105 protein-coding genes, 1 tRNA gene and 1 pseudogene (1 of these 107 running past the window's edge) are annotated in these 111,902 nt (G+C 72.1%); 49 read left to right on the forward strand and 58 right to left on the reverse strand.

Annotated elements, in window-relative coordinates; genetic code table 11:
- Positions 1–648: 648 nt before the first annotated feature.
- Complete coding sequence (locus tag AB0C17_RS21825) at positions 649–1,650, forward strand: NAD-dependent epimerase/dehydratase family protein (protein ID WP_357471573.1); 1,002 nt, start codon at positions 649–651, stop codon at positions 1,648–1,650.
- Between the two features lie 18 nt (positions 1,651–1,668).
- On the opposite strand, the gene AB0C17_RS21830 is transcribed toward AB0C17_RS21825, so the two are convergent.
- Entirely contained in the window at positions 1,669–2,643 is a 975-nt protein-coding gene (locus AB0C17_RS21830; protein WP_357385602.1) for a nitroreductase, read from the reverse strand.
- Between the two features lie 187 nt (positions 2,644–2,830).
- Here AB0C17_RS21830 and AB0C17_RS21835 point away from each other — a divergent pair, with 187 nt between their 5' ends.
- The gene (locus tag AB0C17_RS21835) at positions 2,831–3,469 is read left to right on the forward strand and encodes a response regulator transcription factor (protein WP_357385604.1); all 639 of its coding nucleotides are present in this window, start codon (positions 2,831–2,833) and stop codon (positions 3,467–3,469) included.
- A 7-nt stretch (positions 3,470–3,476) separates the two neighbouring features.
- Here the strand turns inward: AB0C17_RS21835 and AB0C17_RS21840 are convergent, their stop codons facing one another.
- Both AB0C17_RS21840 and AB0C17_RS21845 read right to left on the reverse strand, forming a co-directional pair.
- Positions 3,477–5,099, reverse strand: coding sequence for a GAF domain-containing sensor histidine kinase (locus AB0C17_RS21840; protein ID WP_357385862.1), 1,623 nt, complete (start codon positions 5,097–5,099; stop codon positions 3,477–3,479).
- A 138-nt stretch (positions 5,100–5,237) separates the two neighbouring features.
- Positions 5,238–6,248, reverse strand: coding sequence for a nitroreductase (locus AB0C17_RS21845; RefSeq protein ID WP_357385606.1), 1,011 nt, complete (start codon positions 6,246–6,248; stop codon positions 5,238–5,240).
- Positions 6,249–6,414: 166 nt separating this feature from the next.
- Between AB0C17_RS21845 and AB0C17_RS21850 the strand changes: the two genes are divergently transcribed.
- On the forward strand, positions 6,415–8,763 hold the full coding sequence (locus AB0C17_RS21850; protein WP_357480177.1) for a heavy metal translocating P-type ATPase: 2,349 nt from the start codon (positions 6,415–6,417) through the stop codon (positions 8,761–8,763).
- A 1-nt stretch (position 8,764) separates the two neighbouring features.
- On the opposite strand, the gene AB0C17_RS21855 is transcribed toward AB0C17_RS21850, so the two are convergent.
- The 6 genes from AB0C17_RS21855 to AB0C17_RS21880 all read right to left on the reverse strand — a co-directional run bounded on the left by AB0C17_RS21855 (position 8,765) and on the right by AB0C17_RS21880 (position 14,960).
- On the reverse strand, positions 8,765–9,631 hold the full coding sequence (locus tag AB0C17_RS21855; protein WP_357385610.1) for a universal stress protein: 867 nt from the start codon (positions 9,629–9,631) through the stop codon (positions 8,765–8,767).
- Entirely contained in the window at positions 9,628–12,006 is a 2,379-nt protein-coding gene (locus AB0C17_RS21860) for a phosphoketolase family protein (RefSeq protein ID WP_357471577.1), read from the reverse strand. The genes AB0C17_RS21855 and AB0C17_RS21860 overlap by 4 nt, the downstream gene beginning before the upstream one ends.
- A gap of 35 nt (positions 12,007–12,041) precedes the next feature.
- Positions 12,042–12,872, reverse strand: a complete 831-nt coding sequence (locus AB0C17_RS21865; RefSeq protein WP_357480180.1) for a universal stress protein — start codon at positions 12,870–12,872, stop codon at positions 12,042–12,044.
- Positions 12,873–12,955: 83 nt separating this feature from the next.
- Positions 12,956–13,756: a PP2C family serine/threonine-protein phosphatase gene (locus AB0C17_RS21870; protein WP_357480184.1), complete on the reverse strand. Its 801-nt coding sequence runs from the start codon at positions 13,754–13,756 to the stop codon at positions 12,956–12,958.
- 99 nt (positions 13,757–13,855) lie between these two features.
- Entirely contained in the window at positions 13,856–14,419 is a 564-nt protein-coding gene (locus AB0C17_RS21875) for an NADPH-dependent FMN reductase (RefSeq protein ID WP_357385618.1), read from the reverse strand.
- 52 nt (positions 14,420–14,471) lie between these two features.
- Positions 14,472–14,960 (reverse strand): SRPBCC domain-containing protein, encoded by a 489-nt coding sequence (locus tag AB0C17_RS21880; RefSeq protein ID WP_357480186.1) that lies wholly within the window; start codon positions 14,958–14,960, stop codon positions 14,472–14,474.
- Between the two features lie 141 nt (positions 14,961–15,101).
- On the opposite strand from AB0C17_RS21880, the gene AB0C17_RS21885 reads away from it, so the two are divergent.
- The 7 genes from AB0C17_RS21885 to AB0C17_RS21915 all read left to right on the forward strand — a co-directional run bounded on the left by AB0C17_RS21885 (position 15,102) and on the right by AB0C17_RS21915 (position 20,879).
- Positions 15,102–15,527, forward strand: coding sequence for a helix-turn-helix domain-containing protein (locus AB0C17_RS21885; protein WP_357471580.1), 426 nt, complete (start codon positions 15,102–15,104; stop codon positions 15,525–15,527).
- Positions 15,528–15,604: 77 nt separating this feature from the next.
- Positions 15,605–15,841 carry an HTH domain-containing protein gene (locus tag AB0C17_RS21890; protein ID WP_030275209.1) on the forward strand — a complete coding sequence of 79 codons (237 nt, stop codon included), beginning with the start codon at positions 15,605–15,607 and terminating at the stop codon, positions 15,839–15,841.
- Entirely contained in the window at positions 15,841–16,416 is a 576-nt protein-coding gene (locus AB0C17_RS21895) for a Clp protease N-terminal domain-containing protein (protein ID WP_357471742.1), read from the forward strand. The genes AB0C17_RS21890 and AB0C17_RS21895 overlap by 1 nt, the downstream gene beginning before the upstream one ends.
- A 91-nt stretch (positions 16,417–16,507) precedes the next feature.
- The gene (locus AB0C17_RS21900) at positions 16,508–17,515 is read left to right on the forward strand and encodes a diacylglycerol kinase family protein (protein ID WP_357385626.1); all 1,008 of its coding nucleotides are present in this window, start codon (positions 16,508–16,510) and stop codon (positions 17,513–17,515) included.
- Entirely contained in the window at positions 17,508–18,509 is a 1,002-nt protein-coding gene (locus AB0C17_RS21905) for a YihY/virulence factor BrkB family protein (protein WP_357385628.1), read from the forward strand. The genes AB0C17_RS21900 and AB0C17_RS21905 overlap by 8 nt, the downstream gene beginning before the upstream one ends.
- Before the next feature lie 77 nt (positions 18,510–18,586).
- A complete protein-coding gene (locus AB0C17_RS21910) occupies positions 18,587–20,077 on the forward strand; it encodes a phosphatase PAP2 family protein (protein WP_357385630.1) in 1,491 nt (496 codons plus the stop codon).
- Positions 20,078–20,081: 4 nt separating this feature from the next.
- Positions 20,082–20,879, forward strand: a complete 798-nt coding sequence (locus AB0C17_RS21915; RefSeq protein ID WP_357480190.1) for an endonuclease/exonuclease/phosphatase family protein — start codon at positions 20,082–20,084, stop codon at positions 20,877–20,879.
- On the opposite strand, the gene AB0C17_RS21920 is transcribed toward AB0C17_RS21915, so the two are convergent.
- The 3 genes from AB0C17_RS21920 to AB0C17_RS21930 all read right to left on the reverse strand — a co-directional run bounded on the left by AB0C17_RS21920 (position 20,866) and on the right by AB0C17_RS21930 (position 23,480).
- Positions 20,866–21,519, reverse strand: coding sequence for a GAP family protein (locus AB0C17_RS21920; protein WP_357385634.1), 654 nt, complete (start codon positions 21,517–21,519; stop codon positions 20,866–20,868). The genes AB0C17_RS21915 and AB0C17_RS21920 overlap by 14 nt on opposite strands.
- 165 nt (positions 21,520–21,684) lie before the next feature.
- On the reverse strand, positions 21,685–22,521 hold the full coding sequence (locus AB0C17_RS21925) for an alpha/beta hydrolase (protein ID WP_357480192.1): 837 nt from the start codon (positions 22,519–22,521) through the stop codon (positions 21,685–21,687).
- The gene (locus tag AB0C17_RS21930; protein WP_357385638.1) at positions 22,518–23,480 is read right to left on the reverse strand and encodes a TIGR03557 family F420-dependent LLM class oxidoreductase; all 963 of its coding nucleotides are present in this window, start codon (positions 23,478–23,480) and stop codon (positions 22,518–22,520) included. Before AB0C17_RS21930 ends, AB0C17_RS21925 begins: the two co-directional genes overlap by 4 nt.
- Positions 23,481–23,783: 303 nt before the next feature.
- On the opposite strand from AB0C17_RS21930, the gene AB0C17_RS21935 reads away from it, so the two are divergent.
- Complete coding sequence (locus tag AB0C17_RS21935) at positions 23,784–25,184, forward strand: cellulase family glycosylhydrolase (protein WP_357480195.1); 1,401 nt, start codon at positions 23,784–23,786, stop codon at positions 25,182–25,184.
- Between the two features lie 437 nt (positions 25,185–25,621).
- The gene (locus AB0C17_RS21940; protein WP_357480198.1) at positions 25,622–25,906 is read left to right on the forward strand and encodes a hypothetical protein; all 285 of its coding nucleotides are present in this window, start codon (positions 25,622–25,624) and stop codon (positions 25,904–25,906) included.
- Positions 25,907–25,972: 66 nt separating this feature from the next.
- Here AB0C17_RS21940 and AB0C17_RS21945 read toward each other — a convergent pair whose 3' ends face one another.
- From AB0C17_RS21945 to AB0C17_RS21960, 4 genes are read right to left on the reverse strand one after another with little or no spacing between them, the layout of a single operon-like run.
- Complete coding sequence (locus AB0C17_RS21945; protein WP_357480200.1) at positions 25,973–28,183, reverse strand: alpha-galactosidase; 2,211 nt, start codon at positions 28,181–28,183, stop codon at positions 25,973–25,975.
- On the reverse strand, positions 28,180–29,061 hold the full coding sequence (locus tag AB0C17_RS21950) for a carbohydrate ABC transporter permease (RefSeq protein WP_357471587.1): 882 nt from the start codon (positions 29,059–29,061) through the stop codon (positions 28,180–28,182). The genes AB0C17_RS21945 and AB0C17_RS21950 overlap by 4 nt, the downstream gene beginning before the upstream one ends.
- Complete coding sequence (locus tag AB0C17_RS21955; protein WP_357385650.1) at positions 29,058–30,014, reverse strand: sugar ABC transporter permease; 957 nt, start codon at positions 30,012–30,014, stop codon at positions 29,058–29,060. Before AB0C17_RS21955 ends, AB0C17_RS21950 begins: the two co-directional genes overlap by 4 nt.
- Before the next feature lie 22 nt (positions 30,015–30,036).
- Positions 30,037–31,368 carry an ABC transporter substrate-binding protein gene (locus tag AB0C17_RS21960; RefSeq protein ID WP_357480203.1) on the reverse strand — a complete coding sequence of 444 codons (1,332 nt, stop codon included), beginning with the start codon at positions 31,366–31,368 and terminating at the stop codon, positions 30,037–30,039.
- A gap of 279 nt (positions 31,369–31,647) precedes the next feature.
- Here AB0C17_RS21960 and AB0C17_RS21965 point away from each other — a divergent pair, with 279 nt between their 5' ends.
- The 3 genes from AB0C17_RS21965 (at position 31,648) to AB0C17_RS21975 (ending at position 35,560) form a co-directional block, all read left to right on the forward strand.
- Entirely contained in the window at positions 31,648–33,657 is a 2,010-nt protein-coding gene (locus AB0C17_RS21965) for a beta-galactosidase (protein ID WP_357480206.1), read from the forward strand.
- A 34-nt stretch (positions 33,658–33,691) separates the two neighbouring features.
- Positions 33,692–34,468 carry a DeoR/GlpR family DNA-binding transcription regulator gene (locus AB0C17_RS21970; RefSeq protein WP_357385656.1) on the forward strand — a complete coding sequence of 259 codons (777 nt, stop codon included), beginning with the start codon at positions 33,692–33,694 and terminating at the stop codon, positions 34,466–34,468.
- Between the two features lie 102 nt (positions 34,469–34,570).
- A complete protein-coding gene (locus tag AB0C17_RS21975) occupies positions 34,571–35,560 on the forward strand; it encodes a sporulation protein (protein ID WP_357385658.1) in 990 nt (329 codons plus the stop codon).
- Positions 35,561–35,621: 61 nt separating this feature from the next.
- Here AB0C17_RS21975 and AB0C17_RS21980 read toward each other — a convergent pair whose 3' ends face one another.
- Complete coding sequence (locus tag AB0C17_RS21980) at positions 35,622–35,954, reverse strand: hypothetical protein (protein WP_357385660.1); 333 nt, start codon at positions 35,952–35,954, stop codon at positions 35,622–35,624.
- Positions 35,955–36,260: 306 nt separating this feature from the next.
- On the opposite strand from AB0C17_RS21980, the gene AB0C17_RS21985 reads away from it, so the two are divergent.
- Complete coding sequence (locus AB0C17_RS21985) at positions 36,261–36,683, forward strand: hypothetical protein (protein ID WP_357471596.1); 423 nt, start codon at positions 36,261–36,263, stop codon at positions 36,681–36,683.
- Between the two features lie 200 nt (positions 36,684–36,883).
- Here AB0C17_RS21985 and AB0C17_RS21990 read toward each other — a convergent pair whose 3' ends face one another.
- Positions 36,884–39,103, reverse strand: a complete 2,220-nt coding sequence (locus AB0C17_RS21990; RefSeq protein WP_357471745.1) for an AAA family ATPase — start codon at positions 39,101–39,103, stop codon at positions 36,884–36,886.
- A 241-nt stretch (positions 39,104–39,344) separates the two neighbouring features.
- Complete coding sequence (locus AB0C17_RS21995; RefSeq protein WP_357471599.1) at positions 39,345–40,442, reverse strand: sigma-E factor regulatory protein RseB domain-containing protein; 1,098 nt, start codon at positions 40,440–40,442, stop codon at positions 39,345–39,347.
- Positions 40,443–40,537: 95 nt separating this feature from the next.
- Between AB0C17_RS21995 and AB0C17_RS22000 the strand changes: the two genes are divergently transcribed.
- Together AB0C17_RS22000 and AB0C17_RS22005 are read left to right on the forward strand one after the other, a co-directional pair.
- Complete coding sequence (locus AB0C17_RS22000; RefSeq protein WP_357385664.1) at positions 40,538–41,194, forward strand: response regulator transcription factor; 657 nt, start codon at positions 40,538–40,540, stop codon at positions 41,192–41,194.
- The gene (locus AB0C17_RS22005) at positions 41,191–42,594 is read left to right on the forward strand and encodes a HAMP domain-containing sensor histidine kinase (protein WP_357471602.1); all 1,404 of its coding nucleotides are present in this window, start codon (positions 41,191–41,193) and stop codon (positions 42,592–42,594) included. Before AB0C17_RS22000 ends, AB0C17_RS22005 begins: the two co-directional genes overlap by 4 nt.
- 4 nt (positions 42,595–42,598) lie before the next feature.
- On the opposite strand, the gene AB0C17_RS22010 is transcribed toward AB0C17_RS22005, so the two are convergent.
- A complete protein-coding gene (locus tag AB0C17_RS22010) occupies positions 42,599–44,176 on the reverse strand; it encodes a tetratricopeptide repeat protein (protein WP_357471605.1) in 1,578 nt (525 codons plus the stop codon).
- Between the two features lie 48 nt (positions 44,177–44,224).
- Positions 44,225–44,695, reverse strand: coding sequence for a MarR family transcriptional regulator (locus tag AB0C17_RS22015; RefSeq protein WP_357471748.1), 471 nt, complete (start codon positions 44,693–44,695; stop codon positions 44,225–44,227).
- A gap of 50 nt (positions 44,696–44,745) precedes the next feature.
- Here AB0C17_RS22015 and AB0C17_RS22020 point away from each other — a divergent pair, with 50 nt between their 5' ends.
- Positions 44,746–45,267, forward strand: a complete 522-nt coding sequence (locus AB0C17_RS22020; RefSeq protein ID WP_357480209.1) for a VOC family protein — start codon at positions 44,746–44,748, stop codon at positions 45,265–45,267.
- 48 nt (positions 45,268–45,315) lie between these two features.
- The gene (locus tag AB0C17_RS22025; RefSeq protein ID WP_357385672.1) at positions 45,316–46,218 is read left to right on the forward strand and encodes a hypothetical protein; all 903 of its coding nucleotides are present in this window, start codon (positions 45,316–45,318) and stop codon (positions 46,216–46,218) included.
- On the opposite strand, the gene AB0C17_RS22030 is transcribed toward AB0C17_RS22025, so the two are convergent.
- Both AB0C17_RS22030 and AB0C17_RS22035 read right to left on the reverse strand, forming a co-directional pair.
- Positions 46,184–46,702, reverse strand: coding sequence for a potassium channel family protein (locus AB0C17_RS22030; protein WP_357385674.1), 519 nt, complete (start codon positions 46,700–46,702; stop codon positions 46,184–46,186). The two genes, AB0C17_RS22025 and AB0C17_RS22030, sit on opposite strands and share 35 nt — an antisense overlap.
- Before the next feature lie 110 nt (positions 46,703–46,812).
- Complete coding sequence (locus AB0C17_RS22035) at positions 46,813–46,992, reverse strand: DUF4236 domain-containing protein (RefSeq protein WP_013284922.1); 180 nt, start codon at positions 46,990–46,992, stop codon at positions 46,813–46,815.
- A 393-nt stretch (positions 46,993–47,385) separates the two neighbouring features.
- Between AB0C17_RS22035 and AB0C17_RS22040 the strand changes: the two genes are divergently transcribed.
- Both AB0C17_RS22040 and AB0C17_RS22045 read left to right on the forward strand, forming a co-directional pair.
- A complete protein-coding gene (locus AB0C17_RS22040) occupies positions 47,386–47,949 on the forward strand; it encodes a flavin reductase family protein (RefSeq protein WP_357385676.1) in 564 nt (187 codons plus the stop codon).
- On the forward strand, positions 47,946–48,557 hold the full coding sequence (locus AB0C17_RS22045; RefSeq protein ID WP_357471614.1) for a malonic semialdehyde reductase: 612 nt from the start codon (positions 47,946–47,948) through the stop codon (positions 48,555–48,557). Before AB0C17_RS22040 ends, AB0C17_RS22045 begins: the two co-directional genes overlap by 4 nt.
- A gap of 1 nt (position 48,558) precedes the next feature.
- On the opposite strand, the gene AB0C17_RS22050 is transcribed toward AB0C17_RS22045, so the two are convergent.
- Positions 48,559–49,014 carry an Rrf2 family transcriptional regulator gene (locus tag AB0C17_RS22050; protein WP_013284925.1) on the reverse strand — a complete coding sequence of 152 codons (456 nt, stop codon included), beginning with the start codon at positions 49,012–49,014 and terminating at the stop codon, positions 48,559–48,561.
- 7 nt (positions 49,015–49,021) lie between these two features.
- Positions 49,022–49,939 (reverse strand): AraC family transcriptional regulator, encoded by a 918-nt coding sequence (locus AB0C17_RS22055; protein ID WP_357385681.1) that lies wholly within the window; start codon positions 49,937–49,939, stop codon positions 49,022–49,024.
- 178 nt (positions 49,940–50,117) lie between these two features.
- Between AB0C17_RS22055 and AB0C17_RS22060 the strand changes: the two genes are divergently transcribed.
- On the forward strand, positions 50,118–50,894 hold the full coding sequence (locus AB0C17_RS22060; RefSeq protein ID WP_091427952.1) for a glucose 1-dehydrogenase: 777 nt from the start codon (positions 50,118–50,120) through the stop codon (positions 50,892–50,894).
- Positions 50,895–50,968: 74 nt separating this feature from the next.
- On the opposite strand, the gene AB0C17_RS22065 is transcribed toward AB0C17_RS22060, so the two are convergent.
- Positions 50,969–51,400, reverse strand: a complete 432-nt coding sequence (locus AB0C17_RS22065; RefSeq protein WP_007457244.1) for an SsgA family sporulation/cell division regulator — start codon at positions 51,398–51,400, stop codon at positions 50,969–50,971.
- A 273-nt stretch (positions 51,401–51,673) separates the two neighbouring features.
- Between AB0C17_RS22065 and AB0C17_RS22070 the strand changes: the two genes are divergently transcribed.
- Together AB0C17_RS22070 and AB0C17_RS22075 are read left to right on the forward strand one after the other, a co-directional pair.
- A complete protein-coding gene (locus AB0C17_RS22070) occupies positions 51,674–52,213 on the forward strand; it encodes a TIGR02611 family protein (protein WP_357480212.1) in 540 nt (179 codons plus the stop codon).
- A 50-nt stretch (positions 52,214–52,263) separates the two neighbouring features.
- Positions 52,264–52,338 (forward strand) — tRNA-Val (locus AB0C17_RS22075).
- A 298-nt stretch (positions 52,339–52,636) separates the two neighbouring features.
- Here AB0C17_RS22075 and AB0C17_RS22080 read toward each other — a convergent pair.
- Positions 52,637–57,388, reverse strand: coding sequence for a hypothetical protein (locus tag AB0C17_RS22080; protein ID WP_357480215.1), 4,752 nt, complete (start codon positions 57,386–57,388; stop codon positions 52,637–52,639).
- 617 nt (positions 57,389–58,005) lie between these two features.
- On the opposite strand from AB0C17_RS22080, the gene AB0C17_RS22085 reads away from it, so the two are divergent.
- Entirely contained in the window at positions 58,006–58,479 is a 474-nt protein-coding gene (locus tag AB0C17_RS22085; RefSeq protein WP_357480218.1) for a DUF2690 domain-containing protein, read from the forward strand.
- A 136-nt stretch (positions 58,480–58,615) separates the two neighbouring features.
- Here AB0C17_RS22085 and AB0C17_RS22090 read toward each other — a convergent pair whose 3' ends face one another.
- Positions 58,616–59,455: a winged helix-turn-helix domain-containing protein gene (locus tag AB0C17_RS22090; protein ID WP_357480221.1), complete on the reverse strand. Its 840-nt coding sequence runs from the start codon at positions 59,453–59,455 to the stop codon at positions 58,616–58,618.
- Positions 59,456–59,832: 377 nt separating this feature from the next.
- The gene (locus AB0C17_RS22095; RefSeq protein WP_357385691.1) at positions 59,833–60,795 is read right to left on the reverse strand and encodes an N-acetylmuramoyl-L-alanine amidase; all 963 of its coding nucleotides are present in this window, start codon (positions 60,793–60,795) and stop codon (positions 59,833–59,835) included.
- 682 nt (positions 60,796–61,477) lie between these two features.
- Between AB0C17_RS22095 and AB0C17_RS22100 the strand changes: the two genes are divergently transcribed.
- A complete protein-coding gene (locus AB0C17_RS22100; protein ID WP_357480224.1) occupies positions 61,478–61,717 on the forward strand; it encodes a hypothetical protein in 240 nt (79 codons plus the stop codon).
- 390 nt (positions 61,718–62,107) lie between these two features.
- On the opposite strand, the gene AB0C17_RS22105 is transcribed toward AB0C17_RS22100, so the two are convergent.
- Together AB0C17_RS22105 and AB0C17_RS22110 are read right to left on the reverse strand one after the other, a co-directional pair.
- Positions 62,108–63,847: a PQQ-dependent sugar dehydrogenase gene (locus tag AB0C17_RS22105; RefSeq protein ID WP_357480228.1), complete on the reverse strand. Its 1,740-nt coding sequence runs from the start codon at positions 63,845–63,847 to the stop codon at positions 62,108–62,110.
- Between the two features lie 27 nt (positions 63,848–63,874).
- Positions 63,875–64,942, reverse strand: coding sequence for an SMP-30/gluconolactonase/LRE family protein (locus tag AB0C17_RS22110; RefSeq protein WP_357480231.1), 1,068 nt, complete (start codon positions 64,940–64,942; stop codon positions 63,875–63,877).
- A gap of 490 nt (positions 64,943–65,432) precedes the next feature.
- Between AB0C17_RS22110 and AB0C17_RS22115 the strand changes: the two genes are divergently transcribed.
- A complete protein-coding gene (locus AB0C17_RS22115; RefSeq protein WP_357480234.1) occupies positions 65,433–65,966 on the forward strand; it encodes a hypothetical protein in 534 nt (177 codons plus the stop codon).
- 50 nt (positions 65,967–66,016) lie between these two features.
- On the opposite strand, the gene AB0C17_RS22120 is transcribed toward AB0C17_RS22115, so the two are convergent.
- The 3 genes from AB0C17_RS22120 to AB0C17_RS22130 form a co-directional block, all read right to left on the reverse strand.
- The gene (locus AB0C17_RS22120) at positions 66,017–67,120 is read right to left on the reverse strand and encodes an FUSC family protein (protein WP_357480237.1); all 1,104 of its coding nucleotides are present in this window, start codon (positions 67,118–67,120) and stop codon (positions 66,017–66,019) included.
- Between the two features lie 211 nt (positions 67,121–67,331).
- On the reverse strand, positions 67,332–67,970 hold the full coding sequence (locus AB0C17_RS22125) for a response regulator transcription factor (protein ID WP_357480240.1): 639 nt from the start codon (positions 67,968–67,970) through the stop codon (positions 67,332–67,334).
- Entirely contained in the window at positions 67,967–69,187 is a 1,221-nt protein-coding gene (locus tag AB0C17_RS22130; RefSeq protein WP_357480243.1) for a sensor histidine kinase, read from the reverse strand. The genes AB0C17_RS22125 and AB0C17_RS22130 overlap by 4 nt, the downstream gene beginning before the upstream one ends.
- Positions 69,188–69,408: 221 nt before the next feature.
- Between AB0C17_RS22130 and AB0C17_RS22135 the strand changes: the two genes are divergently transcribed.
- Positions 69,409–70,449 carry an ABC transporter permease gene (locus tag AB0C17_RS22135; RefSeq protein ID WP_357480245.1) on the forward strand — a complete coding sequence of 347 codons (1,041 nt, stop codon included), beginning with the start codon at positions 69,409–69,411 and terminating at the stop codon, positions 70,447–70,449.
- A complete protein-coding gene (locus AB0C17_RS22140; protein WP_357480247.1) occupies positions 70,446–71,129 on the forward strand; it encodes an ABC transporter ATP-binding protein in 684 nt (227 codons plus the stop codon). The genes AB0C17_RS22135 and AB0C17_RS22140 overlap by 4 nt, the downstream gene beginning before the upstream one ends.
- 352 nt (positions 71,130–71,481) lie before the next feature.
- On the opposite strand, the gene AB0C17_RS22145 is transcribed toward AB0C17_RS22140, so the two are convergent.
- Positions 71,482–71,739, reverse strand: coding sequence for a hypothetical protein (locus AB0C17_RS22145; protein ID WP_357480250.1), 258 nt, complete (start codon positions 71,737–71,739; stop codon positions 71,482–71,484).
- A 666-nt stretch (positions 71,740–72,405) separates the two neighbouring features.
- Positions 72,406–72,585 (reverse strand): hypothetical protein, encoded by a 180-nt coding sequence (locus tag AB0C17_RS22150; RefSeq protein WP_357480325.1) that lies wholly within the window; start codon positions 72,583–72,585, stop codon positions 72,406–72,408.
- Between the two features lie 282 nt (positions 72,586–72,867).
- Here AB0C17_RS22150 and AB0C17_RS22155 point away from each other — a divergent pair, with 282 nt between their 5' ends.
- The 3 genes from AB0C17_RS22155 to AB0C17_RS22165 all read left to right on the forward strand — a co-directional run bounded on the left by AB0C17_RS22155 (position 72,868) and on the right by AB0C17_RS22165 (position 76,415).
- Positions 72,868–73,617 (forward strand): ABC transporter ATP-binding protein, encoded by a 750-nt coding sequence (locus AB0C17_RS22155; RefSeq protein WP_357480253.1) that lies wholly within the window; start codon positions 72,868–72,870, stop codon positions 73,615–73,617.
- Complete coding sequence (locus AB0C17_RS22160) at positions 73,614–76,085, forward strand: FtsX-like permease family protein (RefSeq protein WP_357480256.1); 2,472 nt, start codon at positions 73,614–73,616, stop codon at positions 76,083–76,085. The genes AB0C17_RS22155 and AB0C17_RS22160 overlap by 4 nt, the downstream gene beginning before the upstream one ends.
- A 183-nt stretch (positions 76,086–76,268) precedes the next feature.
- Entirely contained in the window at positions 76,269–76,415 is a 147-nt protein-coding gene (locus AB0C17_RS22165) for a hypothetical protein (RefSeq protein ID WP_357480259.1), read from the forward strand.
- 292 nt (positions 76,416–76,707) lie between these two features.
- Here AB0C17_RS22165 and AB0C17_RS22170 read toward each other — a convergent pair whose 3' ends face one another.
- Entirely contained in the window at positions 76,708–77,499 is a 792-nt protein-coding gene (locus tag AB0C17_RS22170; RefSeq protein WP_357480262.1) for a hypothetical protein, read from the reverse strand.
- Positions 77,500–77,651: 152 nt separating this feature from the next.
- Between AB0C17_RS22170 and AB0C17_RS22175 the strand changes: the two genes are divergently transcribed.
- Positions 77,652–78,629: an aminoglycoside phosphotransferase gene (locus AB0C17_RS22175; protein WP_357480265.1), complete on the forward strand. Its 978-nt coding sequence runs from the start codon at positions 77,652–77,654 to the stop codon at positions 78,627–78,629.
- A gap of 8 nt (positions 78,630–78,637) precedes the next feature.
- On the opposite strand, the gene AB0C17_RS22180 is transcribed toward AB0C17_RS22175, so the two are convergent.
- Positions 78,638–79,051, reverse strand: coding sequence for a nuclear transport factor 2 family protein (locus AB0C17_RS22180; protein ID WP_357385731.1), 414 nt, complete (start codon positions 79,049–79,051; stop codon positions 78,638–78,640).
- An 87-nt stretch (positions 79,052–79,138) separates the two neighbouring features.
- Here AB0C17_RS22180 and AB0C17_RS22185 point away from each other — a divergent pair, with 87 nt between their 5' ends.
- Both AB0C17_RS22185 and AB0C17_RS22190 read left to right on the forward strand, forming a co-directional pair.
- Positions 79,139–80,002, forward strand: a complete 864-nt coding sequence (locus AB0C17_RS22185) for an aldo/keto reductase (RefSeq protein ID WP_357480268.1) — start codon at positions 79,139–79,141, stop codon at positions 80,000–80,002.
- A gap of 47 nt (positions 80,003–80,049) precedes the next feature.
- A complete protein-coding gene (locus AB0C17_RS22190; RefSeq protein ID WP_357471673.1) occupies positions 80,050–81,318 on the forward strand; it encodes an MFS transporter in 1,269 nt (422 codons plus the stop codon).
- On the opposite strand, the gene AB0C17_RS22195 is transcribed toward AB0C17_RS22190, so the two are convergent.
- A complete protein-coding gene (locus AB0C17_RS22195) occupies positions 81,315–82,121 on the reverse strand; it encodes an aminoglycoside adenylyltransferase domain-containing protein (RefSeq protein ID WP_357471676.1) in 807 nt (268 codons plus the stop codon). The genes AB0C17_RS22190 and AB0C17_RS22195 overlap by 4 nt on opposite strands.
- Before the next feature lie 89 nt (positions 82,122–82,210).
- Positions 82,211–82,420, reverse strand: a complete 210-nt coding sequence (locus AB0C17_RS22200; RefSeq protein WP_357385739.1) for a hypothetical protein — start codon at positions 82,418–82,420, stop codon at positions 82,211–82,213.
- A 210-nt stretch (positions 82,421–82,630) separates the two neighbouring features.
- Here AB0C17_RS22200 and mraY point away from each other — a divergent pair, with 210 nt between their 5' ends.
- Positions 82,631–83,734: a phospho-N-acetylmuramoyl-pentapeptide-transferase gene (gene mraY / locus AB0C17_RS22205; protein WP_357385741.1), complete on the forward strand. Its 1,104-nt coding sequence runs from the start codon at positions 82,631–82,633 to the stop codon at positions 83,732–83,734.
- Between the two features lie 25 nt (positions 83,735–83,759).
- On the opposite strand, the gene AB0C17_RS22210 is transcribed toward mraY, so the two are convergent.
- Both AB0C17_RS22210 and AB0C17_RS22215 read right to left on the reverse strand, forming a co-directional pair.
- Positions 83,760–84,248: a MarR family transcriptional regulator gene (locus AB0C17_RS22210; protein ID WP_357385743.1), complete on the reverse strand. Its 489-nt coding sequence runs from the start codon at positions 84,246–84,248 to the stop codon at positions 83,760–83,762.
- 8 nt (positions 84,249–84,256) lie between these two features.
- Positions 84,257–85,504, reverse strand: a complete 1,248-nt coding sequence (locus tag AB0C17_RS22215) for an NAD(P)/FAD-dependent oxidoreductase (RefSeq protein ID WP_357385745.1) — start codon at positions 85,502–85,504, stop codon at positions 84,257–84,259.
- 107 nt (positions 85,505–85,611) lie between these two features.
- On the opposite strand from AB0C17_RS22215, the gene AB0C17_RS22220 reads away from it, so the two are divergent.
- The 5 genes from AB0C17_RS22220 (at position 85,612) to AB0C17_RS22240 (ending at position 89,726) form a co-directional block, all read left to right on the forward strand.
- Complete coding sequence (locus AB0C17_RS22220) at positions 85,612–85,995, forward strand: PadR family transcriptional regulator (RefSeq protein ID WP_357385747.1); 384 nt, start codon at positions 85,612–85,614, stop codon at positions 85,993–85,995.
- Complete coding sequence (locus AB0C17_RS22225; RefSeq protein ID WP_357480271.1) at positions 85,992–86,888, forward strand: hypothetical protein; 897 nt, start codon at positions 85,992–85,994, stop codon at positions 86,886–86,888. Before AB0C17_RS22220 ends, AB0C17_RS22225 begins: the two co-directional genes overlap by 4 nt.
- A gap of 643 nt (positions 86,889–87,531) precedes the next feature.
- Positions 87,532–88,728, forward strand: coding sequence for a helix-turn-helix transcriptional regulator (locus tag AB0C17_RS22230; RefSeq protein WP_357480273.1), 1,197 nt, complete (start codon positions 87,532–87,534; stop codon positions 88,726–88,728).
- A gap of 489 nt (positions 88,729–89,217) precedes the next feature.
- Positions 89,218–89,397, forward strand: a complete 180-nt coding sequence (locus AB0C17_RS22235) for a hypothetical protein (protein ID WP_357480276.1) — start codon at positions 89,218–89,220, stop codon at positions 89,395–89,397.
- The gene (locus AB0C17_RS22240) at positions 89,394–89,726 is read left to right on the forward strand and encodes a hypothetical protein (RefSeq protein ID WP_357480278.1); all 333 of its coding nucleotides are present in this window, start codon (positions 89,394–89,396) and stop codon (positions 89,724–89,726) included. The genes AB0C17_RS22235 and AB0C17_RS22240 overlap by 4 nt, the downstream gene beginning before the upstream one ends.
- Here AB0C17_RS22240 and AB0C17_RS22245 read toward each other — a convergent pair.
- Positions 89,710–90,798 carry an epoxide hydrolase family protein gene (locus tag AB0C17_RS22245; protein WP_262012050.1) on the reverse strand — a complete coding sequence of 363 codons (1,089 nt, stop codon included), beginning with the start codon at positions 90,796–90,798 and terminating at the stop codon, positions 89,710–89,712. The two genes, AB0C17_RS22240 and AB0C17_RS22245, sit on opposite strands and share 17 nt — an antisense overlap.
- 145 nt (positions 90,799–90,943) lie before the next feature.
- Here AB0C17_RS22245 and ygiD point away from each other — a divergent pair, with 145 nt between their 5' ends.
- Positions 90,944–91,789: a 4,5-DOPA dioxygenase extradiol gene (gene ygiD / locus AB0C17_RS22250; RefSeq protein ID WP_357480282.1), complete on the forward strand. Its 846-nt coding sequence runs from the start codon at positions 90,944–90,946 to the stop codon at positions 91,787–91,789.
- Between the two features lie 68 nt (positions 91,790–91,857).
- On the opposite strand, the gene AB0C17_RS22255 is transcribed toward ygiD, so the two are convergent.
- Positions 91,858–92,601, reverse strand: coding sequence for an alpha/beta fold hydrolase (locus AB0C17_RS22255; RefSeq protein WP_357480285.1), 744 nt, complete (start codon positions 92,599–92,601; stop codon positions 91,858–91,860).
- A gap of 58 nt (positions 92,602–92,659) precedes the next feature.
- On the opposite strand from AB0C17_RS22255, the gene AB0C17_RS22260 reads away from it, so the two are divergent.
- The gene (locus AB0C17_RS22260) at positions 92,660–93,616 is read left to right on the forward strand and encodes a YafY family protein (RefSeq protein WP_357480288.1); all 957 of its coding nucleotides are present in this window, start codon (positions 92,660–92,662) and stop codon (positions 93,614–93,616) included.
- 58 nt (positions 93,617–93,674) lie between these two features.
- On the opposite strand, the gene AB0C17_RS22265 is transcribed toward AB0C17_RS22260, so the two are convergent.
- The 4 genes from AB0C17_RS22265 to AB0C17_RS22280 form a co-directional block, all read right to left on the reverse strand.
- The gene (locus tag AB0C17_RS22265) at positions 93,675–94,184 is read right to left on the reverse strand and encodes a hypothetical protein (protein WP_357480290.1); all 510 of its coding nucleotides are present in this window, start codon (positions 94,182–94,184) and stop codon (positions 93,675–93,677) included.
- A 289-nt stretch (positions 94,185–94,473) separates the two neighbouring features.
- Positions 94,474–94,803 (reverse strand): cupin domain-containing protein, encoded by a 330-nt coding sequence (locus AB0C17_RS22270; RefSeq protein ID WP_357385765.1) that lies wholly within the window; start codon positions 94,801–94,803, stop codon positions 94,474–94,476.
- Positions 94,804–94,905: 102 nt separating this feature from the next.
- Entirely contained in the window at positions 94,906–96,159 is a 1,254-nt protein-coding gene (fmdA, locus tag AB0C17_RS22275; protein ID WP_357480293.1) for a formamidase, read from the reverse strand.
- 60 nt (positions 96,160–96,219) lie between these two features.
- The gene (locus tag AB0C17_RS22280; RefSeq protein ID WP_357385769.1) at positions 96,220–96,498 is read right to left on the reverse strand and encodes an FmdB family zinc ribbon protein; all 279 of its coding nucleotides are present in this window, start codon (positions 96,496–96,498) and stop codon (positions 96,220–96,222) included.
- A 186-nt stretch (positions 96,499–96,684) separates the two neighbouring features.
- On the opposite strand from AB0C17_RS22280, the gene AB0C17_RS22285 reads away from it, so the two are divergent.
- Together AB0C17_RS22285 and AB0C17_RS22290 are read left to right on the forward strand one after the other, a co-directional pair.
- Positions 96,685–97,866: a cellulose binding domain-containing protein gene (locus tag AB0C17_RS22285; RefSeq protein WP_357471692.1), complete on the forward strand. Its 1,182-nt coding sequence runs from the start codon at positions 96,685–96,687 to the stop codon at positions 97,864–97,866.
- A gap of 58 nt (positions 97,867–97,924) precedes the next feature.
- Positions 97,925–99,022, forward strand: a pseudogene (locus AB0C17_RS22290) (glycosyl hydrolase 53 family protein).
- Positions 99,023–99,046: 24 nt separating this feature from the next.
- Here the strand turns inward: AB0C17_RS22290 and AB0C17_RS22295 are convergent.
- Together AB0C17_RS22295 and AB0C17_RS22300 are read right to left on the reverse strand one after the other, a co-directional pair.
- Positions 99,047–99,457 carry a DoxX family protein gene (locus AB0C17_RS22295; RefSeq protein ID WP_357385775.1) on the reverse strand — a complete coding sequence of 137 codons (411 nt, stop codon included), beginning with the start codon at positions 99,455–99,457 and terminating at the stop codon, positions 99,047–99,049.
- 686 nt (positions 99,458–100,143) lie between these two features.
- On the reverse strand, positions 100,144–100,605 hold the full coding sequence (locus AB0C17_RS22300; protein WP_357385777.1) for an SRPBCC family protein: 462 nt from the start codon (positions 100,603–100,605) through the stop codon (positions 100,144–100,146).
- 154 nt (positions 100,606–100,759) lie between these two features.
- Between AB0C17_RS22300 and AB0C17_RS22305 the strand changes: the two genes are divergently transcribed.
- Complete coding sequence (locus AB0C17_RS22305) at positions 100,760–101,665, forward strand: DUF6745 domain-containing protein (RefSeq protein ID WP_357385779.1); 906 nt, start codon at positions 100,760–100,762, stop codon at positions 101,663–101,665.
- 187 nt (positions 101,666–101,852) lie between these two features.
- Complete coding sequence (locus tag AB0C17_RS22310) at positions 101,853–103,118, forward strand: cellulose-binding domain-containing protein (protein WP_357385781.1); 1,266 nt, start codon at positions 101,853–101,855, stop codon at positions 103,116–103,118.
- A 19-nt stretch (positions 103,119–103,137) separates the two neighbouring features.
- Here the strand turns inward: AB0C17_RS22310 and AB0C17_RS22315 are convergent, their stop codons facing one another.
- Positions 103,138–103,977 (reverse strand): helix-turn-helix transcriptional regulator, encoded by an 840-nt coding sequence (locus AB0C17_RS22315; RefSeq protein ID WP_357385783.1) that lies wholly within the window; start codon positions 103,975–103,977, stop codon positions 103,138–103,140.
- An 87-nt stretch (positions 103,978–104,064) separates the two neighbouring features.
- Between AB0C17_RS22315 and AB0C17_RS22320 the strand changes: the two genes are divergently transcribed.
- Positions 104,065–104,862 carry a glucose 1-dehydrogenase gene (locus AB0C17_RS22320; RefSeq protein WP_357385785.1) on the forward strand — a complete coding sequence of 266 codons (798 nt, stop codon included), beginning with the start codon at positions 104,065–104,067 and terminating at the stop codon, positions 104,860–104,862.
- A gap of 6 nt (positions 104,863–104,868) precedes the next feature.
- Here AB0C17_RS22320 and AB0C17_RS22325 read toward each other — a convergent pair whose 3' ends face one another.
- From AB0C17_RS22325 to AB0C17_RS22355, 7 genes are all read right to left on the reverse strand, one after another.
- The gene (locus AB0C17_RS22325) at positions 104,869–105,567 is read right to left on the reverse strand and encodes a DUF4386 domain-containing protein (protein WP_357385787.1); all 699 of its coding nucleotides are present in this window, start codon (positions 105,565–105,567) and stop codon (positions 104,869–104,871) included.
- A gap of 147 nt (positions 105,568–105,714) precedes the next feature.
- Positions 105,715–106,806 (reverse strand): hypothetical protein, encoded by a 1,092-nt coding sequence (locus AB0C17_RS22330; RefSeq protein WP_357385789.1) that lies wholly within the window; start codon positions 106,804–106,806, stop codon positions 105,715–105,717.
- Positions 106,803–107,939 carry an SPFH domain-containing protein gene (locus tag AB0C17_RS22335; protein WP_357385791.1) on the reverse strand — a complete coding sequence of 379 codons (1,137 nt, stop codon included), beginning with the start codon at positions 107,937–107,939 and terminating at the stop codon, positions 106,803–106,805. Before AB0C17_RS22335 ends, AB0C17_RS22330 begins: the two co-directional genes overlap by 4 nt.
- Before the next feature lie 112 nt (positions 107,940–108,051).
- The gene (locus AB0C17_RS22340) at positions 108,052–109,062 is read right to left on the reverse strand and encodes a glycosyltransferase family 2 protein (protein ID WP_357385793.1); all 1,011 of its coding nucleotides are present in this window, start codon (positions 109,060–109,062) and stop codon (positions 108,052–108,054) included.
- A gap of 30 nt (positions 109,063–109,092) precedes the next feature.
- Entirely contained in the window at positions 109,093–110,904 is a 1,812-nt protein-coding gene (locus AB0C17_RS22345; RefSeq protein WP_357385795.1) for a hypothetical protein, read from the reverse strand.
- 90 nt (positions 110,905–110,994) lie between these two features.
- On the reverse strand, positions 110,995–111,585 hold the full coding sequence (locus AB0C17_RS22350; RefSeq protein ID WP_357385797.1) for a DinB family protein: 591 nt from the start codon (positions 111,583–111,585) through the stop codon (positions 110,995–110,997).
- 47 nt (positions 111,586–111,632) lie between these two features.
- On the reverse strand, positions 111,633–111,902 hold the 3' portion of the coding sequence (locus AB0C17_RS22355) for a PPOX class F420-dependent oxidoreductase (protein ID WP_357385799.1). The gene runs 147 nt beyond the window's last position; the window shows 270 of its 417 coding nt (coding positions 148–417); the start codon falls outside the window, past its right edge; it ends in the stop codon at positions 111,633–111,635.

Raw genomic sequence — 111,902 nt, forward strand, 5'->3', positions numbered from 1 at the left:
TGGCGCTCACCCGCCGACTACGAACGACCAGAGACCCGCGCCCTGGAGGCCCAGGCCGCATAACGGAGCCCTCCACGATTCCAGGGGATTGACACCATGAGGTTGGCGGTGGCCAAACGGGCACCGAGCGCCGTCAACTTCATGATCGACGCCCTCGAGGGCGGGGCGGATCGCGGGCCGGGGGTCGGGTGCTGCGGGGGCCAATCGGCGATCTTGCAGTTTGAGCCCTTTTGGGTGCCCCATTCGCACGCTATGCGGGGTACCGAAGTGCAAGATCGCGGGTGATCCGGGGGTGGTAGCGGGTTCGGCGCGGGGCCGTCTCCGGCGGCCGGGCGACGGTGACGATCCCGGCCAACGACGCGGCGAGGATCCGCTGCGGTCTGGGGTGAGTTCGTCGATCTTGGAGTTGTGGCATCTCGCGAAACCGCACCAAAAGGGCAATTCGGGGTGCCACAACTCCAAGATCGACGGCAGTGGGCGGGGCGCGAGGACTCGCGGCGGTGGGGCGCGGTCGGGAGCGGGGCAGGGTGGGCGACACGGGGGACGGCGGTGGGCGAGCGACGGGGGGAGCCGGGTTCTGCCGTTGGCAGATCCGCTGACCGTGAACAGGGCACGTCATACCGGCCGCCCGGCGGCAGGCTGGGACGCATGCGACTCCTGATGCTCGGTGGTACGGGCTTTGTCGGTGGTGCGGTGGTGGCTGAGGCGGTGCGCCGCGACTGGCGGGTGACCGTGTTCAACCGTGGTGTGCACGGGCGGGTGCCGGACGGCGTACACCGGTTGCGGGGTGACCGGACCGCGCCGGACGGCCTGGCCGCGCTCACCGGCGGCGAGTGGGATCTGGTGGTGGACACCTGGGACGGCGCCCCACGGGCGGTGCGGGACGCGGCGCTGGCGCTCGTCGACGCGGTGCCGCACTACGTCTACGTGTCCAGCGGGTCGGTGTACGCGCCACCCGTCGCGCCGGGCAGCGGCGAGGAGGCACCCACTGTGGCGGCCGACCCGGACGCCGACGACGGGGACTACCCGGCGAACAAGGCCGGCGGGGAACTCGCCGCGACGCGGGTGTTCGGTGACCGGGCGCTGCTCGCGCGTGCCGGGCTGATCCTGGGGCCGGGGGAGGACATCGGGCGGCTGCCGTGGTGGCTGAATCGGATCGCCCGGGGCGGTGACGTGCTGGCACCGGGGCCGCGTGACCTGCCGATCCAGTACGTGGACGTCCGGGACCTGGCGACCTGGCTGCTGGACCGGGGCGCCGAGGGCGTCGGCGGGGCGTACAACGTGGTGGGCCGCACCGGGCACGCGACGATGGGTGACCTGCTCGACGCGGCCGTGGCGGTGACCGGGTCGGACGCGACGTTGCGGTGGACCGCGCCGGAGCCGATCCTGGCCGCGGGGGTCGAGCCGTGGAACGACCTGCCGGTATGGATCCCGCGCGGGCACGAGTACCGGTGGTTGCAGGAGCGGGACGTCGAGCGCGCGTACGCGGCGGGGCTGGTCTGCCGGCCGGTGACCGACACGGTCGCGGACACCTGGCGGTGGCTGCGCGAGGTGGGGCGGGTGCCGGCCCGCGCGGGGCGTCCGGCCCGCGCCCCGGTCGGCCTGGCACCGGAGCGGGAGGCCGCCCTGCTGGCCGCGTGGCCGGCCTGACCTGCGGAGGAGTACGGGTCAGGCCGACACGACAGGCAGGTCGAGCACCTCCTCGACCGGGCGGCGCGGGGTGGCGCGGCCGGGCTGGCCGTACCCGATCCGCATCACCATCTGCGGGGTGCCGAACCGGCCCAGCGACATCCGCAGCGCCTCGCGCGCGGCCGGGACCTCGATCGGCTGGGACAGCATCGACACGCTCAGCCCGGCGTCGGTGGCGGTGAGCAGCACCCGCTGCAGCGCCTGCCCGGCCAGGATCTGGTCGGCCGAGGTGTTGCCGGCCGAGCCGAGCACCGCGACCAGCGGCTCTGGCTCGAAGTCGCGGCCGGGGGCGCGGTTGCGGCCGCCGAAGCCGCGCTGGGGCAGCAGGTCCTGCGGCTCGCTCTGCGGTCCGCCGGCGACCGTCGGCACGCCGTCCGGGGCCGGCTCGGAGCGGATCCACTCGGCCCGTTCGGCCACGTACGCGGGGTCGCGTTCCAGCACGCGGTGGGCGCTGCGGGCGACCTCGGCGACGGCGTTGACGGCGCTGGTGCCGATCACCAGCTCCAGCCAGCCCTGCTCGGCGCGGGCCGCCTCGCCGAGCCGCCAGCGGGCCTCGGCGGGCACCGGGTCGGGCCAGAACGGCGCGCGGTTGCTGAACCGGTGCGGAATCGCCCCGTACAGGCTCTGCTCGACCGGGGTGGGACGGCGCGGCACGTCCGGCACGAGCCGGGCCACGACGTCCGGATCGGCCGGGTACGGGCGCAGCCGGACAGTGGCCGGGGTGCCCGCGACGGCGAGCGCCAGCCGCAGGTTGAACACTGCCGCTCCGGCGGCGATCCGGGCGCCCCAGCCGGTCGGGTCGGTGGCGGGCAGGCCGCGCAGCGGGTCGACGGACACCTCGATGCCGCCGTCGACCAGCCGGAACCGCCACGGCTGGGTGTTGTGCAGCGACGGCGCCCGGACCGCGTCGGCGACCGCGGCCCGCAGCTGCTCGCCGGTGTATTCGGTCGTCATGGTGGTGCTCCCTCTCGTGCGGCGCCGGCTCCCCCGGCCGGGTACACCACTACGGTGCGTCAGCGCGCGGCGCGGTGAGCAGGGCCGGAGGTCCCCACCTGGGCCCGGCCGTCGGTCCCGGGCGGTGCGGGCAGGACGGGACTTTCGACCCGTGCTACGAGGGCGGGAAAGCGGGTAGAAAGGACTGATGATCCGGGTGTTCCTGCTCGACGACCACGAGGTCGTCCGTCGTGGCCTTGCCGATCTGCTGGAGAGCAGCGGCGACATCGAGGTGGTCGGCGAGTCCGGCCTGGCCCAGGAGGCGGCCCGCCGCATCCCGGCGCTGCGCCCCGACGTGGCGATCCTCGACGCCCGGCTGCCCGACGGCAACGGCATCGACGTGTGCCGCGACGTCCGCGCCGTGGACTCCTCGATCAAGGGCTTGATCCTCACCTCGTACGAGGACGACGAGGCGCTGTTCGCGGCGATCATGGCGGGCGCCGCCGGGTACGTGCTCAAGCAGATCCGCGGCACCGACCTGGTGGACGCGGTCCGCCGGGTGGCAGCCGGGCAGTCGCTGCTCGACCCGGCGATCACCACGCGCGTGCTGGAGCGCATCCGCAGCGGCGTGGAGCAGCCCCGGGAGCTGAAGTCGCTCACCGAGCAGGAGCGGCGGATCCTGGAGTACGTGGCGGAGGGGCTCACCAACCGGGAGATCGCCGGGAAGATGTTCCTGGCCGAGAAGACGGTGAAGAACTACGTCTCCAGCGTGCTGGCCAAGCTCGGCCTGGAGCGGCGTACCCAGGCGGCGGTGCTGGCCACCCGGCTGCTCGGCAAGAACACCTGACCGGCGGTCAGTCGAGCGGGACGCTCCAGCGCACCTCGGTGCCGCGCGGCTCGGCCCGGCGCAGCGAGAACTCGCCGCCGAGCCGCTCGGCCCGCTCCCGCAGGTTGACCAGGCCGCTGCGGGCCGCCTCCGGGTCGCAGCCGACGCCGTCGTCGGTGACGGTGATCTCGACCCGGCCGGAGTCGACGCGCACCCGCACCGACACCCGGTCGGCCCGCGCGTGGCGTACCGCGTTCGACAGCGCCTCGCGCAGCACGGCGGTGAGTTCGGGGCGCAGGTCGTCCGGGACGGCGCTGTCGATCGGGCCGATCAGTTCCAGCTCGGGGCGGTAGCCGAGCGACTCGGCGGCCACCTCGATGGCCTCGCGGATCTCGGTGCGCAGCGCCGCGCTCATCGGGGTACGCAGCTCGAAGATGGTGCGGCGGATGTCGCGGATGGTGGCGTCCAGGTCGTCGACGGCCTGGTTGATCCGCTTGGCCGCCTCGGGGCGGGCGTTCATCGCGCCGCTCTGCAGTTGCAGGCCGGTGGCGAACAGCCGCTGGATCACCACGTCGTGCAGGTCACGGGCGATGCGTTCGCGGTCCTCCAGGACCACAAGCAGTTCCCGTTCCTCCTGCCCGCGGGCCCGCTCCATGGCCAGCGCGGCCTGCCCGGCGAAGCTGGCCAGCAGGGCGAGGTCGTCGTCGGCGGCGGGACCGTGGTCGGGCCGGTAGCCGATCACCAGGACGCCGTGCAGCGTGTCGGCGGCGGCGAGCGGGGAGACCACTGCCGGCCCGGCGACCACGGGCCGGGGCCAGGGCGCCGCGGCGGCGAGGTTGTCGACCTGGTCGTGCCGGCCCGACGTGGCGGACGCGGCGAAGCTGGTCTCGGCGGCGGGCAGCACCGCGCCGACCAGTTCCCGGGTGACCGGGTCGGCGCCGTCGACCACCTCGACGGTGAACTGCGCCTCGTCCTCGTCGTAGAGCAGCACCAGGGCCAGCTCGGCCTCGGCGACCTCGCGGGCGCGGCGGGCCACCAGGGTCAGCGCGTCGGTACGGCGCACCTCACCGAGCAGCACCGAGGTGATCTCGGCGGCGGCGGCGAGCCAGCGTTCGCGCCGGTGCGCCAGCGCGTAGAGGCGGGCGTTCTCGATCGCCGCGCCGGCCGCGGCGGCCAGCGCCACCACGATCTCCTCGTCGTCCTCGGTGAACTCGGTCGCGCCCTGCTTCTCGGCCAGGTAGAGGTTGCCCCAGACGTGGTCGCGGATGCGTACCGGCACGCCGAGGAAGCTGTGCATCGGCGGGTGGTTCGGCGGGAAGCCGTACGAGTTGGGGTGCTTGGTGATGTCCGGCATGCGTACCGGCTTCGGCTGGTCGATGAGCAGGCCGAGCACGCCGCGGCCGTGCGGCAGCTCGCCGATCTTCGCGTGCTGCTCGGGGCTGATGCCGTGGACGATGAAGTCGTGGAGCATGCGGTCCGGGCCGATCACGCCGAGCGCGCCGTAGCGGGCGCCGGCCAGCTCGCACGCCGACTGCACGATCCGTTCCAGCGTGCTGCGCAGATCCAGGTCGGAACCGATGCCGACGACGGCGTCGAGCAGTGCCCGTAGCCGCTCGCGGCTGGTCATCACCTCGCCGACGCGGTCGAGCATCTCCTGGAGCAGTTCGTCCAGGCGGACGCGGGACAGCGGGGTCAGCCCGAGCGACGGTGCGACGTGCTCGTGCGAGGGCTGGGGTGCGGCGGCCACCGGGCGATGGTATCGCCCGGCGGCCGCCCTGATCGAGACCGGTCAGGTGAGGCGCTCGCGGACCGCCGAGGTGTCGACTGTCTGGGTGACGTCCAGCCGGGGGGTGTGCGGCGGTCCGGCGTGCGTCGGGTCGGCCACGCCGAGCCGCATGCTGAGGTACGGGAACCCGAGGCCGGAGAGAATCTGCCGCAGCACCTCACGGGTGCCCTCGACCTCCACCACGCCGGACAGTGGCACCAGCGACACGCCGTGCCGGGTGGCGGTGAGCCAGGCGGCGGAGAGCGCCTCCCCGGCGCGCAGCCAGCTCATCGTCTCGTCGTCGGAGCCCCAGAGGATCCCGTAGACGGCGGTCTTGTCGTGGCCGGGCCCGACCGGCAGCGACCCGGCGCGGCCGAAGTCACGGGCCGGAACGGTCGTCTGGGGCGCCTGCTCGGGCAGCACCTCCGGCGGCAGCCCGGTGCCGGTGCCGGCCCGGTTGGTCCAGTACGCCAGCTCCTCGCGCAGCTCCGGGCTGTCCGCCTCGACGGCGGCGGCCTGCTGGGCGGCGGCGGCGAGCTGGATCTTCTGGGTGTCGTCGAGCAGTTGCAGGTTCACCCCCTCCAGCGTGGCGGCCCGGTCGATGTCGTTCAGCGCGGCGGTCGGGATCTGCTCGTCGCTGACCGGCCGCCGGTCGGTGTGCCGCACCTGCATGCACTGCACGACGCGCATGGCGTCGGGGTCGGCGCCGGTGTGCTTCAGGCTGGTGATCCGGGCCAGCAGGTCGGGTTCCTTGGGGTCGGGCAGCCGTTCCACCACCGGGGTCCAGCCTTCGGCGGCCAGCGCCACCCGGGCGTGGTGCAGCGCGGCGCCGCAGCTCACCACCAGCAGGTGACCCTCCGGGTCCATGGCGCTGAGGTGCCGTTCGCGGACCACCCGCAGCTCCAGCGCGTCGGGCAGGACCGTCCAGTGCCACGGCTGCGTGTTGTGCACCGAGGGGGCGTGGCCGGCCATTCCGGCGGCCTCCGCGAGCGCGGTGGTCAACGGGCGATCGCCGGCCGGCGTCTCGTGGCTCATCGTCACGACCTTTCCTGTTTTCCCCATCGTGCCCCACGCCCGGGAAGCCCGGGTGGGGATGCGGCTCCATCCTCGGCCATGCCAGGGCGCCCCGCAGGGGTCCTTCGCCCTGCGGATTACCCGGGTCGCCCTGCCCGGCGCGCGTCCGGGCTGAGACGATCCCCACGTGGGAACCGAACCGGGCGAGTGCGTACCCGAGCAGCCGGCCCGCGCCCGGCGATGGGCCTGGACCGAGTGGGCACCGTTGGTGCTGCTCACAGTGGCCGTGCTGGCCGGCGCGGCGCTGTGGCTCGCCGGCGCGCACGACGCCGCCCGGCTGGTCTGGGCGGCGGTCACACTGGTCGCGCTGATCCCGGCCGCCTGGACGACGTTGCGTCAGCTCTGGCTGCGGCAGTTCGGCGTGGACGTCATCGCGGTGCTGGCGCTGCTCGGCGCGCTGCTGGTGCGGGAGTACCTGGCCGGCGCCGTCATCGCGGTGATGGTCGCCACCGGGCGGGCGCTGGAGGAGTACGCCCAGCGCCGCGCCACCCGTGACCTGCGGGCGCTGCTCGAACGCGCGCCCCGGCAGGCGCGGCGGCGCACCCCGGACGGCAGCATCGAGGTGGTGCCGCTGGACCGCGTCGAGGTGGGGGACCGCCTCGTGGTGGGGCCGGGCGACGTGGTGCCCGTGGACGGCGTGGCCGAGGAGGCGGCGACGCTCGACGAGTCGGTGGTCACCGGCGAGTCGCAGCTGGTGACCCGCGCGGCCGGGGAGCAGGTCGCCAGCGGCGTCGTGAACGCGGGCGCCGGCTTCGGGCTGCGGGCCAGCCGCAACGCGGCGGAGAGCACCTACGCGGGCATCGTCCGCCTGGCCGGCGAGGCCACCGCCCGCAAGGCGCCGATGGTACGGCTGGCCGACCGTTACGCCGCCGCGTTCGTGCCGTTCACGCTGGTGCTGGCCGGGCTGGCGTGGCTGCTGTCCGGCGACTTCACCCGGGCGGTGGCGGTGCTCGTGGTGGCCACCCCGTGCCCGCTGCTGCTGGCCACCCCGATCGCCGTGGTCTCCGGCCTGTCCCGGGTGGCCCGGCGCGGTGTGCTGGTCCGCGACGGCGGGTCGCTGGAACAGCTCGGCCGCGCCCGTACCCTGCTGCTGGACAAGACCGGCACGCTCACCGCGGGCCGGCCCCGGGCGGCCGAGGTGGTGGTGGCGCCGGGCGGTGACCGGGACGAGGTGCTGCGGCTGGCCGCGTCGGTCGAGCAGCTCTCCCCGCATGTGCTGGCCGCCGCGCTGGTCCGGCAGGCCCGCGAGCGAGGGCTGCCGCTGGCCGAGCCGACGCAGGTCACCGAGGAGCCGGGGCACGGGGTGAGCGGACGCGTCGACGGGCGGATGGTGCACGTCGGGCAGCTCGGCGGCGAGCCGCCGGAGTGGGCGGGCCGCCTCGGTGAGCGTGCCGAACGGGCCGGGCGCTCCGCGGTGTGGGTCAGCGACGACAGCGGGCCGCTGGGCGCGATCCTGCTGGAGGACCCGGTCCGCCCGGACGCCCGGCGCACGGTGCGCCGGCTGCGTGAGGCGGGCCTCACCCGGCTGGTCATGGTCACCGGCGACCGACCGGGCACGGCCCGGCAGGTGGCGCAGATCGTGGGCGTCGACGACGTGATCGCGCGCTGCTCGCCGCAGGAGAAGGCCGAGCGGGTACGCGAGGAGTCGGCGCACGCGGTGACGGTGATGGTCGGCGACGGTGTGAACGACGCGCCCGCGCTGGCCGAGGCGCACGTCGGCGTCGCGATGGGCGCGACCGGGGCGACCGCCTCGGCGGACGTGGCCGACGCGGTGCTCACTGTGGACCGGCTGGACCGGCTCGCCGACGCGGTCGAGATCGCCCGGTACGCCCGCCGCATCGCGGTGCAGAGCGCCACCGTCGGGATGGGCCTGGCGGTGCTGGCGATGCTGGTGGCCGCCGCGGGCCGGCTGCCCCCGGTGGCCGGCGCGTTCCTCCAGGAGGGCATCGACGTCCTGGTGATCCTCAACGCGCTGCGCGCGCTCGGCGGCGGCCTGCGGCGGCGCGACCTGCCCGCGCACACGGTGGAGCTGATCGACAGGTACGCCGGCGAGCACGGCGGCGTCCGCGACGTGCTGGCCCGGCTGCGCGACACCGCCGACATGGTGGCGACGCGCCCGGACGACCCGGCGTGCCTGCCGGCGCTGCGTGAGGTGCACCGGCGCCTGGTCGACGAGGTGCTGCCGCACGAGGCGGCCGAGGACCGGCAGCTCTACCCGGCGCTGGCCGGCCCGCTGGGCAGCGACGAGGCGACCTCCACGATGAGCCGCGCGCACGTGGAGATCGTGCGGCTGGTGGAGCGGATCGGCGGGCACCTCACGGCGCAGCCGGACGGCCGGCTGCGCCGTGACGAGATTCCCGATCTGCTCGCCGCGCTCTACGGCCTGGACGCGGTGCTGCGCCTGCACCTGGCCCAGGAGGAGGAGGACTACTTCTCGCTGAACCCGGAGGAGGGCTCCACCACGCCCGGCCGCTGAGTCAGCGCTCGCGTACCACGGCGACCGGGCAGTGCGAGTGCTGGATGAGCTGCTGGCTGACCGAGCCGAGCAGCATGCCGCGCAGCCCGCCCCGGCCCCGGCTGCCGACCACCACCAGCTGTGCCGACCGGCTGGCCTCCACCAGCAGCGCCGACGCGCTGCCGGGCACCGCGTCGATCTCGACCGGCACGTCGGGGAAGCTCTCCCGCCAGGTGGCCAGCTCCGCCTCGGCGGCGGCCCGCTCGCTCGCGGCGACCCGCTCCGGGTCGAAGTCCGGCGGCACCCACCTGTCGCCCGGCGGCTCCCAGGCCCGCAGCACCCGCAGCGGCACGTCCCGCTGCGCGGCCCGCTCGACGGCGAAGCCGAGCGCCCGCAGCGCCGACTCCGAGCCGTCCGAGCCGACCACCACCGGCCCGGACGTGGCGGCCTGGCCGTCGCGGACCACCACCACCGGGCAGTGGGCGTGCGCGGTGACCGAGACCGCTGTGGAGCCGGCGAGCAGCCCGCCGAAGCCGCCGTGGCCCCGGCTGCCGAGCACCAGCATCCCCGCCTCGGCGGACCGTTCCTGGAGCACGAGCGCGGGCGGTCCGTCGAACACCTCACCGCGCACGGTCAGGCCCGGCCGCTCGGCGGCGGCGTCCGCAGCCGCCTTGCGTACCAGCTCCTCGACCTGCTGCCGGGCGGCTTCGTCCGGCCACACCCCCGGCGCCACGGCGGGTCCGACCCAGCCGGTCACCGTCAACCACTCGAAGACGTACGCCAGGCGTACCGGCCGCCCCGAGCGGCCCGCCTCGTCCAGCGCCCAGTTCAGGGCGACCGCCGCGTCGGCGGAGCCGTCGTAGCCGACCAGGATCTCGTCGTCGCTCATTCGCCACTCCTCACGGCCGGGTCGTTCTCGCGGATCCAGCGCCACTCGGCGACCCGGGGATCGTCCTCACCATAGCGGCGGGTGTGGTCGCGGCAGGACTGGCGGGCGTCCACCATGTCCTGGCGCAGGTGCGCGGCGCGCGAGCGCAGCCCCGGCACCCGGTCGATCACGTCGATGACGAGGTGGAAGCGGTCCAGGTCGTTGAGCATCACCATGTCGAACGGTGTCGTGGTGGTGCCCTCCTCCTTGTAGCCGCGTACGTGCAGGTTCTCGTGGTTGGTACGGCGATAGGTGAGCCGGTGGATCAGCCACGGGTAGCCGTGGTAGGCGAAGATCACCGGCTTGTCGCGGGTGAAGATGGTGTCGAACTCGTTGTCCGGCAGGCCGTGCGGGTGCTCCGACGGCGGTTGCAGGCGCATCAGGTCGACCACGTTCACCAGCCGCACCCTCAGGGCCGGCAGGTGCCGGCGCAGCAGGTCGACGGCGGCCAGCGTCTCCAGCGTCGGCACGTCACCGGCGCAGGCGAGCACCACGTCCGGCTCGGTGCCCTCGTCGCTGCTGGCCCAGTCCCAGATGCCCAGGCCGCGGCGGCAGTGCTGGATCGCCTCGTCCATGGTCAGCCAGTTCGGCGCGGGCTGCTTGCCGGCCACCACCACGTTTATGTACTGCCGGCTGCGCAGGCAGTGGTCCATTGTGGAGAGCAGCGTGTTGCCGTCCGGCGGCAGGTAGACGCGGACCACCTCGGCCTTCTTGTTCATCACGTGGTCGATGAAGCCCGGGTCCTGGTGGGAGAAGCCGTTGTGGTCCTGGCGCCACACGTGGCTGGACAGCAGGTAGTTGAGCGACGCCACCGGCTCCCGCCAGGGGATGCCCCGGGTCACCTTCAGCCACTTGGCGTGCTGGTTGACCATCGAGTCGACGATGTGGATGAACGCCTCGTAGCTGGTGAAGAGGCCGTGCCGGCCGGTCAGCAGGTAGCCCTCCAGCCAGCCCTGGCACAGGTGCTCGGAGAGCACCTCCATCACCCGGCCGCCGGGGGAGAGGTGGTCGTCGCCGGGCGTCTCCGTGCCGACGAAGGCGCGGTCGGTGACCTCGAACGCCGCGCCGAGCCGGTTCGAGGCGACCTCGTCCGGGCCGAACAGGCGGAACGTCCGCGGGTTGCGGGCGATCACGTCGCGGATCCAGGGGCCGAGCACACCCGTCGCGCCGGCCATCGGCTCACCGGGCGTCGGTACGTCTACCGCGTAGTCGCGGAAGTCCGGCAGCTCCAGGTCGCGCAGCAGCCTGCCGCCGTTGGCGACCGGGTTGGCGCTCATCCGGCGGTCACCGGTGGGCGGCAGCTCGGTCACCTCGGCGACCGGACCGCCGGTGGCGTCGAACAGCTCCTCCGGCCGGTAGCTACGCAGCCAGCGCTCCAGCTCGGCCAGGTGCTCCGGGTTGTCCCGGACACCGGAGATCGGCACCTGGTGGGCGCGGAACGTGCCCTCGACCTGCTTGCCGTCGACCCGGGCGGGCCCGGTCCAGCCCTTCGGCGTCCGCAGGACGATCATCGGCCAGCGGGGGCGCTCGACGCGCCCGCCGGAGCGGGCCCGGCGCTGGATCGCGGTGATCTCGTCGACCGCCCGGTCGAGCGTGCCGGCCAGCAACCGGTGCACGGCCGCCGGGTCGTCGCCCTCGACCACGTACGGCTCGTAGCCGAAGCCGCGCATCATGTCCCGCAGGTCCTCGCGGGGGATCCGGTCCAGCACGGTCGGGTTGGCGATCTTGTAGCCGTTGAGGTGCAGGATCGGCAGCACCGCGCCGTCGCGGGCCGGGTTGAGGAACACGTTCGACAGCCAACTCCCGGCCAGCGGGCCGGTCTCCGCCTCGCCGTCGCCGATCACGCAGGCCACCAGCAGGTCCGGGTTGTCGAACGCGGCGCCGTACGCGTGGCTCAGCGCGTACCCCAGTTCGCCGCCCTCGTGGATCGAACCCGGCACCTCCGGCGCCACGTGGCTCGGGATGCCGCCCGGGAAGGAGAACTGGCGGAACAGGCGCCGCATGCCGGTCCCGTCCCGGGGGATGTGGTGGTGAAGTTCGCTGTAGGTGCCCTCCAGCCAGGTGTTCGCCACCAGCGCGGGGCCGCCGTGGCCGGGTCCGGTGACGAAGATGGCGGACAGGTCCCGTTCGACGATGACCCGGTTCAGGTGCGTGTAGAGCAGGTTGAGCCCGGGGCTGGTGCCCCAGTGGCCCAGCAGGCGCGGCTTGACGTGCTCGGGCTTGAGCGGTTCCCGCAGCAGCGGGTTGTCGAGCAGGTAGATCTGGCCGACGGTGAGGTAGTTCGCCGCGCGCCAGTACGCGTCCAGCCGGCGCACCTCGTCTTCGGTCAGGACCATGTCTTCCTCCTCGGCACGTCCGCCCCGCGCGGGCGTCACGACCCGTCCCCGGCGTCCGCGGGGAGTCCCCGTACGACGATCAGCGGGGCGGGCGAGTGGTAGAGCAGCGACTGGCTGACCGCGCCCAGAGTGGACCCGACCGGCCCGTCGCCCCGGGCGGCCACCACCGCGAGCTGCGCCGCGTGGGACCGGTCGAGCAGGACGGGTCCCGGCTCACCGTGGACGGTCTCGCAGTCGGCGGTGACCCGCGGGTGCCGCCGGGCCTCCCGTGTGACCGCCTCCTCCAGCCGCCCGTCGTCGCGGTCGCCGGAGTCCGGCTCGATCACCCGGACGGCGAGCAGGCGCGCGCCGCGGTGTCGCGCGCAGTCGAAGGCGTATCCGAGGGCGGCCCGCGAGCTGGCCGAGCCGTCGAAGCCGACGAGCAGCGGCCCGGGCGGGGCCGGCTCGGTGCGGCCGACCAGCACCGGGCAGGTGGCCCGGGCGGCCACGTCCACGGCCGGGGTGTCGGCCGGTACGCGGTTCGGGTGGGCCGACATGCCTCCGTCACCGAGAGCGATCAGGAAGGCGGTGTCGGCGACCCGCAGCAGCGCCTCGACCGGGGAGCCCTCGACGATGCGGCCGCTGACCGGCACCTGCGGCGCGCATTCGGCGGCCACCCGCCGGGCGTTCTCCAGCACGTTCTCCGCGTCGGTGCGGGTGCCGCCGGCCGGGGCGGGGCCGGGCGTCGCCGCCCAGTTGAACGCGTGCAGCAGGTGCAGCGGACGGTCGTGGGCGGCGGCCTCGGCGGCGGCCGTGCGGACCACGGTCAGGTCGGCCTCGGAGCGGCTGACGCCGACCACCACCGCGCCGTGGCTGGGTGCGGCCACCCGGCTCACCTCCCGACCCCTGCTTTTCACCCACCGTAGTCGTGGGACCGGGTGCGCCGGAGCGGGTCGGCGGAAACCGGCGGTCAGCGCGGGGCGGGCAGGGTGGGATGGACGCGCAGGACGACGGCTGTGGCGTTGTCCTCGCCGCCCTCGTCGAGGCTGGCGGCGAGCAGGGCCTCGGTGGTCCGCGCCGGCTCGCGCCGGGTGGCGAGCAGGTCGCGCAGCCGGTGGTAGCCGAGCTGGTCGCTGATGCCGTCGGTGCACAGCAGCCAGGTGTCGCCCCGGCGCAGCGGCACGGCGAGCAGGTCCGGCTCGGGCCGGTCCGGGTGGCCGACGTAGCGCAGCAGCTGGTAGCGCGCCCGCGCCGCCTCCGGCGAGTCCGCCGGCCACCAGCCGTGCAGCAGGCCGAGCCAGGCCATGGTGTGGTCGACGGTGACCAGTTCCAGCAGACCGTCGCGCAGCCGGTACGCCCGCGAGTCGCCGAGCTGGACCAGCCAGCCCTGTTCGCCGTCGGGCTGGACCACGAGCGCGGTGAGCGTGCACCCGGTCAGGCCGGACAGCGTCGCGCCGGCCTGGCGTACCCGCCGTTGGGTCTCGGCCACGGCGGCCCGCAGCCCGGCGGGGCCGACGGCGGGCCAGTCGGCGCGGACCCGCGCCACGAACGTCTCGGCCGCGGTCGTGCCGGCGATCCGGCTGCCCTCGCCGTCGCCCATGCCGTCGCAGACCACCGCCATCGGCAGCTCCGGGTCGACGTGCAGCACGTCGTAGTTCTCCGGGTAGCGGTGCCCGACCACGCTGCCCCCGGCGATCTCCAGGGTGAGGCGGCCGGCGGTGAGCCGGCGCGCGGGCTCGACCGGCCGGTCCAGCGGACGGCGGCGGAACACCAGCGGACCGTAACACCGGGACGGGCCGGGGTGTGGAATCTTCAGGGTGACTTTCTGGCAGTGGAGGTGGCCTGGCTGTCCCCGTGAGCGGTCTGCGGGTCAGGGCCGGCGCAGTGGCGCGAGCGCGTCGGCCCAGGCGGCCACCTCGGCGAAGAGCTGGCGGAGCATAGCGTCGTGGCGGTCGCCGGGAGTGAACGTGGTGAATGCCGCGAAGTCGGTGGCGAGTGACAGGCTGACCTGGGTGCGTACGCCTGCCAGCTGAAGACCTGCCGTGATGAGGCGTAGGTGCTCTACCGCACGTGCGCCGCCGACACTGCTGCCGTAGGAGACGAATCCGGCCGCTTTGTTGTTCCACTCGCCGTAGAGGTAGTCAATGGCGTTTTTCAGCGCGGAGGGGATCGATCGGTTGTATTCCGGGGTGACGAAGACGTATCCGTCGAACTCGGCGATCTTCTTGCTCCAGCGCCACGTGTGGGGGTGGGTGTAGGCGCCGAGTAGCGGTGACTGTGGCTCGTCGAAGACCGGCAGGTCATAGTCCTTGATGTCCACCACCTCGACGTCGATGCCGTCGTGCTGGCTGCCGTGCTTCGCTACCCACTCGGCCACCTGGTGGCCGACCCGGCCGGGGCGGGTGCTGCCGAGGATGATCCCGATGTTCGTCATGAGTGATCCGTTCTGGTCGATTCGAAGGTTGCCGACGGTCCGAAACGCGGTGTCACGCGGATTGCTGAGGCGAGGATCCGGATTGCAGAGCGGCGTCCAGTCCGTTCAGCCGCAGCACGCTGGCGCCGCGCAGGTGCGCGAGGTCGGAACTGCCGTCCCCCGCGTATCTGAGGAAGGTCACCTGTTCGGTCCATTCCAGGCAGGTTCCGTCGGGCTCGGTGTCGAGCCGGACGGTGACCAGCGAGGTCCATCGCAGTTCGTCGTCGACGACGGCCTCGTAGCCGTAGACGATCCGGTGTGCGTCCGCGATGTCGATGTACCGCGACCGGTATTCCAGCCGCTCGGGTGCCGTGTCCAGCGTGGTGAAGGTGCTGCGTGCCGTCTCACCACCGCCCACCCGGAAGTCGTGCTCGTACACCGCTCCGCTGCCGGGAAGCCGGAACCATCGGCGCCTGATCGTGGTGTCGGCGAACGCGGTGAAGACCTCGCCCGGCGGCCCGTCGAGGTGCCGCGTGATCGTGAATGTGTCGTGCCGGACCATGCCGTCCTCCCGCTGTGACGGTCACGAATGGGTGACCGCATGTCAGTTACGATTAGTAAGAAACGTGCGTCCAACGGATTTAGTCCGGCTGCCCGATACGCACTTTGAAGTCAGCTACTGACGCGCGAGGAACGGAAGAGCATGACGAGCCTCCTTGGTGCCGAACTGGCGCAGCGCGGGGTCGCGCCGGACTGCATCCAGACGATCGAGCTCGTCCGGGAGGTGCTGGCGCGGGTGGGCGACAAGTGGACGCTGCTGACCATCACGGCCCTGACGTCCGGCCCGCTGCGCTTCACCGCGTTGCACGAGCAGGTCGCTGGCGTCTCCCAACGGATGCTCGGCCAGACGCTGCGCGCCCTTCACCGCGACGGGCTGGTGACCAGGACCGCGTACCCGGAGGTGCCCCCGAGGGTCGTGTATGCCTTGACACCGCTCGGCCGCTCACTGAGTGAGGCCGTGGGTGGACTCGTGCACTGGGTCCGTGATCACCAGAGCGATCTCGTCCGTAACCGCGACGAGTTCGACCGGACGTCCACCGCGAACAACGCCACTCCGCGCCGTGCATAGTCGCGCCCCGGGGCGGCAGACCGGGGTGCGCGTCAACCAGAGTTGACACAGTGCGCGTGTCAACCTACATTGACAGCATGAGTCAGGCGACGGAACTCGCGGCGGCGGCCGGCAGCACCGACCCCAAGGTCGGCCTGCGTGCCGTGCTCGCCCTGCGCCGGCTGCTGGAGCGGCTCGAGGTGATCCAGGTCGACAACGCCCGGCGGCAGGGCTGGTCGTGGCAGGAGATCGCCGACGCCCTCGAGGTCAGCCGGCAGGCGGTCCACAAGAAGCACGCCGGACGACCGGCGGTGCGCGAGAGCTGGGAGGCGTGATGTTCGAACGATTCACCGACCGGGCCCGTGCCGTGGTGCACCACGCGCTCGACGAGGCCCGCGCCGAGGGACGGCGGCCGGTCGGCACCGAGCACCTGTTGCTGGGGGTGCTCGCCGACCCCGACGGCCTGGCCGTACGGCTGCTCGCGGCCGGCGGCGTCGACGCCGACGCGCTGCGCGCCGCGGTGGCCCGCCACGCCGAGCGGGGCGTGGACGGGCTCGGCGCGGCGGACGCGGCGGCGCTGCGCGAGATCGGCATCGACCTCGCCGCGATAGTGGCCCGGATCGAGGAGTCCTTCGGCCCGGACGCGCTGCGCGAGGCGACCCCGCGCCCGCGCCGGTGGTGGCGTCGCGGGCCACACCACGGCACGTTCTCGCCCCGCGCCAGGAAGGTGCTGGAGCTGTCGCTGCGCGAGGCGCTGCGGCTGCGCCACCGGCACATCGGCACCGAACACATCCTGCTCGGCCTGCTGCGCGAGGGCGACGGCCTGGCCGCCGTGGTGCTCACCGAGGCCGGGGTGGACCTCGACGACCTGCGGCGGCGCGTCGACGCGGCGCTGCGCGAGGCGGCCTGACCCGCACCCGGGTTTCAAACCTGTTTGCGGTCCTCGCTACGTCCCGCTGCGCCGGGTCGCCGTCACGCCCTGTGTCCTGCACACTGACGCCGTGGACGGTGCAGACGACAAGCGCCCGGTGAACGCGGAGAACCGCACCCCGCGCTCGGCAGTGGTGGTCAACCCGGTGAAGGTGGCCGACCTGGACGAGTTCCGCCGCATCGTGGACGGCGCGCTCGACGCCGCCGGGTGGCCGGCCCCGACCTGGTACGAGACGACAGTCGAGGACCCGGGCCGAGGGCAGGCGGAACAGGCCGTCAAGGCGGGCGCCGAGGTCGTCTTCGCCTGCGGCGGCGACGGCACGGTGATGGCCTGCGTGACGGCGCTGGCCGGCACCGACGTGGCGCTGGCGGTGCTGCCCCAGGGCACCGGCAACCTGCTGGCCGCCAACCTCGGCCTGTCGAACGACCTGGCCGCCGGGCTCCAGGTCGCCGTCGAACGCGGAATGCGCCGCCTCGACGTCGGCGTGGTCGGCGACAAGTGCTTCGCGGTGATGGCCGGGATGGGCTTCGACGCCCAGATGCTCGACTCCACCTCGGAGACCACGAAGAAGCGGATCGGCTGGCCGGCGTACGTGATGGGCGCCGCCCGCCACCTGCGCGACCGGCCCATGCGGGTCTCGGTGCGCATCGACGGCAAGCCGCCGCTGCGCCGCCGGGCCCGCTCGGTCCTGGTGGCGAACGTCGGGCGCCTGCAGGGCGGGGTACGCCTGCTCACCGAGGCCGAACCGGACGACGGCTGGCTCGACGTGGCGGTGCTGACGCCGCGCAGGCTGCGCCACTGGCTCGCGATGGGCTGGGCGGTGCTGCGCCGCCGCGACAGCGTGCCCCGGATGGAGGTGTTCCGGGCCCGCTCGGTCGAGATCACCAGCACCCGGGCGCAGCCCCGGCAGCTCGACGGCGACCTGATCGAGCCGGGCCGGTCGCTGAAGGCGACCATCCGGCCCGAGTCGCTCTGGCTCTGCGTACCGCGCCCGGAGGAGGACCCCGACCTGGCGGTGGACGCCGACGCGGTCGGCGAGCGCGGTGAGCACCTGGTCGAGGAGGCCCGCCGTGAGTAGCACCAAGCTGGTCCCGGAGACCCGGTTGATGGCGGAGGAGCAGCTCTCCGCCGACGACGCCTGGCACACGCTGCGCCGGCACGGTGGATGGTGCCTGCTGCGGGATGCCTTCGTCCGGTTCCGCTACGGCGACGGCTTCAGCCACTCCCGGGCGCTGGGCTTCCAGCTCTGCCTGGCGGTGGTGCCGTTCCTGATCGCGCTCACCGGCCTGATCACCGACCTGGGCGCGGACGAGGGCGGCAAGGTCGTCGCCGACACGGTGCTGGCCATCACCCCCGGTCAGAGCGAAGCCGTGGTGCAGGACCTGCTGACCGACAGCGAGCGCACCGAGGACGCCGGTGAGCTGGCGCTGACGCTCGGTCTGCTCACCGGGCTGGTCGCGCTGACCACCACGATGGCGCAGATCGAGCGGGGCGCCAACCGGATCTACGGCGTCGAGCGGGACCGCCCGGCGCTGGCGAAGTACCTGCGCGCCTCCATCCTCGCCGTGCTCGCCGGCGTACCCGCGCTGGCCGGCTTCCTGATCCTGGTCGGCGGCCGGGCGGTGGGCGAGTCGGTACGGCGGCACTACGAGTGGGGCGACGTCGCCATGGCGGGATGGAACGTCATCCGCTGGCCGCTGAGTCTCGGCCTGACCGTGCTCGCCGTCGCGATGCTGTTCCGGCACGCCCCGCGACGCCGCCAGCCCGGCCTGTCCTGGCTGTTCTTCGGCGCGTCCATCGCCATCGCGCTGTGGTGGCTGGCCAGCCTCCTGCTCGCCGCCTACGTGAAGTACAGCGGCGGATTCGGCCAGACCTACGGCGCGCTGACCGGCATGATGGCCCTGTTGCTCTGGGCCAACCTGACCGGGATCGCGCTGTTCGGCGGGCTGGCCTTCGCCGCGCAGCTCGAAGCGATGCGCATCGGCGTGGAGCAGCCCGCCCAGCCGGATCTCTGGCAGCCGGAGGCGCAACGCGAGGACCTGTTCGACACCGGTGAGATGACCTCGCTCTGACGCCACGCCGGTCCAGCGTGTACGGGACACGCCGATCGGGTACAGCGCGCCTCGCAGAGGAACGAGGGAGGTGCGGTGTGACCGCGGTCAAGGAAGCCGGGAGCCGGCCGCTCGGCCATTTCGCCGAGCGGAGCCTCGCGGGCCTGCTCGCCGTGGCCGGCGCGGGAGTCGGGTTCGGCGTGCTGCTCATGCTGGTCCGGTTCCGGTGGAGCCCGCTGGGCGACGCCGACCACGCGGTGGCCGAGTGGTTCAACGGCCTGGTGGCCCCGCACGGCCCGCTGGTAACGGTGCTCCAGGCGATCACCGACCTGGGCGGGCGGCCGGTGCTGATCTGGCTGGTCACCATCGCGGTGGTGGGCCTGCTGATCCGCCGCCAGTCCCGGCTGGCGGTCTACCTGATCGTCACCGGTGCCGGCGGCCTGATCCTCGACCCGTCGCTCAAGGCGCTGGTCGGGCGGCTGCGGCCGGTGGTGGACGTGCCGATCGCCAGCGCGCCCGGCAACAGCTTCCCCAGTGGTCACGCGCTCGGCTCGTTCGTCGCGTACGGCGCGCTGCTGCTGGTGTTCCTGCCGGCCATGGCGCCGCGCTGGCGCAAGCCCGCCATCGCCATCGCCGGTGTGCTGATCTTCCTGGTCGGGCTGACCCGGATCGCGCTGGGCGTGCACTACGTGTCGGACGTGATCGGCGGCTGGCTGCTCGGCGCGGCCTGGCTGGGCGTCACCGCGTACGCCTTCCGGCTGTGGCGGCGCGAGCGCGGGCGGCCGGTGCCGCCGCTGCGCGAGGGCCTGGAGCCGGAGGCGGGCGAGGAGCTGGCGCTCGCGCCGGACGAGGAGAAGATCCTGGAGCACCCGCGCTCGGCGGTGGCCGAGCTGCTGGTCGGCTGGGTGCTCGTCTTCGGGGTGCTCTACGCGTTCGGCATGTTCGTCAGCTACCACGCCAAGGGCACGTTCTTCGACACGCTCGACACCGAGGTGCCGCGCTGGTTCGCCGAGCGGCACACCGACGCGCTGACCGACCTGAGCTGGTGGTGGAGCAAGTTCGGCGACACCCACGCGATCCTGCTGGTGTCGCTGGTGTTCTGCCCGATCGTGCTCGCCGTGTGGCGGCGCTGGCGGCCGGTGCTGTACGTGGTGCTGGCGATGTTCGGCGAGCTGAGCCTCTTCCTGGCCAGCGCCCGGGTGGTGGACCGGCCCCGGCCGCCGGTGGAGAACCTGGACGGGCAGATGCCCACCTCGTCGTTCCCGTCCGGGCACATCGCGGCGACCATCTGCCTCTGGGCGGCCATGGCGATCATCGTGTTCCCGCGTACCGACAGGTGGTGGCGGTGGCTGTTCGTGGGCATGGCCGTGCTGATGCCGGTCGGCGTGGCCACGTCCCGGATGTACCGGGGCATGCACCACCCGACCGACTTCATGGGCGCGATCCTGCTCGGCGCGCTCTGGTTGTCGCTGCTGTACTTCGTGATCCGGCCGAACGCCGACGTGGCCGAGGGCAACCAGCCGGCTATCGAGTCCGAACAGGTGGACGAGCTGGACGACGAGCTGGCCAAGGCCGCACGGCCGGACTGAGCCGATGCTGCGGCTGATGACCTGGAACATCCGGACCGGCGGGCGGGACGGCGGCGGTGCCGACCGCCGGGACCGGATCGTCTCGGTCGTCACCGCGCAGCGCCCGGACGTGCTGGCGGTCCAGGAACTGCGCGGCATGGACGCCACGCTGGACGGCCTGGCCGATCGGCTCGGGATGGCGGCGTACCTGGCCCGGTCCTGCTTCGGGCAGCCGGTGGCGGTCCTGGTCCGCCCGCCGCTGCGGGTGCTGCGCGCCGGCCGGGTCCGCCGCCCGTTCCACCACGCCGCCGCCCGGGTGCGGGTGGCCACCGCCGCCGGACCGCTCACCGTGGTCAGCACCCACCTTTACCCGTACTCCGGCGGGCGGCGGCGGATGGAGGCGGACTGGCTGGCCGCGGCGATGCGCCGCACCGGGGGAGAGCTGGCCCTGCTGGCCGGGGACCTGAACACGCTGGAACCCACAGTCGAGCACACCGCCCGGCTGGCCGGGCTGGCCACCCCGTACCGGCGGCGGCACCTGCGCCGCGACGGCCGTACCGTGGACACCCGCGCGGTGGCCCGGCTGCTCGACGCCGGGCTGGTCGACCTGTGGCCGCACTCCGGCGGCGACGAACCCGGCGGTCTGACCGTGCCGACCCGGCACGGCGGCGCCGAGTTCGCCGGGATGCGGCTGGACTACCTGCTCGCCACCCCGGCGCTGGCCGATCGGGTACGCGCGGTGCGGGTGGTCCGCGACGGCGACGCGGACACGGCGTCGGACCACTATCCGGTGCTGGCCGAGGTGGACCTCACGGCCGGCTGAACGACCCTGCCAGGTCGGCCACCACGAAGGCCGCGAAGATCAGGATGACGGTCTCGCTGACCAGCCAGGAGTGCCTGCCGGTCCAGGCACGGAACGCGGGCAGCAGCCGCTCGGCGCGCTCGCCGGACAGCAGCAGCGTGAGCAGCGGCAGGGCCAGCAGCGCCACGGTGAGCGCCGTGAACGGCAGCAGATGCCACCACGGGCGGCCGTGCCCGGCCATGCTGCCGGCGACCGACGCCATGACCAGCTCGTCGCTCGGCACGGCGACGGCGAGCACCAGCCCCAGACCGAACGCGTACGCGGGCCGGGGGTCCTGCAACCGGCGCAGCCACCCGGGCGGCCGGTCGCGTCGCCGCCTGCGGAACGTGACCACCATGAGCACCGCGAGCAGGGCCAGCACGATGCAGTCGATGAGCCGGCGGCTGCCGCCCACCCCGATGCCGTGCACGGCGGTGTGCCGCACCAGCCGGAACAGCGCGTACCAGATCGTCAGCGGCCCGAGCACGCCCAGCGCCACGCCGCCCAGGAAGGCCACCGAGCTGCGGCGCGGGTGACGGCCGGAGGCGAGGACGACGGCGCCGACGAGCTTCGACCCGGCGACCATCTCCAGCGCCAGCGGCAGCGCGGTCAGCAGGGGCATGACCCATTCTGGTGTCGCCGCCCCGCACTCCGGGCCGGGTTCTACAGGACCAGGTTGAGCAGCACGGTGAGCACCACCGAGGCGACGATCGAGAAGAGGATCATCAGTAGGCAGCCGAGCCCGCCCCCGGCGGGCCGGATCTCGGTGTTCCCGATACGCATGGCGTCAACTCCTCAGCGGGGTGGTGAGCAGGGCGTGGACGGCGTCCGCGACCTGGGCCGGTGCGGTGGTGACCACGTTGTGCGCCGCGCCCGGGACGGCCACCGTGCGGGCGTCCGGCACCAACCGGGCGACCTGCTCCCGCCAGGCGGCCGGGGCGACCGGGTCGCGGGCGCCGGTGAGCACCAGCGTGGGCGCGGTGATCCGGACCAGGTCCTCCTCGACCGCGTTGCGGACCGAGTGGGACAGCGTCGCGAACACGCGCCACGGCCGGGCGTCCGCCACGTCGCGCAGCAGGACCGGCGCCTGCCACGTCGCCTCCCGCAGCGTGTCCACCAGCCACCGGCCGATCAGCCCGCGCCGGGACCGGGCGGCGGGGTCGCAGGTCGGACCGGCCAGCACCAGCGCGCTGACCAGGCCGGGGTGACGGGCGGCCAGCGCGGCGGCCACCTCCGCGCCGAAGGAATGGCCGAGCAGGCAGACCGGACCCAGCCGGTACGCGGCGAGCCAGTCGACCAGGAACGCCACGTGCCCGTCCACGTCGTACGCGGTGCCGGGGCGTTCGGACAGCCCGAAGCCGGGCAGGTCCGGCACGTACACCTGCCGGCGCGGCGCCAGCGCGACGGCCAGCGGGGTGAGGTAGCGGTGCGACACGGCCAGGCCGTGCACCAGCACCACGGGCGGCCCGTCCCCGCCCGGGCCGGCGGAGCGGCGGGTGTGTGCCCGCAGCCCGGCGACCTGCCGGAACTCGCTCGTCAACCCGGCGGCCGGCCGGGGCGCGGCGAGCGCCAGGCGCAGGCCGGCCGGCCCGAAGCGCCCCGGCGGGGACGGTGCGAGCGTCACAGCTCGCGCAGCCGGGGCAGCAGCTCCTCCTGGGCCCAGTCGAGGAACATCGGCTGGGTATCGCCGCCCACCTGGACCAGCGCGACGTGGGTGAAGCCCGCGTCGACGAACTTCTTGAACGCCTCGACGTGGCGGTCGGTGTCCGGGCCGCAGGAGATGCCCTCGGCCACGTCCTCCTCGCGGACGAACTGGGTGGCCGCGTCGAACGACTCCGGGCCGGGCAGGTCGGCGTTGACCTTCCAGCCCAGGCCGAACCAGCGGAACTGGTCGTGCACGATCTTGCGGCACTCGTCCTCGTCCGGCCCGTAGCAGATGGCCACCTGCCCGTACCGGGGGCGGCCCGCGCCGCCGGCCTCCTCGTACATGTCGATCAGGTGGGACAGCGGGTCGGTGGCGATCATGGCGTCGGCGTACTCGGCGGCGAGCGTCGCCGACTGCCGTCCGGACGCGGCCACGGCCATCGGCACCGGCCGCTCCGGCCGGTCCCAGACGTACGCGTCCGGCACGTCGAAGTGGTTGCCGGAGAACGTCAGCGTCTCGCCGTTGAGCAGCGGCCGGATGATCTGCAGCGCCTCCTCGAACATCTCGTGCCGCTGCTGCACGTGCGGCCACCCGCCCACCACGTGCTCGTTGAGGTTCTCCCCGGCGCCGAGGCCCAGCGTGAACCGCCCGTCCGAGAGCACCCCGACGGTGCTGGCCTTCTGCGCCACCACCGCCGGGTGGTACCGCCGGATCGGGCAGGTCACGAACGACATCAGCTCGGCCCGGCTGGTGGCGTGCGCTACCGCGCCGAGCACCGACCAGGCGTACGGGGAGTGGCCCTGGGACTCCAGCCACGGGTAGTAGTGGTCGGACATGACCAGATGGTCGAAGCCGGCGGCCTCGGCGCGTACGGCGTGGTCGACCAGTTGCTTCGGGCCGGCCTGCTCGCACATCAGGGTGTAACCGACGTTGACCATGGCGTCTCCTTCCCGGGCGGATCGTCCCGGGATACCCCGCCCGGCGCGGGTCAACCCTGCTGTCCGCTTCGCCGCCTCGCGTCGCCGCCTGTTCTTAACCGGTTCAGCACGCTGATCTGCCGCACACCGCTCTCCTCGTCGGTCACCCCGCTTAACCGGTTGCCTTCGGCCGTCCATCGTCCTACGCTGATGCCTGCGTCCGCCGGGAACCGGCGGCGGCTGCCGGGCTCAGCCGCCTCCCTCGTCGTCACCGTCACCGCACCCCCGCTCGGGCACGGGGGAGACCTTCCCCTGAGGACAGCCATGAAGAAACTGCTCTCCGTCGCGGGCGCCGCCCTGCTGACGGCCCTCGCCGCCGTCTTCGCCCTCGGGCAACCGGCCCAAGCCGCCACCGGGTTCTCCGTCTCCAACGGGCGGCTCTACGACGCAGGCGGCGTCGAGTTCGTGATGCGCGGGGTCAACCACGCGCACACCTGGTACCCGCAGCAGACCAGCTCGTTCGCGAACATCAAGGCGCTCGGCGCGAACACCGTCCGGGTGGTGCTGGCCAGCGGCGACCGCTGGACGAAGAACAGCGCCGCCGACGTGGCGAACGTGATCTCGCTGTGCAAGGCCAACCGGCTGATCTGCGTGCTGGAGGTGCACGACACCACCGGGTACGGCGAGGACGGTGCCGCCACCACGCTGGCCAAGGCCACCGACTACTGGCTGAGCATCGCCGACGTGCTCAAGGGTCAGGAGAAGTACGTGATCGTCAACATCGGCAACGAGCCGTTCGGCAACCAGGGCTACAGCGCCTGGACCACCGACACCTCGAACGCGATCAAGCGGCTGCGCGCCGCCGGCCTGACCCACACGATCATGGTGGACGCGCCGAACTGGGGCCAGGACTGGTCGTTCACCATGCGCGACAACGCCGGCACCGTGTTCGCCGCCGACCCGCAGCGCAACACCGTCTTCTCCATCCACATGTACGGCGTCTTCGACACCGCCGCCGAGATCAGCGACTACCTGGGCCGGTTCCGGGCGGCCGGACTGCCCATCGTGGTCGGCGAGTTCGGCTTCAACCACTCCGACGGCAACCCGGACGAGGACGCCATCATGGCGTACAGCCAGGCCAACGGCATCGGCTACCTCGGCTGGTCCTGGAGCGGCAACGGCGGCGGCGTGGAGTACCTGGACATGACCACCGCGTTCAACCCGGCCCAGCTCACCAGCTGGGGGCAGCGGATCTTCAACGGTGCCAACGGCATCGCCGCCACCTCCCGCGAGGCGTCCGTGTACGCCGGCAGCACCCCGACCGTCAGCCCGACGGTCAGCCCGACGGTGAGCCCGACGGTCAGCCCGACGGTGAGCCCGACGGTCAGCCCCACCCCGCCGCCGGCCACCACGCCCCCGCCGTCCGGCGGCTGCACCGCCACCTACACCGTGGCGAACTCGTGGCAGGGCGGCTTCCAGGGCGACGTCAAGGTGACCGCCGGGACGGCCGCGATCAACGGCTGGACGGTGCGCTGGACATACGCCAACGGCCAGTCCGTCACCCAGGCGTGGAACGCGACCGTCAGCAACAGCGGGTCGGCGTACACCGCCCGCAACGTCGACTACAACGGCCGCCTCGGCGCGGGCGCGAGCACCAGCTTCGGCTTCATCGGCAGCTGGCAGGGCACGAACTCCACCCCCACGGTGACCTGCACCCCCGCCTGACCCCCTAACCGGTGATCAAGGAGTTCGTGTCCCGATCGGACCGCGACGGTGACACGAACTCCTTGATCACCGCAGATGGACGTGCGGCGAACAGGGCCGCGCCGGAACCCACCCCGAAGTCGGTGACTCAGGGTGTTGCGCTCTCCGCTTAGCGTGAGGGGAGTGGTACTCCTTGAAGGGCGGGGACATGTGGGAAACGATTCTGGGGTTCGTCAGCCTGATGCTGGTCGCGGTGTCATTGTGCTTCTCCGCCGTGCAGACGCGGGAGGTGGCGAAACAGAGCCGCATCAACAACGGCATCGGCTCGGCCACCGCGCTGATGGAAGTGAACAATCTGTCTCGCGCCTGGCATGACCGCCTGTTGGAGAAATCCGCCGCTTCGCGCGTACTTCTTCGACCGGAAGCCCTCCGCGCCGACCGACGCCGACCGGTCCGTCGTGATCACCCTCGCGGAGCTACTCGCGGACGTGCTGGAGTGCGAGCTGCAGGTGGCCGGGCTGCTGCCCGACTTCCGATTCGCCCACTCCTGGCACCGGTGGCCCGCGCACATGCTGGAGCAGAGTCCCGTCCTGGTCGAGGTGGTGGAGAGCCACCCCGACTGGTGGCCCACGCTCCACGAGCTGTGGCGCTCGACCGGCGAGCCCGGCCCGGCCGCCGTGACCCATCCATTGGTCGATGTGGCTGCGGCCACCTCGACGCGCGTCCCGCGGCGGCGCCGGTGACCCACGAACGTCCGGGGCAGTTAGCCTCCCGTGGTTGAACGGGCCGGTCACCGCTGTCGGCGTCTCTCAGCCGACGACGGTGACCTCCAGCAGCAGGGCCTGCTCGGGGTGCAGGGCGGGTAGTTGCAGGCCCACCGAACCCAGCACCGAACCGGTCACCGTGATGCCGTCACCCGGCCAGGCCAGCCAGCCCGGCGGAGTCATCTCCAGGAGGGCCGGTTCCGGCACCCCGGCGGGCGGGCGGACCCGGTAGCGCCGCCGTGGGTCCAGCCCCGGCAGCCGTACCGCGCCCGGCACCTGCGCCGCCGAGGTGGCCACCCGGCTGACCGCGTACACCGCGTGCGAGCTGTCGTGGGCGACCACGCCGTGGGCCTGCACGGCCGGGTCCGGGTGGTCGACCCGGACCACCCGCCCGGTGTGCAGCAGCGGGCGCAGCCGCTTGTGCAGCGCGACCCAGGCGGCGAGCTCGGCCCGCTCGGTGCCGTCGATCGCGCTGATGTCCCACTCGATGCCGTGGTGGCCGAACAGCGCGGTGACCGCGCGGAAGCCCAGGTCGTGTACGCGGCGCGTGGTGTGCGAGCGTTCCGGGCCGATGTGCGTGCCGATCAGCTCCGGCGGCAGCAGCAGACCGGTCCAGCGCTGGATGGACAGCCGTTCCAGCGCGTCGTTGCAGTCGCTGGCCCACACCCGGTCGGTGCGGCGCAGGATCTCCAGGTCGACCCGCGCGCCACCGGAGGAGCAGCTCTCGATCTCGACGCCCGGGTGCCGGGCGCGCAACTCGTCCAGCAGCCGGTAGACGGCGAGGGTCTGCGCGTGCACGCCGGGCCGCCCGGCGTGCCCGGCCTCGGTGAGGTCGCGGTTGTGGTCCCACTTCAGGTACGCGAGCCCGTCGTGCTCACCCAGCACCGCGTCGAGCCGTTCGAGCAGGTACGCGTAGGCGTCCGGATGGGCCAGGTCGAGAACCTGCTGGTGCCGCCACGGCGGCGGCAGTCGGCCCGGTGCCTGGAGCACCCAGTCGGGATGGGCGCGGAACAGGTCGGAGTCCGGGTTGACCATCTCCGGCTCGACCCAGAGCCCGAACTGCATGCCGTGCCCGCGTACGTGGTCGATCAGCGGCTGCAACCCGTCCGGCCAGACCTCGCCGTCGACCCACCAGTCGCCGAGCCCGGCCTGGTCGTGCCGCCGTCCCCGGAACCAGCCGTCGTCGAGCACGAAGCGTTCCACACCGACCTCGGCGGCTCGGTCGGCGAGCGTCCGCAGCCGGTCCAGGTCGTGGTCGAAGTAGACCGCCTCCCACACGTTCAGCGTCACCGGCCGTGGCGTGCGCGGGTGCGACGGGCGGGACCGCAGGTGCGTGTGCAGCGCGTCGCTGAGCCCGTCCAGCCCGTCGGCTGAGTGCGCCGCGTAGAGCAGGGGAGTGGCGTACTCCTCGCCCGGCCCCAGCATCACCTCGCCGGGCGCCAGCAGCTCACCGCCGCCCAGCGTGGACTCCCCGGTGGGGCGGCGCTCGGCGGCCGTGACGTGGTCGCCGCTCCACGCGGTGTGCACCGCCCACACCTCGCCGTGCCGGAACCCGAATCCGGCGGTGCCCGCGACCAGCAGCAACGTGGCGTCATGGCCGGTGCGGCCGTGCCGTCCCTCGCGTACCCAGGCGCCCATCGGCCACTGGTGCCGCTGCGGCGCGCGTTCCCGGCACCACCTGCCGGTCAGGTCGAGCAGTTCGGTGGCGACCGCCGGCACCGGCAGCACCGGCGTCAGCTCGCGCAGCTCGTAGCGGCCGTCGCCGTCGTTGCGCAGCCGGTGCCGCAGTGTGAGCACGCCCGCCGGGTCCAGCGTGATCTCGACGGTCAGGCTCAGCCCCGCGCCCGGGTCCGCCGCCCGCACCACCACCCGCCCTGGGGTAAGGAAGGGCCCCTTGTTAACGCCTGGTGCATGTGAAGGGTCCCCTCCTAACAGGTCGGGCGGTGCCGCGAGGGCGTCGTGCACGTCGAGGTCGGTGAGGCGGAACGCCGTCGACCAGTCCCAGCCGTCGCGGTGACCGGCGAGACCGGGCCGCCCGCTCCACCCGGCGCTCGCCTCGGGCAGCAGCGACAGCACAGTGGGCGCGTCGAAGCTGCTCGGCACCACAGGCGGCACCGTCGCGTCGGCGAGCGCGGGCAGGTCCCCGTCGGGCAGCGGGCCGAGGTCGGCGCCCCAGTGCACGACCCGGGGCAGTCCCGGGCCGCGTGCGTCGAGCACCAGGCTGGTCCGCGCGCGGCGCAGGTGGACGATCGTCATCCCTTGGAGGCTCCCAGCGTCAGGCCCCGGACGAACTGCTTCTGGAGCAGGAAGAAGATCACCAGGGTGGGGATCGCGACCAGCACGGAACCGGCCGAGACGAGGTTGTTGTCGGTGAAGAACTCGCCGCGCAGGTTGTTCAGCGAGCTGGTGACCGGGAACTTGTCGCCGGTACGCATGAGCACCGTGGCCCAGAAGAACTCGTTGTAGATCCAGGTGACCTCCAACGTGGCGAGCGCGGCCAGCGCCGGACGGCACAGCGGCAGCGTCACCTGCCAGTACTGCCGCCACACGTTCGCCCCGTCGACCATCGCGGCCTCGTACAGCTCGTGCGGCAGCGCCTTCATGTAGTTGCTGAGCACGAACACGCAGAAGCCGCACTGGAACGCGACGTTGACCAGGATCAGCCCCCAGTAGCTGTCGTAGAGCAGCTCCGAGTCGCTCATCCAGGCCGGCAGCGGGATCTCGGTGAACATCCGGAACAGCGGGATGAGCAGCGCCTGCTGCGGCAGCAGGTTCGCGGCGGTGAACAGGCCGAGCAGCGCGATGTTGAGCTTCCAGCTGAACCGGGCGATCACGAACGCCACGCAGGAGGCGAGGAACAACGTGAGCAGCACCGCCGGGATGGTGATGTACGCCGAGTTGAGGAAGTGCTTGCCGAACTCGGCGGTACGCCAGGCGGTGACGTAGTTGTCGATCGTCCAGCCGCCCAGCGACACGTAGCCGTTGGCGGCTGTGTACTCGTAGGAGCGGAACGAGGTGAGCACCGCCCAGAGGATGGGGAACAGCCAGCCCACGGCGACCGTACCCAGGAACAGGTGCAGGGCGACCCGGGCGGGCCGCAGGGGGCGGCGGCGGCCGGCGGAGACGGCGGTCATCGCTTGTCCTCCCGCATCACGGTCCAGAGGTAGATGGTGATGAAGACCAGCGAGACGGCCAGCATGATGGTCGCCAGCGCGGAGCCGAAGCCGATCCGGCTGGCCTCGCCCACCACGTTCTGGGTGACCAGCGCGGAGATCAGCTCCAGCCCGTTGCGGCCCTTGTTGATGACCCAGACCAGGTCGAACGCGCGCAGCGACTCGATCACCGTCACCACCAGCACGATGATGTTGATCGGGCGCATCACGGGGAAGACGACCCGGAAGAACGTGCTGGTCTCCGACGAGCCGTCCACCGCCGCCGCCTCCCGCAGCGACGGGTCGACGCCCTTCAGGCCGGCCAGGTAGAGCAGCATGATGTAGCCGACGTGCCGCCAGCCGGCCGCCACCAGCACGGCCCAGATGTTGACGTTCGGGTCGCCGTACCAGTCGGTGTCACCGCCGAACACGCCGTTGAGCAGGCCCTGGTCGCGGCTGTAGATGAGCTGCCAGATGAAGCCGATGAGGGCCAGCGACAGCACCACCGGCAGGTAGAGCGCGGTCTGGTAGAAGCGGCTGCCGCGCATCTCCTTGTCCAGCAGCACGGCGAGGAACATGCCGACCGGGGTGGCCACCACGAACAGCGCGGCCAGCCAGAGCAGGTTGTTCTGCACCGCGGGGACGAACGGCGGGTAGATGTTCACCACGTCGTCGTAGTTCCTCGCCCCGACCCATTCGATCTCGCTGATCGGGCCGATGCCGTCCCAGTTGGTGCCGGAGAGCAGCACGGTCGCCACCGCGGGCAGCCAGACCAGGCCGGTGACGAGCAGCAGGGGTACCAGCACCATCAGCGTGATCACCACGCGGTCGGTGCGGGACAGGAGCCGTAGCCGGCGACCGCGACCACCGTTCGTGGTGGTCGCGGCCGGCGGCGGCACGGCGCGATCCGCTTGGATCAGGGGCAGGTCGGACATGATGTCCTTCCCCCTTCCGCCGTCAGCTTGTGAAGATCGACTTCTTCTGGTTCTCGATGCTGGTGAGCAGCCCGCTGATGTCCTTCGGGTCCTTGATGAACTGCTGCAACGCCGGGATCATCACGGTGGAGGCGAAGTCCGGCCGGGTGTCCCGGTCGAGGAACTGGGCGATCTCGGTGGCGGAGCCGACCAGCTCGGCGGCCTTGCGCTGCAGCGCGGTGTAGGCGCCGGTGTCCGCGCCGCTGTTGGCGACCAGCGTGCTCGGGTCGTTCTTCACCGTGATGTCCGCTGCCTCCTTGGAGCCCAGGTACGTCAGCAGCTTCTGCGCCGCGTCCTTGGACTTCGGCTTGCGGGCCATCATGTAGCCGTCGATCGGGGCGTCCAGCGCCTTCGCGCCGATCGTGGAGTCGACCTCGGGGAACGTGAAGAAGTCCAGGTCCTCCAGGTCGGCGCCGCTGAACTGCTGGCCGACGAACAGGCCGAGCAGGTACATGCCGCTCTTCTTCTGCTGCAACGACTGGGCGGCCTCCTGCCAGGTGCGGCCGAGCGAGTCCGGCTGGTGCAGGGGGAGCAGCCCGGCCCAGGTGTCGAAGACCTTCTTCACCTTGTCGGAGGTCCACGCCTCCTTGCCGGCCATCAGGTCGATGTGGAACTGGTAGCCGTTGATCCGCAGGTTGAGGATGTCGAACGTGCCCATCGCCGGCCAGCCGTCCTTGTCGGCGAACGCGATCGGGTTCAGGCCGTCCTTCTTCATCCGCGCGCCGAGCGCGTTCAGGTCGTCGAGCGTCTTCGGCACCTCGTAGCCGCGCTGCTGCCACACCGACTTGCGGTAGAAGACCGCCCACGGGTAGTACGACGCGGGCACGAAGTACTGCTTGCCGTCGTCGCCTGTGGACGCCTTCTTGAACGCGTCGGAGTAGCCGTCGAGCTTGCCCCACACGTCGCTGAGGTCGCCGGCCAGGCCCTTGGCGGCGAAGAACCGCATCCGGTACCCGGCGAACCAGGTGAACACGTCGTCCGGCTTGCCCTGCAGGTAGTTGTTGATGTTCTCCTGGAAGGTGTTGTGGTCGACCGTGTTGATGTTGACGGTCACCCCGGAGGACGTCTTGAAGCCGTCCATCACCTTCGCGACGACGTCCTTGGGCTTCGGGTCGGACTGGTTGGAGCCGAGCGAGACGCTCTTGGCGTCACCGCCCGATCCGGAGTCGGAGTCGCCGCAGCCGGCGAGCAGCCCGGTGCCGAGCAGCGCCCCCGTGCCGGCCGCGCCGGCGAGCAGCGAGCGCCGGTTCAGGCCGGCGACGGACGGGGGTACGAGCCGGGCGAGGTATTCGGCTTGTGAGCGGGGACGGGACATGGTGCCTCCTGCGTGGAAGAGGTGCGCTGCGCTCATGGACCGTGATCGTTGGCGGTGAGCGGTGTTCGTGTTGGCCGGGGCAGATCCACCGAGAATCCACACGTCCGAACACAAACAGCCGGTGGCGCTTGAAGCTACCCCTTGGCGCGGCGCTGTCAAGAGGGCAAAAAGACGACGCTGTCGGCGGTAAGGCAGGGCAAAGAGCCGGTAAACGTTGGAACTTCAGTCGATGTTGGAAAGTGTTGACTTGGGTGCTGTTCGGGGGCACCCTCTGCTGTCATGCGGAACTGGCACGGCGACGGCATCTGGTACGGCGCGGACTACAACCCGGAGCAGTGGCCCGAGCAGACGTGGGCCGAGGACGTCGAACTCATGCGACGAGCAGGGGTCAACCTGGTCTCGGTCGGCATCTTCTCCTGGGCACTGCTGGAGCCCGCCCCCGGCCGGTACGTCTTCGACTGGCTGGACCGGGCGATCGACCTGCTGCACGACGGCGGCATCAGCGTCGACCTGGCCACCGCCACCGCCAGCCCGCCACCGTGGCTGGCGCACCGGCACCCGGAGACGCTGCCCCGCCGCGCCGACGGCACGGTGCTCTGGCCCGGTGGCCGGCAGGCGTACTGCCCCAGCTCGCCGGTGTTCCGGGACCACTCGCTCGCCCTGGCCGAGGCCGTCGCCCGCCGGTACGCGCGGCACCCCGCCGTGGTGCTCTGGCACGTCTCCAACGAACTCGGCTGCCACAACGTGCACTGCTACTGCGACGTCAGCGCCGACGCGTTCCGCGGCTGGCTGCGCGAGCGCTACGGCGACCTGGACTCGCTCAACGCCGCCTGGGGCACCGCGTTCTGGAGCCAGCGCTACCACGACTGGGCCGAGATCAACCCGCCGCGTACCGCGCCGACGTTCGCCAACCCGACCCAGCAGCTGGACTTCCTGCGGTTCTCCTCCGACGAGCACCGCGCCCAGTTGCGCGCCGAGCGGGAACTGCTGAACCGGCTCGTCCCGCAGCCGGTCACCACGAACTTCATGATCGGCACCGGCATCAAGTACCTGGACTACCACTCCTGGGCATCCGACGTGGACGTGGTCGCCAACGACCACTACCTCACCGCCGCCGACCCGCAGCCGCAGGTCAACCTGGCGCTGGCCGCCGACCACACCCGGGGCATCGCGGGCGGCGCGCCGTGGCTGCTGATGGAGCACTCCACCAGCGCTGTCAACTGGCAGCCCCGCAACGTGGCCAAGACACCGGGCCAGATGCGCCGCAACAGCCTCGCCCACGTCGCGCGCGGCGCCGACGGGGTGCTGTTCTTCCAGTGGCGGGCCTCCCGGGCCGGCGCGGAGAAGTTCCACTCCGCGCTGGTCCCGCACGCCGGACCGGACACCAAGGTGTTCCGCGAGGTCTGCCGGCTCGGCGCCGACCTGCGCGCCCTCGCGGAGGTACGCGGCAGCCGCGTGGACGCCGACGTGGCGATCCTGTTCGACTACGAGGCCTGGTGGGGCGCCGAACTCGACTCCCACCCGAGCGTCGACGTCACCTACACCGACCGGCTGTCCGCGCTGCACGCCGCGCTCTGGCGGGCCGGGATCACCGCCGACGTGGTGCACCCGTCGGCCGACCTGTCCCGCTACCGGCTCGTCCTGGCACCCACGCTCTACCTCGTCCGTGACGCCGACGCCGACGCGCTGCGCCGGTTCGTGGAGGCCGGCGGCACCGCGCTCGTCACCTACTTCAGCGGCATCGTCGACGAGTACGACCACATCCGGCTCGGCGGTTATCCCGGCGCGTTCCGCGACCTGCTCGGCGTACGCGTCGAGGAGTTCTTCCCGCTGCGGGACGGCGAGACGGTACGCCTCGACGACGGCGCCCGCGCCGACGTGTGGACCGAGTGGCTGCACGCCGAGGGCGCCGAGGTGCTGGCCGCGTACACCGACGGGCCCCTGCCCGGCGTGCCGGCGCTGACCCGGCACGCGGTCGGCGCGGGCGCCGCCTGGTACGCCGGCACCCGGCTCGACGACGAGGCCATCGACCGGCTGGTGGCGCGGCTGCTCGCCGAGGCCGGGGTACGTCCGCCGGTGGGCGCGCCGGCCGGGGTGGAGGTGGTCCGCCGCCGCTCGGCGGACCGGAGCTGGCTGTTCGTGGTCAACCACACCACCGAGCCGGCCCGGCTGGCGGTCACCGGCACCGAACTGCTCGGCGGCGTCAGGTGCGACGGCGAGCTGGAGGTGCCGGCGGGTGAGGTGGCGGTGGTCCGCGAGGAGCCCGCGCCGGTGCCCGCGAACGCCTGACCGCTACGTGGCCGTTCGCGCCGAGGAGGTTCCCATGCTCGCCCAGCAACGGCAGAGCGCCATCCTGGAGTTGATCCGCCAGAGCGGCGGCGTCCGGGTCAGTCACCTGGTCAGCCGTTTCGGGGTGTCCGACATGACGATCCGCCGCGACCTGGAGGTGCTCGCCGAGCGCGGCCTGATCGACAAGGTGCACGGCGGCGCGACACTCGCCGGGCCCGGTTCCACCGAGGAGCCCGGGTTCGCCGCCAAGTCGGTCCGGCAGCAGGCCGAGAAACGCGCCATCGTGGAGCGCGCCGCGGGGCTGGTCGAGCCGGGCATGGCGGTGGCGCTGTCCGCCGGCACCACCACCGCCGCGCTGGCGGCGCGGCTGGCCGAGGTACGCGGGCTCACAGTGGTCACCAACTCGATCCCGGTGGCCGACGCGCTCTACCAGAACCCGCGTGCCGACCAGACGGTGGTGCTGACCGGCGGCATCCGTACCCCGTCGGACGCGCTGACCGGCCCGGTCGCCGAGGCGGCCATCGCCGCGCTCAACGTCGACCTGCTCTTCCTCGGCGTGCACGGGATGAGCCCGCGTACCGGGTTCACCACGCCGAATCTGCTGGAGGCGGCGGTGAACCGGCGGCTGATCGGGTCCGCGCGGCGGCTGGTGGTGCTCGCCGACCACACCAAGTGGGAGACCATCGGCATCGCCACCATCGCCCCGCTGGAGGAGGCCGACATGCTGATCACCGACGGCGGCCTGCCGCCGGACGCCCGCCGGCAGCTCGGTGAACAGGTCGGCGAGCTGGTGGTGGTCCGCGCGGACTGAGACCACCGCGTGCCTCACAGCCACTTCTCAGCCCTGCCGTCTAGGGTGCCCTGACCAGCGCCCGACGGTCCATGTCGGAGCGCAGTCGCACGGGAGTGACCGATGGTCTTCAAGAAGATGTTGAGCGCGTTCGGCGTGGGCGGCCCGAGCGTCGACACGGTGCTCAGCAACCCGAACACCCGCCCGGGCCTGGCCCTGGACGGGCGCGTGAACCTCGTCGGCGGCGACGCGCCGGCCCGCATCGAGCAGATCGCCATCGGTCTGGTGACCCGGGTCGAGATCGAGAGCGGCGACCACGAGTACGCGGGCGTGATGGAGTTCCACCGGATGCCGGTCAGCGGCGCCTTCGAGCTGGCCCCGAAGCAGCAGCTCTCCATCCCGTTCCAGATGCCGGTGCCGTGGGAGACCCCGATCACCGACGTGTACGGCCAGCGCCTGCACGGCATGACCATGGGCCTGCGCACCGAGCTGGCGGTGGCCCGCGCGGTCGACAAGTCCGACCTGGACCAGGTGTCGGTGCACCCGCTGCCGATCCACGAGCGGATCCTCGACGCGTTCCAGGCGCTCGGCTTCCGGTTCAAGCACGCCGACCTGGAGCGCGGCCACATCTACGGCGTGCCGCAGACGCTGCCGTTCTACCAGGAGATCGAGTTCTTCGCCGCGCCGCAGTACGCGCAGACGGTCAACGAGGTCGAGCTGACGTTCGTGACCAGCCAGCAGGGCGTCGAGGTGATCCTGGAGTGCGACAAGCGCGGCGGCTTCCTCCGCCCCGGGCACGACGTGATCGGCCGTTACTCGGTTCCGCACAGCGACGCCGCCCGTACCGACTGGGTGCAGGTCGTCGACGGGTGGGTGCGGGAGCTCACGGGCCGCTACGGCAACCTGCGGGCCCAGGGCTTCGGTATGCCGCCCGGCGGCCACGGCTACCCGGGTCACCACGGCTACGCCGGGCACGGGCGGCGCGGCCCGGGCATGGGCGGCGTGGTCGCGGGCGCCGCGCTCGGTGTCGCCGGCGGCCTGGTCGCCGGTGAGCTGATCGAAGAGGCGTTCGACGGCGGCGACGAGGACTTCGGGGACTTCGGCGAGGAGTGAGCACACGCGGCGACGCCCCCGGGACGGATCCCGGGGGCGTCGCCGTTGGCGCGGCGTGCGATCAACGTCCGCGGCGCTCCCGGCCGGAGCGGCGCGCGCTGCCCGCCTTCGACAGGCCACGGCTGACCAGGTACGCGCCGGTCAGCGCGGTCAGGTACCACCACGCCTGGTTCGGGTTGTTGATGTTCAGCCCGTTGGCGGTGGTGCCCTTCCAGAACGCGGCGATCGCCACGAGCGCGACCGCTGCGGCGTACACCCAGAACTCGGTGGTCAGGAACGCCTGCTTCGTCTCCGTACCGGGGGACGGCATCTGCTCCCGGTGACCGTCGTGCATCGACGGCATGTGCCGGGTCGACGTGTCCTGCATGTTCGACCGGTTCTGAACGTCGGACATCGGCCGGTTCATCGGCCTGGTGGATGCAGCCTGCGTGCTCATCTGGTCCTCCTCAAGGATTTGATGAGTCGTTACCTGCACACCCTCGCCCCGCTACCGCAGGTCGGCCACGGCACGGTTCGCGCTCTGTGGCGGGGGCAACCTGGGTCTACCCGGGGCCGGAGACAAGGTAACCGCCGGTCGGCGTGGGTTTCCGAAACCGGACTTACGGCAACGTACCGGACCTTCTGTCGCCGGTTCCGGTTTCAGCCACCCAGCCTCGGGCACGCCACACCGATACCCCGACACAGCTGCGAGGTGGTTGACGTGCGTGAGGACGACATGCGGCAGGACGCCGCCCGGCGGGCCGAGCAGCGGGTCGCCGGAGGCGTGTACGGCGAGGGCGCGCTCGACGAGGTCACGGTGCCGCAGACCGACGTCGAGCGGATGCGTCAGGAAGTCGACCCGGACGACCCGGCGGACGTACCCGTCGACCCGACGGTGCTGCGCGACGGCGGACCGACCCGGGGTCAGGGCGCGGTGACCACGACCGGCGGTACGGCCGGCCCGGCCAGCGTGCGCCGGGTGGCCCGGCAGCCGGAGAAGCACCCGGGCAAGGTGGCGCCGACGACCACAGGTGACGCGAGCACAGGTGGCCTGAGCACCCCGGCCGGCGGCTCCACGAGTGACAACTCGGCCACCGGCGCCCAGGTGGGCAACTTCACCAACAACCGCCCCAACCCGGGCTGACCGAACAGCGGAACGGCGGGAGGCGGCCTCGGGCCGCCTCCCGCCGCCGTGTCCGCGCTTCCCCCGTGGACGCCTGACTGTCCCGTCACGCACTCGCCGATCTTGCACTTTCGGCCCGCCGAATGCCCGCTTCGCGAAGCATGCCCGGGCCACAACTCCATGATCGACGGACCCGGGGAGGCGGAACCCGATGGGGTGGGTTAGGGGGTGCGGAGGATGCCCAGGCGCTGGGTCGCTCTTGTCAGGGCCACGTAGAGGTCGCTGTGGCCCCTCGGCGACTCGGAGACGATGCGGGCCGGGTCCACCACCAGCACCGAGTCGAACTCCAGGCCCTTCGCCTGCTCGGTGGTCAGCACCACGATCCGGTTCGCCAGCTCGGGCTGCTCGCCCACTGTCGCCTCCGGCAGCGCCGCCACCACCGCGCCGCCCAGCTCGGTCACCCGGCCGGTGGGCACCAGCACGCCGAGGCGCCCGTCGCCGAGCGACGCGGCCTCCCCGGCGGTCGCCTCGACCAGCTCCGTCACGAGCCGGTCCGCCGGTACGGTCCGGTCCCACGGCGGTACGCCGGTGGCGCGTACCGAACGGGGTGGCCGCAGCGCCGGGTCGATCTCGGCCAGCACGTCGGCGGCGACCGCCATGATCTCGGCCGGGGTGCGGTAGCTGACAGTCAGCTCCTCCAGCCGCCACCGGTCCGCCACGTACGGCGCCAGGGCCTCGCCCCACGACGGCGTGCCGGCGAGCGCGCCGGTCTGCGCCACGTCGCCGACTATCGTCATCGACCGGCTGGGGCAGCGGCGCATCAGCAGCCGCCACGCCATGGGCGACAGCTCCTGCGCCTCGTCGACGATCACATGCCCGAACGCCCACGTCCGGTCGGCGGCGGCGCGCTGGGCGGTGGTGAGCCGGTCGGACTCCTCCTGCCGCTCGGAGAGCCGGTCGGCGTCGATCAGGTCGGTCACGCCGAGGATCTCACCGCCGTCTGCCTCGTCCTCCACGTCGATGGAGCGGGAGCCGCGCCAGATCTCCAGCACGCCCTCGGCGTACTCGCGTTCCAGCGCCCGGATCCGCTCCCGGCGGGCCACCGCCGCGCGCTCGTCCTCGCCGAGCAGCTCGGCCGCCTCGTCCAGCAGCGGCACGTCGGCGGGCGTCCAGCCGCCCGGCTCGCGGTGCAGCGCGGCCCGCTCGGCGTCGGTGAGCATCGGCGCGGCGGTGGCGATCCGCTCCGGTGAGGCGTACAGGTCGGCGAGCAGGCGTTGCGGGGTCAGCACCGGCCACAGCTCGTCCAGCGCGGCCCGGATCTCCGGTTCCTCGCGCAGCTCGCGGCGGATCTCCGCGCGGTCGGCCTCGGAGAGCAGGTTCTCCCCGCCCAGCGGGTCGGCGCCGATCCGCTCGGCCACCTGGTCGGCGAGCGCGTGCACGATCTCCACGTCGAACAGGGCGCGGGCCAGGTTGTGCGGCCGGCCGGTGCGGCGTACCCGGTCGCGGGCCTGCCGCACGGTCTCCGGGTCGAGCGTCAGCACCTCCCGCTGCGGCAGCTCGATGGTGACCGGCTCGTCCGGCACCCACTGCCGGTCGCGTACCGCCGCGGCGAGCACGTCGGCCAGCACCGCGCGGCCCTTCAGCGCGGCGGTGGTGGCCGGCTCCGTGCGCCGGGCGTGCACGCCGGGGAAAAGGTCGGCCTGGGTACGCAGCAGCACGCCGGTCTCGGCGAGCGTGGGCAGCACCTGGGAGATGTAGCGCAGGAACGTGGCGTTCGGGCCGACCAGCAGCACGCCCCGGGTGGAGAGCTGCTGTCGGTGGGTGTAGAGCAGATACGCGGCCCGGTGCAGCGCCACGGCCGTCTTGCCGGTGCCCGGCCCGCCCTGCACCACCATGACGCCGGGCAGGTCGGCGCGGATGATCCGGTCCTGCTCGGCCTGGATGGTCTCGACGATGTCGCGCATCCGGCCGGTGCGCCCGGCGTTGAGCGCGGCGAGCAGCGACGCCTCGCCGGTCAGCTCCTCGTGGGCGGTGGGGGAGGCGGCGGTGATGTCCAGCACCTCGTCGTTGAGCCCGGTCACCTTGCGGTCGCGGGTGCGCAGGTGGCGACGGCGGCGTACGCCCTGCGGGTTGGCGGCGGTGGCCAGATAGAACGGGCGGGCGGCCGGGGCACGCCAGTCCATCAGCAGCGGGTCGTAGTCGCCGGAGGAGTCGAAGATCCCGATTCGGCCGATGTAGCGGACCGTGTCGTCGTCGCCGTCGAGGCGGCCGAAGCACAGGCCGCTCTCCACCGCGGAGAACTGCTCGACCTGGTCGGCGTACATCGCGACCGTCGAGTCGCGCTGCGATCGAGCCTGCTGGGTTCCGCCGGTGTGGCGCAACTCCTCGTCGAGCCGCCGGGCGGCCTGTTCCCGCATGCCGTCCAGCCGGTCGTACAGCATCGAGACGTATTCCTGTTCCCGGCCGATCTCGTCGTCCTGGCGCAGGTCAGCCGACACGTCGGAGTGCGTTGACAATCCGGCTCCTCATTGACTAAAATTGCCGCAGGAATGGCATTCAGAAGCCATTCCTTTTTTGTGCCTGAACTGGTAAAGATAGCGCGTCGACCGCCACCCGACCAAGCCCGGACACGACTCGGGGCCCGGCCGACGCGCGTCGACCGAGCCCCGGGCACGGCATGTCTCAGCCCTTTGCCGCCTCGTAGAGCCGCTCCGGCGTGACCAGCCCGGCGATCACCCGGCCGTCGTCAGTCAGCAGGACGCTGAACAGCTTGCCGCTGAGCAGCCGCCCGCTGCCCCAGTCGCCGCTGACCTTCGGCAGGTCGCCGAGCACCTTCGACAGCATCTCCGCGTCCGGCGCGTCCGCGCCGCCGTCCTTCGCCGCCCCGTCGATCTTGGCGACCACCACGGTGGTCCAGCCGGTGCCGACGGTACGCACGTCAGGCTTCTCGGCGTCCTTCCGGTCGAACCGCTTACCCGCCGGTCCGGGCCGCTCGCCCTCGGTCGCCTCGGTGACCTTCACGCCGGGCGGCGGGTTGAACCGGAACTGGTCGGCCGACGGCGTGCGGAAGTCGACCTGGGTGAACGCCACCTGGAACGCCGGCTCGTCCTGCCCGTCGGCGAGCACCTGGAGGCGCAGCGGCACGTGCTCCTTCGCGTCCAGCGCGATCCGTACCTGGTGGACCAGGGAGGCCTTGTCGCGCGGGGTGAGCACCAACTCGTACGCGCTGCGTCCGGCTACTGTCGCGGTGCGGCCGACGGTGACCGCAGTGGTCGGGTCGATCGCCTCCAGCGCCCGGTCGGCGGCGTCGGCCGGGGTGGCCGGCACGACGGTCCGGTCCGGCGCGTCGGCCGGCAGCACCCGGTGCGTGGCGGTGTTCGCCCGGCTGTTCCACGTCCAGACGTCGCGCCCGTTGCGCAGGATGTCCTGCTCGCCGAGCGTGTCGACGAGCGCGAGCCGCTGCCGGTCCTCGCCGCCGTACCAGACGCGCAGCGTGTGCGTACCGGACACCAGGCCGGCCAGGTCGTTGCCGGCGGCCTGCCCGGCGAGCGCGGCGATCGGCGGCAGGCCGAGGTCGGCGCGCTGCACCACTGTGCCGGAGAGCCCGTCCAGGCGGGACGTGCGCAGGTCTTCCAGGAGCTGGGCGGCGCTGCGCGGCGGCAGCGCCGGGTCGGCGCCGGCGGCGAACGTGCCGACGGCGGCGCCACCGCCGATCACGGCGACCCCCGCGGTCACCGGGACCAGCCAGCGCAGCACGGCGCGGTTCTTCATCACTGACATAGTGTGCACCTCCTGCGCACCATGCTGCGCGGTCGTCGCTGTGACCACGCTGAGGAGATCCCCTACGGGTGAGCCCGTGGTGGCACCCTGGACCGGTGCGCTTGCTGGTGGTGGAGGACGAGACGCGGCTCGCGGCGGCGTTGCGCCGGGGCCTGTCGGCGGAGGGCTTCGCGGTCGACGTGGCGGCCAACGGCCCGGACGGGCTGGACGCGGCCCGGCACGGCGAGTACGACGCGATGATCCTCGACGTGATGCTGCCCGGTCTCTCCGGCTACGAGGTGGTGCGCCGGTTGCGTGCCGAGCAGCGCTGGCTGCCGGTGCTGATGCTGTCGGCCAAGGACGGCGAGTACGACCAGGCCGACGGCCTGGACTGCGGCGCCGACGACTACCTGACCAAACCCTTCTCGTACGTGGTGCTGCTGGCCCGGCTGCGGGCGTTGCTGCGCCGCGGCGCGCCCCGGCGGCCGGCCGTGCTCACCGTCGGCGACCTGCGCCTGGACCCGGCCCGCCGCCGGGTCACCCGGGCCGACGCCGAGGTGGTGCTGACCAGCCGCGAGTACGCGCTGCTGGACTACCTGATGCGCCGCCCCGGCGAGGTGGTGTCGAAGACCGAGCTGCTGGACCACGTCTGGGACGCCTCGGTCGACACCGCGCCGAACGCGGTGGAGGTCTACGTCGGCTACCTGCGCCGCAAGATCGGCCGGGAGCGGCTGGAGACGGTGCGCGGCGCGGGCTACCGGCTGGCCACATGAGCCGGTGGGTACGCGGCCCGCTGCCGCGCCTCGGCCTGCGGGCCCGGCTGCTCGCGCTCGGTGTGCTGGGGCTGGTGGCCGGGTTCGCGTTCGGCTCGGCGCTGCTGCTCGGCGCGCTGGGCTGGACGTTGCAGCGCTCGGTCGACGAGGAGGCGCTGCGTACCGCCGACGCGGTGGCGCGGCTGGCCGCCGAGGACGCGCTGCCGGATCCGCTGCCGGTCGCGGGTGGGCAGTTGCGGGTGCAGGTGGTCGACGCGCAGGGCCGCATCCGGGCCGCCTCGATCGACGCGGACCGCCTGGTGCCGATGCTCGGCCCGGACGAGCTGCGTCCCGGGCAGCGGCAGCGGCTGGTGGTGGACGGGCGGCGTGCCGGCATGCCCGGCCCGGTCCGGGTGGTCACGGTGCCGGCCGGCACGGCGCAGGAGCCGCGTACGGTGCTGGTGGCCAAGTCGCTCACCGACGTGCGGCACAGCCTGCACGTGGTCCGCAACCTGCTGCTCGTCGGCTTCCCGGTGCTGGTCGCCGGGCTCGGGGTGGTGGCCTGGCGGGTGGTGGGCGCGACGCTGCGGCCGGTCGAGCAGTTGCGCAGCGGCGCCGCCGAGATCACCGGGCGGGCCGGGGCGGAGCGGCTCCCGGTGCCGGCCGGGCAGGACGAGATCCACCGGCTCGCGGTCACGCTCAACGACATGCTCGACCGGCTGGCCGCGTCCCGGGACCGGCAGCGGGCGTTCGTCGCGGACGCCGCGCACGAGCTGCGCAGCCCGCTGACGAACATGCGCACCGAGCTGGAGGTGGCCCGGCGGCTCGGCGACGACACCGACTGGCCGGCGGTCGCCGACGACCTGCTCGCCGACACCGAACGGCTCAGCCGCCTGGTCGACGACCTGCTGCTGCTGGCCCGCCTCGACGAGCAGGACGTGCGGCCGTCGCCGGTCGGCCCGGTGGAGCTGGGGGAGCTGCTGCGGACGGTGGCGGCCCGCTACCCGTCCCCGCCGGTGCGGCTGACGCCACCCGACGGGCCGCTGTGGGTCGAGGGAGACGCGGGGGAGCTGCGCCGGGTGCTGGTGAACCTGGTGGACAACGCGCTGCGGCACGCGTACTCCGGTGTGGAACTGGCAGTGGGCGGGCCGGACGGCGCGTACCACCTGATCACGGTGACCGACGACGGGCCGGGCATCCCGGCGGCGGACCGGGAGCGGGTGTTCGCCCGGTTCACCCGGCTCGACGACGCGCGGGCCCGCGACGCGGGCGGCGCGGGCCTGGGCCTGGCCATCGTGCGCGAGCTGGTGCGCCGGGCCGGCGGCACGGTGGAGCTGGGCGACGCGACGCCCGGCGCCGCCGCGCCGGGGCTGCGCGCGACGGTACGGCTGCCCGCGCTGGCCGAGCCGGACGGGGAGTGAGCGGTCAGCGGCGTTTGGTGCAGACCGGCCCGGTGCGGGCGACCGTGTCGGTGGACCAGACGAGCGCCACCGTGAAGCAGTAGTCGGTGGTGCGGTCGAGCCCGTAGGCGATGTAGTCGACCGAGCCGGCGGGCAGCGTGGCGAACGTGCCCTGCGGCTGCCCGGCGCGGCCCCCGGCGACCACCACCGGCCCTTCGGCGCCGGCCGGGTACGTCCAGCTCAGCACGATGCTGTCGCGCCGGTCGGTGAGGGTGAACCGCCCGGGCGGCGTGCCGGGCGCGGCGGCGGCCGGCGTGGTCGGCGCGGGTCCGGCGGAGGTCGGCGGCGGCGCGCTGGAGGGCGGTGCGCCGGAGGCCGGAGGCGGCGTGCCGCGGCCGTCGTCGACCCGGGACACCCCGGCGATCACCGCGATGGTGCCGAGCAGCAGCGCCACCGCCACGCCCAGCACCACCAGCGGCAGCTGGGGCCGGGTGCGACGTTCGGCGGCCGGTGGCCGGGGCACGTGCACCGGCAGGTACCTCGACGGCGGCTCGGGCGGCGGTGGCGGCACCCGGCGTACGCCGGCCGGCTCGTCGTCGGCGAGCCCGACCACTGTGGGCGGCAACGGGTCGGCGTCCGGGCGCCACGGCTGCTCGGCCGGCCCGTCGGGCGGCCACGGATAGTCGTCGAACGCGTCGCCGTCCGCCTCCGGCGCGGCTCGCGGTGTCGGCACGTGCGCGGCCTCGGCGGCGCGGCCGGGCGGGTGGTAGAGCGGCGTCTCGACCGGGTCGTCGAGCGCGGGCGGGGAGTAGGGCGGCAGGTCGTGCGGCCCCTCGGTGGCCGGTGGGACCCGGGCGGCGGGCACCACCGGCGCGGTCCGGGCGGGCGGCGCCTCGGGGGCGGGCGCGGGGCAGACGTGGTCCGGGTCGGCGGCGGCGCGGGCCAGCCCGGCCACCTGGGCGGCGAGCGGGTCGTCGGGATCCAGGTGGTGGCGGCACAGTTCCTCGGCGAGCGTCAGGTGCTCGTGCGAGTCGGCGTACCGGCCGCAGTCACGTTCCATCGCGCCGAGCTTGGCCAGCATCTTGATGCCGCTGGGATGGCCGTCGCCGTAGACCTCCCGGTGCAGCTCCCAGGCGTCCTGCAACCGGTCGCGGGCCACCTCGCACTGGCCGCGCGCGTACTCCACGGTGGCCAGGTCGGCGTGCGCGGCGAGCACCCGCTGCGACTCCGGGCCGTCGCGGGCGGTCAGCTCGATGATCACGTCGGAGTAGAGCCGGGCGGCCCGGGCGTCGCTGCCGACCCGGTGCAGCACCGCGGCGAGCGTCGCGGCGGCGGTGACGGTGCGCTCGTCGGAGCGGCCGAACAGCCGGGTGGACGCCGCGTACGCGAACGCGGCCCAGCCGCGCGCGGAGTGCGGCTCGCCGAGTGCGACGAGCAGCCGGGCCTGGAGCCCGGCCGCCTCGGCCAGCTCGGGGGAGGCGTTGCCGGGACGGGGATCGGCGTCGCTGAGCGCGTCGGCGAGCAGCCGTTGCGCGCCGTCGAGGTCGCCTTCGGACACCAGTTGGTGCGCCTGGACGGTCAGGTCAGCGAAGCCGGAGGACACGCCCCATCGTGCTCGTCCGGCGACGGTATGTACAAGCCCCGGAGTGGATCAGTTTGGTCCCGAATCCGTCAGGTGGTCGGCGAGCGTCTCGCTGATCCGCCGGAGCTGGTCGACCTGGGCCGGGCTGAGCGCGTCGAACAGGTGCCGGCGTACCCCCTCGACGTGGCCGGGAGCGGCGCCGGCCAGGGTGGCGAAGCCCTCGCCGGTGAGCACGGCGACCTGCCCGCGCCGGTCGGTGGGGCAGTCCTCCCGGCGGATCCATCCGGACGCCTCCAGCCGGGCGGCGGCGTGTGACAGCCGGCTGCGCGACGAGCCGGTCAGCTCGGCCAGCTCGCTCATCCGCAGTCGCCGGCCGGGGGCCTCGGAGAGGCGGACCAGGATCTCGTAGTACGCGTGCGGCATGCCCGCGTCGCGTTGCAGCTCGCGGTCGAGCGTGTCCATCAGCGCCCGGGAGGCGGTCAGGAAGGCCCGCCAGGTCCGCTGCTCGTCGGGATCCAGCCACCGGGTCATGACGACCATCATACCGGCAATAGTTGAACGTTCAACAAAGCCGGGGTACGGTCGTTGACATGGGCATCCACCGACTCAACCACGCCGTCCTCTACGTCAGTGACCTGGAACGCAGCGTCGCCTTCTACCGCGACGTGCTGGGCTTCCGCCGGGTCCCGATGACTCCCGAGGGCTTCCGGGGCGCCGCCTTCCTCCAGGCGCCCGACTCCACAAACGACCACGACCTCGGCCTGTTCTCCATCGGCGCGGCGGCCGGGGCGTCCCAGGCCGGCCGGGCCACCGTCGGTCTCTACCACCTGGCCTGGGAGCTGGACACGCTCGACGAGCTGGGCGCCACCGCCGAGCGGCTGTCCGCCGCCGGTGGGCTGGTCGGCGCGTCCGACCACGGCACCACAAAGAGCCTCTACGGCCGCGACCCGGACGGGTTGGAGTTCGAGATCGTCTGGATCGTCCCGGCCGATCTGCTCGACGACGCCGCGCTCGCCGCGCGTACCCGCATCGGGCGGCTCGACCTCGACCGCGAGCGGCAGCGCTACGGCGGGCAGACCCGCGGCGGCGTGGGCATCTCCGTCCCGGTCTGAGCGGGGTTCCCGGCCGCGCCCGCCGCGCGGTGCGGTAGAAACGGCACCATGTCCACCGACGCCCTCCTGCGCGAGCTGCTCGTCCGCCGGCTCGACCACTGGCTCCCCGCCGCGCTGCACCGGGCGCGGCGGGCCACCCTCGCGCTCGCGTACGCCGGAGACGACGCCTCCGGCGCGGAGGAGGCGCTGCGGGTGGTGGCCGAGTTCGCCGACCGGCTGCGCGGGCGGCGGCTGACCGTGCTGGTGGTGGCCGACGACGGCACCGACCTGCCGGTACGCCTCGGCGCGGCCGAGGCCGCGCTGCCGCCCGACGTCGCCGTGCACCTGGTGCCCGGCGGCCCGGACCGGCTGCCGGTGGCGCTCAAGGCCGCCGGAGCGGCCGGCGCTCCGCTGCTCGTCGTCGCCGACGGCGCCGACCCGGACCCGGCCCTGCTGGCCGCCGCCGCGTCCGGGCGTCCGGCCGAGCTGCTGCTCGTCACCGCGCCCGGCCGGCCGCTGCGCCAGGTGCTCACCGACGCGGGGTTCCCGCTCGTCACCGAGGTCGAGCTGGTGCCGGACGGGGACGGTCCGGCCCGGCTGCTCGGCTACGGCACCGGCTCCGACCGAGGGCTGGAGGCGGTCAAGGACGCGCTCTGGGCGGTCGACGAGTACGCCGGCGTGCGCTACCGCGACCCGGCCGACCCGCAGGGCCGGCTGCTCGACATCTCGCTCGACCCCGAGCCCGGCCCGCTGCGCCGGGAACTGCTTGCCGAGCTGGCCCGCTCCGGCCCGCGTACGGTCACCGAGCTGCGCCGCTTCGCCACCACCTCGACCGTCTACCGGGCCGCCGACGCCAACCGGGCGCTGGCCTCGCTGCTCGCCTCCGGCGCGGTGACCCGCGACCCGGAGCACGGCCGGCTCGGCGGGGACGTGCTGATCAGCGCCGTCCCGAACGCTGCGTCATCTGCTTGACCACTATCGACGCCCCGGTGGCGACCACGCCGATGCTGAAGACCATCTGCGCGCACACCGCCACCCGGGCGATCTGGCCCTGGGCGTGCACGTCGCCGTAGCCGACGGTGGTGAGCGTCGCCAGCGCGAAGTAGAGCGCGTCGACCCGGGTCCGCAGCCCGGCGAACTCGCCCGGCCGGGTGTTCGCCACCACGTAGTCGCCGAGCGCGAAGACGAGCAGCCCGGCGATCAGCGCGACCGCGAGCCGGGTCAGCGCCCGGTCCTCGTCCCGGCCGGTCGGCTGGTCCCGGACGAGCTGGCGGCGGACCTGGCCGGTGACCAGGAACGCGATCACCGCCACCAGCACCAGCGTGCCGGCCGAGCGCAGGGCCAGCCGCAGGCCGTTCGGGTCGGCCTCGACCGGCACGAGGAAGTAGCCGGCGAGCATGAGCAGGCAGGCCGTCACGGCCCGCCGTCTGATCCGCCGCAGGGACAGGTCCACCATGCCGCGATTCTCCGGTCACCGGTGCGCCGCGGTCGGCGGAACCGCGATCCCCGCCGGTATGACGATCGGGGCGCCGGCCAGTAGCCGGCGCCCCGATCCACGTCCGGGTGTCAGGCCCGGGTCTTGTCCTGCTTCCACGACAGCGGCCCCGGAAGGTCCACGCGGTGGGCGCGGGTGTTCGAGTTCCAGGACCAGCGGCCGATCTTGATGCTCCACGACGAGAAGCCGTTCTGGGTGAAGTGGAGGATCAGCGGTCCGTACTTCTTGCGCTTGCGGAACTGGACGCCCATCGGGGGTGCCTCCTTCGTCTCCCTGCCTCTGCAGTCGTCTCCCTGCCTTCGCGGCAACGAACATGCCCGGATCGACGATTCGCGAAACCATGCCCGGTCCGCTCTGGACGGTGGGACTCGCGCCCGGCAAAATCTCTATCCAACGGGTAGGTCTTAAGGAGTCGTAAATGCTGGTGAAGACGGTTGGTAACAATGCCAGCGACGAAGGTCTCACTCTTTGGAAGGGCGTTGACCGGCGCCGAGAGCGGTCGGCAGCATGAGAGCCGGTCGCCCCGCATCGCTTCCCTCATCCGGGGGTACCGGGAGAGAACACAGCGCCGCCGCTGCTACCCCTGTACTGGAGGCTCTCGTGGACCACGTGACATCCCCGCCGCGCCGTGAGCCGGTGCCGTCGTGACCACCGTGGACCGGCCCGGCGCCGGGACCGTCGAGCTGCGCCCCGTCGACGTCGACTCCTTCCGCGACCTGCTGCGCCGCCAGGCGTCCACGGTCACCGTGGTCACCACGCCCGGCCTGCGCGGCAACCGGATGCGGCCGGACCTGCCGCCGGCCGGCTTCACCGCCACCTCGTTCACCTCGGTGTCGCTCGACCCGCCGCTGGTGTCGGTCTGCCTCGGCCGCGCGTCGTCGAGCTGGCCCACCGTCGAGCAGGCCGAGCACGTCGCCGTGCACCTGCTCGCCTCAGGGCAGCAGGAGATCGCGCAGATCTTCGCCACCAGCGGCATCGACCGGTTCAGCGCCCACCCGGGCTGGACCACCGGGCCGTTCGGCGTGCCGCTGATCGGCGACGCGCTGGCCGTGCTGCTGTGCCGGGTGGTGCGCCGGATCGAGGCGGGCGACCACACCATCCTGCTCGGCGAACCGCTCGCGCTCGGCGCGGGGGAGGACGGCGACCCGCTGCTGCACCACGGCGGCCGCTACACCACCACGCTCGGCGACTGGCCCGAGGCGTGGTGACCGCCGCCGTCGACGAGCTGATCGCACTCGACCGGGCCGCCCAGGACCTGCTGTTCCGGGCGGCCCGCACCGCCAACGCGTTCACCGACGAGCCGGTCGGCGACGAACAGGTCCGCGCCGTCCACGACCTGATCCGGTACGGCCCGACAGCGATGAACGCCCAGCCGCTGCGGGTGCTGCTGCTGCGTTCCCCGGCGGCCCGGGCCCGGCTGCTGCCGTACGTCAGCGCCGGCAACCGCGACAAGACGGCCACCGCGCCGCTGACCGCTGTGCTCGCCGCCGACGTGGACTGGCACGACCGGCTGCCCGAACTGTTCCCGCACCGCCCCGGCGCCCGCGACTGGTTCACCGGCGACCCGGCCGGCCGGGAGGCGCAGGCCCGGTTCAACGCCGCGCTCCAGATCGGCTACCTGCTGGTCGGCGTACGCGCCGCCGGGCTGGCCGCCGGACCGATGGCCGGCTTCGACGCCGCAGCCGTGGAACGGGAGTTCTTCCCCGGCGGGCGGCACCGGGTGCTGCTGCTGATGAACATCGGCCGCCCGGCGCCGGACGCCTGGCGGGAACGGCTGCCGCGCCTGCCCTACGAGGACGTGGTCGGCACCCTGTGAGTCAGCGCGGCTCCCACGCGTCCGGCTGGGCGGTCAGCTTGCGCACGTGCGCCGGCAACCGGCCGCTGACCAGCTCGTCCAGGCTCACCTCGTCGACCACCCGGCGCACCGAGGCGCGCACCGCCACCCAGAGCCGGGGCAGGTTCTCCGCCGCGCCCTCGTACCGGGTCTCCTCGGGGCGCAGCCCGCGTACCCCGGCCAGCGGACCGTCGACGGCGCGCAACACGTGCCCGATGGTGATCTCACGCGGCGGCCGGGCCAGCGTGTAGCCGCCCTCGGCGCCGCGCTGGGCCCGGACGACCCCGGCCCGGCGCAGGTCGGCCAGGACCGCCTCGAGGAACTTGCGCGGCATGTCCTGCTCCGCCGCGATGGCCTGGGTGGACAGCAGGGTCGGGTACGCGGTGGCCAGGCTCAGGGCTGCCCGGACCGCGTAGTCGCCGCGCGCGGAGATCTGCACAGTGCCATCATGCCTGGCCGCCCGGCACGGGGGAGTCGGCGGGCGGCCGGGGTCGCACCAGACGGACGGGCAGCGGGCGCTCGCGCTCGGCCCGGAACGTCCCCGGGCTCACCCCCACCTCGCGGGTGAAGAAGCGGCCGAAATTGGTCGGCTCGGGAAAACCCAGCTCCCGGCCGACCGCGGCGATCGACTCGTCGGTGGCGGCGAGCAGCCGGCACGCCTGCAACGCGACCCGCTCGTCGATCACCTGCTTGGCGCTGCGGCCGGTCACCGCCAGGCAGGCCCGGGTCAGGGTACGCACCGAACAGCCGAGATCGGCGGCGTAGTCCTCGACCCGGCGGGTGTGCCGGTAGCCGCGTTCCACCTCCCGGCACAGCCGCCGGAACGTCTCCGTCTCGGCCCGCGGCGTCGCGCCGTCGCCCGGGCGCGGCAGCAGGCTCAGCCGCAGCAGCAGGACGGCGAGCTGGTGGCGCAGCAGCGCCGCGGCGGCCGGCACCAGCGCATGCCGGTCGGCGTCCACGGCGAGCTGGCTCACCTCGCTGATCACCGCGTCCTCGTCCTCACCGGCGAGCTGGCGGTGGGCGGGCACCGCGTCCGGGTCGACGTCGAGGCCGCGCAGCGCGTCCGGCCGCCAGCTCACCACCGTCGCGTCGAGCTGCGCGCCGACGAACCGCAGCGCCTGCCCGGGATGCGCGCGCAGCAGCGTGCCCGGGCGGCAGGGGACCGGCCGGAAGTCCAGCTCGGCGGTGCCGTGGCCGTGGGTGACCAGGATCAGCAGATCACGGTCGAGCAGGACCGGGCGGGGCCAGCCGGGTTCGGCGGCGAGGTCGCCGAGCACACCGGTGACGATCTCGTCGGTGCCGGAGCGGAGCCGCGGCGGGCCGGTGCGGGTGGCCGGGGAGGGCTGACCGGTAGTGACCATCATCCCGACGGTAACCGGAGCGCCCGCACGTTGCATCTCGACGGTTTCGCCCGCTCTTGTCGGCAGCCGAGCCCGGCGGTTAGGTTACCGATCGGTAAAACCCGGGCCGGCGTGCGTTGCGCACCCGGCCACGCGGCCCCGGCCGACCGGCCCGCGGCCCGGCGACGGCGATGGGACGAACATGACGGATCTGTTCTCGGTCGACGGCAAGACGGTCCTGGTGACCGGCGGCTCACGCGGGATCGGGCTGATGATCGCCCGGGGCTTCGTCCGGGCCGGCGCCAAGGTGATCATCTCCTCGCGCAAGGCGGACGTGTGCGAGTCGGTCGCCAAGGAACTCTCCGCCGAGGGCCACTGCGAGGCGATCCCCGCCGACCTGGGCAGCGACGCGGGCGCGCTGGCGCTCGCCGAGGCCGTCCGGGAGCGCCACGACCGGCTGCACGTGCTGGTGAACAACGCGGGCGCCACCTGGGGCGCACCGCTGGAGGAATACCCGGAGGGTGCCTTCGACAAGCTCTGGGCGGTCAACGTCAAGGCCGTCTTCCGGCTCACCACCGCGCTGCTGCCGCAACTGCGCGCCGCCGCCGGCGCCGACGACCCGGCCCGCGTGATCAACATCGGGTCGATCGACGGCATCCGGGTGCCCTGGATGGAGGTCTACGCGTACTCGGCCACCAAGGCGGCCGTGCACATGCTCACCCGCGGCCTCGCCCACCAGCTCGCCGGCGAGCAGATCACCGTCAACGCGATCGCGCCCGGACCGTTCGAGAGCAAGATGATGGCCTTCGCGCTGGACGACCCCGAGTCGCGCGCGGCCATCGAGCAGCAGGTGCCGCTGGGCCGGATCGGCCGGCCCGAGGACATGGCGGGCACGGCGATCTACCTGGCGTCGCGGGCCGGCGCGTACCTGACCGGAGCGGTCATCCCGGTCGACGGCGGGATCACCACGCGCGGCTGACGCGTACCCCCGGTCGGAGACGGCCCGGGGCCGCGCGGACTCGGCAGATCCGCGCGGCCCCGGGTGTCGCCGTGTCAGCGACCGGCCAGCAGCCGGTTCACCGCGGTGTCGACGTCCAGGTGCTCGGCCTCGCGGCCGCGCGGGACGACGACGTAGGTCCGGCGCAGGAAGCGCACCAGCACGCTGCGCGGGACCTCGAACAGGGCGTTGCCGTCCGGGGACGACAGCGCGAGCGCGACGAAGTCGCCGCGCGGGGTGGCCCACGGCCAGACCCGCACATCACCGATGCCGGCCGGCTCGTCGAGCCCGGTGACCAGCAGTTCGCGAGCGAACGACCAGCTCACCGCCTCGCCGCCGGCGGACTCGGCGTGGAACAGGACATGGACCGCATACGGGTCAGCAGGGTCGTAACGCAGACTGGCACGCACCGGCAAGGCGGTGGCGTCAGGCGCGACGAGCCTTAGCGACGTCTCGACCTCTACGGTCGTCGGTCGGATGACACTCATGGACGTTCTCCCCCCGGCACCGCTGCGGAACGCGCGTGTCCCGCTTTTCCCATACTCAGGTGCTGCTCCTGGCTACGCTCCGCCATACGCTGACTTCACCCAGTGGTGGGAAGGGGTTCCGAAAGCCCCCGGGACCGCCCGGCCCCGCGTAGACTTTCCGGTTCCGCCCACTCCGTCGTCCCGCCCGGCAACGGGTGGTTCAGTCGTCGACTTACTCCGGTAACGTCCAGTCGTCAGCAGGGGTGACGGTCGCGGGCGACACTGGGGGTGGAAATGGTCACGAAGGGCTCCTCGGTGACGTCGCGGACCACGGCCGAATCGCCGAAAGGTGCGGCCCGAGCAGCCGAAAGTCGGGGGTACGAGGTGCCGGTGGAAGGGCGGTCGCAAGGCACTCTCACGGAGCAGCCGCGGCGGCGACAGGGCTGGCGGGGACGCCTGCACACCACGCTCGACCTCATCCGCGCCAACCCCACCGGCCGCGTCGCCCTGAAGATCTTCATCGGCATCCTCGGCGCCATCGTGGTCACCGTCGGTATCGCGCTGATCCCGCTGCCCGGGCCCGGCTGGCTGCTGGTCATCGCCGGCCTCGGCGTCTGGGCGGTCGAGTTCCACTGGGCGCGGCGGCTGCTCGCGTTCACCCGCCGCCACGTCAACTCCTGGACCCGCTGGGTCACCCGGCAGTCGATGCCGGTGCGCTTCGTGCTGGGCGCGGTCGGGCTCGTGTTCGTGTCGGTGGTGGTGTGGCTGTCGCTCAAGTACAGCTTCGGCATCGACGTGGTGGCGGAGGCGCTGCACTACCTCGCGACGCACTGAGGCCCGGTTTTTGGTCCGGGCGGGTGATCGGGTAGAGTCATGCGCGCTGAGGGCGATTAGCTCAGCGGGAGAGCGCTTCGTTCACACCGAAGAGGTCACTGGTTCGATCCCAGTATCGCCCACCATGAATACGGCAAGCTCAAGGCCCCTCAATCGAGGGGCCTTGACTCGTCTTTGAGGCTTCAGTCGTTGCTCGGAGGCAGCGAGAGGCAGCAAAGGACTTCACCACTCTGTGGGCGCGCTCAGCGGTTGAGTGGGTGTAGCGGTTCAACGTCGCGGACGTCTGCTCGTGACCCATCACCTTTGCTACGTCATTGATCGGCACGCCGTCTGAGACCAGCTAAGGCGCGTAGGAGTGCCGCAGGTCTTGAAATAAGCCCGTGGGATGGGCCCCGGCCACCTGACGGCGGCCGGGGCCCCGGTTCAGCAGACGTACATGGTTTTCTGGCCCACGAACGCCGCTTCGTCGGTCAGCGGTACGGTCAGATACTCCGTGCCGCTGGTCAGCAACTGGTTCTGATAGCCGGGGCTACCGATGATGTTTTCGTAGGTGCCGGTCTGCATCCGGCAGTCCTGGTGGCTGTACATCGCACCGACCATGCTGCCTTCCGCCCGGTTCTCGGTCGCGGGGATCATCAGCAGCCGGGTGCTCAGCGGAGAGTTCTCCCCGCCGGTGAAGAAGTCCCAGGCGCCACCCTCCTCGGAGGTGTAGAACGGATATTCGTCGCACTGGTCTTCGGGCCGCGTCGTCGGGCAGGAGGTCTGGCCGTACGGTGCGTTCATGAACCAGCTACGGGACTTGAGCACCTTGGGCTTTTCCGTCGAGCCGTTGACGTAGCGCAGCTGCACCCAGGGCGGGTTGGCGTCGATCGCGGCGTCGTCGTTGCGGGCGGCTCCGCGGGCGTCGAAGGCGGTGGGGAACAGGATCGGTTTGGACAGGCAGGGGTTGCCGACGATCCCGCCGCGCCGGGTCAGGTCGAGGCAGCGTTCGGCGGCCAGCTTTGCCTGTTGGTCGGTGACGATCCACCTGCCCTTGTCGTCGGTCGGCGCGCGCTTCGCGGAATAGTCGAGGATGCGTTGCTTGATCGCCGCCACGTCGTCCGCCCGGGGGCGCCGGGCGTCCGCGAAGGCCGCGGTGAGCAGGTCGGCGAAGCCCTGCTGGCCGCGGGCTGTCGGGTGGAAGGTGCCGGTGCCCGGCGTCTTCTCCCCGCTGCCGTCGGTGGACGTCGAGGTGACCGCGTTCAGCCACCGGTAGCCGTCGTTGCCACCGCACGCCCACTTCTTCTGTCCGCTGTTGCCGACGCTGATCGCCGCCGTGGTGTGAACGTAGCGGATGTCCACGCCCTCGGCGCGCAGGTCGTCGACGACCCGCGCGATGGCGATGGACATCCGACCGGCCATCGCGTTGAGGAACAGCCGGGCCTGCGAGCTGATGTTGTAGCAGGCGTTGTTGCCTTCCTCGTTGGCGAACATCTGTGGGTAGCCGACGACGAAGATCTGGGCGTTCGGGGCGGCGGTGTGGATCGCCCGGTAGGTGGCCTTCAGCTTTGCGGGCAGCCAGTCCCGAATGATCTTCGTTTGGTAGTCGCGCAGCGGTTCGGGGTCGACGACGCCGTTCGACCGGGTCAGCCGGTAGTTCGGCCCCGAGCAGTCGGTGAGTGCGGCGATGCACCCGGTGAGTACGTCGGAGAACCGGGCGTCGTTGCCGCCGATCGAGATCGACACGTGCGTGGTCTCCGGGTCCAGCCAGCCCTGCTCCACCTGGGTCAGCTCGCCCCAGCGGTCGACCGCCTGTCCCCAGTCGGTGTGTCCCGCCGTGTCGGAGGCGGCCGGCGGAACGTTTACCGCGTCGCGGGTGACGGCCGTGGTCGTCGCGCCCGAGCAGGCGAGGAAGCCGAAGCTGCCCCAGCTGTACCGCGTCGACATCTGTTCGATGGTGTAGTGGTCGTTCGGGAAGTCCCGGACGGAGTCGCGGCCGGGATCATGCACGAGGCGGGGGTACGCGCCGGCCGTCGACCGGTGGCAGGCGTCGACGCTGGAGCCCTTCGTGCCGTTTGTTCGCTTGAGGTCGCTGTTGCGGTCGTACGGCGCCACGCCCTCGCCTGACGAGTAGGAGTCGCCCAGCGCGACGTATCGGGGCATGCCGCCGACCTCTTCGGGCACGCCGGGCGGCGACGGGCTGGGCCAGCTGAACGCCACCGCGTCGAAGATGATGCTGTCGTCTCCGGTGCCGTCCTTGGCCACGGTGGTCAGCGAGACCGAGGGCTGGCCCCGGAAGTTGAAGGTGCCCAGGTCGACCCACTTGTTCTGCTGCCAGGTCTGGTTGATCACCCGGTACCGGGTTTCGCCGTTGCCCAGATCGATCGTGTACTTCGCCTGTTGCGTCCAGGCGCCGAACTCGGGCACGAACACCTGGACCCGCCGCCAGCCGGTGCCGGTCTCGTTGAGCCGCCAGGTGCCAGTGACCTTGAGGTTTCCGCCCTGGGCCGCCTGCGTCCGGGTGCTGGCCCGCCAGTAGTGGCCGCCGTAACCGCCGCCGACCTGGTGGAAATCGATCTTGGACGGGTAGGTGCCGTTGGCCACCCCCGTGAAGGAGAGCTGGAACGTACCCTGGTTCTGCAGCTGTCTGGGGCATGACCGCGGCGAGGGCGAGCCGAGCGGAACGTTGTCGACCACCTTGGCACCGGGGGCGAGGTCACCGCCGCTGTCCTGGCAGTGCGGCGGGTAGCTGATGCCGTCGCTCTCGCAGGCCGTCTGGCCGGCTGTCGTGCACCACGGGTAGCCCGGGTCGAACCGGATCTGCTCGTGGCCGCAGGTGTCGCAGACGACTCCCGGCGGCGCCTTCCACCCGACGGCGGAGTGGGCCCAGCACCTCAGGTCGTACAGGCCGGCGGCGTTCCTGTGCAGACACGAGCCGGGCTTCTCGCTGCTGACGTCCGGATCGTCGGGCTGCACGGAGGCGTACGGATCGCATTGGTTGGTGTTGTCGCAGAAGGTCTTCAGCGGGGGCTTGACCCTGGGCTTGTCCTCGCTCAGGTTCCACCAGGCGTAGTTGAAGCCGGGGCGCTCGACGCCCGGCGACTCGGTCGCGGAGATCGGATTGCCGGCCCAGCCGAGCACCTTCTCCGGGTACGGCCAGTTCTGCGGCGTGCGAGCGTCGTCGTACGAGGTCATGAACGGGTGCCGGAGCGGGTCGTACCTGGGGTTGATCGGGTTGTTGAGCCACCCGACGCCCCACGGGTCGGTGTCGTTCTTCTTCGGGTAGAAGCCCGAGTTGTACGCCCACACCGCGTAGAACCAGTTCTCGAGCGCGGACGGATCGGCGTTGTGCACCCGCAACCCCGCCGCGTAGGTCTGGTTCCACTTCTCCTGCAAGATCTTCAACCCGTACGCGATGTTCGCGGTGAAGTCGAGCGCGACCGCCCGCTGGGTCTGGAACGGCAGCGAGACCTCGACCTTGTTGCCGTTGGCGTCGGTCTTCTCGTGGCCCGCCAGGCGCATGCCGTCGGTCGCCTGGGTGAGCCCGTAGCCGCAGTCGGCCTTCGTCCAGTCGATGTCCCAGTCGTCCAGCGAGGTGGCGTTGTAGATGTCGCGCCCGTAGTAGTTGCCCATCAGTGGGTTCGCCGGCACGCCGGGCAGCGCGAACTTCGACGCCTGCCACATGTTGGATTCCTGGGTGATGATGCCCAGCATGATCTGCGCCGGCACCCGGCCGCCGTTCGCCAGTGGTGGCGCCGGGAACAGTGTCTGCGGCTCGTACGCCGGCATGCCGTAGCCTTTCCAGTTCGCCGGGCGCGAGGCCGCGTCATTGAGCCGGCCGAAGACCGCCTGGTCGACCGCCCACTCGACGTTGCGCGGCTTCGGCTGCACGGCCTGGTTCGCCGGGTCGTTGCGCGGCACCGAGCAGTAGCGGTCCGCCTCGACCGGTTCGGCCGAGGCGTCGGCCGCGATCCGGGAGCGGGGCGTGGTGGCCGTGGCCGTGGCGCCGAGCTTCGGATGGGTGGCTCGGCCGGCGACCGCCTCGGGTCCGACCACCTCGGGGCTCACCTCGAAGGTGAGCGACTTGCCGGTCTTTGTCACCGTCGCCGTGACGGCGACGTCGCGGGCCACGCTCGGGTCGCCGCCCTGGGTTCGCGGGTCGCCCGCGCCGGCCGCCTTGACCTGGGTGAGCGCCAGTTCACCGCGGGTGGACAGCTCACTGTCGCGGGGAACGGCGATCCGGCGCACGGTGGCGGGCAGCGCGGACATGTGCGCCGGCCGGCCGGTGATGAAGGACCGGCCGCCGGCACCGCGGGCCAGGCCGACATCGGCCGCGCGGCCGCGTGCGAGCTCCCGCACGGACCGGCCGACCGCCCGCTTCACCCGGGTCTGCCGGCCGTCGGAGTCCATGAAGACGACGCCGCCGGCTGCGTCGGGCGTCAGCCGGAACGGCACCCCGGTCGCCGCGGCGGACCGGGTCACCTTGCCGGTCCTCGCCACCGAGACCAGCCCGCCGGCGGCCGCCGCGACGATGCCGTCCTTGACGGGTACGGGGGAGCTCAGCTCGGTGTTCAGCAGGATCGGCTTGGACAGCGTGCGTGCCGCCGCGTCCACGGTGAACAGCCGGCTCCGTGGCGCGGTGGACGTCGGGTCCTCGCGGTTCTCGCCACCGAGCTGGGAGAGCACCGCCTGCTCGCCCGCGCCGCAACCGGGGTTGAAGTAGGCGAGCGACGACTGCACCGGCAGCTTGGTCACCTGGCGCGTCTTCAGGTCGACGAGCGCGGTGAACCCGCCACGGTCGAACAGCTCCGCCTTGTTGGTGAAGGTGCGGGGTGCGTACACCACGACCAGCCGGCGACCCGAGCCGGTCACGCAGGCGTTGCCGATCCACAGGTCGACGTCGAAGCCCGGCTCGGCGAGGCTGGCCGCGGTCTCCCAGGTGTAGCCGGTGGCCGCCGTGGCGGTGAGAATGTGGAAGCCGTTGGCGTCGCCGGAGGTTGTCCAGATCCGGTCCGCGGAGCCGCGCCACCCCTTCGGCAGGACCCTGTCCCGGTCGCCGGGTGCGACGCGATCGGCGGGCCCGACCGGGCCGGCCGGGGCCGCCGCTGCCGCCGGCGCGGATGGCGGGGTCTCCGCCGGTTCGGCCCGGGCCACTGCGGACAGTGCCGGGCCGGAAAGCAGCGCAACAGCGGCCACGGCGGCAATCACCGCCTTGCCAGGCGTCGATAACGTTCCTATCTTCACGGGTCTCCGTCCATGACGAGCGTGGTGAAAACAATGGAGGGACCATGTTCTGGCCGTACGCCGACGGCGGACCACACCTTTAACCCGAGCGCGAAAGGTATGCCCGGCGGGTCTCGGATGTGTCAGACGGCAAGGCTGATCGCATTCTCGAGTAACTGCGGGTCACGGAGGTGGTCGTGATCGGCGGTTGGCTTGTCGGGTGGCGCGGGCGATGTCCGACCTGGGAGGTCACGACCGCTGTCGCGGCGTACCGGGCAGCGCTCACCATCAGTGATCGCAGCGGGTGGGAGAACGGCGTGGGGTGTCGTGACGGCCGGCGAGGTCCTCGGGGCTTTTCGTGGCGTAGATATTTTATGGTCACGATGGGATCTCACCCGCTACTTCGGCCTCCACATGGTCCGGCTGCCTTTCCGCTCGCTTAAGCCTTGGCTAAAACCTCTTGCCGCTGCCGTGTGCCAGTACCGAGGATCTGCACGTGCCGACCGGTGAAGGCATTTTTCTTCCGCCGACCTGAAGGTTGCATCCGCGCGAGTGGCATTCCACCTCGCACTACGAAACGGAGTCAGTTCATGCGCGACACGACCCGCCGCTGGATCGGCCTTGTGGCCGCTGCCATCACCGCGACCACCGGGCTGGTGGCGATCACCACCGCACCGGCCCAGGCCGTCACGTTCTACGAGGGGCACTCGCCCGAGGATTACTTCACCGGCAACAACGGGATCAGGTACCGGTGCACCGACGACGCGAGGACGGTCCGGGAGGCGTACCTGCCGGGCGGCGGGCCGTTGATCGCCGAGTTGCGCTACAGCCCGCGCTGCCGCACGGCGTGGGCCCGCGGCAAAGCGAACTACGACGTCCGGGTCGACGGCTTCTACTCGAACGGGCAGTACCGCACATACGCCGCCGCGGGCCGCAATCCCGGTGCGCCCTCCACCGACGTGCACTGGACCGTGATGCTCGACGACGCTGGCCTGCTGGCCCGCGCCTGTACCGCCTGGGGCTACAACAACGAGTACGAGGAGTACTGCACCAGCCGGTACTGAGATCCACCGGACAACGGCGGCGGCCCGCACACCGACTACCGGGTGCGGGCCGCGTCGGGGATACCTGTTTCGCAGTCGGGTGGTGCCGGCACCGCCGGCGACGGACGTCCAGGCCCGGTGACCGGCGGGGCGGAGCCTACGTCGCAGGACGCGCGGCGACGTCGATCGGAGCGCGTCGAGGCGGAGCGTCGCCGAGCATCGCCGCGCCGAGTGGGGTGATCGTGTGCAGCACCGCCTTGCCGATGCGGGTGGTCCTGATCAGCCGGGCGTCGCGCAGCACGGCGGTGTGCTGGCTGATCGACGCCGCGCTCACTCCGACGCGTCCGGCCAGCTCCGAGGTGGTACGGCCATCGCCGATGGCCTCCAGCACGTCCGCCCGGGTCGGCCCGACGAGGGCGGCGAGGGCGCCCGGCCCGGAGGGCCGCGCCGCGTCCAGGTGCCGGGTCAGGTCGTGTTCGACCGGATATACCAGCACCGGCGTGAGGTCCGGGTCCCGCAGCGTGTCGGGCGTCTTCCAGGACAGGTAGGACGGCACGAGCAGCAGCCCGCGGCCGTTGAGGTGGATCGACTGGGTGGACGGCACATCGACCACGAGCGCCGGAGGCTCCCAGCGCATCATCGGCCGGAAGCTCTTCAGCAACCCCTCACCGCCGTGCTCCAGCAGCACCCGTGCCCGCCGTGCCCGGTCGGCGTCCACGTGCGCCCGTGCCTCCGCCCAGAACGGGGCGACAGCGACCGCGAACTGTGACCGCATCGCGCCGGCCAGGCGGCCCAGCACGTCGCCGTCGCCGTCGGCGAGGCGCCGCATCCAGGACGGCAGTGGCCCGCCGAGGCGGGCGAGCTGCTCCATTTCGGCGCGGAGCCGGGCCGTCGGAGTGCGTAGCAGGGCCTCGATCGCGTCCGGCAGACCGAGCCCACCCTCGGCCGGCGTCAGGAAATCCGGATAGTAGGCACCGTTCACCAAGGGCCGGAGCATTTCCAGATCGGCGGGCCGCATGGCTGGCACGGCCCGCCGGCGCCAGCGCCCGAAGACCGCCGCCGGCCCCGGGCGGCCGAGGCGGAAAACGCTGAAGACCGTCTCCCACATCGGATCGGGTGCTGCGGCCACGCGAACCCGCCCGAGATCCTCCGCCGTGAAGTAGATGCGCAACGAGGCTCCCGAAGACGCATGTGAATGGCGTGAGCTCGCGGCAGTCTAGCCTTGGAATATCGGAGCGCGCCACTCTCTTACGCGGGTGCGAATCGAGCTTCATCACCTTCGAGGTGATTGTGTCGATACCGTGCCCCGAAACGTCAGCTCGGGCGCGTCTCCGCTTCGCCGACGTTGCCGTACGGCGGTCGCTGCGACCGCCGTCAGCCGACGAACGCGGAGCGACGCGGGTCGGCCAGCACGGCCGCGATCTCCTGTCGCAGGTCGCCCAGCATCCCGCTGAGCACCCCACCCGGGCACTCCGTCGGCCCCCAGTCTTGATGGCCCGCGATCGTGGGTACGCCGCGGCGGAGGCCGCTTATCGGATTGACGTAGGTCACGCTGGCCAGCGGATCGACGTGGCACCAACCGGTCAGGGCGGCGAGCAACAGAGTGAGACTGCGCCGCGCAGCCGCCGTCGGTTCGCGTGTCACGAAGGTTCCGAGCAGGACGACACCCACGTTCCCCGCGTTGTAGCCGCCCACGTGCGAGCCGTTCACCATCCAACCGGCCGGGTCGAAACCGGGCAGCACGTCCCCGCCGGAGCGCCGGCCCTCGTAGACCCGGCCTGCCTCGTCGATCAGGAAGTGGTAGCCGAAGTCGCCGTAGCCGAGGTCGATCGCCTGGTAGCGGTAGATGGCGCGCATCCGCGCGGCCGGATCAGGATCGTCGTTGCCGGTGGCGGTGTGGTGAACGGTGAACGTCTGCACCGGCCAGAACGTGGGTGGGTACTTTTCCACGCCGGCGGCGTCGAACCGCAGGGACTCGTCGGCGCCCCAGGCGGCACGGCTCAGGAAGGGCAGCCCCGCCAGCCGGGAGCGTTCCGACACCTCGGCGGACGCGGGCCGCAGGGCCGGGCCGTCGGTGCCGTTGAGGACGACCGCCCGGCTGCCGGTCGGCAGGTCGAGGTCGACTGCCGGAGCGTTGGGTACGGTGACGAAGGCCAGTTGCTCGGTCGCGGGCGCGGCGTCGCCCGCGCCGGCCGGGCAGCCGCCGGGCGCCGGGGCCCACCGGCTCCACGCCCCCGACCGGTCGGCGGAGCGCCACCGTGCCGGGGCCGAGCCGGCCGGCGACCGCAGGGCAACGACCTGGGCGTCGAATCCAGGCCGAACGGTCCCGCTCCGCAACGGCCTGGTAGCCAACGTCCGTGGAGCCGGGGCACGGCCGGACGTCGGGGTGCCAGCCCGTGCCGGTCGTGGCGTGGCCAGGACGGTTGCCGCCCCCACACCGGCACCGAGCGCGCCGAGGAGGGTTCGCCGGTCGAGGCCACCGACTGCCGGCGTCTCGACGTCAGGACGATCGGTATGCACGATTCCTTCCCTTCGCCCGCAGTGCACATGCGTACGACAGGCATCGTGAATTCCGTCTATGCGCCGCGGCAATTCCTTTCAGCACAGCCTTCAAGGATCGGGACGTGCCGCCCGAACCGGTGCCTGAGGTCAACCCGTAACGATCTCGACGGCCAAGCGTGGGAATGCCAGGCCGAGTGCGCGTTGGTCGGCAACGACCAAACGCCGGTTACGTCTGGGGTGCCGGCAGCGGCAAGACCGAGAGCGACGCGGTCAAGAGCGCCAAGGAGGACGCGTCAAGCCAAGCGCCGCGAGGCTGTCGCGCCCAGCGCTGTCGGGCGGTGGACTGAACGAAGAGTCGGACCGCCAATTCTTCGACGGCAACTTCACGCCACGCGTCATTCACCAGCGCAACCCACCGGACTGGATGAGCCGCTGGAACCGGTGCGGATGCGGGCCCTGATCGGCCTCTCCGTCTAGACTGGCCCGCCTCCACGCCCAACATTTGGAGATGTCACGTATGACCAGTCCTGAGGCAGATGGCGTCCGGGCTCAACTATGGCGGATCACCATCCCTGTAATCGCCTCCGTCAGTGAGGTCGATGCCCTCACTGACCGTATGGTCGAGACGCTCTGTCCGGACACCGCCCACGAAGGCCCCTGCCCAACACCGTGGGCGCTACACGTCACCGACGGCAGTTCGCTGAGCAAGGCCGAGCAGCGCCGCCTCCGCGAAGAGATCGCAGACACCAACTGCTGAGCACCTGAAGGCCAGGCTGGGCCAGACGGGCGAGGTGAAGCACTACGCAGAAAGCCACCCTCGTGAGAGGGTGGCTTTTGCTGATTCCATTGTCAGTTGTCGGTGGGAGTCAGCGGATCGTCAGCGAGCGCTCCCGGAAGCGTTGACCCCGGCCGTCCGACCGGTGGGTGTAGAGATGAGGCAACCCCTGCTGCCGCTTCCGGATGACCTCGGCCGTAGATCCGCCATGGTCCCGTTCCGGCAGCGCGGCCTGGCCGAGTACGCGGTGACGGAGTTCGGTCCCTCTCGCGCCGCCGCAGGCCTCGAACACCTCGTTCCCTGGCCCGGACCGCTCGGAGGGCACCCGCGCGACGCGGACACCCTCCGAGGGCTGGCAGTGCCGGCTCGCCCTCAGCCCGTGGGGCCGGACACCGCCCCACCGAGGGTCACCTTGAGGATCTTCTCGTTGCTGTTGTTCGGAACGCTGTCCTTGTCTCCGCCGGTGCTCGTGGTCAGCCACAGGTTGCCGTCGAGGGTCGGTTCGACGGTACGCAGCCGGAAGTACGTCCCGACGAAGTACTGCTGGACGTTGGTGAGCGTGTTGCCGCTGATCTCCGCGCGGTACATCCGGTTACCACGCAGGCAGGCGAGGTAGAGCACGTCCCGGACGATCGCGATGCCGCTGCACGAGGCCTCGGCCACCGGGTACGTCCGGATCGGGGCCCTGAAGTTCGGGCTGGCGCAGTCGCCGGAGGTGCCCTCGCAGGCAGGCCAGCCGTAGTTGCCGCCCTTGACGATGATGTTGGTCTCGTCCATGACGTTGTTGCCGAACTCCTGCTCGAAGAGCCGGCCCTGGGAGTCGAAGGCGAGTCCCTGCGGGTTGCGGTGGCCGTAGCTCCACACGTGGTTGCCGAAGGGGTTGTCCGCCGGGACGGTGCCGTCGGGGTTGAGCCGCAGCACCTTGCCGCCCAGGTTGCTGGTGTCCTGGGCCACGTCCGGGTCCTGTCCGTCGCCGGTGGCGGCGTAGAGCTTGCCGTCGGGGCCGAAGCGCAGCCGGCCGCCGTTGTGGTACTTGTTGCGCGGGATCCCGGTGACGAGCACCTGCCGGGTGTCGGTCTGCAGCGTGCCGTCGTAGCGGATGCGCACGATCCGGTTGTCGGTCGTGGTGGTGTGGTAGATGTACAGCCAGCGGTCGGTGGTGAAGGTGGCCGAGACGGCCAGCCCGAGCACGCCGCCCTCGCCGCTGGTGCCGGCCACGTTCGGCACGGTGCCGATGCTGTGCTTGTTGGTACCGTCCGGGTTCATGGCGACGATGTCGAACAGGTCGCGCCGGCCGTAGAGGACCGTGCCGTCGGGCAGTTGCACCAGGCCCCAGGGCAGGTCCTTCTCGGTGGTGATGACCGTGGAGCCGCAGACCGGGCTCGTGCAGCCCGAGCCCGTGTGCGCGGTGACCGCGGCGCTCGCCCCCGAGACGTTGCCCTGGGCGTCCCGGGCGGTCACCGTGTACCGGTAGTCGGTGCCGGGCGTCAGCCCGGTGTCGGTGAACGTGGTCGCCGGCGGGTTGCTGGCGGTGCCGGTGGTGGAGCCGACCGCCGTACCGTTGCGCAGGATGGTGTAGCCGGTGACCGCGACGTTGTCGGTGGAGGCCGACCAGGTGAGGGTCACGTCCGTGCCGTTGACCGTCGCGGCCAGGTTGGTCGGCGGGCTGGGCGGAGACGTGTCCTGCTGGCAGAACGGCGGGGTGACCGAGAGCGTGGAGCTGGCCTGCGAGACGTTGCCGGCGGCGTCGCGGGCGTTGACGTACCAGCCCCAGGTGACACCCTGCACGACGCTGAGCGTGGCGGTCAGCGTCCGTCCCGGGACCGAGGTGACGAGCTGGCCGTCGTGGTAGATGTCGTAGAAGGCGACGCCGACGTTGTCCCGCGAGGCGTACCAGGAGAGCGTGACGGACTGGCAGGTCAGCCGGCTGCTGCGCAGGCCGGTCGGCCGGGTGGGCGGGCTGGTGTCGGCGGCGAGCCGGGCCGCCGGCCGGCTCCCGGTAGCGGGTGCCGCCGCCGCGGCGTTGGCGGGTACACCGGTCAGGATGGTGCCGGCGCAGATCAGCAGGGCGAGCGGGACGCGGTGGCGGGGCTGGTGAGGAGTAATCCGCACGGTGCTTTTCCTTCCCGGGGTTCTTGGTCAGTACGGGTAGCCGGGGACGTTGAGCCGCACGCTGTACAGGCCGGAGTCGTTCGTCCGGCCGGAGGTGATGTAGAGGGTCTGCCGGTCGGGTCCGCCGAACGCCACGTTGGTGGTGCCGGTGCCGCCGGAGCGGATCGTGCCGAGCTGCGCGCCGGCGGGGGAGTAGACGTGGATCAGCCCGTCCGAGCCGGAGGCCCAGTAGACGTTGCCGGCGCAGTCGACGGTCACCCCGTCGGGACCGCCGAGGTAGTTCACGAAGACGCTGCGGGTGCCGCTGCTGCCGTCGGGCTGGACGACGTACTTGTAGATCTTGTTCTCGGCGTAGGCGCCCACGTAGAGCGTGCTGCCGTCCGGGGAGAGCGCGATGCCGTTGGGTTGCCGCAGCCGGTCGTCCACCAGCGACACCTGGCCGCCGGAGACACGGAAGACGCTGGTACGTCCGCTCATCTGGTCGGGCCGGTTGCCGCGCTGGAAGGTGGGGTCGGTGAAGTAGGCGACGCCGTCGGAACGGACCGTGACGTCGTTTGGTGAGTTGAACGCCCGGCCCTGGTAGCCGGCGGCGACAGTGCTGCGGGCCTTGTCGCTCAGCCGGTACGCGGAGACGTTCCGCTGATCGTGGGTGGCGGCGATGATCTGCTGGGCGTCGGGGCTGAGCGCCAGGCCGTTACTGCCGGCGTCGGCGATGAAGGTGTCGAAGGTCGCCGGCGGGGTGAACCGGCGGATCGTGGAGGGCTGCACGTTGTTCGGCCCGGTGCCCGCGGCCATGTCGGACATCAGCAGGTAGCCGCCGTCGGCGATCCAGACCGGTCCTTCGAGGAACGAGAACCCGCTCTGGATCTTCGTCGCGGACACGGAGGTGGCCGGCAGGGGCGGGCCGTATCCGGTGCCGCCCGGGCAGACCCCCGGGGGCGCGCCGGGTGGGCCGTAGAGCGGGACGCCACTCGTGTGAGCGTTAACATAAGCGGCGTCCCGAGGTGCCGGGGGTGCGGCACCGACGGGACCGGGTGCGGTGGCGAGTGCGAGGCACAGGCCGGTGAGCGTGGCGATGGTTGGACGCCAGGTCATCGGGTACTCCAATCGAAATCGGCGAATGCGAAGCCGGTGGTTGCCGGTGAGCCGACCCCGGTCGCCGGCACCTGCTATTGATGAATATCGATGCGTATGTGACGCAGCTTAGGCGAGGAAGCAGCGCCCCGCATCAGTTCCCCACGACCACCTTCGGAGCGTGCGCGGAGGCTCCGTCCGTCCTCTGTACCGCGTCGGCCCACCACCTCCCGGCTGCTGACGACCCACGCGGAGTGCCGGTAACTACCGACAGCAACCGTTCAGGGCGAAGACAGCCGGGACGACCAGCGATGGACGGTGGGTTGCGGACACCCGACACCCTGAACCGATGGGATCCCGAGGACGTAACAGCCGCCAGAAAGGCGCGCGGAAGCGACGCCCGCCGACCCCGCGCCACGCGCACATTCAACCCGCACGACGGGCCACGACGGTCCCCGCGGAGCCGGCGAATCAGGTCCCGGCGGCTGGGCCGGCCCCCACGATGTCACCGGTGCGGACGCAGCAGTGGGATCCTCTGCCGTCGATCGGCAGGTTCCTCGCCCGGTTCGCCGCCGGCAAGCTGGTGGGTTTTCTCGCCGGGCTGTTCCTGCTGCCGATTCTGGTCGCCGCGGCACGTGCGACAAACGGGTGGCCACACCTCGTACTCGGGCTTTGCGTGTTCTCCGTCTTCATGGGACTTTCTCAGTCAGCGGGTGCTCTGCTCGCGTCGCGCGGAAGATCGGCGGTGGCTCCGCTTGCGTTGACAGCTAAGTTCTGGCTGGTCCTACCGTTCCTCGCACTATGGCCCCTGCTGAGTGCGGCCGGCATCTCGGACGACGACAAGCAGCCGATGCTGACCGGCGTGGCGGCCGGCTTGGCCGTGGTCGTCGTGGCGTGGACAGGCTGGTTCCTGGTCGCGCACCGGATGCACGCCCTCACGTACCACCCGGGCCGGCTCAAGGGATGGCAGTGGTACCTGCGCTTGACTATGCAGGCGGGCGGATTGCTGGGCGGTCTCGCGGCGATCGGCATCGCCAACAGATAGCGACGGAACAGCTGGGGAACCTGCCGAAGGGCATCGCCGGACGCCCGGCGTCACCTCCGGCTCAGGCCGAGCGCCTCGTCCACCCGGTCCAGCACCGTCACGTCGTCGTGGCCGACGCCGCGCAGCAGGTCGATCGCGGTCGCCCGGATCTGCCCGACGATCATGGTGACCGGCAGCGGCGGATCGGTCCGCAGCAGGCCGGCGGCGATCCGGACCGCCTCCAGGGCCGCCGCGTCGGCCCGCTGCGCGTGCCGGTCGGCGTCGGCGCCGGTGAGGTCGTGGGCCATGGCCTCACCAGCCGACCGTACGGCAGAGGTCAGCGCGCCGATCGCGGCGGCCAGCTCCGGCGGGGTGGCGGTGTGCCGGCGGGTAAGGGTCACGCCGGCGCGGGCCAGCACGCGGATGTTGCGGGCGGCGTAGTCGAGCTGCCGCAGTGTGGCCTCCACCTCGACGAGCTTGCCCAGGTGCCGGCGGCGCAGTCCCAGTCGCAGCGTCTCACCGGTGGCGAGCACCGCGGCCTGCATCTCGGCGACGCAGTCGTCCACCTGGCGCGCCCGCTCCAGGGCGGCGCGGGCGGCGTCCTCGTCGCAGCCCCGCAGCGCCGCGTTTACCTGGTCGAGCAGGTCGGCCAGGTCGGTGTAGCTGCGGCGGGCCTGGGCAACAAGTGGTGCCAGCGGGTCGCGGGCGGCCATCAGCTGGCTGGCGGCGAGCGCCACGGCGCCGCCGATGAGCGCGTCGACGAAGCGAAACGGCATGAGCGTCCCGTTCGGCGCGGACACCACGACCAGGTACATGGCCGAGACGGTGGCCTGCACGACCAGGGCGCGGCGGGCTCCGATCACCACGAGCGTCGTGGTGGTCAGCAGCAGCACCAGCAGGACCGTGTCGGTGCCCGGGCCCAGCGCGTACACCAGTAGTTCCGCGACGAGCACGGCGGCGGCGACGGCGAGCAGGATCTCGACGGTCTGCCGTAGTCTCCGCCCGCGGGACTCGCCGAGCACGACCAGCGCGGCGGTCGGTGCGAAGAACGGGTCCGGGTGGCGGATCACCACCGCCGCCACGATCCAGGCGACCACAGCGGCGGCGGTCAGCTCGACCACTGTCATCCCGTCGCTGCGCAGCCGCGCGGCGGCGCCGCGTACCCAGGTCCGCACCGGTGGTGCCCCTCTCGCCGGGCGGACCGGGACCGGCCGCCGTTCGATCTTCCGCGAGGAGGGCCACTACCCCGGCTGTGACCTGCTCAATCGCTCGGTTGGCAGGCAGCGTGACGAGGATTCCTCGAGAGGAGTGGTGAGGCACCTCGGCGACGGCTTCCCATTTCTGATGCCCGTGACCGACGCCCGTGACGACCCGCACGTGCCCGGGTCAGCGGCGGATGAGGCCGAGTTGGGTGGCGGTGGCGACGGCGGCGGTGCGCGACTCGACGCCGAGCTTGGCGTAGATGCGGGCCAGGTGAGACTTGACGGTGCCTTCGGTCAGGTGGAGGCGGGTGCCGATGCTGTGGTTGGACAGACCGTCGGCGACCAGGGCGATGACCTCGGTCTCGCGTCGGGTCAGGGCGGTGCCCGGCGTACGCAGGCGGCTCATCAGCCGGTTCGCGACGGTGGGCGCCAGCGTGGTGCGTCCGGCGGCGGCAGTACGGACGGCGGCGGCCAGGTCCTCGGGTGGCGCGTCCTTGAGGAGGTAGCCGGTGGCGCCTGCCTCGATGGCGGGCAGGGTGTCGGCGTCGGAGTCGTAGGTGGTGACGATCAGCACGCGCGGCGCTTCCGGGCGGGCGGTGATCCGGGCGGTGGCTTCGGCACCGCCCATGCCCTTCCCGAACTGGAGGTCCATCAGTACGACGTCGATGTCGCCCGCGGCGGCGCGGGTGACGGCCTCCTCGGCGGTGGCGGCTTCGGCCACGACGACGAGGTCGCGTTCGGTTTCCAGCACGGCGCGCAGGCCGGCCCGTACGACGGGGTGGTCGTCGGCCAGGAGGAGGCGGATGGCGGCGTCGTCGGTCACGGGCGGCCCCCGGGCTCGGTCCCGGTGGGCGGGGTGAGGGGAAGCTCGGCGGTCAGGGCGGTGCCGTGGCCGGGCGCGGATTCGACGGTGAGGGTGCCGCCGAGGGCGTTCACGCGGGCGCGCATGGCCGTCAGGCCGAAGCCGCCGCTGTCGACGTCGGGGACGGGCAGCTGTTCGGGGTCGAAGCCGCGCCCGTTGTCGACGACGTGAAGGGCGATGCGGTCGCCGAGACAGCTGAGGGTGACGTCGGCCGTGCTGGCCTGGGCGTGGCGGACCGTGTTCGCGAGGGTGGACTGGGCGATACGCAGGAACGCCACCTCGTGGGCGGTCGGCAGCGGCACGGGGTCGCCGACGAGGTGGAAGCGGGCGCTGAGGCGGTGGCGGGCGCTGGTGGTGGTGCACAGGCGTTCCAGGGCCCCGGCCAGGGTGGTGCCTTCCAGAGTGGGCGGGGTGAGCGCGGCGACGAAGCGGCGGGCCTCGGCGAGGTTGTCCACGGCGACCTGACGGGCCGCGTCGACGTGGCCGGAGGCGGCACCGGGACGGCCGGGCAGGGCGCGCTCGGCGGCGCGCAGCAGCAACTGGATGCTGGACAGGCCCTGGGCGAGGGTGTCGTGGATCTCGCGGGCCAGACGCTCCCGCTCGGCGAGTACGCCGGCGGTGTGCTCGGCCCGGGCCAGATCGGCCCGGGTGGCGGTGAGTTCCTCGATGAGCTGCCTGCGCTGCTCGCTCTCCCGATACAGGGCCTGGTATCCCCAGACCACCCCGACGGCGACGGCGGCGCCGAGCGCGGGACCGATCACCGTGGCCGGGGTGAAGGAGCCGGTGTGGGCGCCGAACCCGGCGATGGCCGCCACGGCAGTGGCGATCACGGCTGCCAGGCCGGCGCGGCGCGGCAGCAGGTGGAGCTGGAGGAAGTACAGCGGGAACGCCACCCATATCGCGTCGGGGGACAGGCCCAGCAACACCAGCCACACGGCGCCGACGGCGGCCAGCCACCAGGCGGCGGCCCGCCGCGAGCGCCGGATGCGGGGAAGGAGCGGCCCGATGGCGTACGCCAGACCGCAGGCCACCGCCACGGCGACGATCGATCCGGCGTGGGGTCGGTCGTCGGCCACCGCCCGGCCCGCGGCCAGGACGAGCAGGCCGATGATCAGCAGGTGCAGGCACCAAGCCAGGGCTCGGGTGGTCGGGGTCAGGGCAGGGGCAGCGGTGCTCACAGTGCGTCCCACGTTACCGACGCCGGCGCCCCGGGGGCCTCTATCGAAAGTTGGAACCCGGGCGCCGTCTTTCGGCCTCTGAAGTGCTGGCCTACGCCAGACGCGGACGCGGGCGCCGGCCGCGATGGTGGAGTCGTACCGCTTCACCGCCGAGAGGACGGGCCACTGCCGTGTTTGTCGCCTGGAGAGATCTGAAGTTCGCCAAGGGACGCTTTGCCCTGATGGGGTCCGTCATCGTGCTGATCACCCTGCTGGTCGGGCTGCTGTCCGGGTTGACGGCCGGACTGGGCCAGCAGAACATCTCCGCCATCACCGGCCTGCCCGCCGACAGGATCGCCTTCCAGGCGCCCGGCGAGGGCCAGGACGTGTCGTACTCCAACTCGACAGTCACCCAGAAGCAGTGGCAGCAATGGGCCGAGGCCCCCGGAGTCACCGGCGCCGAACCTCTGGGCATCACCACGACCAGGGCCACCGCCGGAAACAGGAGCGTCGGGGTCTCCGCCTTCGGCGTCCAGCCCGGCTCCCGCCTGGCCCCCGACAGCGGCCGGATCGACGACCGCTCGGCAGTGCTGTCCACCAAGGCCGCCGACGACCTCGGTGTGCGGGCCGGCGACTCCGTCACCCTGGCCGGGCAGCAACTCACCGTGGCGGCCGTACGGGGCGACGCCTCCTTCAGCCACACCCCTGTGGTGTGGATCAGCCTGGGCGTGTGGCAGAGGAGCGCGCCTCCCACCGGCACCGGTGACGGCAGCCCGACGGCCACCGTCGTCGCCCTGACCACCACCTCGGGGGCCGATCTGGAGGCCACCGACCGGCAGGCGGGCACCAGGACGGTCTCCGTCGCCGACTCGCTGTCCGCGATCGGCTCCTACACCTCCGAGAACGGCTCCCTGCAGCTGATGCGCGGCTTCCTGTTCGCCATCTCCGCCCTCGTCATCGGGGCCTTCTTCACCGTCTGGACCATCCAGCGCAGCGGCGACGTCGCAGTGCTCAAGGCCCTCGGCGCCCCCACCGCCAACCTTCTCAAGGACGCCCTCGGGCAGGCCGTCGTCCTGCTCGCGGGCGGCACCCTGCTCGGCACCGGCCTCGCCGCCGTACTCGGTGCCCTCGTCGCCGGGGCGACGGTGCCGTTCCTCCTCACCCCGGTAACCGTCGTCCTTCCCGCGGCCGTGACAGTCGTCCTCGGCGCCCTCGGCGCCGCTCTGGCGATCCGCCGCATCACCTCCGTCGACCCGCTGACCGCCCTGGGGAGCGCCCGATGAGCCTGAACCTGACCGACATCACCCTCACCTACCCCGACGGCGAGGGACGGCTGACCGCCCTCGACCGCGTCACCCTGGACGTACCCAAGGGCAGCCTGACTGCCGTGATCGGCCCCTCCGGCTCCGGCAAGTCCAGCCTCCTCGCGGTCGCCGCAACCCTCATCACCCCCGACTCCGGCACCGTCACCGTCGACGACACCCCCACCGCCGGAATGACCCGGGGCGAACTCGCCGACCTGCGCCGCCACAAGATCGGCATCGTCTTCCAGCAGCCCAACCTGCTGCCCTCCCTCACCGCCGCCGAGCAACTCCAGGTGATGGCCCAGATCGACGGCCGCCCACCGGCCAGAGCCCGTACCCGCGCCGTGGAACTCCTCGACGCGGTCGGCCTCGCCGGCCAGGCTGACCGCCGGCCGCACCAGCTCTCCGGCGGTCAGCGCCAGCGCGTCAACATCGCCCGCGCCCTGATGAACGACCCCACCGTCCTGCTCGTCGACGAACCCACCAGCGCTCTCGACCACGAACGCGGCGCCGCCGTCATCGAGCTGATCACCCGCCTCACCCACCAGCAGACCACCGCCACCGTCCTGGTCACCCACGACCGCACCCACCTCACCGCCGTCGACCAGGTCGCCGAGGTCCACGACGGTCGCCTGCACCTGCCGGCACCGGCCCGTTGAGGCTCGGAAATCATGGTCCGTCGATCCCGCGACGACGAGCTGCGTGGAAAGTCCCAGTCATACCGGGCCGGGCGACCGAGGGTTTCCGGCTGGGGATGGTCAAAAAGGTAACGGGCGGGAAGCTGGCCCGACGCCATCGATGGGACCCATCGGCGACTGCACAATCGACGCGTCTCCGAGAAACCGGGGAATATCAAGGCCTCTACAATATCCCGGGCGTTTTACAGTGCGATACGGGCGGCGAGGAGTCGTCATGCATCGATCATCACGACCCCTGCCGCCCGCGTCGAGCACAAGCCAGCGTGTACCGGGCCATCCGTCGCACAAATCTGGCGGACGCGCCCAGGACTGACTAGGCGGGAATCTCGGTCCGGCCCTTGTAACTAGCGGTGGTGCCCGACGGGCAGTAGCCGAACGAGCCGCGCCGGTCTCCAGCCCATCGAGTGACGCCGTTGTACGTCTTGCCGTTTGAGCAAATCACGAAGAAGCGGTAGCTGTCCGGGCCGTTGCCGTCGACCCAACCCCCATAGCTGGTTGGGGTGTTCAGCGTCACATGGACGTCGCCGAACCATTCCACCTTGGCGGAGCCAGCCGAGGCCGGAGCGGCCATGACGGTTACTGCGGTAGCGGCGCTCGCGGCCAAAGGGCTGCGTTGACTGCCAGCTTACGAATCACTTTGCCTCCTGGAAGTTGCTGCTCTGGTTAGGCTCGGCGTCCGCCTGCGGTAACTGCCCAGAGCCCGGACGGGCACCACACGGAGGCGCCCCGACGATCCCCGAACCAAGGCTTGGAGGCGCTTACATAGGTCTTGCCGTTTTCACACTTGATCCAGATTTCGTAGCGCTGAGGACCAGTGCCGTCGCACCATCCCCAGGCGTTGCCGGTGACTCCGGGTTCGGTAATCTGGACCTGACACGGCTTGCCGTTCCAGTCTGCCGAGGCAGGCGAGCCGACAAGCGCGGACCCGCCGATTGCGGCGAGAACGGCAGTCGCCATTCCTAGAGTTCGCATCCACTTCATCCCCCGTGCACTCCTTTACGCATCGCGTGGCAACTGAGGCCACTCGTTTATCGGTCATCCGCCCTTAAGAAAGCGTCTGACGCTGTGAGCGTATAGGCGACTCTCTCCGTCGTGGGGGCCGTTTTGGCCGCCGCCATTGATGCGGCGCTATGCGGTTCGCTACGCAGCGTTGCCTTGGTGTCTGGTTAGACTTGTTGCTCCGTATATGTTGCGAAGGCGGATGTGAAGCATCCTCACTCAGCGCGAAAGGTAACGGTCAGGTAACGCTGCGGGTGGCCGGGTATCTGACAACCGCACGAGCACTCCCGGCCGGGTTCAGCTCGGGGTAGCCACCCGCCGCGATGAGCTGGTTCTTGATCACCCGATCCGAGCCGAGCGCGAGGAAGCCGACGATCAGCAGGGCGTACCAGCGGTCACGGCGCACCTCGACGGTCATGCCTGCGATCCTCTGCACCCGGTAGCGGCGCCGCTGGCCCGGTGCGCACGCCCAGGTGGCGGCCGTCGGCAGGGGAAGGGGCGTCCAGCCGGCAGGAGCGGGCCGCCGCCGCGCGGCTACCTCGTCCCGGCATCACGGATGCTGCCAGGCGAGCGCCCGGGTCGGTGGTAGCGCCTGCTGTACCGGGATCGGGCAGTCCGCTGGATGGTTGTCGTTCCTCCAGGTCAATAGCGTTTCTGGTGCGCGCAGCTGCCGCCGATGACACGGAGAGAGGCCACCAGAATGGGACAGACCATCGAACCGGCGGTACGCGTCGAACAACTCACCCGCGTGTACGGCACCGGCCGCAACCAGGTGACCGCGCTCGCGGGCGTCGATGTCGGCTTCGGCCGGGGGACCTTCACCGCCGTGATGGGGCCCTCGGGCTCCGGCAAGAGCACGCTGTTGCAGGTCGCGGCCGGGCTCGACCGCCCCACGAACGGCCGGGTGGTCCTCGGTGGCACCGACCTGTCCGGGCTGTCCGAGACGCGCCTGACCGAGCTGCGGCGTACCCGGATCGGGTTCGTCTTCCAGGCGTTCAACCTGATCGGCGCGCTCACCGTCGAGGAGAACATCGTGCTGCCCCTGCGTCTGGCCGGTGTGCGCCCGGACCGGGCGTGGCTGGCCCACGTCGTGGAGCGGGTCGGCCTCGCCGACCGGCTGCACCACCGGCCGGCGGCGTTGTCCGGCGGTCAGCAGCAGCGGGTGGCGATCGCCCGAGCACTGGCCACCCGCCCCGAGGTGATCTTCTCGGACGAGCCCACCGGCGCACTCGACTCGCGGACCGCCGCCGAGGTGCTGACGCTGTTGCGCGCGGTAGTGGACGAACACGGGCAGACGGTGGTGATGGTGACCCACGATCCGATCGCCGCGTCGTACGCGGATCGGGTGCTCGTGCTGGCCGACGGCGCGATCGTCGCCGACCTTCCGCAGCTCGGCGCCGTCCGGATCGCCGAGCAGCTCGCGTCGCTGGACGGGCGGGTCCTCCGATGACCGCCCTCGCCGCCCGCCTGCTGCGGCACCGCGCCGGACCCGCCGCCGCGACCCTGGTGGCCCTGATCGTCGGCGTGCTGATCCTGGTGGCGATGGGCACGCTCGTCGAATCGGGGCTGCGGTTCCGCCCGGAGCCGCGGCTCTGGGCGGGCGCCGACGCGGTGGTCGCCAACCGCACGATCAGCCACACGTCCCGGGAGTTCGACGGCGACACCACCACGAGCACCGTGACGCTGCCCGAGGGTGGCACTGTGGACGCCGGCCTGGTGGACCGGATCCGCCGGGTGCCGGGCGTCACCGCCGTCGTCGGCGACCACGCGGTGCCGATCGGCTCGCCCGCCGCCGTGGGCCACAGCTGGCAGACGTACGCCTTCACCGGTCGTCCCGTCGCCGTCGGCGCCGCGCCACGGCTCGACGACGAGGTGGTCGTCGACGCCCGGCTCGGCGTGGCGACCGGCGACCGCGTCGACCTGGTCGTCGGCGGGGTCAGCCGGTCGTACCGGGTGAGCGGCACCGCCGAGACCGGTTCGGCGGCGGTGTTCTTCACCGACGCGCAGGCCGCCCGCCTCTCCGCCCACCCGGGCCGGGTGGACGCGATCGGCGTACGCATGGCGCCCGGCGCCGACCTCGGCGCGGTGCGTGAGGTCGCGTCGGCGGCCGGCGCCACGACGTACGCCGGGAAGGACCGCGGAAAGGCCGAGCAGTCGGAGTACCTGGCCGCCCAGAGCTTGCTGGTCAGTGCCGGGGCGGCCTTCGGCGGGTACGTCGTCCTGCTGATCGTGTTCGTGGTGGCCGGCACCATCGGGCTGTCCGTCCGGCACCGTCGCCGTGACCTGGCGTTGCTGCGCGCGGTCGCCGCCACACCGGGGCAGGTGCGGCGCATGCTGGTCGCCGAGGCCATGCTGCTCGCCCTGGCCGGCTCCGCGGTCGGCGGCCCGGCCGGCCTGCTGGCGGCCCGCTGGGTGCACGGCGAACTCATCGGTCGGGGGTTCGTGCCCGCTGCCTTCCCGATGGCGAGCGGCCTGTTCGCGGTGCCCGCCGCCATCGGTACGGCGATCCTCGTGGCGGTCCTCGCCGCGCTGATCGTCGCCCGCCGGGTCACCGCCATCAAGCCGGTCGAGGCGCTCGGCGAGACCGCTGTCGAACCTCGGCACAGCGGCCCGGTACGGCCGATCGCCGGCGTGCTGACGCTGATGGCGGCCGGCAGCTCCGGGGCGTTCGCGCTCGGCGCCGGCGGGTCGGCCGGGGCACTGGCCGGCGCGGTCGGCATGCTCTACCTGTTCGTCATCGCGGTGGCGCTGCTCGCGCCGAACATCAACGCGTACGCGGCACGCCTGCTCACCCCGGTGCTGCCGCGCATCTGGCGGGCCGGCGGCTATCTGGCCGCCGCCAATCTGCGGGCCAACGCGCAGGGCATGGCGACCGTGCTGACCGCCCTGGTGCTGTCCGTGGGATTCGGCGGCTCGGTCTGGTTCCTGCAGAACAACCTGGAACGGCAGACCACCACGCAGAGCAGCGCCGGAACCCTCGCCGAGCGGGTGCTCACCGCCCCGGGCGGGCTGCCCGCCGACGCGGCGCGGGACATCCGCGAGCTGGCCGGGGTGCAGGCGGCCACCGGGGTACGCCGCACCCAGGTCGTGGTGCGGGCGCTCGGCGGCATCGAGCCGGTCGGCGCGCAGTCCGTCGACCCGGCGGGCGTCACGTCGACGATGGACCTCGCCGTGCGCGACGGCGACCTGGCCGACCTGCGCGTGGGCACCGTCGCCCTGTCGGCCACGCAGGCGTCCTCGTCCCGCTTGGACGTCGGCGACAAGGCGGAGTTCTGGCTGGGCGACGGCACCCCTGTCACGTTGGAGATCGTCGCGATCTACGAGCGTGGCCTCGGCTTCGGCGACGTCACCCTGGCCGCCGAGACGGTCGCCGGGCACACGGCGGGGAACACCGTCGACGAGGTCCTGGTCCGAGGCGGGGCGGACGCCGGCACCGCGCTGGCCACGTGGGCGGCCGGGCGGCCCGGCATCGAGGTTCTCGACGCCGCCACCCGTACGCGTCTGCTCAGCACCGATCTCGCGCTCAGCGCCTGGCTGAACCGGCTGCTGATCGGCGTGATGGTCGGCTACGCGGCGCTTGCCGCGTCGACCACGATGGTGCTGGCGGCGCTGGCCCGCCGCCGCGAGCTGGCGTTGCTGCGACTGGTCGGGGTCACCCGCCGTCAGATTCGCGGCATGGTCCAGGCCGAACAGGCCGGGCTGCTCGGCACCGCGGTCCTGATCGGCGCGACGATCGCGCTGCTGACGCTGGCCGCGATCGTCAACGGACTGACCGGCAGCCCGATTCCGTACGTGCCGCCGCTCGGGTGGGCGGCGGTGCTCGGCGGTACGACGATGCTGGCCCTGGTGAGCACGGTGTGGCCCGTCCGGCGGCTGCTCAGCGCTCGTCCGATCGACGACATCGGCCTGAAGGAGTAGGTGTGGGGCCCTCGCCCGTCACGCCCACCGGCACATCAGGAGCAACCCGGGCGCCACGCAGACGAGGAACGGCACGCGACTCGGGGCGGACGTCGCGGGCTCGTGTGGTGGGTGCCGCATCCCGTACCGCCCGGGACCGGTGCCCCTGGTGGACCGGGACGGTCCGCCGGTTGACTGCCCGGCATGACCGACACCTTGCCGGCCCACATCCCGGCTCACGTGAAGAACTCCTACCCCACCTGTTCCGAGTACACCCGTTCGCCCCGCCTCACCCCACTGCCGGCCGCCGTCAGCGTCGAGGCACGGGTCGGCGAGTCCCGAGAGAAGTAGGGTTTCCTCTGCGCGGCTACCAACGCGAACGGTTGTGGGACGCCCTTTCGGGGCGGTGCCCGGCCGATACGAGATACGGGCGTACGGTGACGGTCGGACCCATCGCCGCACTGACCCCGTGAGCGGGCTTCGAGCGACTGCGCGGTTGGTCGAGGTCGTGTGACAACACGACGTAGATGAACGTGACGAAGGCTGATCACCCTCGCCTGCTCCATCATCTGCTGGCACCGACTCCAACGATCGCGGTGCGTACCCCGCGACGGCGACTGCCGTGACTGTCGGTCACACGACATCAGATGCCGGGGATGCCAGGTTTTTCGGCACGCGGACCTTCAGGTGGTTCGGAATTCGCTTTGCTGGCTTCCGGGCCTCGCCGTCTGGCCTGGTCGTCTGGAGGGACAGCTCGCCGAGGACGCTGGGGGTGGGGCGGTGTGTGCGACGATCGCTCTACGAGATCCTGCAGCCTGCGCTTGAAATCGCTTGTGCCGTCGCCAGCCCTCTCGGCGGACTGGTCGGCGGGCTTGGAGCGGGCCACCTCCGCTACCGCTACCACCGTCCCGCTGACCAGGGCCGTGATGGTCGCCTTCACCAACTCCCGAACGATCGACTCCTGCACGGCGAGGGCGGCGATCGGCGCGGCGGCGGTCGCCGCCAGGACCGTGATGCCGACACTCAGAGCGATGCCCACGAGGTGCCACCCGCCAGGGCTGGCGGCCGGATCCCGGCCCGTTTGATCTTGGCCGGCTGTCCTGCGATGGAACTGGTCGTCAAAGGTCCTCTGGAGCGCCTTCTGCGCTGCGTCCCGCTGTCGGGTGAGCCCTGGCGTGAGCAGGCTCAGCGCCTCACTCTGACCGAGCTGCATAAGTTGCTCTACCGTTACCGGCCTATCCAGCAGTCGGTTCAGCCGCGCGGTGGCGCTGACCAGGACCTCGTGCGCCAATGCGTCGCGGGCCTTGATGCCGTCGGCCTCGGCACGGCTGTCGAACCACTCCGGCCGGCTGGTCGATTTGGCGAGGAATTCGAGCATTAGTTGGATGTCTTGGAGCCGGTGCAGCAGGATGGAGAACCGGTCATCGTCGTTCATGGATGTATTGTGGCGCTCGGACGCAACCGGATCCCGCCACAGTCGCAGCCGTGACCCCTTGAGGCTGACGTCGGCGGCCCGGTGCGTCAGCTCGGTTGTGTGCTGCCGCCCGGCCTGGCAGCCTGGCTGCCTCGGTCTGAGGAGAGGCGGCCATGACGCGTAGGTTCCTGCGGCCGGATGACCTGCACGGCCTGGTGTCGGAACAGTTCGGCTCCGATCGGCGGCTCGCTGCCCTGGACCGGCTCACAGGCGGCACCAAGAAGGGCGTCTACCGGCTCCGGCTGGACGACCGGACAACCGTGATGCTGTACGTGTGGGCCACGGACGAGAACTACTGGCCACCGTCGCCGGCCGTCCCGGACGACCCGTTCACCGATGCCTCGGGCGCGGATCTCTTCGCCGCCGGCCACGCGGCGCTCACGGCTGCGGGAGTGCGCGTACCGCATCTGCTGATGATCGACCGGGAGCGCCGGCACCTCGACGCCGACATCGCGCTCGTCGAGGACACCGGCGCGCTGCGGCTGGAGGCGCTACTGGAGCACGACCGGGCCGCCGCCGCCACGCCGCTGTCCGCGCTCGGTGACGCCCTGCGTCGCATGCACACCGCCTTCGGCCCGCGTTACGGCAAGGTCGCGGACGTCGGCCGGGGTGAGGCGTCCCAGGCTCGACGCCCGGAGGACGTGATCGTCGACCGCGCGCTCGGCCATCTCGACGTGGCCGCGGCCCGCGACGCCCGGCTGGCCGACGCCCATCACCGGGTCGCCGCCCACGTACGCCACCTCAGGGGCGCGGTCACCGCACGCGAGGAGTACGGGCTGGTGCACGGTGAGCTCGGCCCGGATCACGTGCTCGTCACACCGGCTGGTGAGGCCGTCATGATCGATTTCGAAGGGCTGGCGTATTTCGATGTCGAATGGGATCACGCCTGGCTGCAGATGCGCTTCGGTGAGACGTATCCGGCGCTTCGGCCGGTCGATCTCGATCCCCACCGGCTGGAGTTGTACCGGTACGCGCAGACGTTGTCCTTGATCGAAGGGCCACTGCGGATCGCGGACACCGACTTCCCGGATCGGAAGTGGATGCTGGACCTGGCCGAGTGGAACATCACCAAGGCGCTCGCCGCGATCTGACGGCGACCTCAGTCGGCCGGACCGACGTGTGCCGCGAGCAGGCGCCACCCCTCGTCCTCGTCGAGGATCCATGTGCGCGTGTAGCGGACCCGGGCGAGGAACGGCTCGCCGGCAAGGGTGCCTTCCAGCGTGCCGAGGAACCATGTCACCCCGGTGCCGCCGACCACGAGCGCCGCCAGGTCCTCCTCGTGGACCCGGGTCATCGTCTGCTGGCCGGACCGGTGCGCGTGCAGGTCGTCCTGCTTGGAGTAGAGCCGGCCGTCCGGCCCGGTGAACACGAGGCGGTCGTCGATCAACCGATCCAGCGCCGCAACGTCGGAGGACAGCTGGGCTTGTTGAAGACGCCGTTCAGCGGTGCGTAAGTCCTCGACCGTGGTGCTGTCCGCGTCGCCGTTCCCAACGGGAAAACCATCGTCCTTCACTGTAGATAAGTTAACAGCGATCTCCGGGGAGCGGTATCGGGCAGATGACCGGCTGTGCAGGTCATCTGCGGTGGCTAGGTTCGCCCGGTGCCTAACGAAATCACTGCGGCGTCCGCAGGTACCTGGACGCTCGGCGACCTGACCGTCAATCGGATCGGATTCGGCGCGATGCGCCTGACCGGCAAGGGCGGTGTGGCGAGCGACCGCGAGCGCGTCATCGGCGTGCTGCGCCGGGCGGTCGAACTCGGGGTGAACCACATCGACACGGCGGCGTTCTACTTCTCGCCGCTGCGTTCGGCCAACGAGCTGATCAATACGGCGCTCTCGCCGTACGCCGACGACCTGGTCATCACCACGAAGGTCGGGCCGGGCCGCGACCCGTCCGGAGAGTGGCTGCCGCTGGCCCGCCCCGACCAACTGCGCGGACAGGTCGAGGAGAACCTGCGCCAGCTCGGCCGGGACCACCTGGACGTGGTCAACCTGCGCCAGCACGGGCTGGAGTCGGTCGCGGAACACTTCGGCGCGCTGGCCGACCTGCGCGACGCCGGCCTCATCCGGCATCTCGGCCTGTCGAACATCCGCCCGCAGCACCTCGCGCAGGCACAGGCGATCGCCCCGGTGGTCTGCGTGCAGAACCCGTACGGCGTCGACACCCGGCGCGTGCACGACCAGCTCGTGCGCACCTGCGGGGAGCAGGGCGTCGCCTTCGTGCCGTTCTTCGCGATCGCCGGCGACGGACGTGAGGCCGGCGGGGTGGCCACGAACGAGGCGGTGGCGGCCGTCGCCCGGGCCCACGGGGCGACGCCGGCACAGGTGCGGATCGCGTGGACCCTCAGCCGCGGACCGCACATGCTGGCCATCCCCGGCACGGGCGACCCCGACCATCTGGTCGAGAACCTAGCCGCCGGGGCGCTGCGCCTGTCGCCGGAGGAACTGGCCGGCCTCGACTAGCGGCGCCCCGCCAGGAGTCCACGACCCTCGACGGAAGGTTTCCCCCTTTGCGGGCAGCGGTCACGTCCCACTCCACTCCTCCGCCGCGCGGCTCCTGGCTGGCGGCTCGAGGACTCGTCCCCGAGCGCGGCCCTCGGCGCGTCCTGGCCGTCGCGACCTTCGTCAACATGGTGGGAATCGGCGTCTTCATGACGAGCGCCGTGCTCTTCTTCACCCGCGCCGTCGGGCTTCCCCTCGCGCAGGTGGCCCTGGGGATGGGCATCGCGGCGCTCGTCGGGATGCTCGCCGGGATCCCGACGGGGCATCTCGCCGATCGGCGGGGCCCGCGCGAGATCTATCTGCTGACGCTTGTCGTCCGAGCCACCACCACGGCCGCCCTCGTCTTCGTCCACACGTTCTGGCCGTTCGTCGTCCTGGTCTGCCTCAACCAGCTCGCCCAGTCAGCCGGCGGGGCGTCACGCGGCCCGCTGGTGCGCGGCTTCGGCGGCGCGAACCTGACCCAGTTCCGCGCCTACCTCCGTTCGGTTGCCAACCTCGCCGGAGCCTGCGGTGCCCTCGTCGCCGGCGCCGCGGTGCAACTGGACACCCGCGCCGCCTACCTGACCCTGGTCGTCGGCAACGCCGTCAGCTTCGTGGCGTGCGCCGCCGTCATCACCCGGCTGCCCTCACTGCCGCCCATCGCGGTACCCCGCACGAGCGGACGCTGGATAGCACTGAAGGACAAGCCGTACATGGCCGTCACCGTGCTCGACGCGGTCATGGGAATTCAGGGCCAGGTGCTGGTCTTCGCGCTGCCGGTGTGGATCATCTCGCGTACCGACGCTCCGCGCTGGTTCGTCGGGGCGGCCGTGCTCGTCAACACCGCTCTCGTGGCGGCGCTCCAGGTCAGGGCGAGCAGGGGGATCGACACCGGTCCGGCGGCCGGGCGGGCCATCCGTCGCTCCGGGTTGGCGTTCCTGGTGGGGATGGCCCTGATCGCCGCCACGTCGACGATGCCCGGATGGCTCGCCGTGGCATTGATGACGCTGGGAGTCGCCGCGCACACGGTGGGCGAGCTGTGGCACACGGCGGGCTCGCTCGAGTTGCAGTTCCTCCTCGCGCCCGCACACGCGCAGGGGCAGTACACGGGAGTCGCCGGTCTCGGCGCGGGGCTGGCCAACGTCGCCGCCCCTTCCGTCCTGGGCCTGCTCTGCATCGCCTGGGGCGCCCCCGGTTGGCTGCTGATGGGCGCCGTCTTCGTCGCGGTCGGTCTGGTCGCCCCGGCGGTCGTCCGATGGGGTGAACGGACGCGTCCGGAGCCGGTCGTGGCCGGCTAGCCCGGCGGCTTCGGCGCTGCGTCGCGGTCCGTCCCGCGCCACTGCCCACCATCGGTCGGGGCCAGGATGGCGGCGCTGACCCCGTGCACGAAGTCCCGGACGTCGTCGGCCCGGCCGGGGTCGGTGTCCTGGCCGGAGTCGTACCACCAGTCGCGGGCCCAGACGGCGAGGTCGGCCCAGCGGGGGCAGGCGGTGGCGGTCTGGTCGGCGGCCTGCCGTTTGGACAGTTGCCGGCCGTTGCGCAGACGTTGGTAGGCGCGGCAGAGGGTGAGTACCGCGTACGCCTGGGCTCCGGGCGTGGTCATCTGGGTCACCCAGGTGGGCCAGTCACGGACGTGGTCCAGCAGGGCGGCGCGGACGCGGTCGGGTTCGACGGCGGGCAGCAGTTCGTCGGCAGGGGGTCCCAGCAGCGTACGGCCGTAGTCGTGTACGGCGGCCCAGGTCACGACGCGGTGGGTGGTGGCGGGTAGCAGGTGCAGCGACTCCCCGGGGCTGATCCGGGCGATCAGGTGGTCCCGGCCGCCGACGTCGCGGACCGCGTCCAGTGACACGTACTCCACTTCGATCCGGCCCGCCCACTGCGGGTGCCGCCGGTCGAGGTCCGCGTGCAGCCCGGCGAGTACGCCGAGGAGCTTCTCGTCCGGGTCGCTCGCGAGTACCGCGAGCAGGTCGAGGTCGCTGCGGTCGGCGGCGAAGTCCCCTGCCACGAGCGAGCCGTGCAGGTAGAGGCCGCGCAGCCGGTCGGCAAGCGCACGGCACCACGCCTCGCGGAGGTCGGCCAGAACCATGTCGGGTAGGACCACCAGGCGATCCTGCGCCACGCACCACCGGTGCCGCCACCGAGTAGACCGATCCGGCACGCTTTGCCGCGCGGATCATCCGCGGGCCGCGCCTACACGCTCGGCGAATTGCGGTGCCGCTCCGCGATGCCCGCCCCGGCCTGACGCTGTGCATCGTGCCGGTGCTGGTCGGCGCCGGCCCGGCGGACCGCAGCCGAATCCTCGTCCGACGGGCGCCTCGTCCGGTCGCGCCGGGCGACGAAGACGACGAGTGCCAGCACCGTCACCACGACCACCGCGAGCGACACCAGCATCGTTCTCATGCTCGTTGACGCTACGGCATACGCGCCACCTTCGGCGTGCTGGCGGTCGCGGGGCTGCCCCCTCCGCCGCCGGATGGCAAGCTCAGGTGTCGTGATCGATGACTTCGCGAAGATCCGTCAGCGCCGGCGGCTCAGGTCGGCACGTCACGCGCCGGTCGGGAAGGGTGATGGGGACGCGGTGCGGAACCCGGATCTCGCGGAGGCCCGCCGGTGAGGGCGGTCATCGTCGCGGCCGCTGTCGCCTTCGTCATCTCCCTTTTCGGTACGCCGGTGGCGGTGCGCGTCTTCAGCGCGCTGAAGGCAGGTCAGCCGATCCGGTCCATCGGGCTGGCCAGCAACGAGGGCAAGGTGGGCACGCCCACGATGGGCGGCGTCGTCTTCATCGTGGCGACGGTCCTCGCGTACGTCGCCGGGCACCTCGCCCTGACCACCCTGCCCGAACGGCAGATCGCGCAGGAGGGGCCCACCATGACGGCCCTGGTGCTGCTCGGGTTGTTCGTCTTCTGCGGCGCGGTCGGCTTCTTCGACGACTTCCTCAAGGTGCGCCGGCGCAACTCCGACGGGCTGTCCGCAAAGGGCAAGCTGCTCGGGCAGGCCCTCGTCGGCGGCGGGTTCGGGGTGGCCGCGCTGTACGTGCCGAGCACGAACGGCCAGACCGTGGCCAGTGAGCACATCTCGCTCATCCGCGACATCAGCTGGCTGGATGTCGGCAAGGTCGGCGCGGTCCTGGTCTTCATCTTCGTGATCACGGCGATGTCCAACGGTGTGAATCTCACCGACGGCCTCGACGGCCTGGCCACCGGCGCGTCGATCCTGGTGCTCGGCGCGTACTCGCTGGTCGGCTTCTGGCAGTACCGGCACTGGTGCGCCGACGACGGGTACGCCCGCGTGAACGAGTACTGCTACCAGGTCCGCGATCCGCTGGAGATCGCCATGATCGCGGCCGCGGCGGCCGGCGCCTGCGTGGGCTTCCTGTGGTGGAACACGTCCCCGGCGCGGATTTTCATGGGGGACGTGGGCGCGCTCGGGCTGGGCGGCCTGATCGGCGGGCTCGCGGTGGTGACCCGTACGACGCTGCTCTCGATCCTGATCGGCGGGCTGTTCGTCATCATCACCACGACCTGGGTGATCCAGATCGTCTCGTACCGGACCACCGGCAAGCGGGTCTTCCGGATGGTGCCGCTGCACCACCACTTCGAGCTGGCCGGATGGAGCGAGTCCACCATCGTGGTCCGATTCTGGATCGTGGCCGGAGTCTGCGTCGCGGCCGGCCTGGGCCTGTTCTACTCGGACTTCCTGGCGGCTGTGGGATAGCGGCGGAGCGACAGGAGACGCCGGCTCAGGCGGACCACTGCGCGGTGTCGCCGTCGCGGAGGTGGTCCAACTCCGCGAGGTACATCGCCTGGAGGCGGTCGTGGTGCCGGACCAGCAATCTGACCTCATCGGCGCTGTAGCCCTCGACGAGCCGTTCCGCCCGCTCGGCGAAACGCTCGTACGGCCGCTCCAGGTCGGCGACCCGCTCCGGGCGCACCGTGACGACGACTCGCCGCCGGTCCGCCGGGTCGCGCTCGGCGGTCACGTAGCCGGCCCGCTGGAGCCGGCGGAGCATGCTGGTGACCGCCCCGGTGGTGAGGTTGGTCCGTTCGGCGATCTGCCCCGCCGTGGCGGATCCGATGTCGGCCAGGTAGTCGAGGCATTCCAGGTCGCTCACGGTGAGGCCCAACCGCTCCGCGACGGCGTACCGGAACACCATGGACAGCCGCGACGTCTCCCGCCCGGCGCGCATCAGGTCGGCGATCGCGGAGGCGCGGGCCGGATCGTGGGACATGCGGGCAATCATGCCTCCGGCACGGTGACCCGGTGCAGCCGAGGTAACACGCGGGTCAGCACCCAGTGCGGCGCCGCCGCGCCGCCGGTGAGACGGTGCATCAGCTTCCCGGCGGTGTCGACGGCGCGGAAGGCGTACGGCACCATCTCGTCCTGGTATCCGGCGATCGCCTCCTCCACGGGTGTGCCGTTGTCCCGGGCGTCGACCAGTCGCCGGCCGAGCAGGGCGGCGTCGCGGAGCGCGGTGTTGCCGCCGTGCGCGCCGAACGGCGGCATGACGTGCACGGCGTCGCCCATCATCGTCGCCCGGGGGACGGCCCACCGGATCGGCCGCCGCCCGGTGGCGAAGAGGTTCAGCACCGTGGCGTCCAGTTCGGCCGTGTCGACCAGCCGCCGGGCGAGCGGGTGGAAGTCCCTGCTCCGGCTGGCCGCCAGGTGCCACAGTGCCCGCAGATCTCCGCGTACGCCGCCGGGCAGCTCGTCGCGCCGCAGCAGCAGCGCCCACATGACGTAGTCGTCGCCGGTGGGGGCGTAGCTGCCCGGGGCCAGGCGCGTGAACGCCTCCCGTGGGCTCTCGCCGAACCGCATGGAGGTGAAGAAGAAGGCGCTGCCCGGCCGGTCGGCGATGGCCAGGACCCCGCTGGTACGCAGTGCGTCCGGGATGACGCTCGCGCCGTCGCGCCACAGCGGTGACCGGCCGTAGATGCCCGCCATCGGGGTGTCCGCCGGGTCGGCGTCCGGCACCAGCTGCGCGCGTAGCGCCGAGCCGACGCCGTCCGCGCCCACCACGACCGTCGCGGCTGCGGCCCCGCCGTCGGAGAACCGCAGCCGCAGCCCGGCCGGGCCGCCGCTGTCCACCGCGACGGCGGTCTTGCCGTAGTGGATGCGCCCGTCCAGCCCGGACTGCAGGATCGACCGCAGGGTCAGCCGGTCCACCTGACGGGTCTCGTGCGGGTCGTCCTTGAAGGTGACGGTGAAGGCGTCCCGCAGCCGCCTGTCGGTGAAGCGCAGCTGCCCGCCGGGCTCGTCGCCGGTGGCCAGCGCCAGGCGGTACAGCGGGCGCGGCAGGCTCTCGCGCAGTGCCGCCAGCCCGTACCGGTCGAGAATGATCCGGTAGCCCTGCCGCCGGATGAAGGGGCCCGGGTCCCGCTCGTAGACGTGCACGTCGATGCCGGCGCGCATCAGGTACTGGGCGAGGCAGAGGCCGGAGAGGCCGGCGCCGGCGATCGCCACTGAGAAGCCTGTCGATGCACTCATGGCGGTTATCTTAATCATTAAGATGATTCGGGCAAGGTCGTCGCGGGGGCGGGCCACTGTGCATGGTCACTCTGGACTGATACTCAAGTTGCTTGTATATTCGGCTCATGGGATCGGCATCGCGTCCCGCGCTACGGGAACCGTCTTACTTCGTCCTTGCTGCTCTGCTCGGCGGACCGCTCCACGGTTATGCCGTGATCAAGCGGGTCAATGAGCTGTCCGACGGGCGGGTGACCCTCGCCGCCGGATCGCTGTACTCCGTGATCGACCGGCTGCTCGGCGAAGGACTCGTCACCACCGACGGTGAGGAGATCGTCAACGGGCGCGCCCGTCGCTACTACCGGCTCACCGACGAGGGCTGCCGCGTACTCACCGAAGAGGCCGACCGGCTCGCCCAGGCCGCCCGGGTGGTCATGGACCGCCTGCCACGCCGGGTCGCATCGCAGGCAATCGCCCGTCAACCTTCTACCGCGAGGATCAGACCAGCATGAGTTCCGATGTCTTGGAAAAGCGCTACCGGATGCTGCTGCGGGCCTACCCCGCCGACTACCGCCGCGAACGCGCCGACGAGCTGATCGACACGCTGATCGGCGACGAACCGACCACCCGCCGCTGGCCCAGCCTCCGGCAGGCGGCATCGCTGATCCGCGGCGCCCTACGGGTGCACGGTGGCAGCACCGCGCCCCGGCCCACCGCCGTGCTGTTCTGGCAGGGCATCCACCTGGGCGCCATGGCGGTGCTGGCGTTGGGTGTGCTCATCGGCCTGGACGACATCATCGAGGCATTCCAGTTCGGCGGACTCTCGGACCCCCTGGCCGTCGTCAAGAATCAGGGCATCCACGAGATCGTGCTGATCGCCGCGCTGGTGGCGCTCGTCGCGGGCCGCGCCCGTACCGCTGCCGCCCTGGCGGTGGCTGCGGCGGTGGTGCCGACCGTGATCTCCACGTACCTGTTTTCCAACGGCCTGCCACAGTGGTGGGCGCCGATCGTCGCCGCGCCTCTGATCATTCTGGGCCTGCGGCGTCCGGCGGACGTGCCGCCGGCGCCCCGGGCCAACGCCGTTCTGGTCACCGCCGGCATACTCGCCCTGCATCTGATCCCCGCGGGCGGCTTCCGCATGGTCGACCCGGGCGTGCGGGCGGCAGCCGCCGCCATGGTGATCGTCGGCGTGGCCGCCTTCCTGTGGGTGGCGACGGCCGACCAGCGGCTGCTGATCGCCGTCGTCCCCACCCTTCTCCTGGGTACGCTCTACCAGCTGGACAACAGCGGGTTGACGGGGGAACTGCTGCGCCGGCCCGACGCGCTGCCGTCCCTGGTAGTCGCGGTCCTCATGGCGGTTGTCGCGGTCGTGTCGACCCGGCTGCGACAGCGCACCCGCGCCTGACCGACAGCCGGGCGGTCCGGTCATGACCGGACCGCCCGGCTGATGCGTGCTCGGGCCAGTGGAAGACCTGTTGCCGAGTCCGCCTCTACGAGATCAAGCGCGTTCCGCTCGGTGCGGGCCGGGGCGCGGCAAACGGCTCCTGCGGAGCCGCCGCCCCGGCGCAAGGGTGCCGGGGCGAAAGATCAGCCGGCCCGAAACCCGCGCCCCACCCGCGCGTCACACCTGTGTCGATGAGGTGACCCGGTGACGAGTCCCCCGAAGGACGGCCAGGGCCAGGCACACACGCTTCCACCCGATGCGGACGATCCCGAGCAGCACGAGATTCGGCAGGCAACCGCGGCGGACGAAGTTGCCGAACGGTTCCGCACGGTCGCTCAGGCCCAGGGTTGGGAAGGGGTGAAGGTGGTGGTGGGGTGGGGTGGGGTGAGGGGGATGCCATCCCACCAGCCACCGACCCAGGCAAGCCGAGCAGACCAGGGCCAGGCTGACAAGGTCTTACGTCCGGTGGGGCGCTCCACCTTGTCACCCTGGCCCTGGCCCGCTTCACGGAGCAGCGTGGGCATCCGCGTGCGGAGAGTCGGGGTACCGTCGATGGGGTGGCGGCCGGCTGACTCGCCTGGCCTCTTGAGCTGGGAGCGGCGCTATGGCCTCGTCCGTCGATCCGCGCTTTGGGATAGCTCTGCGCGAGTTTCGGGAGCGGCGTGGCCTGTCGCTCCGGTCTCTCGGGCAACTCGCTCATCGGAGTAAGAGCCATCTGCACGAGCTGGAGGCAGGGCTCAAAGCTCCGACGGTCGACACAGCGCGCCACCTGGACCGGATTCTCGACGCCGGGGGAGTGCTTGCTCGGCTGGTCGATGCGCCGATCGACCATGCGGCCGAGGCCGGCGAGTTGCGGGCGAGAGTCGCCGCGAGTGATGTCAGCAACGACATGCTCGAACGGATCGAGCAGGGCGTTGACGACCTTGCCAGCTCCTATCCGACGATGGCACCGGCGGATCTGTTGCCGTTGGTGCGGCGGCACCTCTCCTATGTGGTGCGGCTGCTGGACGGGCGGGTGACGCTTGCTCAACAGCGTCGGCTGTTGGTTGCCGGCGGTTGGCTGGCGGTGCTGCGGGCCACGGTCCACATCGATTTGCGGCAGCGGAATGCTGCGGCTGCTCATCTGCGAGCTGCCCGTGACCTTGCCGAACATGCTGAGCATCCCGAGATCCAGGCATGGTGTCTGGAGACGCGGGCTTGGGACGTGCTGACGCAAGGCGACTACCGTTCGGCACTCGATCTCTCCCAGCAGGCTCAACGGGTCGCGCCTCAGGGCAGCTCGGCCAGGATCCAGGCTACTGCTCAGGAGGCCCGCGCGTGGGCTCGCATTGGGGACGTTGCTGCCACCCGGCGAACGCTGGATCGGGTAGAGCGATTGGCGGCGAACTTGCCCGTTCCCGAGCGAGCCGAGCATCACTATCGCTACGACCCCGCCAAGGCCGCCGCCTATACGGCCACGACTTTGGCGTGGGCCGGTGACCCGGGCGCGGAGCAGGTGGCTCGGGCCGTACTGGCCGATCTGGATCCGCACGGCGACGGGGGAGCGCGGCCACGCCGGTCGACATCGGCGCGTCTCGACCTCGGGCTTGCTCTTGTCGCCGCCGGTCAGCCGGACGAAGCGGTTGCTCTCGGGGCGCAGGCCGTGGCGTCCGGGCGAGTGGTGCCGTCGAACTGGTGGCGAGCCGCGGAACTGCTGGCCAAGGTCGAGGATCTCGGAGTGCCCGAGGCCGCGATGCTCCGTGAACTGTGCGTCGAGTACGCCCCGGGCCGACGATCAACAGCGGACAGCACACCTGGTTAGCGGACAGTCACCTTCTGGATCGTAGGCGCGCGCGGCGCGACGCTGGACCTCACTGAACCGGGCGCGGATCGAGGCACATCAGCAGGTGCCACTTCGTGCTCTTATCACGGAGGGCCAGTAGATGACGGTGCCTGTCGGGCTCCTGCGGCGACTCGTGGGCCGGTACCTCCCGTCGATTCCGACGGCGTACGGCGTCGGGCAGCGCATCCAGATGATCGAGCAGGACATCGCCCGGCGGCGGTTGCTGGACCAGGCGCGAGGCGGGCAACAGGCCCCGGCGGGCGCCGGGGACACATCAATGTCGCGGGAGCGGCGCGTCTCGTATGACGAATACCTGTCTGCCACCGCGCTGACTCTTGCTCGCAGGCACCGGCCGGTGTGGTCGTGGCGGCTCTGGCGGCGCGTCTGCCGCTGTGGGTCCGACCTGCCGTGTCGCGCCCGGCATCGGATTCCGATCAATCGGGGCCACTGGCCGTCGGAGGATGACCAGTGACCAGTGAGCAGGAACAGGCGATCCTCGCGGTTCATGTCCGAGGGCTCGACGGCATGTGTGCCGGCTGCCGAGCGTGGTGGTCGCGGCTCACGCCGTACCCCTGCTGGCAGGTGGAATGGGCGACGAGCCGGCAGGCGCGGGCGATCACCGCGCGCTTCCTGGAGGGCGCGCGGTGACCACCCACGGGCCTGTCATGCCGGTTTGGAGCTGTGGCGGCTGCGACCTGCCCTGGCCGTGCCCTACGCGCAAGCGTGAGCTGCGCGCGGAGTTCATGGATGCGCCGGTGTCGCTGGCGCTGTACCTCGGCGCCTATCTCGTCCAGGCCACCGAGGACATGCCGTGGACTCCGGCGGGCGTGTTGCACCGCCGTTTCCTCGGCTGGACCAGGGAAACCGGCCCACCCGTGCCAGCCGGATCGGAGCCGGGTGTTCGACCGGGTACGGACGACCGGGCGCCACCCGCGTGGAACTGGCGGCCTACCCGCTGGATCACCGCAGCGCGCTGAAGAACGCGCGCAGGTCGGCAGCGAGCAGGTCGGGCTCTTCCTGGGCGAGGAAGTGACCGCCGACGGTGGGCTCGCGCCAGTGGGTGAGGTTGGCGTAGGTGCGTTCGGCGAACGACCGGGGCAGGCCGGCGTCCTCCACGCTCACCGTGATACCGGCGGGCACGGTGACCATCGGCAGATGTGGGGCCAGGCGGTCGTCACGGTAGGGACGGAAGGACGTGCCGATGCAGTTGGTGACCCAGTACAGCATCACGGTGGTCAGCAGCTCGTCGAAGCCGAACCGGCGGGAGATTTCACCACCACAGTCGCTCCAGCGCTGATACTTCTCGACGATCCATGCGGCCAGTCCAGACGGCGAGTCGCTCAGCGCGGCCGCAAGCGTGTCGGGCCGTGTCTCCTGGATGACTCCGTAGCCCCAGTCGTCCTGGGCCTTCGCGTCGAGCATGGCGACGAACGCCTCCTCGGCCGGGCTGAGGTTGCCCCTGCGGTCCGCCGGCGGAAACTTGATGTGCTGCGAGAAGACCCCGACGACCCGATCTGCGTGGCGGGCGCCGAGCCACGTCGTCACGCCGGACCCGATGTCGCCACCGTAGGCGCCGAAGCGGTCGTAGCCCAGACGGGTCATCAGCTCGGCCCACACGTCCGCGACGGCCGCCTCGGTCGTCGGGCCCTCGGCGAGTGGTCCGGAGAAGACGAAGCCGGGCAGGCTCGGTATGACGAGGTCGAAATCTGCGAGCCGGGACACCAGGGGCAGCATCTCCGTGTACGTGCTGGGCCAGCCATGGGTCAGGATCAGCGCCGTGGCGTCGGGCGATGCCGAGCGGACGTGAACGAAGTGGACCGGCGTGCCCCGGATCGTGGTGACGAACTGAGGGTGCCGATTGAGGGCACGCTCGACCGCACGCCAGTCGAATCCGTCGAGCCAGTACCGCACCAGATCTGCCAGGTACCCAGGGTCGGTGCCTGCGGCCCACGGCTCTCCCGGGGCGGCCGGCGCGAGCCTTGTCCGCGAGAGCCGAGCGCGCAGGTCGTCCAGGACGGTTTCGGGCACATCGATCTGGAAGGGCGTCACCCGATCATGGTCCCATCGCCAGGGGTCACTCGGCAGCCGCCCGAATGGGCAGCCTGCCGGGGAGCGTGATTCAGGCCGGAACCGCTGGAGGCGGCACTATCGTGTCCACGTGCCTTCAGACGTACATCCGGCCTTGGATGTCTTGATGCCCGCGGCGTTCCTGGGCCACGGCAACCCGATGAACGCCCTCGCGGTCAACCGGTACACGTCCGCGTGGAGAGCCTTCGGCGCCGCGGTGCCGCGTCCCCGCGCGATCCTGGTGGTCAGTGCCCATTGGTACATCAACGCCACGGCCGTCACCGCGATGCCCCGGCCGAGGACCATCCACGACTTCTACGGGTTTCCGCAGGAGCTGTTCGAGGTGCAGTACCCGGCGCCGGGGCTGCCCGAGCTGGCTGAGGAGGTCAGTGACGTCGTCCATCCGACCTGGGTCGGGGCGGACGTCGACAGCTGGGGCATCGACCATGGCACCTGGTCGGTGCTGATGCACGCCTTTCCGGACGCGACGATTCCCGTCGTCCAGCTCAGCATCAACGCCGACAAGCCGATGGACTACCACCTTCAACTCGGCGCCCGGCTCGCTCCACTGCGCCGGCGCGGCGTGCTGATCGTGGCGAGCGGCAATGTCGTGCACAACCTGCGCGGCATGGACTGGGCGCTGACCGACGACGGCTTCGACTGGGCGCGACGCTTCGACGAGGACGCCAAAACCCGGATGCTGACCGACCCGGGCGAGTACGCGACCCTCGACGCTCACGGGGACTTCCGCCGTGCGGTACCGACACCGGACCACTTCATCCCCGCGTTGTATCTCGCCGGCCTGGCCGCCGCCATGGACACCCCCGACACCGAGGTCCTGGTCGACGGCTACGCCTACGGCTCGTTGTCCATGACGGCCTACACGCTGGGCATGTCCTGTCCACCGGCTGCCGGCCGGGGCGGATCCCCGCAGCCACCGCCCGGGCTGCCGCCGGACGGCTCCAACATCTGAGCAGGCGCCGGCTGGTCAACCGCTTCGGTGCCCGGGCGACCGTACTCAGGTCGCCCGGGCACTGCGGGCTACGCCGTCGGCCTGCCTTCGTGCAGGATCTGGGCCAGCTCGACCGGTCGGCTGAGCATCGGCCAGTGCCACGTCGGCAGTTCCTCGTACCGCCACGGATCGCCGGCCATGTGCCGGCACAGCGGCACGGTGGCGGCCATCTGGCGTGCCTGCTCGACGGTGAAGCTCGACAGCACGCCGAGGCGGGGCACCTTCTCCCACGCCCCGGTGAGCCGCACCGGGGTGGTGGCAGTCGACCACGGCTGGGCCACCGACCGCTCAGCGAGCAACGCGACGACCGAATCATCCACGTCTGCCGCGCCCGCTGCCAGCTCGGCCCACGGCGGGGGTGGCAGCCGCCAGCCGTCGCCGTGTCCGGCGACCACCGCCGCGTTGCGTTCACGCTCCTGGGGCGGGCTGAAGTCGGCGTTCGCCGCGCCGTCGGGTAGCGGGCCGGTGTCGACGAAAACCAGTTGGGCGATGCGGTCGGTCATGCGGTCGGCAACGGCGGTCGTCACGACCGCGCCGGCGTAGCTGTGCCCGACGAGAACCACGTCGTGCAGGTCCTCGTAGCGCAGCAGGTTGACCACGTCGGTGACGTGGACGTCGAGGTCGGTGTCCGGGCGGGCCAGGTGGGCGCGCTCGCCCAGGCCGGTCAGGCTCAGCGGGTACACCTCGTGGCCGTGCCCGCGCAGGGCGGCGGTGACCGGCCGCCAGGCCCATGCGCCGAGCCAGAACCCGGGAACCAGTACGAAGGTCGTCATGCGTGCCACGCTACGATCAATACCGGACATGTTCCGCCCGGATTAGAAATGGGGATTCTTGACCCGGCCGACCGCGCGCGTACTGGCGTTGCTGGAGATCCTCCAGGCCGGCGGCGGCTTCACCGTCGCGGACCTGGCGGGTCGGCTGGGCGTCGACGAGCGCACGGTCCGCCGATACGCCGCGCACCTCGCCGACCTGGGCATCCCGGTCGAGGCCCGGCGCGGTCGCTACGGCGGATACCGGCTCGCGCCTGGATACAAGCTGCCGCCGCTCATGCTCACCGACGAGGAGGCGGTCGCCGTCATGCTCGGGCTCGTCGCCGCTACCCGGGCCGGGCTGGTCACCACCGAAGGCGCGGCCGCCGAGAGCGCGACCGCGAAGATCCGCCGGGTGCTGCCGGCCGTTCTCGCCCGGCGAATCGATTCGCTGCTGGAGACCGTGGACTTCACCGCCCGGGTCCGGAAGCCGGCCCCGCCCGGCATCGAGGTGCTGCTGGTGCTCGCCGAAGCGGCCCGGCATCAGCAACCGGTGAGCATCACCTACACCACCTGGCGCGGCCAGTCCGGAGAACGTCAGCTCGACCCGTACGGGCTGGTCTTCCACGCCGGCCGCTGGTACGTCACCGGTCACGACCACAACCGCCAGGCCGTACGGACGTTCCGCCTCGACCGCATCGGGACAGCCCACCCCCTTCAGGGCAGGTTCGACATCCCGGCCGGCTTCGATCCCACCACGCAGGTACTCACCGGTCTGGCAGCCGTGCCGTACGCGCACGACATCTCCGTGGTGCTGCACACCAGCCTGGAGCAGGCGCAGCGACGAATCCCGCCCTCGGTCGGCACGCTCACCGAGGTGCCCGGCGGAGTGCGTCTCACCGCCCGAGCCGAACGGCTCGACGGTGCGGCACAGATGCTCGCCGGGCTCGGCTGGCCGTTCACGATCGACCGACCGGGCGAACTCAAGGACGAGGTGCGGGCCCTGGCCGCCCGACTGCTCGCCGACGCCACCGCTTGAGGCTCGGAAAAGGTGGTCAGACCCGCCTCGGCCCACGTGCGGACGGCGCGCGGCCGGGTCAGGCCGGCGGATCGTCCCGGAAGAGAGCTTCCCGCACGCCTCGGCCGCCCCAGCGGGTGGCGACGAGTTCGGGACGAGGACGGGTCGGCTCGGGCACCCCACGGTGCCGTCTGGTGTCGGGCGCAGGACGGTCCCAGTCGGCGATCAGCGCGAACGGATCGGTCACGCGGTCCGGCCCGTCGTCACACCGCTCCCGGACAACCATCGCGGGAAGGAAGCGCAGTTCCTGCGCCGTCCCGCAGTCGTCGGTCCGCGAGGCGATCACGGCCCCGCAGCCTTGACAGGCGACGCAGGGGATCCAGCCCACCATCGACCAGCAACCCGTGTGGACGCGGTCATGGACGAAGCGTGTCCCGCGTACGTCGCCGGGGGAGAGGACGAAGGTGTCGGTGACCTGATCACGGCCGTAGGCGGCCTCGTCGATCGCGTAGGTGCCGGGGCCAAGGAGCGGCGGGTTCACCTGGTGGCAGTCCAGGACCGACCAGTGCGGCGCCGCCGGCAGTTCCACCAACCGGACCGGGACGCTCAGCGGCTTCCCGCAGCCCGCACACCGAAAGCGCTCCACTGCCGCAGTGTGACATCGCCGCCGAGCGGCGGCACGCGCTGCTGTCAAAGCCTCTCCCGGCAGTCCGGGTACGCCTTCACGACCCCGGCTCGGGGCCGGCGCCCCGTCGAGCAGGGCGCCCAGTCGAGCGGCGGATTCGTCGGTGAGCCGATAGACGCCCTGACGGCTGACGGCGCGTTCGAGACGGCCGTCGACGCCCCGGCACGGTTGCCGGCCTCCCGGGGCCGGACCGTCAGCGCTTGGCGACGGTGAGCAGCACCGCTGAGTCTTCGAGCGCCTCCAGATTGTGCCGGCGGTCCGGCACGATCAGCAGGTCGCCGGCAGCGCCGTCCCAGGAGGTCTCGCCGGCGCCGAGCCGGACCCGGCCGTGCAGGACGTGGACGGTGGCCTCGCCGGGGTTCTCGTGTTCGCCGAGCATCTGCCCGGCGGTCAGCGCGATCAGCGTCTGCCGGAGCGTGTGCTCGTGGCCGCCGTAGACGGTGGAGCTGCTGCGGCCGCTGGAGGAGGTGTGCGCGAGTTCCAGCTGCTCGCGGGCCAGTGCGGTGAGGGATGACTTCTGCATGAGGTCTCCTGTCTGCTCGTCGCGCCGGGCAGGGTGCTCCTCCGCGAACCGTAGCGTGCGCGCCCCGTCGCCGCACCACCGGCCTTCGGCGTGCTCAGCCGCTCACCGCATGGTGGCCTTCGGGGCGCCCTTGCCCGGGTTGATGCGGGTCGGACCGGCGGCCGAGGGGCGGATGTCGAAGTCGAAGATCTCGGTGGGCAGGTAGACGGTCGCGCAGGAGTTGGGGATGTCCACCACGCCGGAGAGCCGGCCCTCGATGGGTGCGGCGCCGAGCAGCAGGTACGCCTGTTCCGGCTGGTAGCCGAAGCGGGTCAGGTAGTCGATGGCGTGCAGGCAGGCGCGCTGGTAGGCGAGCTGCGAGTCGAGGTACCGCTGTTCGCCGTCGAGGGTGACCGAGAGCCCGGAGAAGGCCAGCCACTGGCTGAACTGCGGCGGGGTGTCGCCCGGGATGAAGATCGTGTTCTCGGCGACGCCGTACGTCTGCATGCCGTTCTTGATCAGGTCTACGTGCAGGTCGACGAAGCCGCCCATCTCGATGGCGCCGCAGAAGGTGATTTCTCCGTCGCCCTGGGAGAAGTGCAGGTCGCCCAGCGACAGGTTGGCACCCGGCACGAACACCGGGTAGAAGACCCGGCTGCCGACTGTGAAGTTCTTGATGTCCTGGTTCCCACCGTTCTCCCGGGGCGGGGCGGTACGCGCCGCCTCCCCGGCCACCCGGTCGAAGTCGGCGCCGGTGAGGCTGCCGAGGATCGCGTCCTGCGGCTCGGGGGGCAGGGCCAGGGGCGGCACCCGGTCGGGCGCGGTCGCGATCAGCGCCCCCTCCCGCTGGTTCCAGGTCGCCAGCAGCGACGCGGACGGGGCGGTGCCCATCAGCCCCGGGTGGGCGATCCCGGTGAACGACACCCCGGGGATGTGCCGGGAGGTGGCCTTGCGGCCGCTGAAGTCCCAGACCGCCTTGTAGGCGTCGGGGAACTGCTCGGTCAGGAAGCCGCCGCCGTTGCCGGTGGGGAAGATGCCCGTGTAGCCCCAGCCCTGGCCGGCCAGCGGACCGGACTCCTGCGGGATGGGGCCCATGTCGAGGATGTCGACCATGAGCAGGTCGCCCGGCTCGGCGCCCTCGACGGCGAACGGGCCGCTGAGAGCGTGGACCCGGGTCAGCGGAGCGTCCCGGATGTCCTCGGCGGAGTCGTCGTTGTGGATCGCGCCGTCGAACCACTCGCGGCAGTGGACGCGGAACGACTGTCCGGGCCGTACCGTCGCCACGGGCGGGATGTCGGGATGCCAGCGGTTGTGCCCGACCTTCTCCTGGTCGGTGAACCTCTTCGTCGAGTCTAGAGGGAACAGCAGTTCAGGCACGGTGTCGAGCCCTTCTCGTGCGTCCCGCCGCGGCGGGTCAGGTGGACTGCCCGAGCCCGGTCACCATCGGGGCAGACGGGCGTGGGCCGGGTTCGTCGAGCGGCGTGCCGGACGACGGCCGGGCACCCGCCCGACCACCTCCGGCTGCTCCGCGCTGCGCTCGGTCCGGTCCATGGCGTCGCGCAGCGCCGCCGGCATGCGGGCGAGCCGGGGCGCGGAGAACACCCGGGCCGCCGGCAACCCGCACCGGGGGCAGCCCGTCGACGGGTCCGCGGTGCCGACCGGCGTCACGACGTCGAAGCTGCCGTCCTGCGGGCAGCGGTACTCGAAGGTGGCCATCGCCGCGTCCCGTCCAGCCTTTCGTGCGTGCGGTGGGCCGTTCCGCAGTGGCTCACCCTGTCTCTCCGATTGTGGCCTATTGCTGACATAAGCGGCGCGAAACGACGAATGAGGCGGAGTTCGTCGCGCCGGCCGAGGCGTGGGACACGTTGGCGATCATCGATGCCTGACGGGCATCGTCTACCCATGGCCGCCGTCTCCTCGTCCTCACTTCTGCGCCGCCTGCGGCCGGGTCTGCCGGTCGCCGTCGCGCTGTCCACCGCCGTACTCGTCACCGCCCTGAGCGCCGCCCCGCCGGCGGACGCCGGCACCGCGTACCCCGCTGCCGCTCCGGCGCCCGGCGGCGCCGCGACGCCCGTCGCGGCCCCGACCGGGACCGTGACGCCCACGTCGACGCCCAAGCCGCCCGACCCGCCCAGCACCACGCCGTTCCCGCCGAGCGCGCCCACGAACCTGACCGCCACCCAGGTACGGAGCACGTCCGTCACGCTCACCTGGACGGCCGCCACGCGCGGCTGCTGCCCCGTCGTCGGGTACGACATCGTCTACCTCAGCCCGTTCGACGACGTGGTCTACAGCCTCAGCCTCGGCGACGTCACCACCGCGACGGTCACCAACTACATCCAGCCGGGCCGGCAGTACACGTTCCGGGTGTCGGCCCGGGACGGGGACAACCGTCGCTCGCCCGCCAGCGACCCGCTGACAGTGGTCACGCCGGTGACGGACACCGGCCCGGACACCACCCCGCCCAGCGCACCGGGGAACCTCACGGTCGGCGAGGTGACCGACTCGACCGCCAGGCTGTCGTGGTCACCGTCGACAGACGACGTCGGCGTGCTCGCCTACGACGTCTACCGGTTCGACGGCTGGTTCACCTCCACGCGCGTCGCCACCGTGCCGGGCACCACGTACACGATGTCGCTGCCGGCGCCGACGCCGCTGCGCACGCTGTACTACGTGCGGGCCCGCGACGCCGCCGGCAACGTGTCGATCGCCTCCAACACGGTCACCGTGCCCACGACGCCCACGCCACCGCCACCGCCGCCGTCGACCTGCCGGGTCACCTACCGGAACCAGTCCGAGTGGCCGGGTGGCTTCGTGACGGCGGTGACGGTCCAGAACACCGGCACGGCGCCCGTCGACGGCTGGACCCTCACCTTCGGCTTCCCGGGGGACCAGCAGGTCACCACCGCGTGGAACGCCACAGTCAGCCAGACCGGCGCCGCGGTGATCGCCCGCAACGCCGACTGGAACCGCCTCATCGCGCCGAACGGCTCCGCGACGTTCGGCTTCCAGGGGCGGTGGAGCGCGAGCGACGCGCCGCCGACCGCCTTCTCGCTCAACGGGGCCCCCTGCGCGGTGGGCTGAGCACCGTCCGCGACCGGCTGAGAGGAGCATCGTGAGCACATCGCACCGCCACCGCACCCTGGTCGGGTCCGTCACGGCCGTCGTCCTCGCCGTCACCACCACATTCGGGGGTACGCCCGCGCCGGTCGCCGCCGCCAACACGCTCACCATGCGCGGCGCCGACGTCTCCTCCTTGCAGCGCAGCCTGGACCTGGGCGCTCAGTACTACGACGCCAACGGGGTGGCCCGCGACCCGCTGGACATCCTCCGGTCCGTCGGCGTCAACTACGTCCGGCTGCGCGTCTGGAACAACCCGCGCAGCGGCTACAACAACAAGAGCAAGGTGCTCGTCCAGGCGCGTACGGCGAAGGCCAAGGGCCTCAAGGTGCTGATCGACTTCCACTACTCCGACACCTGGGCCGACCCGGGCAAGCAGTACAAGCCGGCCGCCTGGGCCGGCCACAGCCTCAGCCAGTTGCGCGACGACGTGTACGCCTTCACGTACGACGTCTGCACCGCCCTGCGGGGGCAGGGCACGCCGCCGGACAGCGTGCAGATCGGCAACGAGATCAACGTCGGGATGCTGTGGAACGAGGGCAGGGTCGTCAACAACGACTTCGCCCCGCTGGCCTGGCTGCTCAAGCAGGGCTACAACGCGGTCAAGACCTGCGGCAGCAGCATCCCGGTGATGATCCACACCGCGAACGCCGACAGCAACGCCAACGCACGGTGGTTCTACGACGGCATCCGGGCGCAGGGCGTGCAGTGGGACATGACCGCCCTGTCGTACTACTGCATGTGGCACGGCAGCCTGGCCAACCTCTACAACAACATCGTCGACCTGCGCGGCCGCTACGGGAAGCCGGTGGTGATCGTGGAGACCGCGTACCCCTTCACCCGCGACAACGCCGACGGCGAGCCGAACGCCATCGGCGACGCGACCTGCGACGGCATCAGCGCGACCTGGGCCGGGCAGGCCTAGGAGTTCGACTGGGTGCAGAACACCGCCCGCAACGCCGGCGCGATCGGTGTCTTCTACTGGGAGCCGACCTGGTACGCGGTCAGCGGCAACGGCTGGGACCCGGCGAACATCAACGGCACCGGGAACCAGTGGGACAACATGGCCGTCTTCGACTGGTTCGGGCGGGTGAACCCGGGGGTGCACTGGTGGCCCTGACGGGCCGGCCGGCGCACCCCCGGCTCAGCGCCGCAGGAGCCGGCCGATCGAGTGGCGGCGGCCCCACGCGATGAACACGAACAGCGCGAACAGCACCACCGGGGTGAGCACCAGCGCGCCGCCGTCCAGGATGAACGCCTGGGTGACGGCGGCGCCGAGCATGAGCAGCGCGAGCCCGACGGCGGCCAGGCCGGCCAGTCGCGGCACGAGCAGCCCGATGCCACCGGCCAGCTCCACGAGGCCGATGAAGTAGCGGAACCAGGGCGCGGCGCCCATGTCCTCGAAGGACTGGACCGCGTTCGTCTCGCCGAACAGCTTGGGGCCGGCCGAGGCGACGATGAAGAAGACGCCGAGGAGGATCTGGAGCACCCAAAGCGTCCGGTGCAGCCCGCGGGCGACGGGCGGGGGAGTGGTGTCGGCAACGGTCGTGGTCATCGTTCCTCCTGCGGTCGGCTGGTGTTCCGCATCCGATCGGACGCACCAGTTCAGACCGGCCAGGGCGGGCGAACTCATCGCTGACAGCCGCGCCACGCAGTGGGGCCACGCCGCCCGTCACCCGGCCGTACCCTCTTCCGGTGAAGCTCCGCCGCCGGCTGGTCGCCGTGTCACTCCTCCTGGCGGTGGAGTCGGCGGCGTTCGCGCTGCTCGTCACCGAGTCCGTCCCGGGTGCGATGGCCGCCGCCGGCCTCACCTGCGTGTCGTTGTGGCCGCACCTCGTCCTGCACGAGTGCGGACACCTCGTCGTGGCGAAGCTGCTGCGCCTGCCGGTCGTCGCGGTACGCATCGCGCCCTTCAACGGTTGGCGCAACGAGGTGTCGGTAGGGCCTTCGCCGTCGATGACGGCATTGCCGCTGCGAATGGTGCTGTTCTATCTCGGTGGCCCGTCGGCCAATCTGTGCGCCGCGGCGGCGCTGGTCGTCGCGTCGGCGTCCACCGGTACGGCGTGGACGCGGCCGGCGATGCTCGGCGCCGCGTTCGTCGGGGCGATGCTCGGCCTGACCAACCTCGTTCCGGGGCGGTCGACGAACAGTGACGGCCACCACGTGCTCCGCTGGCTTCGGGCTCCGGCAGCCGCCCGTGCAGGGCTGCGGGTGGGCCCGGCCCGCCCGCAGCCGACCCGGTCAGTCCCCGAAGCCGCTCGGGTGGGCGTCCGCGACCGCGTTCAGCAGCACACCCTGCTCGAGCAGCGCTTTGCAGGCGCAGAGGACCATGGTGAACCCGCCCATCGAGTCGATCGCCCTGCCCACGGCCTGGTCGGCGGTGCCGGCGAAGCCGCTCTCGGTGATCCGGACCAGCGTGGTGTCGCCCTCGCCCGGCAGGAACCGCCACTCGACCTGGGTGGGTGACTCCGGATCCCACTCGACCAGGATGCGGCGGTTCTCCTCCACGTCCTTGACGGTGACGACGGTGGAGACGCCGTACATCTCCCACTCCCAGGTGACAGTGGCGCCGGGTTCCAGCCGGCCGCTGCTCCTGGTGAACCAGAACCTCGTGGTCACCGCCGGGTCGGCGAACGCCTGGAAGACCTCGGCGGCGGGCCGGCGGACGAGCATCTGCGCGGTGATGACGGGGGGTCGGGTCAAGCGGTCACTGTCCACGGTCAGCGGTGTTCCCTTCTCTCCCTCGGGCACGGCGAACGCGGTCACTATATGGCCGGAATTCGCTTGAGCGATGCCGCGCCGTGAGTCAGAGTCGGGCCATGATCTCCTACCTGAAGGGCGGCGACGCCCCGGCGCGATGAGCGCCCGCACGCGGCGCGACGGCGCCGCGACGATCCCGCAGGCCGTTCGCGGCGGTGACCCCGGCGGCCTGTGGCAGCAGGCGGTCCGGATCCGCCAGGAATGGCTCGACCACGCCCTGAACACGCAGCCGGCCGACCGGCCGGCCGCCGAGCGCTGCCTGACCGCCGTCTACGCGAGGGCGTCGCGGCCGCGACCCCGGTTCGAGTGGGTCGACTCGCCGGCCAAGGCGATTCCCCTGGTCGCCGGCTGGCCCACACTCGACTCGCTCCACGACCGCATCCGGGCGGCACGGCCGCCCAGGACGCCGCTGGTGGCGAGCGACATCGCCATGATCGTGTCCCAGCTCCGGGGTGCCCTCAGCGCGGGCGTGGCGCACACCGATCCCGAGCTGTCACCCGCCCGCACCGGTAAGGCCAGGGAGCCGTGGCCCGAGCTGCCGCCGCAGCGGGCCCTCGACAGCGGCGTACCGCTCGCCGTCGTGCTGCACCAGGGGGTACGCGCGGCGCTGCACCGCAGCCTCGCGCACGGGCTCTACCTGCCGGTGCGTGCGGCGCTGGCGAGCGGCGGCCCGGTGCCCGTGTGCTGGTACGGGCAGCAGGACGCGTCATGGATCGCGTACTACGACGTGCTGCGCCGGCTCGGCCTCGCCCGGTACGGGCCGGACGAGGACGGGCACCTCGACACCTGGGCCGGCCTGGCCCGCTCCGGCGGCTGGTGGTGGCCGGGGGAGGACGTCTGCGTCGTCGTGGACCGGCCGGCGGTCATCCGGACCGAGCCCGTCGCGGGAACGGCGCACGACCGGATCCGGCTGCGGCCCGGCGGCGTGCGCTATCGGGACGGCTGGCAACCACCGCTGAGCGGCGCGGGCGCAGACATTGATTTGATAGGCGGCGATAAATAGATTGGACTCGGGCGTCGCCGAGGTCCGCGGACCTCGGCGGCTTGACCGGGCCGCCTTCGAGCCGGGCACATCGGTCGTACGCATCGACCACTCACCCTGGCGCATCGCCGCGCCGCATCCTCGCGCGCCGCCGCGTCCGATCCGGGACGCGTGCCGCCGCGCCCTGCCCGACGTCGAAGGACTCTCCATGACGATTCTCCGTGCCCGACCCGCACCGCTCGTGGCGGCCGTCGCCGCGCTGGCCGCCGTCACCGCGGCCGGTACGGCCCTGCTCACCGGCCCGGCCGCGGCCGCGCAGGGCTGCCGGGTCGACTACACACCCAACCAGTGGCCCGGCGGGTTCACCGCGAACATCAAGGTGTCACCGGGTGACACAGCCGTCTCCGGCTGGACCGTAACCTGGACGTACGCCGGGGACGAGCGCGTGACGAACGGCTGGAACGCCACAGTCAGCCAGTCCGGGTCGACGGTGACCGCCCGCAACGTGTCGTACAACGGCAGCATCTCGGCCGGCGGCTCGACCGAGTTCGGCGTGCAGGGCACATTCGGCGCCGCAGGCGGCACGCCGACCGGGTTCAGCCTGAACGGCGTACCGTGCAACGGCGCCGGCCCGACCACACCGCCGCCCACCACGGCGCCGCCGACCTCAGCCCCGCCCACGACCGCCCCGCCCACGACGGCGCCGCCGACCACGGCGCCGCCGACGACCGCGCCGCCGACCACGGCACCTCCCACGACGGCGCCGCCGACCACCCCACCGCCGAGCGGGTGCGCGGGGGCGGTGCTCTGCGACGGTTTCGAGAACCAGACCGGTTCGACGCCGTCGGGTGACTGGAGCGTGGTGAGCCCGGACTGTTCCGGCGCCGGCACGGCCACCATCGACACGTCCACCACGCACAGCGGCAGCCGCGCGGTCCGCATCAACGGCGCGGCCGGGTACTGCAACCACGTGTTCGTCCGGACCACGAAGAACCTCAGCGGCCTGGGCAGCGTCAGGTACGCCCGGATCTGGGTGCGGCACACCACCGCCCAGCCCACCGACCACACCACGATGATCACCATGGCCGACGCCGCCGACGGCAACCGGGACCTGCGGCTGGGCGGCCAGAACGGCGCGCTCCAGTGGAACCGCGCCTCCGACGACGCCACGCTGCCCGAGCAGAGCCCGGCCGGGGTGGCGCAGAGCGTGCCGCTGCCCACCAACCGCTGGGCCTGCCTCGAGTTCATGGTGGACGGTTCGGCCGGTCAACTGCGTACCTGGCTGGACGGCGTCGCGGTGACCGGGCTGACCGCCGACGGCGTGCCGACGCACGACATCGACGGCCAGTGGTACAACCGCACCTGGCGACCGCAGCTCACCGACCTGAAGCTGGGCTGGGAGAGCTACGGCGGCGGCGCCGACACCCTCTGGTACGACGACGCCGCCGTCGGGTCCAGCCGGATCGGCTGCTGACGTGCCGTCGCCGGGTGGCTCAGTGCTCCACCGTCATGCGCTGCGTGCCGATCACGGAGAGCAGCCGCAGCGCCTCCTCCGACGGTGAGCCGGGGGTGGCGGTGTAGATGACCACCTGCTGGTCGCGGTCGGTGATGTCGAGGACGTCGCAGTTGACAGTCACCGGCCCGACCAGCGGGTGCCGGAACGTCTTGCACAGCGTCCGTGCGCCGCCCACCTCGTGCGAGGCCCACAGGCGGGCGAACTCCTCGCTCCCGGCGAGCAGCTCCGCGATCAGCGCGGCCATCTCCGGATCGTCCGGATAGCGGGCCGCGGCGGCGCGCAGCCGTCCGACCGAGTGGCGGGCGAACTCGCTCGCGTCCGACACGCCGTACATCAGGTGCGGGCCGAGGAAGGCACGGCGGACCAGGTTGCGGTCCCGCCGGGACACCGCGGAGAAGTCCTCCATGAGCGCCGCCGCGAGGTCGTTCCAGGCGATCACCTCGAACGCCGCCGAGGTCACGAACGCCGCCGCCTGCGGCAGCCGGTGCAGCAGGTCCAGCACGCTCTGGCGTACCTCCCGGGGTGGCCCGGGCGGCGGCGCGGGCGGCTCCCCGGCCAGGTGGTGGAGGTGGTCGCGTTCGGCGTCGGAGAGCCGCAGCGCGCGGGCCAGCCCGGCCAGCACCTCCCGCGACGGACGCGGACCCCGGCCCTGCTCCAGCCGCGTGTAGTACTCGGTCGAGATGAACGCCAGCCGCGCCACCTCCTCGCGACGCAACCCGGGGGTGCGGCGCCGCCGTCCGGCGGGCAGGCCCACGTCGGCCGGTGCGATCTGTTCCCGCCTGCTGCGCAGGAACACTGCCAGCTCACGTCGGTCCACGACCCCAGTGTGCCCGTGCGCGGCGGCGCGTAACCAGGTACCGGCCGTACCTGGATGGGCTCCGCGACCGGACGCAGGCTTGCCGGCATGGACACCACACGAACCGACACGACCGTCCACCCCACCACCGGCCTGCTGGCCGGCAAGGTCGCCTTCATCACCGGCGCCGGGCGCGGCATCGGCGCCGCGGCGGCCCGGCTGTTCGCCGCCGAGGGCGCCCGGGTGCTGCTCGCCGCCCGGACCGAGGAACAGCTGAAGGCGGTCACCGAGCAGATCCGGGCCACGGGCGGCACCGCCGAGTACGTCGTCTGCGACCTGGCCGAAGCGGCGAGCGTGCGTGCCGCCGTCGACCGCGCCGTCGAGGTGTACGGCCGCCTCGACGTCGCCTTCAACAACGGCGCGACGATCGTGCCGCCCGGACCGATGGACCGGGTGCGCGAAGACGACTTCGACCACGTCTACGCCGTCAACCTCAAGGGACCGTGGCTCGCCATGGTCGCCGAGGTCGCCGCGATCCGGGCCACCGCCGGCACCGGCGCGATCGTCAACAACTCCAGCGTCGGCAGCCTGATGGGCAACCCCGAACTGCCCGCGTACGGGGCGATGAAGCGCGCCGTGAACAGCCTTACCGAGTCCGCCGCGGTCACCTACGGGCCGGAGGGCATCCGCGTCAACGCGATCGCCCCGGGCAGTACGCTCACCGAGATGATGCGCTCCTGGGACGCCGAGTCGCCGGGCATCATCGACCGGCTCGCGGCCGCCACGCCGTTGCGCCGGGCCGCCGAGCCCGACGAGATCGCCCAGGCCGCCGCCTGGCTGCTCAGCGACCGCGCCTCCTTCGTCACCGGCACGGTGCTGCGGGTCGACGGCGGCGCGCGGGCCTGACCCGGCTCAGACGGTGGCGTCCTGGACCGGCCGGGGCTCGACCGCGCCGGCCGGGACGGGCGAGGGCCGGAAGCCCTTCACGACCAGGTAGACACCGAGCGAGAACTCCCACACCGCGATGGGGAGCGCGGCGACAGCCGTCACCGGCGACAGCCGGTCCCAGGCGCCGAACAGGACGCCGAGGTCGGAGGCGACGAGCAGTGGCGCGCCGACGAGACCGAGCACCGGCAGCACGCGCGGCACGAGGCGGGACTGGTACAGCAGGGTGCCCACCAGCAGCGCGTTCACTGCCGGCAGGAGCGACTGGCTGAGCAGGAACACCGAGTCGTAGAAGGCGACGAGCGCCTGGCCGGTGACGAGCGCGTCCGGCCCGGCCCCGGACCGCCGCAGCGCGACGAGCGTCAGGACGCTCGCGACGCCGACGAGGATGCCGGCTGCCTCCAGGCCCCGGGCGCCGGCGAAACCCAGCGCCCGGGCCGGGCCCTGGTGCTTGAGCACCGGGTACAGCGCGACGGCGGTGCCGACGCAGGCGAGCGCGACGATCATCTCCAGCACGCCACCGAGGACGACCGGGGCGTCCGACGTGGTGCCCAGGACGTAGTCCGCCTCGCGGATCGGGGCGTACAGGGTCAGGGTGGGGATCGAGACGAAGGTGAGCAGATAGGCGCCGCCCGCGACCAGCGACGTCTTTCGCAGTGAGTCCATCGGGTTTCCCCTCCGCCGCCGCCCGGCCGATGGTGGTCGTGCCCTCACTGTCCTGCGGACCGGCCCGGCGGCGCATCGGCCGCTCGGGCAGTCACCTCGCGCGATGCGTACGGGCCACCGGTGCGGCACACCGGTGGCCCGTACGCGTCAGCGGCTCATCGCGTACGCCACCACGATCGCCGCGACGAGCGCGAGCGCGGCCAGCACCGCCGCCGCGATCTTCGCCGCACTGTAGGGGCGCTCGCCGATGACCTGACCGGTCCGCGCGTTCACCAGCACCTGGTACGACCGCCCGGCGTGCAGGTACGCGGCGATCCACACCGGCAGCAGGACCAGCTTGTACGACACGTCGGAGTACGTGGTGTCGACGGCGGACACCCGCTGCTCGTCGCCGCCGATGTCCGACCGGCAGTCCCGCTCGATGACCGGCGCCATCCGCGCCTTCGCCTCGGTCAGCCCTGCCTCGGGCTCGGTGTCGTACCGCAGGGCCTGGTATCCGGCCAGGTAGTCGCCGTGGTAGGCGGTCACCTCGGCCAGCGGCCACGGCGCAAGCTTGTCCAACTGCTCGGTGGGCAGGTGGGTGGTGGCGGGCACCAGCACATCGTCGAAGTCCCGGCGGACGGTGCCGGCGGCCGGATGCCACCGGGTGTGCCGCACCTGCCGGGTCCGCGTCTCCTGCTTGCCGTCGACCGTCACCGTGTACGTCTCGGTGACGTAGTAGTGCTCGCCCCGCTGACCCTGGTAGTCCGACACGGTCCGCGCGTCGAACGTCCAGTGCGGCAGGTACGTGCCCTTCAGCGTCTCCGCCTCGGTGATCTTCTTCAGGCTCCCGGGCGCGAACCAGCGGCTGCCGCACCACTGGCCCAGGGCCGTCCGCACGCCGTTACGGTCGACGGCGAACGGCAGCACCGCCTCCGGCGCGATCAGCTCACCCGCTCCGGCGTCGGCCACCAGCGGGGTGGCGCAGAACTGGCAGCGCTGTGCCAGCGCGTCGCTCTCCGTCCGGGCGCCGCAGCCCGGGCAGACGAACGTGTGCGCCCCGACGCTCGCCACCGGCTTGCGGGGCAGCGACGCCAGTTCCGCGTACGCGTGCTCGCGCACCTCCCGGCCGGCGCCGGCGATCTCCTGCCGGTACCCGCAGTACGGGCAGCTCAGCGTGGTGGTGCCCGGCGCGTACTCCACCCGGGCGCCGCACCCCCCGCACTGGTACGAGGGCGGCGAGACAGCCGTGTCGCTCATGCCGGCGGCAGCGGCGGCGGGACGCTGGCGAGGACCGACGCCAGCTCGGGCACCTGCCCGGCGGGCTGCCACTGCGCCATGCCGGCGCGCCAGACGAGCGTGTCCGCGCCGAGCGCGCCCGCACCCGCCTGCTCGGCCAGCCCACCGAGGTCGTACGGGCCCTGCCGCTGGCCGCCGACGCCGACGTACCACTGGGCCTGGTCCGGCAGCGGCGGCGGCTCGGCGGCGGCCGGCTGCGCGGGGGCCGGCTGGGCCGGCACCGGCTGCGTGGCCGCGCCCCCGCCCATCGACCGGGCCATCTGCTGGCCCATCGCCATGCCGAGGCCGAGGCCGATGCCCGCGCCCGCCTCGCCACCCGGGTTGTTCGCCGCGGCCTCCATCGCGTTCGCCGCCTGGAAGCGGGTGTACCGGTCCAGGTCGCCGACCGCGCCCATGCTGGTCCGCTTGTCCAGCGCCTTCTCGACCTCCGGCGGCACCGACACGTTCTCGATGACGAACTTGGGGATCGCGATACCGACCTCGGCCAGTTCCTCGGTCAGCACGGCGGCCAGCCGCCGGCCGATCGCGTCCTGGTGCGCCGCGAGGTCCAGCAGCGGCACCCCGGCCGTGGCGAGCGCGCCGCCGAGCCGCCCGACCATGAGCTGCCGCAGGTACTCCTGCACCTCCTCGGTGCGGAACTGAGGGTCGGTGCCGACCAGTTCCCGTAGCAGCCGCGCCGCGTCCACCACTCGGGCCGCGAAGGCGCCGAACGCCCGCACCCGCACCACACCGAACTCGGCGTCGCGCAGGATGACCGGGTTCTGGGTGCCCCACTTCATGTCCGTGAACTGCCGGGTGTTGACGAAGTACACCTCGGCCTTGAACGGAGAGTTGAAGCCGTACTTCCAGCCCTTCAGGGTGGACAGGATCGGCAGGTTGCGGGTCTCCAGCGTGTACGTCCCCGGTGCGAAGACGTCGGCGATCTTCCCCTCGTTGACGAACACCGCCGTCTGGGACTCCCGGACGACCAGTTGGGCGCCCATCTTGATCTCGTTCTGATACCGGGGGAATCGCCAGACCATCGTGTCGCGGCTGTCGTCCAGCCACTCGATGATGTCGATGAGCTCGCCCCGGAGCTTGTCCATCAGCCCCATCGCAACCCTTTCCTCGGCGCCGGTCTCCGGCGTCGCGGCGACCATAGCAACCGCCCGCCACCTGCGAAAAGACAGCTTTTCGGCGCTATCGGCGGCCACCGATCGGAGGCGCTCAGCCGGTTTCGCCGGCCATCGATTCGCCGGTGGCCGTACGCTGCTCCGGAAGCCGGGACGCCCGGCCGGGGGTATCGACGAGGCGCTCGGTCTCCTGCACCAGATAGTGCGGGCGGCGCTTGGTCTCGTAGTAGATCCGGCCGATGTACTCGCCGATCACCCCGAGGATCATCATCTGGATGCCGCCGAGCCCGATCACGCTGACGATGATCGTGGTGTAGCCGGGCACGTCGATGCCCTTCTCCACGGCGTCCGCTACCACCCAGGCCATGTAGCCCACCGCGATGAGCGTGAGGAACAGCCCGCCGTAGATGGCCAGGCGCAGCGGCCGGTTGTTGAACGACAGCAGGCCGTCGAACGCGTAGTTGAACAGCTTGCCGAACGTCCAGCGGCTGTGCCCGGCCTGCCGGGTCTCGTTGCGGTGCGCCACCACCGCCGTGCGGAAGCCGATCCACGAGAACAGGCCCTTGGAGAAGCGGTTGTATTCCGGCATGGCCAGGATCGCGTTCACCGCGAGCCGGGACAGCAGCCGGAAGTCGCCCGCGCCGTCGAGCAGGCGGACGTCTATCCACCAGTTGACCAGGCGGTAGAAGGAGCGCGAGGCGACCATCCGGATGAACCGGTCCCCACGCCGGTCCCGGCGGGCGATCACCTGGTCGAAGCCCTGGCGGTAGAGCATCACCATCTCGGGCAGCAACCGCGGCGGATGTTGCAGGTCGGCGTCCATGATGACCACCGCGTCGCCGGTGGCCCGGCGCAGGCCGGCGAGCATGGCCGCCTCCTTGCCGAAGTTGCGGCTCAGCGACGTGTAGCAGACGGCCGGGTCGGCGGCGGCGAGCCGGCGCAGCGCCGCAAGCGTGCCGTCCTCGCTGCCGTCGTCGACGTACACCACCTCGACGTCCACGTCCTGCAGTTCGGCGAACGCGACGCTGAGCATCTCGTGCAGCCGCTCCACCGACGCTTCCTCGTTGAAGCAGGGCACCACCACTGACAACCGCACGGCGCTCACCGTGCCCGGCCCGCGCCCGGGCACCCGGCGTCAGAGGCGGTAGACAAGCGTGCCATCGACATCCTCCCGGGTGATGCCCAGCCCGTCGACCGGCCGGGTCTCGATGCCCTCCCACGGCGTCCCCGCCGCGCGGCTCGGCACCGCGACGACCGACCGCACGCCGATCCCGCGCAGGTACGCCACGCTGCCCGCGTCGGGGAACGAGGCCACGGCGACCCGGGTCTGGGCCTGGGTGACCGGCTCGAAACCGCCGAGCCCGTTGGTGATCCGGGGGAACCCGTCGGTCGACCACAGCATGTAGTTCAGGTCGCCCACCCCACCGGCGGGCAGCACCAGCATGGGTTCCGGCGCGGTCCGCATCGCCGCCGGTGGCGTCGGCACGACCGGGTGCGGCGTACGGTTGACGCCCTCCAGCGTGACCAGGGCGAGCGGCACCAGCAGGACCAGTGCCGCGACGGCCCGGGACGCGCGCGCCGCCGCCGGCCGGCGCCACGACTCGGCCAGCGCGGTCACCAGCCCGGCCGCCAGCACGGCCAGCAACAGGCTGGTCCAGTGCATCATCCGGCCCGGGGTGCGCAACGCGTCCCAGCCCGGCAGGAGCCGGGACAGCGTCAGGTAGCCGGGTTCGCCGTCCCCGCCGAGCGTGGAACCGAGGCCCAGCAGCACGGTGCCGGCCACGCCGAGGCCCAGCGTGACCCGGTGCCGCACCGGGAAGGCCGAGACGAACAGCCCCGCCGCGGCCAGCCCGATCAGCGTCATGCCTGGTAGCAGTGCCATCTCCGGCGGCCAGGTGAGCTGTTCGCGGGCGGCGGCGTGCCGTTCCCCCCACAGCCACGAGTCGCCGGGCGCGGTGACGAACCCGATCAGCGGCGGGGAGAACATCTTGGTCCAGTCCAGCGACCGGACGGCCTGCGGGTTGAGGTCGACCACGCGCAGGTAGACCAGCCCGAGCAGCAGCGTGACGGTGCCGAACACGGCGCCACCGGCCAGGTCCGCGACGAGCAGCCGCCGGCCGAACGGGGGCCGTTCCCGCTTGCGCCACCAGGACCAGCCGTAGCAGCCGGCCGCCACCAGCGCGGCGGCCAGCAGGAAGTAGACGAGCGGCAGCCCGATGCCGAAGCCGAGCGTGACCTGCCAGGCCGCGACGAGCCACCCGGCCACCGCCCAGCCGGGCCGACGGCGCTCCGGGCGGTATCCGTGGCGCAGCGACCAGCCGTGGCCACGCGCCAGCATCGCCAGCGCCAGCGCGATCCCGCCGCTGGACAGGATGTTCAGGTGGCCGGAGTGCGCCAGCCGCCACGGCGCGTACGCCCACGCCACCCCGGCGACCGCACCGCCCCAGCGGTTCGCGCCGAGCTGCCGGGCCAGCGCGTACGCCCCGACGAACGCCAGCGCGTGCAACAGCACGTAGAGCACGTTGTAGCGGATCAGCGCGGCCTCGAATCCGGAGCCGAGCATCCCGAACGGCGCGTAGCCGAGCAGCGTGTCGCTGTAGGCGTAGGTGTAGCGCTCCGGATAGAACGTGTTCGAGTTCCACAGGTTGGCCGGGTCGTTGAGCAGGGCGTGCCCCGACCAGGCGACCTGCCACGCCTGCAACGTCGGGTCGCCCAGGTCGCCGGGGATCGTGGTCGCCGGGTGCCGCAACGTCGGCCAGGTCAGCACCACCGCCAGCAGCAGACTGCCCAGGATCGCCAGCGTCCACTCCGGGTTCGGCCGCCACCGGCGGCTGCCGTCCGTCGGGCGCTCGTCGGTGGGGCTGTCGTCCGAGGGCGGATCGGCGGGCGGCTGCGCGGGACCGCTGTCCTCAGCGGCCGGCGGGGCGACGGCGGGCCGGATTTTCATGGGATAGATGCTTCACGATGCTGCTGATCCTGTCGATCCGCTGTCCGAAATATGGTTGAAACTTCCGGCCCGCAGTACCGGAAGGGCCGGCTACGCGAACCGGTCCGCGAGCGCCGACAGCTTACTGACGTACGCCGGCCAGTCATAGCCGTCGGGGACGTTCCGGTTCTCCCGCCCCAGCCCGATCGCCGCGTCGTGCTGCTCGCGCATGATGTCGGCGTGACCGGCGTGCCGGGCCAGGTCGACGCAGACGTGCACGATGATCTGGTGCAGCGTGACGTCCTGCCGGCCCGGATACCACCACGGCACCCGCCCCGGCGCGTCCAGCGGCAGCGTCTCGATCGTCTCGTCCGCGAACGCTCCTACCCGGCGGTAGAGGTCGATCAGCCCGTCCTTGGTCTCGTCCTCCCGGGCGTACCAGTCCGCCTGCGGGTCCGCGTCGAACATCTCCAGCGCGACCAGTTCCCCGGGGTTGGGGAACTCGCGGCCGAACGTGGGCCCGAAGTAGCCGGCCTCGACGTTCAGGCAGTGCTTGAGCAGGCCCAGGAAGTTGTTGCCGGTCGCGGTGCGGGGAAGCCGGGCCTCGCGTTCGCTCAGCCCGTCGAGCTTCCAGATCAGGTTCTCCCGGATCGCGCGGAGGTAGTGGTGCAGCGCGGTCTTCGGGTCCTTCGATTCGGTCATGCCCGACACTCTCGCGCATGGGTCGGACATCGTGGGGGCGGCGGCGGTCAGCCGGTCTGGTCGTTGTCCTTGTGCGCGCCCCACCCGTGCCAGCGCTCGATCTCGATCCACGCGCTGACCCGGCCGCGGTCCCGTCGCGGGTACGGCCGTCCGGTGTAGTGCTGCGAGATCCGGTCGATGTCCGCCAGGCCCTCGTCGTCGCGCACCTCGACCACCCGCCCGATGAGGCTGACGTGGGTGTACCAGTTCCCCTCGTCCAGCACCGTCAGGGAGACCCGGGGGTCGCTGCGCAGGTGCGCCAGCCGGCGGCGGCCCTC

Source organism: Micromonospora sp. NPDC048887 (genome assembly GCF_040649715.1).
GTDB lineage: Bacteria > Actinomycetota > Actinomycetes > Mycobacteriales > Micromonosporaceae > Micromonospora.

Coding starts and splice junctions, on each gene's coding strand:
- AB0C17_RS22165 (WP_357480259.1), top strand. CDS start 76,269: ATGACCGACACCTTGCCGGCCCACATCCCGGCTCACGTGAAGAACTCC.
- AB0C17_RS21980 (WP_357385660.1), bottom strand. CDS start 35,954: ATGTCCGACGTTCAGAACCGGTCGAACATGCAGGACACGTCGACCCGG.
- AB0C17_RS22210 (WP_357385743.1), bottom strand. CDS start 84,248: ATGTCCCACGATCCGGCCCGCGCCTCCGCGATCGCCGACCTGATGCGC.
- AB0C17_RS21995 (WP_357471599.1), bottom strand. CDS start 40,442: ATGTCAGTGATGAAGAACCGCGCCGTGCTGCGCTGGCTGGTCCCGGTG.
- AB0C17_RS21935 (WP_357480195.1), top strand. CDS start 23,784: ATGAAGAAACTGCTCTCCGTCGCGGGCGCCGCCCTGCTGACGGCCCTC.
- AB0C17_RS21950 (WP_357471587.1), bottom strand. CDS start 29,061: ATGACCGCCGTCTCCGCCGGCCGCCGCCGCCCCCTGCGGCCCGCCCGG.
- AB0C17_RS21970 (WP_357385656.1), top strand. CDS start 33,692: ATGCTCGCCCAGCAACGGCAGAGCGCCATCCTGGAGTTGATCCGCCAG.
- AB0C17_RS22320 (WP_357385785.1), top strand. CDS start 104,065: ATGGACACCACACGAACCGACACGACCGTCCACCCCACCACCGGCCTG.
- AB0C17_RS22345 (WP_357385795.1), bottom strand. CDS start 110,904: ATGAAAATCCGGCCCGCCGTCGCCCCGCCGGCCGCTGAGGACAGCGGT.
- AB0C17_RS22085 (WP_357480218.1), top strand. CDS start 58,006: ATGCGCGACACGACCCGCCGCTGGATCGGCCTTGTGGCCGCTGCCATC.
- AB0C17_RS22220 (WP_357385747.1), top strand. CDS start 85,612: ATGGGATCGGCATCGCGTCCCGCGCTACGGGAACCGTCTTACTTCGTC.
- AB0C17_RS22090 (WP_357480221.1), bottom strand. CDS start 59,455: ATGCTCCGGCCCTTGGTGAACGGTGCCTACTATCCGGATTTCCTGACG.
- AB0C17_RS22100 (WP_357480224.1), top strand. CDS start 61,478: ATGACCAGTCCTGAGGCAGATGGCGTCCGGGCTCAACTATGGCGGATC.
- AB0C17_RS22215 (WP_357385745.1), bottom strand. CDS start 85,504: ATGAGTGCATCGACAGGCTTCTCAGTGGCGATCGCCGGCGCCGGCCTC.
- AB0C17_RS21840 (WP_357385862.1), bottom strand. CDS start 5,099: ATGCTCGACCGCGTCGGCGAGGTGATGACCAGCCGCGAGCGGCTACGG.
- AB0C17_RS22015 (WP_357471748.1), bottom strand. CDS start 44,695: ATGGTCGTCATGACCCGGTGGCTGGATCCCGACGAGCAGCGGACCTGG.
- AB0C17_RS21830 (WP_357385602.1), bottom strand. CDS start 2,643: ATGACGACCGAATACACCGGCGAGCAGCTGCGGGCCGCGGTCGCCGAC.
- AB0C17_RS22200 (WP_357385739.1), bottom strand. CDS start 82,420: ATGAGAACGATGCTGGTGTCGCTCGCGGTGGTCGTGGTGACGGTGCTG.
- AB0C17_RS22230 (WP_357480273.1), top strand. CDS start 87,532: ATGGCCTCGTCCGTCGATCCGCGCTTTGGGATAGCTCTGCGCGAGTTT.
- AB0C17_RS22135 (WP_357480245.1), top strand. CDS start 69,409: ATGGGGTCCGTCATCGTGCTGATCACCCTGCTGGTCGGGCTGCTGTCC.
- ygiD (WP_357480282.1), top strand. CDS start 90,944: ATGCCCGCGGCGTTCCTGGGCCACGGCAACCCGATGAACGCCCTCGCG.
- AB0C17_RS22335 (WP_357385791.1), bottom strand. CDS start 107,939: ATGGGGCTGATGGACAAGCTCCGGGGCGAGCTCATCGACATCATCGAG.
- AB0C17_RS22060 (WP_091427952.1), top strand. CDS start 50,118: ATGACGGATCTGTTCTCGGTCGACGGCAAGACGGTCCTGGTGACCGGC.
- AB0C17_RS22305 (WP_357385779.1), top strand. CDS start 100,760: ATGAGCGCCCGCACGCGGCGCGACGGCGCCGCGACGATCCCGCAGGCC.
- AB0C17_RS22145 (WP_357480250.1), bottom strand. CDS start 71,739: ATGGCCGCTCCGGCCTCGGCTGGCTCCGCCAAGGTGGAATGGTTCGGC.
- AB0C17_RS22325 (WP_357385787.1), bottom strand. CDS start 105,567: ATGGACTCACTGCGAAAGACGTCGCTGGTCGCGGGCGGCGCCTATCTG.
- AB0C17_RS22020 (WP_357480209.1), top strand. CDS start 44,746: ATGGGCATCCACCGACTCAACCACGCCGTCCTCTACGTCAGTGACCTG.
- AB0C17_RS21945 (WP_357480200.1), bottom strand. CDS start 28,183: ATGACGATCGTCCACCTGCGCCGCGCGCGGACCAGCCTGGTGCTCGAC.
- AB0C17_RS22155 (WP_357480253.1), top strand. CDS start 72,868: ATGGGACAGACCATCGAACCGGCGGTACGCGTCGAACAACTCACCCGC.
- AB0C17_RS21960 (WP_357480203.1), bottom strand. CDS start 31,368: ATGTCCCGTCCCCGCTCACAAGCCGAATACCTCGCCCGGCTCGTACCC.
- AB0C17_RS22025 (WP_357385672.1), top strand. CDS start 45,316: ATGTCCACCGACGCCCTCCTGCGCGAGCTGCTCGTCCGCCGGCTCGAC.
- AB0C17_RS22160 (WP_357480256.1), top strand. CDS start 73,614: ATGACCGCCCTCGCCGCCCGCCTGCTGCGGCACCGCGCCGGACCCGCC.
- AB0C17_RS22295 (WP_357385775.1), bottom strand. CDS start 99,457: ATGACCACGACCGTTGCCGACACCACTCCCCCGCCCGTCGCCCGCGGG.
- AB0C17_RS22110 (WP_357480231.1), bottom strand. CDS start 64,942: ATGACCTGGCGTCCAACCATCGCCACGCTCACCGGCCTGTGCCTCGCA.
- AB0C17_RS22170 (WP_357480262.1), bottom strand. CDS start 77,499: ATGAACGACGATGACCGGTTCTCCATCCTGCTGCACCGGCTCCAAGAC.
- AB0C17_RS22175 (WP_357480265.1), top strand. CDS start 77,652: ATGACGCGTAGGTTCCTGCGGCCGGATGACCTGCACGGCCTGGTGTCG.
- AB0C17_RS22140 (WP_357480247.1), top strand. CDS start 70,446: ATGAGCCTGAACCTGACCGACATCACCCTCACCTACCCCGACGGCGAG.
- AB0C17_RS21890 (WP_030275209.1), top strand. CDS start 15,605: ATGAGTCAGGCGACGGAACTCGCGGCGGCGGCCGGCAGCACCGACCCC.
- AB0C17_RS22055 (WP_357385681.1), bottom strand. CDS start 49,939: ATGATGGTCACTACCGGTCAGCCCTCCCCGGCCACCCGCACCGGCCCG.
- AB0C17_RS22065 (WP_007457244.1), bottom strand. CDS start 51,400: ATGAGTGTCATCCGACCGACGACCGTAGAGGTCGAGACGTCGCTAAGG.
- AB0C17_RS22070 (WP_357480212.1), top strand. CDS start 51,674: ATGGTCACGAAGGGCTCCTCGGTGACGTCGCGGACCACGGCCGAATCG.
- AB0C17_RS21835 (WP_357385604.1), top strand. CDS start 2,831: ATGATCCGGGTGTTCCTGCTCGACGACCACGAGGTCGTCCGTCGTGGC.
- AB0C17_RS21880 (WP_357480186.1), bottom strand. CDS start 14,960: ATGGTCCGGCACGACACATTCACGATCACGCGGCACCTCGACGGGCCG.
- AB0C17_RS21885 (WP_357471580.1), top strand. CDS start 15,102: ATGACGAGCCTCCTTGGTGCCGAACTGGCGCAGCGCGGGGTCGCGCCG.
- AB0C17_RS21920 (WP_357385634.1), bottom strand. CDS start 21,519: ATGCCCCTGCTGACCGCGCTGCCGCTGGCGCTGGAGATGGTCGCCGGG.
- AB0C17_RS22310 (WP_357385781.1), top strand. CDS start 101,853: ATGACGATTCTCCGTGCCCGACCCGCACCGCTCGTGGCGGCCGTCGCC.
- AB0C17_RS21915 (WP_357480190.1), top strand. CDS start 20,082: ATGCTGCGGCTGATGACCTGGAACATCCGGACCGGCGGGCGGGACGGC.
- AB0C17_RS21860 (WP_357471577.1), bottom strand. CDS start 12,006: ATGGTCCTGACCGAAGACGAGGTGCGCCGGCTGGACGCGTACTGGCGC.
- AB0C17_RS21975 (WP_357385658.1), top strand. CDS start 34,571: ATGGTCTTCAAGAAGATGTTGAGCGCGTTCGGCGTGGGCGGCCCGAGC.
- AB0C17_RS21965 (WP_357480206.1), top strand. CDS start 31,648: ATGCGGAACTGGCACGGCGACGGCATCTGGTACGGCGCGGACTACAAC.
- AB0C17_RS21990 (WP_357471745.1), bottom strand. CDS start 39,103: ATGCTGTACGACCGGCTGGACGGCATGCGGGAACAGGCCGCCCGGCGG.
- AB0C17_RS21855 (WP_357385610.1), bottom strand. CDS start 9,631: ATGAGCGACGACGAGATCCTGGTCGGCTACGACGGCTCCGCCGACGCG.
- AB0C17_RS22150 (WP_357480325.1), bottom strand. CDS start 72,585: ATGACCGTCGAGGTGCGCCGTGACCGCTGGTACGCCCTGCTGATCGTC.
- AB0C17_RS21895 (WP_357471742.1), top strand. CDS start 15,841: ATGTTCGAACGATTCACCGACCGGGCCCGTGCCGTGGTGCACCACGCG.
- AB0C17_RS22330 (WP_357385789.1), bottom strand. CDS start 106,806: ATGAGCGACACGGCTGTCTCGCCGCCCTCGTACCAGTGCGGGGGGTGC.
- AB0C17_RS22035 (WP_013284922.1), bottom strand. CDS start 46,992: ATGGGCGTCCAGTTCCGCAAGCGCAAGAAGTACGGACCGCTGATCCTC.
- AB0C17_RS21825 (WP_357471573.1), top strand. CDS start 649: ATGCGACTCCTGATGCTCGGTGGTACGGGCTTTGTCGGTGGTGCGGTG.
- AB0C17_RS22270 (WP_357385765.1), bottom strand. CDS start 94,803: ATGCAGAAGTCATCCCTCACCGCACTGGCCCGCGAGCAGCTGGAACTC.
- AB0C17_RS21875 (WP_357385618.1), bottom strand. CDS start 14,419: ATGACGAACATCGGGATCATCCTCGGCAGCACCCGCCCCGGCCGGGTC.
- AB0C17_RS22285 (WP_357471692.1), top strand. CDS start 96,685: ATGGCCGCCGTCTCCTCGTCCTCACTTCTGCGCCGCCTGCGGCCGGGT.
- AB0C17_RS21845 (WP_357385606.1), bottom strand. CDS start 6,248: ATGAGCCACGAGACGCCGGCCGGCGATCGCCCGTTGACCACCGCGCTC.
- AB0C17_RS22280 (WP_357385769.1), bottom strand. CDS start 96,498: ATGGCCACCTTCGAGTACCGCTGCCCGCAGGACGGCAGCTTCGACGTC.
- AB0C17_RS22030 (WP_357385674.1), bottom strand. CDS start 46,702: ATGGTGGACCTGTCCCTGCGGCGGATCAGACGGCGGGCCGTGACGGCC.
- AB0C17_RS21930 (WP_357385638.1), bottom strand. CDS start 23,480: ATGGTCAACGTCGGTTACACCCTGATGTGCGAGCAGGCCGGCCCGAAG.
- AB0C17_RS22225 (WP_357480271.1), top strand. CDS start 85,992: ATGAGTTCCGATGTCTTGGAAAAGCGCTACCGGATGCTGCTGCGGGCC.
- AB0C17_RS22350 (WP_357385797.1), bottom strand. CDS start 111,585: ATGACCGAATCGAAGGACCCGAAGACCGCGCTGCACCACTACCTCCGC.
- AB0C17_RS22005 (WP_357471602.1), top strand. CDS start 41,191: ATGAGCCGGTGGGTACGCGGCCCGCTGCCGCGCCTCGGCCTGCGGGCC.
- AB0C17_RS22255 (WP_357480285.1), bottom strand. CDS start 92,601: ATGACGACCTTCGTACTGGTTCCCGGGTTCTGGCTCGGCGCATGGGCC.
- AB0C17_RS21955 (WP_357385650.1), bottom strand. CDS start 30,014: ATGTCCGACCTGCCCCTGATCCAAGCGGATCGCGCCGTGCCGCCGCCG.